Source organism: Devosia sp. Micro-HW1, from assembly GCF_056341075.1.
In genome coordinates this window covers 3,544,091-3,655,115 of sequence record NZ_CP094375.1, presented here as the reverse complement: position 1 = coordinate 3,655,115, position 111,025 = coordinate 3,544,091, and the positions used below count along the sequence as shown (strand labels likewise).

General features: G+C 63.2%; 114 protein-coding genes, 2 tRNA genes and 1 riboswitch (2 of these 117 cut by a window edge). Of the genes, 65 read left to right on the top strand and 51 right to left on the bottom strand.

The features are described from left to right. From MQW79_RS17620 to MQW79_RS17610, 3 genes are all read right to left on the bottom strand, one after another. Nucleotides 1-298, bottom strand: partial view of a M24 family metallopeptidase gene (locus tag MQW79_RS17620; protein WP_476585789.1) — the beginning only. It extends 875 nt beyond the left edge of the window; the window shows 298 of its 1,173 coding nt (coding positions 1-298); its start codon is at nt 296-298; its stop codon lies beyond the left edge, outside the window. Between the two features lie 72 nt (nt 299-370). Continuing rightward, complete coding sequence (locus tag MQW79_RS17615; RefSeq protein WP_476585788.1) at nt 371-1,909, bottom strand: ABC transporter substrate-binding protein; 1,539 nt, start codon at nt 1,907-1,909, stop codon at nt 371-373. Between the two features lie 24 nt (nt 1,910-1,933). Continuing rightward, on the bottom strand, nt 1,934-2,938 hold the full coding sequence (locus MQW79_RS17610; protein WP_476585786.1) for a GntR family transcriptional regulator: 1,005 nt from the start codon (nt 2,936-2,938) through the stop codon (nt 1,934-1,936). A 192-nt stretch (nt 2,939-3,130) separates the two neighbouring features. On the opposite strand from MQW79_RS17610, the gene MQW79_RS17605 reads away from it, so the two are divergent. The 11 genes from MQW79_RS17605 (at nt 3,131) to MQW79_RS17555 (ending at nt 14,387) form a co-directional block, all read left to right on the top strand. Further along, complete coding sequence (locus MQW79_RS17605; protein ID WP_476585785.1) at nt 3,131-4,102, top strand: aldo/keto reductase; 972 nt, start codon at nt 3,131-3,133, stop codon at nt 4,100-4,102. Nucleotides 4,103-4,110: 8 nt separating this feature from the next. Beyond that, the gene (locus tag MQW79_RS17600) at nt 4,111-5,283 is read left to right on the top strand and encodes a hypothetical protein (protein ID WP_476585784.1); all 1,173 of its coding nucleotides are present in this window, start codon (nt 4,111-4,113) and stop codon (nt 5,281-5,283) included. A 132-nt stretch (nt 5,284-5,415) separates the two neighbouring features. Beyond that, nucleotides 5,416-6,429, top strand: coding sequence for a LacI family DNA-binding transcriptional regulator (locus MQW79_RS17595; protein ID WP_476585783.1), 1,014 nt, complete (start codon nt 5,416-5,418; stop codon nt 6,427-6,429). Nucleotides 6,430-6,631: 202 nt separating this feature from the next. Further along, entirely contained in the window at nt 6,632-7,906 is a 1,275-nt protein-coding gene (locus tag MQW79_RS17590; protein ID WP_476585781.1) for an ABC transporter substrate-binding protein, read from the top strand. A 57-nt stretch (nt 7,907-7,963) separates the two neighbouring features. Continuing rightward, the gene (locus MQW79_RS17585; RefSeq protein ID WP_476585780.1) at nt 7,964-8,818 is read left to right on the top strand and encodes a carbohydrate ABC transporter permease; all 855 of its coding nucleotides are present in this window, start codon (nt 7,964-7,966) and stop codon (nt 8,816-8,818) included. After that, nucleotides 8,818-9,654, top strand: coding sequence for a carbohydrate ABC transporter permease (locus MQW79_RS17580; protein ID WP_476585779.1), 837 nt, complete (start codon nt 8,818-8,820; stop codon nt 9,652-9,654). Before MQW79_RS17585 ends, MQW79_RS17580 begins: the two co-directional genes overlap by 1 nt. A 2-nt stretch (nt 9,655-9,656) precedes the next feature. Continuing rightward, on the top strand, nt 9,657-10,625 hold the full coding sequence (locus tag MQW79_RS17575) for a nucleoside hydrolase (RefSeq protein ID WP_476585778.1): 969 nt from the start codon (nt 9,657-9,659) through the stop codon (nt 10,623-10,625). Next, a complete protein-coding gene (locus tag MQW79_RS17570) occupies nt 10,613-11,668 on the top strand; it encodes an ABC transporter ATP-binding protein (RefSeq protein ID WP_476585777.1) in 1,056 nt (351 codons plus the stop codon). Before MQW79_RS17575 ends, MQW79_RS17570 begins: the two co-directional genes overlap by 13 nt. Before the next feature lie 390 nt (nt 11,669-12,058). Then, nucleotides 12,059-13,336 carry a glycosyltransferase gene (locus tag MQW79_RS17565; RefSeq protein WP_476585776.1) on the top strand — a complete coding sequence of 426 codons (1,278 nt, stop codon included), beginning with the start codon at nt 12,059-12,061 and terminating at the stop codon, nt 13,334-13,336. 159 nt (nt 13,337-13,495) lie between these two features. Beyond that, complete coding sequence (locus MQW79_RS17560) at nt 13,496-14,038, top strand: RNA polymerase sigma factor (protein ID WP_476585774.1); 543 nt, start codon at nt 13,496-13,498, stop codon at nt 14,036-14,038. After that, complete coding sequence (locus MQW79_RS17555) at nt 14,025-14,387, top strand: DUF6768 family protein (protein WP_476585773.1); 363 nt, start codon at nt 14,025-14,027, stop codon at nt 14,385-14,387. The genes MQW79_RS17560 and MQW79_RS17555 overlap by 14 nt, the downstream gene beginning before the upstream one ends. A gap of 86 nt (nt 14,388-14,473) precedes the next feature. Here MQW79_RS17555 and MQW79_RS17550 read toward each other — a convergent pair. Beyond that, nucleotides 14,474-14,548, bottom strand: a tRNA-Gln gene (locus MQW79_RS17550). Between the two features lie 173 nt (nt 14,549-14,721). Here MQW79_RS17550 and MQW79_RS17545 point away from each other — a divergent pair. Continuing rightward, nucleotides 14,722-14,798: transfer RNA gene (locus MQW79_RS17545), tRNA-Pro, on the top strand. 156 nt (nt 14,799-14,954) lie between these two features. On the opposite strand, the gene MQW79_RS17540 is transcribed toward MQW79_RS17545, so the two are convergent. Continuing rightward, complete coding sequence (locus MQW79_RS17540) at nt 14,955-15,569, bottom strand: biotin transporter BioY (RefSeq protein ID WP_476585772.1); 615 nt, start codon at nt 15,567-15,569, stop codon at nt 14,955-14,957. 92 nt (nt 15,570-15,661) lie between these two features. Between MQW79_RS17540 and MQW79_RS17535 the strand changes: the two genes are divergently transcribed. After that, entirely contained in the window at nt 15,662-16,585 is a 924-nt protein-coding gene (locus MQW79_RS17535) for an MBL fold metallo-hydrolase (protein WP_476585771.1), read from the top strand. Nucleotides 16,586-16,752: 167 nt separating this feature from the next. Here MQW79_RS17535 and aroC read toward each other — a convergent pair whose 3' ends face one another. Further along, complete coding sequence (gene aroC / locus MQW79_RS17530; RefSeq protein WP_476585770.1) at nt 16,753-17,868, bottom strand: chorismate synthase; 1,116 nt, start codon at nt 17,866-17,868, stop codon at nt 16,753-16,755. A 69-nt stretch (nt 17,869-17,937) separates the two neighbouring features. Next, nucleotides 17,938-18,579 carry a histidine phosphatase family protein gene (locus MQW79_RS17525; RefSeq protein ID WP_476585768.1) on the bottom strand — a complete coding sequence of 214 codons (642 nt, stop codon included), beginning with the start codon at nt 18,577-18,579 and terminating at the stop codon, nt 17,938-17,940. Between the two features lie 148 nt (nt 18,580-18,727). Here MQW79_RS17525 and MQW79_RS17520 point away from each other — a divergent pair, with 148 nt between their 5' ends. The 3 genes from MQW79_RS17520 (at nt 18,728) to MQW79_RS17510 (ending at nt 21,430) form a co-directional block, all read left to right on the top strand. Then, entirely contained in the window at nt 18,728-20,143 is a 1,416-nt protein-coding gene (locus MQW79_RS17520) for an FAD-binding oxidoreductase (RefSeq protein ID WP_476585767.1), read from the top strand. Between the two features lie 219 nt (nt 20,144-20,362). Continuing rightward, nucleotides 20,363-20,923, top strand: coding sequence for a hemerythrin domain-containing protein (locus MQW79_RS17515; protein ID WP_476585765.1), 561 nt, complete (start codon nt 20,363-20,365; stop codon nt 20,921-20,923). 90 nt (nt 20,924-21,013) lie between these two features. Further along, entirely contained in the window at nt 21,014-21,430 is a 417-nt protein-coding gene (locus MQW79_RS17510) for a hypothetical protein (protein WP_476585764.1), read from the top strand. Nucleotides 21,431-21,470: 40 nt separating this feature from the next. Here MQW79_RS17510 and MQW79_RS17505 read toward each other — a convergent pair whose 3' ends face one another. Then, a complete protein-coding gene (locus MQW79_RS17505) occupies nt 21,471-22,220 on the bottom strand; it encodes an SOS response-associated peptidase (RefSeq protein ID WP_476585763.1) in 750 nt (249 codons plus the stop codon). Between the two features lie 68 nt (nt 22,221-22,288). Between MQW79_RS17505 and MQW79_RS17500 the strand changes: the two genes are divergently transcribed. From MQW79_RS17500 to MQW79_RS17470, 7 genes are all read left to right on the top strand, one after another. After that, a complete protein-coding gene (locus MQW79_RS17500; protein ID WP_476585762.1) occupies nt 22,289-22,690 on the top strand; it encodes an NUDIX hydrolase in 402 nt (133 codons plus the stop codon). A gap of 162 nt (nt 22,691-22,852) precedes the next feature. Next, on the top strand, nt 22,853-23,194 hold the full coding sequence (locus MQW79_RS17495; protein ID WP_476585761.1) for a TIGR02301 family protein: 342 nt from the start codon (nt 22,853-22,855) through the stop codon (nt 23,192-23,194). A gap of 95 nt (nt 23,195-23,289) precedes the next feature. Next, complete coding sequence (locus MQW79_RS17490; protein ID WP_476585760.1) at nt 23,290-23,568, top strand: hypothetical protein; 279 nt, start codon at nt 23,290-23,292, stop codon at nt 23,566-23,568. Between the two features lie 56 nt (nt 23,569-23,624). Continuing rightward, nucleotides 23,625-24,167: a hypothetical protein gene (locus tag MQW79_RS17485; RefSeq protein ID WP_476585759.1), complete on the top strand. Its 543-nt coding sequence runs from the start codon at nt 23,625-23,627 to the stop codon at nt 24,165-24,167. Between the two features lie 235 nt (nt 24,168-24,402). Then, the gene (locus MQW79_RS17480) at nt 24,403-25,680 is read left to right on the top strand and encodes an ABC transporter substrate-binding protein (RefSeq protein WP_476585758.1); all 1,278 of its coding nucleotides are present in this window, start codon (nt 24,403-24,405) and stop codon (nt 25,678-25,680) included. An 85-nt stretch (nt 25,681-25,765) separates the two neighbouring features. Next, nucleotides 25,766-27,382, top strand: a complete 1,617-nt coding sequence (locus MQW79_RS17475; RefSeq protein WP_476585757.1) for a DUF5060 domain-containing protein — start codon at nt 25,766-25,768, stop codon at nt 27,380-27,382. Between the two features lie 89 nt (nt 27,383-27,471). Further along, a complete protein-coding gene (locus tag MQW79_RS17470) occupies nt 27,472-28,389 on the top strand; it encodes an HAD family hydrolase (protein WP_476585756.1) in 918 nt (305 codons plus the stop codon). Between the two features lie 22 nt (nt 28,390-28,411). Here the strand turns inward: MQW79_RS17470 and MQW79_RS17465 are convergent, their stop codons facing one another. After that, nucleotides 28,412-29,737 (bottom strand): dihydroorotase, encoded by a 1,326-nt coding sequence (locus MQW79_RS17465; protein WP_476585755.1) that lies wholly within the window; start codon nt 29,735-29,737, stop codon nt 28,412-28,414. Between the two features lie 76 nt (nt 29,738-29,813). Between MQW79_RS17465 and ygfZ the strand changes: the two genes are divergently transcribed. The 3 genes from ygfZ (at nt 29,814) to MQW79_RS17450 (ending at nt 31,897) form a co-directional block, all read left to right on the top strand. Then, nucleotides 29,814-30,644 carry a CAF17-like 4Fe-4S cluster assembly/insertion protein YgfZ gene (ygfZ, locus tag MQW79_RS17460; RefSeq protein ID WP_476585754.1) on the top strand — a complete coding sequence of 277 codons (831 nt, stop codon included), beginning with the start codon at nt 29,814-29,816 and terminating at the stop codon, nt 30,642-30,644. Nucleotides 30,645-30,713: 69 nt separating this feature from the next. Continuing rightward, a complete protein-coding gene (locus MQW79_RS17455) occupies nt 30,714-31,331 on the top strand; it encodes an HD domain-containing protein (protein WP_476585752.1) in 618 nt (205 codons plus the stop codon). A 113-nt stretch (nt 31,332-31,444) separates the two neighbouring features. Continuing rightward, entirely contained in the window at nt 31,445-31,897 is a 453-nt protein-coding gene (locus tag MQW79_RS17450; RefSeq protein ID WP_476585751.1) for a hypothetical protein, read from the top strand. Here the strand turns inward: MQW79_RS17450 and MQW79_RS17445 are convergent. The 4 genes from MQW79_RS17445 to MQW79_RS17430 form a co-directional block, all read right to left on the bottom strand. Then, entirely contained in the window at nt 31,869-32,567 is a 699-nt protein-coding gene (locus MQW79_RS17445; RefSeq protein ID WP_476585750.1) for a DUF2306 domain-containing protein, read from the bottom strand. The genes MQW79_RS17450 and MQW79_RS17445 overlap by 29 nt on opposite strands. A gap of 94 nt (nt 32,568-32,661) precedes the next feature. Beyond that, on the bottom strand, nt 32,662-33,828 hold the full coding sequence (locus MQW79_RS17440; protein ID WP_476585748.1) for a cell wall hydrolase: 1,167 nt from the start codon (nt 33,826-33,828) through the stop codon (nt 32,662-32,664). 270 nt (nt 33,829-34,098) lie between these two features. Continuing rightward, complete coding sequence (locus MQW79_RS17435; RefSeq protein ID WP_476585747.1) at nt 34,099-34,653, bottom strand: hypothetical protein; 555 nt, start codon at nt 34,651-34,653, stop codon at nt 34,099-34,101. Nucleotides 34,654-34,736: 83 nt separating this feature from the next. Then, nucleotides 34,737-37,007 (bottom strand): putative PEP-binding protein, encoded by a 2,271-nt coding sequence (locus tag MQW79_RS17430; RefSeq protein WP_476585746.1) that lies wholly within the window; start codon nt 37,005-37,007, stop codon nt 34,737-34,739. Nucleotides 37,008-37,127: 120 nt separating this feature from the next. On the opposite strand from MQW79_RS17430, the gene ispH reads away from it, so the two are divergent. Genes ispH through rnhA form a run of 3 tightly spaced genes read left to right on the top strand, consistent with a single transcriptional unit; the run spans nt 37,128 to nt 39,083 of the window. Further along, the gene (ispH, locus tag MQW79_RS17425) at nt 37,128-38,099 is read left to right on the top strand and encodes a 4-hydroxy-3-methylbut-2-enyl diphosphate reductase (RefSeq protein WP_476585745.1); all 972 of its coding nucleotides are present in this window, start codon (nt 37,128-37,130) and stop codon (nt 38,097-38,099) included. Next, complete coding sequence (locus MQW79_RS17420) at nt 38,096-38,620, top strand: GNAT family N-acetyltransferase (protein ID WP_476585744.1); 525 nt, start codon at nt 38,096-38,098, stop codon at nt 38,618-38,620. Before ispH ends, MQW79_RS17420 begins: the two co-directional genes overlap by 4 nt. Further along, nucleotides 38,613-39,083, top strand: coding sequence for a ribonuclease HI (gene rnhA, locus MQW79_RS17415; RefSeq protein WP_476585743.1), 471 nt, complete (start codon nt 38,613-38,615; stop codon nt 39,081-39,083). Before MQW79_RS17420 ends, rnhA begins: the two co-directional genes overlap by 8 nt. Nucleotides 39,084-39,089: 6 nt before the next feature. Here rnhA and MQW79_RS17410 read toward each other — a convergent pair whose 3' ends face one another. From MQW79_RS17410 to MQW79_RS17395, 4 genes are all read right to left on the bottom strand, one after another. Beyond that, on the bottom strand, nt 39,090-40,070 hold the full coding sequence (locus MQW79_RS17410; protein WP_476585742.1) for a DUF808 domain-containing protein: 981 nt from the start codon (nt 40,068-40,070) through the stop codon (nt 39,090-39,092). 71 nt (nt 40,071-40,141) lie between these two features. Next, entirely contained in the window at nt 40,142-42,166 is a 2,025-nt protein-coding gene (glyS, locus tag MQW79_RS17405; protein WP_476585741.1) for a glycine--tRNA ligase subunit beta, read from the bottom strand. Nucleotides 42,167-42,223: 57 nt separating this feature from the next. Then, on the bottom strand, nt 42,224-44,128 hold the full coding sequence (locus MQW79_RS17400; RefSeq protein WP_476585740.1) for a DUF2207 domain-containing protein: 1,905 nt from the start codon (nt 44,126-44,128) through the stop codon (nt 42,224-42,226). Nucleotides 44,129-44,252: 124 nt separating this feature from the next. Continuing rightward, nucleotides 44,253-44,810: a LemA family protein gene (locus MQW79_RS17395; RefSeq protein ID WP_476585739.1), complete on the bottom strand. Its 558-nt coding sequence runs from the start codon at nt 44,808-44,810 to the stop codon at nt 44,253-44,255. A gap of 302 nt (nt 44,811-45,112) precedes the next feature. Between MQW79_RS17395 and rnk the strand changes: the two genes are divergently transcribed. Continuing rightward, entirely contained in the window at nt 45,113-45,520 is a 408-nt protein-coding gene (gene rnk / locus MQW79_RS17390) for a nucleoside diphosphate kinase regulator (RefSeq protein WP_476585738.1), read from the top strand. A 15-nt stretch (nt 45,521-45,535) separates the two neighbouring features. On the opposite strand, the gene MQW79_RS17385 is transcribed toward rnk, so the two are convergent. The 4 genes from MQW79_RS17385 to MQW79_RS17370 form a co-directional block, all read right to left on the bottom strand. Continuing rightward, nucleotides 45,536-46,438, bottom strand: a complete 903-nt coding sequence (locus MQW79_RS17385) for a glycine--tRNA ligase subunit alpha (protein ID WP_476588260.1) — start codon at nt 46,436-46,438, stop codon at nt 45,536-45,538. A gap of 75 nt (nt 46,439-46,513) precedes the next feature. After that, nucleotides 46,514-46,747 (bottom strand): hypothetical protein, encoded by a 234-nt coding sequence (locus MQW79_RS17380; protein ID WP_476585737.1) that lies wholly within the window; start codon nt 46,745-46,747, stop codon nt 46,514-46,516. A gap of 8 nt (nt 46,748-46,755) precedes the next feature. Next, a complete protein-coding gene (locus MQW79_RS17375) occupies nt 46,756-47,595 on the bottom strand; it encodes a S49 family peptidase (RefSeq protein WP_476585736.1) in 840 nt (279 codons plus the stop codon). Nucleotides 47,596-47,642: 47 nt separating this feature from the next. Further along, nucleotides 47,643-48,317 (bottom strand): tRNA1(Val) (adenine(37)-N6)-methyltransferase, encoded by a 675-nt coding sequence (locus MQW79_RS17370; RefSeq protein WP_476585734.1) that lies wholly within the window; start codon nt 48,315-48,317, stop codon nt 47,643-47,645. 198 nt (nt 48,318-48,515) lie between these two features. Here MQW79_RS17370 and MQW79_RS17365 point away from each other — a divergent pair, with 198 nt between their 5' ends. Then, a complete protein-coding gene (locus tag MQW79_RS17365; RefSeq protein ID WP_476585732.1) occupies nt 48,516-49,535 on the top strand; it encodes a polyprenyl synthetase family protein in 1,020 nt (339 codons plus the stop codon). 57 nt (nt 49,536-49,592) lie between these two features. Here MQW79_RS17365 and MQW79_RS17360 read toward each other — a convergent pair whose 3' ends face one another. From MQW79_RS17360 to MQW79_RS17350, 3 genes are all read right to left on the bottom strand, one after another. After that, nucleotides 49,593-50,471 (bottom strand): 4-(cytidine 5'-diphospho)-2-C-methyl-D-erythritol kinase, encoded by an 879-nt coding sequence (locus MQW79_RS17360; protein ID WP_476585731.1) that lies wholly within the window; start codon nt 50,469-50,471, stop codon nt 49,593-49,595. Between the two features lie 6 nt (nt 50,472-50,477). Then, nucleotides 50,478-52,211: a tetratricopeptide repeat protein gene (locus MQW79_RS17355; RefSeq protein ID WP_476585729.1), complete on the bottom strand. Its 1,734-nt coding sequence runs from the start codon at nt 52,209-52,211 to the stop codon at nt 50,478-50,480. A gap of 95 nt (nt 52,212-52,306) precedes the next feature. Next, nucleotides 52,307-53,959: an electron transfer flavoprotein-ubiquinone oxidoreductase gene (locus MQW79_RS17350; RefSeq protein WP_476585728.1), complete on the bottom strand. Its 1,653-nt coding sequence runs from the start codon at nt 53,957-53,959 to the stop codon at nt 52,307-52,309. 77 nt (nt 53,960-54,036) lie between these two features. On the opposite strand from MQW79_RS17350, the gene MQW79_RS17345 reads away from it, so the two are divergent. The 3 genes from MQW79_RS17345 (at nt 54,037) to moaB (ending at nt 56,789) form a co-directional block, all read left to right on the top strand. Continuing rightward, nucleotides 54,037-54,855 (top strand): uracil-DNA glycosylase, encoded by an 819-nt coding sequence (locus tag MQW79_RS17345; protein WP_476585727.1) that lies wholly within the window; start codon nt 54,037-54,039, stop codon nt 54,853-54,855. Nucleotides 54,856-54,949: 94 nt separating this feature from the next. Further along, nucleotides 54,950-56,275, top strand: a complete 1,326-nt coding sequence (locus tag MQW79_RS17340) for an MFS transporter (protein ID WP_476585726.1) — start codon at nt 54,950-54,952, stop codon at nt 56,273-56,275. After that, complete coding sequence (moaB, locus tag MQW79_RS17335; RefSeq protein ID WP_476585724.1) at nt 56,253-56,789, top strand: molybdenum cofactor biosynthesis protein B; 537 nt, start codon at nt 56,253-56,255, stop codon at nt 56,787-56,789. The genes MQW79_RS17340 and moaB overlap by 23 nt, the downstream gene beginning before the upstream one ends. A 58-nt stretch (nt 56,790-56,847) precedes the next feature. On the opposite strand, the gene MQW79_RS17330 is transcribed toward moaB, so the two are convergent. Next, nucleotides 56,848-58,329 (bottom strand): MDR family MFS transporter, encoded by a 1,482-nt coding sequence (locus MQW79_RS17330; RefSeq protein ID WP_476585723.1) that lies wholly within the window; start codon nt 58,327-58,329, stop codon nt 56,848-56,850. 384 nt (nt 58,330-58,713) lie between these two features. On the opposite strand from MQW79_RS17330, the gene MQW79_RS17325 reads away from it, so the two are divergent. After that, nucleotides 58,714-59,862 carry a PA0069 family radical SAM protein gene (locus tag MQW79_RS17325; RefSeq protein WP_476585722.1) on the top strand — a complete coding sequence of 383 codons (1,149 nt, stop codon included), beginning with the start codon at nt 58,714-58,716 and terminating at the stop codon, nt 59,860-59,862. An 87-nt stretch (nt 59,863-59,949) separates the two neighbouring features. Here MQW79_RS17325 and MQW79_RS17320 read toward each other — a convergent pair whose 3' ends face one another. Next, nucleotides 59,950-60,885: a hypothetical protein gene (locus tag MQW79_RS17320; RefSeq protein ID WP_476585720.1), complete on the bottom strand. Its 936-nt coding sequence runs from the start codon at nt 60,883-60,885 to the stop codon at nt 59,950-59,952. A gap of 65 nt (nt 60,886-60,950) precedes the next feature. Beyond that, nucleotides 60,951-61,532, bottom strand: a complete 582-nt coding sequence (locus MQW79_RS17315) for a hypothetical protein (protein WP_476585718.1) — start codon at nt 61,530-61,532, stop codon at nt 60,951-60,953. 128 nt (nt 61,533-61,660) lie between these two features. Between MQW79_RS17315 and MQW79_RS17310 the strand changes: the two genes are divergently transcribed. From MQW79_RS17310 to MQW79_RS17295, 4 genes are all read left to right on the top strand, one after another. Further along, entirely contained in the window at nt 61,661-62,026 is a 366-nt protein-coding gene (locus MQW79_RS17310) for a DUF4180 domain-containing protein (protein ID WP_476585717.1), read from the top strand. 2 nt (nt 62,027-62,028) lie between these two features. Next, the gene (locus tag MQW79_RS17305; protein ID WP_476585716.1) at nt 62,029-62,721 is read left to right on the top strand and encodes a ribonuclease HII; all 693 of its coding nucleotides are present in this window, start codon (nt 62,029-62,031) and stop codon (nt 62,719-62,721) included. Between the two features lie 82 nt (nt 62,722-62,803). Then, nucleotides 62,804-63,940, top strand: a complete 1,137-nt coding sequence (locus MQW79_RS17300; RefSeq protein WP_476585715.1) for a DNA methyltransferase — start codon at nt 62,804-62,806, stop codon at nt 63,938-63,940. A 104-nt stretch (nt 63,941-64,044) separates the two neighbouring features. Continuing rightward, nucleotides 64,045-64,533 carry an N-acetyltransferase family protein gene (locus MQW79_RS17295; protein ID WP_476585714.1) on the top strand — a complete coding sequence of 163 codons (489 nt, stop codon included), beginning with the start codon at nt 64,045-64,047 and terminating at the stop codon, nt 64,531-64,533. Here the strand turns inward: MQW79_RS17295 and MQW79_RS17290 are convergent. Next, the gene (locus tag MQW79_RS17290) at nt 64,530-65,582 is read right to left on the bottom strand and encodes an A/G-specific adenine glycosylase (RefSeq protein ID WP_476585713.1); all 1,053 of its coding nucleotides are present in this window, start codon (nt 65,580-65,582) and stop codon (nt 64,530-64,532) included. The genes MQW79_RS17295 and MQW79_RS17290 overlap by 4 nt on opposite strands. Nucleotides 65,583-65,881: 299 nt before the next feature. On the opposite strand from MQW79_RS17290, the gene MQW79_RS17285 reads away from it, so the two are divergent. From MQW79_RS17285 to gcvPB, 12 genes are all read left to right on the top strand, one after another. Next, entirely contained in the window at nt 65,882-66,397 is a 516-nt protein-coding gene (locus MQW79_RS17285; protein WP_476585712.1) for a DUF721 domain-containing protein, read from the top strand. A gap of 87 nt (nt 66,398-66,484) precedes the next feature. Continuing rightward, complete coding sequence (locus MQW79_RS17280; protein ID WP_476585711.1) at nt 66,485-67,357, top strand: DsbA family protein; 873 nt, start codon at nt 66,485-66,487, stop codon at nt 67,355-67,357. Nucleotides 67,358-67,495: 138 nt separating this feature from the next. Beyond that, on the top strand, nt 67,496-70,951 hold the full coding sequence (locus MQW79_RS17275) for an AAA family ATPase (RefSeq protein ID WP_476585710.1): 3,456 nt from the start codon (nt 67,496-67,498) through the stop codon (nt 70,949-70,951). A 248-nt stretch (nt 70,952-71,199) separates the two neighbouring features. Then, nucleotides 71,200-71,583: an AtpZ/AtpI family protein gene (locus tag MQW79_RS17270; RefSeq protein WP_476585709.1), complete on the top strand. Its 384-nt coding sequence runs from the start codon at nt 71,200-71,202 to the stop codon at nt 71,581-71,583. 18 nt (nt 71,584-71,601) lie between these two features. Next, complete coding sequence (locus MQW79_RS17265; protein WP_476585708.1) at nt 71,602-72,372, top strand: F0F1 ATP synthase subunit A; 771 nt, start codon at nt 71,602-71,604, stop codon at nt 72,370-72,372. A 65-nt stretch (nt 72,373-72,437) separates the two neighbouring features. Continuing rightward, nucleotides 72,438-72,665 (top strand): F0F1 ATP synthase subunit C, encoded by a 228-nt coding sequence (locus tag MQW79_RS17260; RefSeq protein ID WP_046103481.1) that lies wholly within the window; start codon nt 72,438-72,440, stop codon nt 72,663-72,665. A gap of 99 nt (nt 72,666-72,764) precedes the next feature. Beyond that, on the top strand, nt 72,765-73,415 hold the full coding sequence (locus tag MQW79_RS17255) for a F0F1 ATP synthase subunit B family protein (protein WP_476585707.1): 651 nt from the start codon (nt 72,765-72,767) through the stop codon (nt 73,413-73,415). 5 nt (nt 73,416-73,420) lie between these two features. Then, on the top strand, nt 73,421-73,909 hold the full coding sequence (locus MQW79_RS17250) for a F0F1 ATP synthase subunit B family protein (RefSeq protein ID WP_476585706.1): 489 nt from the start codon (nt 73,421-73,423) through the stop codon (nt 73,907-73,909). Nucleotides 73,910-74,165: 256 nt separating this feature from the next. Next, nucleotides 74,166-74,255: riboswitch (glycine riboswitch) on the top strand. Nucleotides 74,256-74,403: 148 nt separating this feature from the next. Then, complete coding sequence (gene gcvT / locus MQW79_RS17245) at nt 74,404-75,567, top strand: glycine cleavage system aminomethyltransferase GcvT (RefSeq protein WP_476585705.1); 1,164 nt, start codon at nt 74,404-74,406, stop codon at nt 75,565-75,567. Between the two features lie 8 nt (nt 75,568-75,575). Further along, entirely contained in the window at nt 75,576-75,941 is a 366-nt protein-coding gene (gene gcvH, locus MQW79_RS17240; RefSeq protein ID WP_476585704.1) for a glycine cleavage system protein GcvH, read from the top strand. A 3-nt stretch (nt 75,942-75,944) separates the two neighbouring features. After that, a complete protein-coding gene (gene gcvPA / locus MQW79_RS17235) occupies nt 75,945-77,288 on the top strand; it encodes an aminomethyl-transferring glycine dehydrogenase subunit GcvPA (RefSeq protein WP_476585703.1) in 1,344 nt (447 codons plus the stop codon). Then, nucleotides 77,285-78,829, top strand: coding sequence for an aminomethyl-transferring glycine dehydrogenase subunit GcvPB (gcvPB, locus tag MQW79_RS17230; protein WP_476585702.1), 1,545 nt, complete (start codon nt 77,285-77,287; stop codon nt 78,827-78,829). The genes gcvPA and gcvPB overlap by 4 nt, the downstream gene beginning before the upstream one ends. 688 nt (nt 78,830-79,517) lie before the next feature. Here gcvPB and MQW79_RS17225 read toward each other — a convergent pair. The 3 genes from MQW79_RS17225 to MQW79_RS17215 all read right to left on the bottom strand — a co-directional run bounded on the left by MQW79_RS17225 (nt 79,518) and on the right by MQW79_RS17215 (nt 81,554). Next, entirely contained in the window at nt 79,518-80,105 is a 588-nt protein-coding gene (locus MQW79_RS17225) for a hypothetical protein (RefSeq protein WP_476585700.1), read from the bottom strand. A 21-nt stretch (nt 80,106-80,126) separates the two neighbouring features. Further along, nucleotides 80,127-80,618 (bottom strand): redoxin family protein, encoded by a 492-nt coding sequence (locus MQW79_RS17220; protein WP_476585699.1) that lies wholly within the window; start codon nt 80,616-80,618, stop codon nt 80,127-80,129. 99 nt (nt 80,619-80,717) lie between these two features. Next, a complete protein-coding gene (locus tag MQW79_RS17215) occupies nt 80,718-81,554 on the bottom strand; it encodes a protein-disulfide reductase DsbD domain-containing protein (RefSeq protein WP_476585698.1) in 837 nt (278 codons plus the stop codon). A 117-nt stretch (nt 81,555-81,671) separates the two neighbouring features. On the opposite strand from MQW79_RS17215, the gene MQW79_RS17210 reads away from it, so the two are divergent. After that, a complete protein-coding gene (locus tag MQW79_RS17210; protein ID WP_476588259.1) occupies nt 81,672-82,247 on the top strand; it encodes a YqgE/AlgH family protein in 576 nt (191 codons plus the stop codon). Between the two features lie 145 nt (nt 82,248-82,392). Here MQW79_RS17210 and MQW79_RS17205 read toward each other — a convergent pair whose 3' ends face one another. From MQW79_RS17205 to coxB, 11 genes are all read right to left on the bottom strand, one after another. Then, a complete protein-coding gene (locus tag MQW79_RS17205) occupies nt 82,393-85,275 on the bottom strand; it encodes a putative bifunctional diguanylate cyclase/phosphodiesterase (RefSeq protein WP_476585697.1) in 2,883 nt (960 codons plus the stop codon). 180 nt (nt 85,276-85,455) lie between these two features. Next, nucleotides 85,456-86,073 (bottom strand): GNAT family N-acetyltransferase, encoded by a 618-nt coding sequence (locus MQW79_RS17200; RefSeq protein ID WP_476585696.1) that lies wholly within the window; start codon nt 86,071-86,073, stop codon nt 85,456-85,458. Nucleotides 86,074-86,077: 4 nt separating this feature from the next. Then, a complete protein-coding gene (locus MQW79_RS17195) occupies nt 86,078-87,340 on the bottom strand; it encodes a M16 family metallopeptidase (protein WP_476585694.1) in 1,263 nt (420 codons plus the stop codon). Between the two features lie 52 nt (nt 87,341-87,392). Next, nucleotides 87,393-88,784: a threonine synthase gene (thrC, locus tag MQW79_RS17190; protein WP_476585693.1), complete on the bottom strand. Its 1,392-nt coding sequence runs from the start codon at nt 88,782-88,784 to the stop codon at nt 87,393-87,395. Nucleotides 88,785-88,853: 69 nt separating this feature from the next. After that, nucleotides 88,854-89,639, bottom strand: a complete 786-nt coding sequence (locus MQW79_RS17185; RefSeq protein WP_476585692.1) for an SURF1 family protein — start codon at nt 89,637-89,639, stop codon at nt 88,854-88,856. Between the two features lie 63 nt (nt 89,640-89,702). Beyond that, the gene (locus MQW79_RS17180; protein ID WP_476585691.1) at nt 89,703-90,542 is read right to left on the bottom strand and encodes a cytochrome c oxidase subunit 3; all 840 of its coding nucleotides are present in this window, start codon (nt 90,540-90,542) and stop codon (nt 89,703-89,705) included. A 2-nt stretch (nt 90,543-90,544) separates the two neighbouring features. Further along, on the bottom strand, nt 90,545-91,111 hold the full coding sequence (locus MQW79_RS17175) for a cytochrome c oxidase assembly protein (protein WP_476585689.1): 567 nt from the start codon (nt 91,109-91,111) through the stop codon (nt 90,545-90,547). Further along, nucleotides 91,111-91,296 (bottom strand): hypothetical protein, encoded by a 186-nt coding sequence (locus MQW79_RS17170; RefSeq protein WP_476585687.1) that lies wholly within the window; start codon nt 91,294-91,296, stop codon nt 91,111-91,113. Before MQW79_RS17170 ends, MQW79_RS17175 begins: the two co-directional genes overlap by 1 nt. 1 nt (nt 91,297) lies before the next feature. Beyond that, the gene (locus MQW79_RS17165; protein WP_476585685.1) at nt 91,298-92,227 is read right to left on the bottom strand and encodes a heme o synthase; all 930 of its coding nucleotides are present in this window, start codon (nt 92,225-92,227) and stop codon (nt 91,298-91,300) included. Nucleotides 92,228-92,317: 90 nt separating this feature from the next. Further along, the gene (gene ctaD, locus MQW79_RS17160; protein ID WP_476585683.1) at nt 92,318-94,012 is read right to left on the bottom strand and encodes a cytochrome c oxidase subunit I; all 1,695 of its coding nucleotides are present in this window, start codon (nt 94,010-94,012) and stop codon (nt 92,318-92,320) included. Between the two features lie 23 nt (nt 94,013-94,035). Beyond that, nucleotides 94,036-94,962, bottom strand: a complete 927-nt coding sequence (gene coxB / locus MQW79_RS17155; RefSeq protein ID WP_476585681.1) for a cytochrome c oxidase subunit II — start codon at nt 94,960-94,962, stop codon at nt 94,036-94,038. A 327-nt stretch (nt 94,963-95,289) separates the two neighbouring features. Between coxB and MQW79_RS17150 the strand changes: the two genes are divergently transcribed. Both MQW79_RS17150 and MQW79_RS17145 read left to right on the top strand, forming a co-directional pair. Continuing rightward, on the top strand, nt 95,290-95,790 hold the full coding sequence (locus tag MQW79_RS17150) for an invasion associated locus B family protein (protein ID WP_476588258.1): 501 nt from the start codon (nt 95,290-95,292) through the stop codon (nt 95,788-95,790). Between the two features lie 21 nt (nt 95,791-95,811). Beyond that, nucleotides 95,812-96,069 carry a PilZ domain-containing protein gene (locus MQW79_RS17145; RefSeq protein WP_476585679.1) on the top strand — a complete coding sequence of 86 codons (258 nt, stop codon included), beginning with the start codon at nt 95,812-95,814 and terminating at the stop codon, nt 96,067-96,069. Between the two features lie 173 nt (nt 96,070-96,242). Here the strand turns inward: MQW79_RS17145 and MQW79_RS17140 are convergent, their stop codons facing one another. After that, a complete protein-coding gene (locus MQW79_RS17140) occupies nt 96,243-96,506 on the bottom strand; it encodes a hypothetical protein (protein ID WP_476585677.1) in 264 nt (87 codons plus the stop codon). A gap of 156 nt (nt 96,507-96,662) precedes the next feature. Between MQW79_RS17140 and MQW79_RS17135 the strand changes: the two genes are divergently transcribed. Genes MQW79_RS17135 through MQW79_RS17110 form a run of 6 tightly spaced genes read left to right on the top strand, consistent with a single transcriptional unit; the run spans nt 96,663 to nt 101,272 of the window. Beyond that, on the top strand, nt 96,663-97,550 hold the full coding sequence (locus tag MQW79_RS17135; RefSeq protein ID WP_476585676.1) for a LysR family transcriptional regulator: 888 nt from the start codon (nt 96,663-96,665) through the stop codon (nt 97,548-97,550). 48 nt (nt 97,551-97,598) lie between these two features. Continuing rightward, nucleotides 97,599-97,877, top strand: a complete 279-nt coding sequence (locus MQW79_RS17130; RefSeq protein WP_476585674.1) for a type II toxin-antitoxin system RelE/ParE family toxin — start codon at nt 97,599-97,601, stop codon at nt 97,875-97,877. Next, on the top strand, nt 97,852-98,196 hold the full coding sequence (locus MQW79_RS17125; RefSeq protein WP_476585672.1) for a HigA family addiction module antitoxin: 345 nt from the start codon (nt 97,852-97,854) through the stop codon (nt 98,194-98,196). The genes MQW79_RS17130 and MQW79_RS17125 overlap by 26 nt, the downstream gene beginning before the upstream one ends. A gap of 39 nt (nt 98,197-98,235) precedes the next feature. Further along, complete coding sequence (xseA, locus tag MQW79_RS17120) at nt 98,236-99,852, top strand: exodeoxyribonuclease VII large subunit (RefSeq protein ID WP_476585671.1); 1,617 nt, start codon at nt 98,236-98,238, stop codon at nt 99,850-99,852. Between the two features lie 48 nt (nt 99,853-99,900). After that, a complete protein-coding gene (locus tag MQW79_RS17115) occupies nt 99,901-100,122 on the top strand; it encodes a DUF2093 domain-containing protein (protein WP_476585670.1) in 222 nt (73 codons plus the stop codon). A 1-nt stretch (nt 100,123) separates the two neighbouring features. Next, nucleotides 100,124-101,272, top strand: a complete 1,149-nt coding sequence (locus MQW79_RS17110) for a hypothetical protein (RefSeq protein ID WP_476585669.1) — start codon at nt 100,124-100,126, stop codon at nt 101,270-101,272. A gap of 8 nt (nt 101,273-101,280) precedes the next feature. On the opposite strand, the gene MQW79_RS17105 is transcribed toward MQW79_RS17110, so the two are convergent. Continuing rightward, nucleotides 101,281-101,520 carry a DUF4170 domain-containing protein gene (locus tag MQW79_RS17105; RefSeq protein WP_476585668.1) on the bottom strand — a complete coding sequence of 80 codons (240 nt, stop codon included), beginning with the start codon at nt 101,518-101,520 and terminating at the stop codon, nt 101,281-101,283. Nucleotides 101,521-101,523: 3 nt separating this feature from the next. Next, a complete protein-coding gene (locus tag MQW79_RS17100; RefSeq protein ID WP_476585667.1) occupies nt 101,524-102,378 on the bottom strand; it encodes a 3'(2'),5'-bisphosphate nucleotidase CysQ in 855 nt (284 codons plus the stop codon). 253 nt (nt 102,379-102,631) lie between these two features. Here MQW79_RS17100 and MQW79_RS17095 point away from each other — a divergent pair, with 253 nt between their 5' ends. Further along, entirely contained in the window at nt 102,632-103,147 is a 516-nt protein-coding gene (locus MQW79_RS17095; RefSeq protein ID WP_476585666.1) for a DUF6101 family protein, read from the top strand. A gap of 129 nt (nt 103,148-103,276) precedes the next feature. Here MQW79_RS17095 and ubiA read toward each other — a convergent pair whose 3' ends face one another. Next, complete coding sequence (ubiA, locus tag MQW79_RS17090; RefSeq protein WP_476585665.1) at nt 103,277-104,209, bottom strand: 4-hydroxybenzoate octaprenyltransferase; 933 nt, start codon at nt 104,207-104,209, stop codon at nt 103,277-103,279. A gap of 185 nt (nt 104,210-104,394) precedes the next feature. Here ubiA and MQW79_RS17085 point away from each other — a divergent pair, with 185 nt between their 5' ends. Continuing rightward, nucleotides 104,395-105,144 (top strand): 16S rRNA (uracil(1498)-N(3))-methyltransferase, encoded by a 750-nt coding sequence (locus tag MQW79_RS17085; RefSeq protein ID WP_476585664.1) that lies wholly within the window; start codon nt 104,395-104,397, stop codon nt 105,142-105,144. A gap of 72 nt (nt 105,145-105,216) precedes the next feature. Next, nucleotides 105,217-106,584: a glutamate--cysteine ligase gene (locus MQW79_RS17080; protein ID WP_476585663.1), complete on the top strand. Its 1,368-nt coding sequence runs from the start codon at nt 105,217-105,219 to the stop codon at nt 106,582-106,584. Here the strand turns inward: MQW79_RS17080 and MQW79_RS17075 are convergent. Together MQW79_RS17075 and MQW79_RS17070 are read right to left on the bottom strand one after the other, a co-directional pair. Next, nucleotides 106,581-106,991 carry a type II toxin-antitoxin system HicB family antitoxin gene (locus MQW79_RS17075; RefSeq protein ID WP_476585662.1) on the bottom strand — a complete coding sequence of 137 codons (411 nt, stop codon included), beginning with the start codon at nt 106,989-106,991 and terminating at the stop codon, nt 106,581-106,583. The genes MQW79_RS17080 and MQW79_RS17075 overlap by 4 nt on opposite strands. Before the next feature lie 27 nt (nt 106,992-107,018). Further along, nucleotides 107,019-107,207: a type II toxin-antitoxin system HicA family toxin gene (locus tag MQW79_RS17070; RefSeq protein ID WP_476585661.1), complete on the bottom strand. Its 189-nt coding sequence runs from the start codon at nt 107,205-107,207 to the stop codon at nt 107,019-107,021. A gap of 146 nt (nt 107,208-107,353) precedes the next feature. Between MQW79_RS17070 and purD the strand changes: the two genes are divergently transcribed. Together purD and MQW79_RS17060 are read left to right on the top strand one after the other, a co-directional pair. Further along, nucleotides 107,354-108,625: a phosphoribosylamine--glycine ligase gene (purD, locus tag MQW79_RS17065; RefSeq protein WP_476585660.1), complete on the top strand. Its 1,272-nt coding sequence runs from the start codon at nt 107,354-107,356 to the stop codon at nt 108,623-108,625. Nucleotides 108,626-108,764: 139 nt separating this feature from the next. Beyond that, entirely contained in the window at nt 108,765-109,646 is an 882-nt protein-coding gene (locus MQW79_RS17060) for a patatin-like phospholipase family protein (protein WP_476585659.1), read from the top strand. Between the two features lie 39 nt (nt 109,647-109,685). On the opposite strand, the gene MQW79_RS17055 is transcribed toward MQW79_RS17060, so the two are convergent. The 3 genes in view from MQW79_RS17055 to MQW79_RS17045 are tightly spaced (at most 10 nt apart) and all read right to left on the bottom strand, a layout consistent with a single transcriptional unit that may run on beyond the window. After that, nucleotides 109,686-110,657, bottom strand: a complete 972-nt coding sequence (locus MQW79_RS17055; RefSeq protein ID WP_476585658.1) for an NAD(P)-dependent alcohol dehydrogenase — start codon at nt 110,655-110,657, stop codon at nt 109,686-109,688. Between the two features lie 10 nt (nt 110,658-110,667). Further along, the gene (locus MQW79_RS17050; protein ID WP_476585657.1) at nt 110,668-110,898 is read right to left on the bottom strand and encodes a helix-turn-helix transcriptional regulator; all 231 of its coding nucleotides are present in this window, start codon (nt 110,896-110,898) and stop codon (nt 110,668-110,670) included. Beyond that, nucleotides 110,898-111,025: the final stretch of a hypothetical protein gene (locus MQW79_RS17045; protein WP_476585656.1), read on the bottom strand. It continues 337 nt past the right edge of the window; only the last 128 of its 465 coding nucleotides appear in the window; the start codon falls outside the window, past its right edge; it ends in the stop codon at nt 110,898-110,900. Before MQW79_RS17045 ends, MQW79_RS17050 begins: the two co-directional genes overlap by 1 nt.

The window sequence follows — 111,025 nt, the reverse complement described above, 5'->3', positions numbered from 1 at the left end:
GCACCGAGAAGGGGCGATCGCGGCCGGGGAATTCGAAATAGACGACCAGCTCCGCCGCGATCTTCTGGGCGAGCGCATGGTTGCGCTCCAGCTCGGGGACCAGCAGGAAGGCGTCGGCCTGGGTGATGGCGAAGACGACCGGGCGCTCGGTTGTGTAGTGCGAAAAGCCCGTGGTGTAGATCACGTCATCATTGGAATCGAGCAACAGGACATCGACGCCTTCCTCAGCCATCCGGGCCCGGATGTCGCTATGGACCGATGCGTAGAACTGAGCGCCGGGGCGCTGCGAGAAAGACATGCCAGTATCCTGAATGGGGCCTTGGGTCCGGCCGGCGCCGAAGCGCCGGCCAGTCGTTTCGATACGGTGGGATCAGTCGGTCAAGCCGATCAGGCCACGCAGGTTACCGCGCGGGGTCGCCTGCACTTCGACCGGCAGGTCCTTGGCGTAGAACAGCTGGTAGCCCTGGGCCGAGACGATGTAGTAGGGCAGCTCTTCCGCCAGGATGGTCGCGGCCTTCTGGTAGGCAGCGGCGCGGCCGGCCTGATCGAGGGTCGAACGGCCTTCTTGGAGCAGCGCGTCAACTTCGGGGTTGGAATAGCCACCCCAGTTGGTGGGGCCATCGGTCGAGAGCTGGGCGAACATCAGACGGTCCGGATCAACGATGTTGAGCCAGCCGAGTAGCGCGATCTGGTGCTTGCCCTGCTGCACGTAGTTGGTCGAGAAGCTCGGCCAGTCGCTGATCTGGGCGGTGGCCTTGACGCCGGCGGACTCGAAGATGGCCTGCAGGAATTCGACGCTCTGGACGCGGTTAGTGTCTTCGCTGTGGGTCGAGAGAACCACTTCGAGATCCTTGCCGTCCTTGTCGAGAATGCCGTCGGCATTGCTGTCGGTCCAGCCCAGTTCGTTGAAGAGGGCAATGGCGCCTTCGATGTCGAAGGTCGGCTGCGAAATGGCATCCGAATAAGCCCAGGACGAGGGCAGGATGATCGAGTGAGCGACCTGATCGACGCCCTGGTAGATGTCGTTGACGATGGTGTCCTGCTCGACCAGCATCGAGAAGGCCTGACGCATCTTCGGATCGGCCAGGAGCGGATCGTTGACGTTGAAATTCAGGTAGTTGACGCCAAGACCGGAGGTGATGACGTTGCCGAAGCGGTCATCGGCGGCCAGACGTTCGATATCCTGGGGCGCCAGCGGGGACTGGATGACGTCGAGATCGCCGGCTTCGAAGGCCTGCGAACGGGCCGAATTGTCGCCGATGATCTTGAGCGTCACATTCTCGATGGTGGGCGTGCCGCGCCAGTAGTTCTCGTTGGCTTCGAGCACGATCTCGCTGCCGCGGTTCCATGAGGCCAGCTTCATCGGGCCGGCGCCAACCGGGTTGAGCGCGATGTCCGCGCCGCCTTCGACCAGAGCCTTGGGCACAATGCCGAGATCGAGGTAGCTCAGGAGCGGCGCATAGGGTGCGCTGAGAGTGAACTTGACGGTCTGCGGATCGACGGCCTCAACGGCGCTGATCGGCGCATAGAGGGCGCGAGAGGGGGCGTTGAAATCGGGATCGGTGATGGTGGTGTAGGTGAACACCACGTCATCGGCGGTCAGCGGGCTACCGTCGGAGAACTTGAGGTCCGGGCGGAGCTTGAAGATCACCGTCTGCGGATCGGGGGATTCCCAGCTCTCGGCCAGATCAGGCACCGGCTCGAGGCCGGGCGTCAGGTGCACGAGGCCGGAATAGATCAGGTCGGCGGTGCGCGAGGCGGTGGTGTCGCGCATCAGGCGTGGATCGAGCGTGCCGGCATCAACGTCCATGCCAACCACGAGAGTGTTGTCGGCCTGGGCCAGGGCGGCCGGGGCGGACATCAGGCCCAGCGCGATCAGGGCGCTGGTAGTCAATAGAAACTGCTTCATCCTCTGTTCCCTTGTTCTGACTAATTATGCGGATAGTCGGCCCGCTAGCTGAGCACCCTTGCCGCGCCGGAGATCGGCAAGACGGGGGCTCAGAATGGTTTCCAGGGCACCCGGATCGGGCGCGTGGCGATATTCGAAACACTGCACATCGGGCCGGACGAGCTGGGCAACGTGATCAGCGCCCGAGGCGTAGACGACTGCGTCGCAGCTCCCGATCACCTCGGCCAGATCCGGCGCGGAGGACCAGGTGACACGGATGTCGGAGACATGGGGCGCGAACTCACGCACGCTGGGGCGCATGATGGCGATGTATTCCTTGAAGTGGGTGACGGCAGCGACGCGGGTGCGCGAGTCGAGGCCCGCCAGGCTCTGCCTTGTCCTTTGGGACGGAATGAACCGCAGACCCAGGACATTTTCGCCATCGACCAGCGAGCGCACCTCGGCCTCGCGATGGCTGAAGGTCAGGACAAGGTCTGCTGCAAGGCACGCCTGACGCTGCGGACCATCGGTGCGGATGCTGTCGAGCGTCACCAGATCGATCTGATCGGCGGCGGCCAGAGCCGGCCGGATCTGATCGACATAGTCACGGCCCGGCCCTTCGAAAATGCAAACAAAGACAATGCCGAGACCGGCTTCGGGGCGACGCATCTGGGCGCTGGCATTGATCATCGAAACCAGCGTCATGGACGAAATGCCCAAGGCCTCGGCCTTGCTCAAAATAGCTTCTATGTCACCACGCAGCGCGTTGATCGGCTGGCCCGATGCGGCGGCGGAAAGCGGGTCACGGGTGGTGAAGGCGCCGAGGCCGGCGCGCATCTCGATCAGGCCCTCATCACGCAGCTGCTGATAGACCTGGCTGACGGTCATCGGCGCGATGCCCAGCTCGGCGGCAAGCTGGCGGACCGACTGCAGCTTTGTACCGTAGGGCATTTCGCTGAAGGCCAGCACATAGCTCAGCAGGCCATGCAGCTGCGTGCCCACCGGCACGGGCAGCGACTTGTCGATGCTGGATGCGTCAAACTTGAACATGTGTTCTACCACCTTGATACACTGACCGTAACCATGCGTACTGGATTGAGCAATAGGGTCTGCGATTTTTTTGCACACGGTTTGATTTTGCCCGACCAATGTGCACAAATGACCGGATAACAGGGTGTTAGCCGGTGGATTTGCTCCGAAATTCGCTGTCGGCGCCGCTAACCCACGCTGCAAGGTGTACTAATGGAATATATCAACCTAGGCCGAACGGGCCTCAAAATTTCGCGGCTGGCTCTTGGTTGCATGACGTTCGGATCGCCCAGTTGGGCACCATGGGTGCTGGACGAAGAGGCTTCCCGACCGATCCTGGAAAAGGCGGTGGATCTCGGAATCAACTTCTTCGATCTGGCGGACATGTATTCGCTGGGCGCTGGCGAAGAGGTCGTCGGGCGGGTTCTGGCCCCCCTGCCCCGCCACAAGCTGGTTCTGGCCACCAAGCTCTACAATCCGATGAGCGCCGACCCCAATGACAAGGGCCTGTCGCGCAAACACATTTTCGAGGCGGTCGATGCCAGCCTCAAGCGCCTGGGCACGGACTATATCGACCTCTACCAGCTGCATCGCTTCGACTACGACACCCCGCTCGAAGAGACGCTGGACGCGCTCAACGACGTCGTGCGCGCGGGCAAGGTGCGGTATCTGGGCGCCTCGTCCATGCACGCCTGGCAGTTCATGAAGGCACTGGGAATGCAGCGCGCCAATGGCTGGGCGCCCTTCGTTTCCATGCAGCCGCACTACAACCTGATCTATCGCGAGGAAGAGCGCGAAATGCTGCCGCTCTGCCGCTCGGAAGGCATTGGTGTCATTCCATGGAGCCCTCTCGCCCGCGGGCGCCTCGCCGCCCGCGCCGAAGCCGACTCGACCCGTGCCCAGACCGACAAGACCGCTTCGGCACTCTATGACCGCTCGCGCGAGCAGGACGATGCGGTGGTCGCCGCCCTGCGCGCCGTGGCCGAGCGCCATGGCCGTCCGCCCGCGCAGATCGCCTATGCCTGGGTCGCCAGCCGCCCCGGCATCAGTGCCCCCATTGTGGGCATTTCCAAGCTCCACCAGTTCGACGACGCCATGGCCTCACTCGAGGTGAAGCTGAGCGACGAGGACGTGGCCCAGCTCGAAGCCCCTTACCACCCCAAGCCCGTCGCCGGTCACCAATAGGATCTGCCATGACAATCGGTACTGAACTGGCCGCGCTGACCGCCGGCATCGACGCCCTCTATCGCCGCACGCCGCGCAGCGACGGCTTTCTCGACAAGGAAGGCCTGATCCCGGTCGCCATGGCCGAAATCGAGCCCGCGCCGCTGCGTGACTATGCCGAGGCCCGCACCAGGCTTGAGACGCTCAATGCCCGTCTGCCGGCCGAGTCGGAAAGCGCGTTGCGCGCCGACTATGTGGGCGAAATGATCGACTCGCTGCTGGCCCTGCTCGACACATTCGAGGAAAAGCCGATCAGCTTTGCCGACCGGGTGAAGCGACAGATTCGCGTGCAGCAGACCAAGATCTCGGACGACGAGATCGCCCTCTATCATGGCACGATCCGGGAAAAACTCGACGAACTGGGATATGCCGGCGGGAGCCTTGCAGAGGATTTCAACCGCTGGGAAGCACAGGCCCGCTTGCCGGTCGACCAGGTTCTGCCGGTGCTGAGCGAACTCATTGCGGAGGGGCGAGACCGCGTCAGCGCCTCCATGTATCCCTTTGCCCATGAATGGATGGAGCCCAAGGGCGTAACGGCCGTGCCGTTCTCGGCCTATTGCGACTACCCCACCCGCACGGTGCTGCTCAATCTCGACTTCCCCTATACGCGCTTCTCGCTCAAGCACCTGGCGACGCACGAGGTTTTCCCGGGCCACCTGGTGCACATGAACCTGCGCGAACGCTATGTGGCCGAAGGCAGGATGCCGCTCGATGGCGCCCAGGTGGTGACCAGCTCGGCCAGCAGTGCCCTGTTTGAAGGCATTGCCGACAATGGCATGTTCTTCCTCGACTGGGTCAACGGCCCGGAGGACGAACTGGGCGTGGCCCTGCAACGGCTGCGCAGCGGCATGCGCTGCAACGCCGCCTGGATGATGCATGCCGAAGGCATGAGCCTCGACGAGATCGTACCGGTCATGGCCGAAAAGGCGCTGCAGGACCCGGTGACGGCGCGTTCGCGCCTCGCCTTCCTCAGCCACAACCTGCGCGCGCCCTTTGTCTATGCCTATTACGGCGGGGACCTCGCCGTGCACGATGTGTGGAAGTCCGTTGCCCCTCAAGACCGCAAGGCGTTCTGGGACTATCTCTATGGCAACATGCATACGCCCGCGACGCTGGCAAAATACTGGACTGCGCGGGGCTGACGCCCGCGACCTCCCTCGCAAACGCCGCCGCGACCTCGTCCGGCGGCGTTTTCATGTGTCTGATTGGCCAAGTGCAAACCACATGGTAGGTCGTGAGCAAGGCCAGTGCGCCGACCTGGGGGGACGACTCGCATGACAAAAAAGCAGCCAACTGCCGCCCGGTCCGCAGACGTGGCGCGGCTGGCGGGCGTTTCGCGATCGGCCGTTTCGCGGACATTCACAGAGGGCACCTACGTTTCGGAAGAAACACGCAAGAAGGTGCTCGAAGCCGCAAGGATGCTCAACTACAGCCCCAACGCCATTGCGCGCAGCCTCTCCAAGCGCGCCACGGGACTGATCGGCATCATCGCCGCCGACCTCTACAACCCGGTCCATGCCGACATCCTGGAAAAGCTGAGCAAGGGCTTGCAGGCGCGCGGCTATGGCATCCTGCTTCTGGTACCCGACACGTCCAATTTCGACGAATTCATCCCGCGCCTGATGTCCTATCAGGTCGACGCCGTGATCACGACGGTGTCGACGCTCAACACACATTTGCCGCTGGCCGCGCTGCAGACCGGGCGGCCCGTGGTGATGATGCAGCAGCTCCTCGACACCAATGCCCTCAATTCGGTGTCGAGCGACGACTATGGCGGGGGCTATGCCGCAGGCAAGCTGCTGTGCGAAACCGGGCACAAGCGCATCGCCTACCTCTCCGGCCGCTCCGACACCGCCAACAACCGCGACCGCGAACGCGGGCTCAAGGACTCTCTGGCTGCGCATGGCCTGGCGCTCCATGCGGAGGAGCCAGGCTTTTTCCGGATGGAGGAGGCCGCGGCGGCGACACGAAAGCTGCTGTCGCTGCCAGTCCCTCCTGACGCCATTTTCTGCGCCAACGACACCATGGCGCTGGCCGCCCTGCAGGTGGCGCGCACGGAGTTCAGCTTCGACGTGCCCCGCGAGCTTGCCATTGTCGGCTACGACAATTCCGGCCCCGCCAGTTGGGCTGTCCCCGGCCTCACATCGGTCGGGCCCGATGTGAGTGAAATGGCGCAGCTCACCATCGACATGGTCACGCGCAAGATCGCTTCAGGCGACACCTCTGTCGAGCATCTGCTGGTGCCAGTCCACATGGTGGAGCGGCAAACCACCCGCCCGCGCCTGTAGATATATTCTGCACCCGGTCCCACACCAAAATCCTGCCAGCGCATCTCACGACAGCCGGCAGCCACGCGATCAGATTATCGCGTGGTATTGCATATAGATACGATCCAGCCAGAGTGAGATTTAAGCGGCCTTGACTTCGATGCATATTTGCGCGAGGTTCTGCACGCGTGTGCAGAGCATCCGCAATCGGGAGGAGACCCATATGCATATCAACACAACCGGGCCACTGGCCGGGCTCACCGCCTTGTTCCTCGTGTCCACCGTGAGCGCCGGGATGGCGCAGCAGGTGACCATCAATTTTCTGACCGCTGAAGCCGAAGGCAGTTTCGACGCGGCGATTGCCGCCTTCGAAGCCCAGAACCCGGACATCAAGGTCAATTTCGAGACCGTGCCCTTCGACAGCATGGTTCCCACCATCGAGTCCCGGGTCGGCAGCCAGGATTCGTCGCTCGACCTGTTCCTCGTGGACACACCCCGCGTCCCCGCCATGGCAAATAGCGGCTACCTGCTGGATATCAGCGACCGGCTGAGTGCCGTCCAGGCGGTTGCCAGCGACGCCGCGCAGATCGCCCTCAAATACAATGACACCCTTTACGCGCTGCCACTTTGGACCTCGACGCAGCTCATGTACTACAACAAGGACCTCTTCGATGCGGCGGGCATTCCCTATCCGTCATCGGACGAAGTTGAGCGCATGACCTATGGCGAGACCATCGCCCTGGCCAAGCAGGTGATCGAGGGGTCGGGTGCCAAATACGGCTTTGTGCCCGAGCAGATCGACCGCTACTACCAGCTTCAGCCCATATTCGAGGGCAATGGCGGCGGCACCGGCCTCACCGGCGAGGGCAATCTCACGCCCGATGTCGTCAACGACAAATGGCTGGCGGCCGGCACGTTCTACGCCTCGCTGTTCGAGGATGGACTGGCGCCGCGCGGCATTGCCGTGGACCAGATGCAGTCCGTCTTCACCAGCGGCGAAACGGTCTTCTACGTGACCGGCCCCTGGCGCCTGCAGGCCTTCGCGGAAGCACAGGACCTGAATTTCGGCCTCGCCCCTGTCCCCTATTGGGCCGACGGCAAGCCGCAGACGCCGACCGATTCCTGGGCCGTGGGCATCAGCCCCTATGCCGCCCATCCGGAAGCGGCACTGAAATTCGCGGAGTTCATCACCCTCAATCCCGAGGGTGTCGGGCTGGTGCTGCAGGGCATCCCCAATATTCCCATCAACAGCGAAGCCTACGGGCCCTATATCGACTGGCTGGCCGGCGAAAACCCTGCGGTCGGGGACGATCTCAAGAAGATCGTCACTTACGAACTGGCCAACACTTCGGTGCCCCGCCCGCGCTCGATTGGCTATGTCGCCTTTGAGACCGTGCTCAATCGCGCCTTCTCCGACCTCCGCAATGGCTCGGACGTCGCCTCGACCTTGCAGCAGGCACAGCAGCAGCTCGAATCCCAGCTGCGCCGCATCCAGTAGCCGTGGCTCACTCCTGCCGGGGCCAGCCCCCGGCAGGACCAAAGGTTCAGGTATACCATGACCAAATGGTCCAATTTGCGCGTTGCCGCGATCTTCCTCTTGCCGGCCATCCTGTCGGTCGTGCTGCTGCGGCTGTGGCCGGCCATGATCGCCATCCACCAGTCGCTGCTGGCGCCACGCGCAACCACCTATAGTTTCGAAAACTATCTCTACATCTTCACCGATCCGGTGTTTCTGAACTCGGTCTGGGTGACGCTGGTCTTTTCGCTGATCGTCAATCCGCTGCAGATCGCCGCCGCGCTGGGGCTCGCCATCCTGTTCAACAACAAGCTGCCGATGACCGGTTTCTGGCGCACGGCGGTGCTATTGCCGGTGGCCATTCCGCAGAGCGTTTCCGCGGTCATCTGGGCGGTGGCCTATCGTCCCGACGGCTTGCTCAACAGTCTGTTGCAGGCCGTGGGGATCGCTCCGCAGAGGTTCATCACCTCGCCCGACCAGGCGCTGTGGTCGATCATGCTGGTCGTGAGCTGGATCGGTGTCGGCTACTGGATGACCATGCTGATCGCCGGGCTGCAGGACATTCCCAAGTCGCTCTACGAGGCCGCAACCATCGACGGTGCCAATGGCTGGCAGAAGTTCTGGTACGTGACGCTGCCGCAACTGCGCCGACCGCTCACCTTCGTCCTGGTCGCAGACACCGTCGCCAATTTCCTCGTCTTCGCCCCGGTCAACATCCTCACCCGCGGCGGGCCGCAGGGATCGACAGACCTCATCATGAACCAGATCTACACCAATGCCTTCGTGAACGGCGATCCGGGTTCGGCCGCCGCCGCGACTGTTGTTCTTGTGTCCCTGGTGCTGGTCATCGTGCTCATCCAGTTCCGGCTGATGGGCGAGAGGGGGCAAGGCTGATGGGTCACTTCACTTTCCGCAGGGCGCTGCACATGGCGCTCATGGCAACTGTTGCGCTGTGCTTCCTCATGCCGCTCTATTGGCTGGCCATTTCGGCCTTCCGTCCGGAAGACGACATCTTCCGCTATCTCAACCCCTTCGGCCCCTGGACGCTGATCCCCAACCAGCTGACCTTCGACAATATTGTCGGGTTGTGGACGGGGTCGTTTACCCGGGCCATTGCCAACTCGATCATCGTCGCGGTGGTGACGGTGATTGTCGGGCTCATGGTCTGCGCCCCGGCCGCCTTCGCTCTCGCCGTCATCGACTTTCCCGGACGCGGCGTGGTGTTCACGGCGATGATCGTGAGCTTCCTCATACCATTCGACGCCATCGCGGTGCCGCTCTATTCGATCATGCGCGGCTTTGACCTGCAGAATACCTATGCCGGCCTTGTCCTGCCGGGGGTCGGCAATGGGCTTGCCGTCTTTCTGCTGCGCCAGTTTTTCCAGGGCATTCCCAGGGATCTGCGTGAAGCGGCCATGGTGGATGGCATGGGATGGTTCCGCATCTTCTGGAGCGTCTACCTGCCCTTGTCCCGCCCGGCCCTGGTCAGTGCGGCGCTCATCATGTTCATCTTCCAGTGGCAGGCCTATCTCTGGCCCCTGCTGATCGCGCCTTCCAACGACATGAAGGTTGCCGCCGTGGCCCTGGCGCAGTTTTCCAGCGCCTACAATGTCAGCTTCGGGCTGATCTTTGCGGGGGCCATGTTCCTCTCGCTGATCCCGATGCTGATGTTCGTTTTCTTCCAGCAGTATTTCACCAGTTCCGTTGCCTCGACTGGCAGCAAGGAGTGACTTTGTCCGACCTATCCCCTTCCCGGCCGTTCCCGCGGCTGTCCGAACATCAGCGCCTGGCGATGCTCGCGCCCCGTGGCGGACGCCTGCGCTGCGTGCTCGACACCGACACCTATAACGAGATCGACGATCAGTTCGCCATCGTGCAGATGCTGCTCTCGCCTGAGCGCTTCGATCTCGAGGCCATCTACGCCGCGCCGTTTCACAATGATCGCTGTGCCTCGCCAGGCGAGGGCATGGAACTGTCCTATCTTGAAATCCTGCGCCTGCTGGACCGCCTCGACATAGCCGCCGACGGGCTGGTTTACCGTGGTGTCAGCGACTATGTCGGGCCAGGCAAGGTAGCCCAGACCTCGGCGGCGGTGGACGACCTGATTGCGCGGGCGCGCGCCAGCGCGCCGGATGACCCGCTCTATGTCGTGGCCATCGCCGCGCTCAGCAATATCGCCTCTGCCCTGCTTCTCGCCCCCGACATTGCCGACCGGATAGTGGTCGTCTGGCTGGGCGGGCACGCGCTCGACTGGCCCGACCAGCAGGAATTCAATCTCCGGCAGGATGTCGGCAGCGTGCAGGTGGTCTACGATTCCGGTGTGCCTGTCATCCTCGTGCCGTGCATGGGTGTCGTGTCCCATCTCCACAGCACCATTCCCGAGATCGAGGACCAGGTCGAACCCCATGGCGAGATCGGCCGGTTCCTGGCTGACCGGTTCAAGGCCTACAATACGGATAATGCCGCGGGGTGGTCCAAGGAGGTCTGGGACATGGCGCCCGTCGGCTGGCTGCTCAATCCAGATTGGGCCCCCAGCATACTTGTTCCGACCCCGATCATGACCCGTGACACGACCTACAGCTTTGACGCATCGCGGCACCTGCTGCGCTACGTGACCTTTGTGCGGCGCGATTCAATTTTCCAGGATTTCTTCGCCAAGCTCGCCACCCGGGCCAGAGGAGGATCGTCATGGGCGCAATAGCCATCCGCAATGTGCACAAGGCCTATGGCAGCATGAGTGTGCTGCACGGCATTTCCATCGACATAGCGGATGGTGAATTCGTCGTGCTGGTCGGACCGTCCGGTTGCGGCAAATCCACCCTCTTGCGCATGATTGCCGGGCTGGAGGACATTACCGCCGGGGAGATTTCCATCGGCGGGCGCGTGGTCAATACGCTGGCGCCCAAGGACCGGGACATTGCCATGGTGTTCCAGTCCTATGCCCTCTACCCGCACATGACGGTCGAACAGAATATGGGCTTCTCGCTCAAGCTGCAGGGGGCGTCAGGGCCGGAGGTGAAGGAGCGGGTCGCCGAGGCCGCCCGCATTCTGGGGTTGGCGCCCTATCTGGAGCGCTATCCACGCAATCTCTCGGGTGGGCAACGCCAGCGCGTGGCGATGGGGAGAGCCATTGTCCGCAGCCCCTCCGCCTTTCTCTTCGACGAGCCGCTCTCCAATCTCGACGCCAAGCTGCGCGTGCAGATGCGGTCCGAGATCAAGCAGAACCACCAGCGCCTGGGGACCACCACGGTCTATGTGACGCATGACCAGGTCGAAGCCATGACCATGGCCGACCGGATCGTGGTCATGCGCGATGGCCTGATCGAGCAGATCGGCACGCCGCTGGAGCTTTACGACCGGCCTGCCAACCAGTTCGTCGCCGGCTTCATTGGCTCGCCCAGCATGAATTTTGTTTCCGGTACGCTCGACGGCGCCATCTTCCGGGCCGATGACGGGACGGCGATCGCGCTGGGCGGACGCGTCGCGAGCCAGGGCGCCCTTCCCGCCATACTGGGAATAAGGCCCGAACACCTGCGACTCGATCCCGCGGGCTTCGCCGTGGAGGTCGTCACGCTCGAACCAACCGGGGCGGAAACGCATATTCTGGCCCGCTTTGCCGGCACGGACCTGGTCGGCGCCTTCCGCGAGCGCATTGACTGCCAACCAGGCGAGCGCATCCGGATCAGCGCCGATCCCGCATGCATCCACCTGTTCGACAGAACCGGCGCCCGTCTGGCCGACTGAAACGGGGGCAATCTGGGGTGCGGAAGGGAGCGGACAACACCGGGCAATGCGTGATCCGCCACTCCAGAGAAAGGCGGGAATTATTCTTCTCGGCTCGATGAGGGCGTGATCTCTCATTCGCGATGTGGAAACAGACACCTCACTTTCCGGCTGAAACGCACACCCGATTGGTGAGCGGTTCGCGCATTTGCATTTCGGTCGTGAGAGTGACACACAGTAGATGGGTGTCTTGGCCTCGGGCCGCAGGCAGGGAATACGTTGGTCGGGCCGCCAACGGGCGCATGCTTTGCTAAGGTTTCCTGTGGTTCCCCTCCGGCCCCCGCGCGCTTGCTGCGCCTATATGACCCCATTTTTCCTGTTCCAACGTGGCTGCCATCGGGAGTGCTCACAGTGAGAGTCGCGATCCACACGCTGGGGACACGCGGCGACGTCCAGCCCTATGTCGCGCTGGCACTGGGCCTGAAGGCCGCCGGTCATGACGTGCTCATTGCCGCGCCGTCGCAGTTCGAGGCATTCGTGGGGAGCCGGGATATCAGCTTCGCCCACCTGCCCGGAGAATTCCTGCAGCTTATGGACACCCCTGAAGGCAAGGCCGCCATGTCCGGCAGCGGCGGCTTCGCCGCAGGGTTCAAGCTGATCAAGCACTTCAAACCCATCGGCCGTAAGCAATTGGCGCTCGAATGGGCGGCGGCGAAGGCCTTTCGTCCCGAGTTGATCATATATCACCCCAAGGCGATCGGAGCTCCTCATATCGCCGAGAAGCTGATGTGTCCGGCAGTGCTGGCGTCACCCCTGCCGGGCTTTACGCCGACCCGCGAATTTGCCAGTCCGCTGGTCCCGTTCAAGTCGCTGGGACCATTCAATGGGCTAACCCACACTATCATGGCCGGCAGCGGCGAAGCGATTTTCCGCGGCATGATCGCAGAATGGCGGGTGTCCGAACTGGGTCTCGCGTCGCGGCCTGCTCGAAGGTTGACGCCCGCGGCAACGCTCTATGCCTACAGTGCCCACGTCTTGCCAGTTCCCCAGCACTGGCGTGACAACGTAGCCGTGACCGGCTACTGGTATCTGGACGACCACGAAAACTGGGCGCCCGACAAAGCACTCGCGGATTTTCTGGCCGACGGTGAGGCGCCGGTCTATGTCGGTTTTGGCAGCATGCCGGGCCTTGATCCGGTGACAATGACAAACACCGTTTCCGAAGCCCTGGGTCGTGCCGGCAAACGCGGTATCCTGGCGATTGGCGGCGGGGCCCTGGGCTCCCATAACTCCGGAACCGCACACCTGCATTTCATCGCGGGCGCACCTCACGACAAGCTTTTCCCACTCATGGCCGCCTGCGTTCACCATGGCGGAGCAGGCAGCACGGCCGCGTCACTTCGGGCAGGCAAACCCACTGTCATTTGCCCGTTCTTCGGCGACCAACCCTTCTGGGGGCGGCGGATTGAAGAGCTCGGCGCGGGACCAGCGCCAATCGAAATGAAGAAGCTGACCGTCGAAAACTTGGCCGGGGCCATAGTCCGGGCGACTGAAGATGCTGGGATGGCCGCACGCGCCAGGGCGCTGGGGATCGAAATCGCTTCCGAGGACGGCGTGGGACATGCCATCTCCTTCCTCGCACGGCGCGGACTGCTTCACTCCGCGCATGCCGGCGAGGCAACGCCATGACAAACCAGGCTGCAGCGTCGGCCAGAATGCTCTAGCCGGAAACGAGCGCAGTGCCGTCGTCCGGCGCCTGTCCCTCGACTGATCATGAGCGCGAGATTTGTTGCGCCAGACGTGAACCTTTTCGCTCGCAGCACGCACCTGTCAATGAAAGGAGCGGCGATGGATCGATCTGAGCAGTTCCGTGCGCTGGTGGCGCTTCATGTCGCCGGAGCTCGGCTGGGGCGGCAGAAGGACTTCGAGGCCTTGGTTCGGCTTACGGACCAGCGCCTCTATGCCCACGCCCGCCGGCTTGCTGACGACCGTGAAACGGCACGCGACGTGGTGCAGGAAGCCTGGTCGGCCATAGCGCAAGGCCTGACTGGACTGCGCGACGATCGCGCGTTTGTCCCTTGGGCAATGGCCATCGTCACCCGAGCCGCCGCCCGTGACCTGCATGGGCGCATTCGGGCGCGCGAAACGGCCACGGATTTTGCACGGCAACAGGCGGAGCCCGGCGCATCGCCTCCCGATCTGCGCGAGGCGATTGCGGAACTCCCCCACACAGATCGAACGGTGCTGGCGCTGTTCTATCTGGACGGACTCTCGGTGGATGAGGTGGCCACGGCCCTGTTGATCCCACCCGGCACCGTCAAGAGCCGGCTCACGCATGCCCGCAACCGACTACGAGCACTGATGACAGGAGAATATCATGGACGAACTTGACCGCCGCATAGCCGAAGCCCTGAAGGACGACGACCTCGGCCTTCCCGCCGACACGTCTGAACCCGGCTTCTATCCGCTTGCTTTCTCTTTGTTTCGCGGACCGCAAGGCTGGGTGACTTGGGTATTGACGGTCGTTCAGACGGCGATGTTTCTGGCGGCCGTCTGGGCAGGCTGGCAGTTCTACGCTGCGACCGATGTGCTCGTCGCCTTGAAATGGGGCTTGTCCGCCGCCACACTGGCCGTGCTGGCGACCCAGATCAAGCTGTCGCTGATGCCACAGATGCAGGCCAACCGGGTGATACACGCGCTGCGTCGTCTGGAACTGCGGCTTTCCGCCCCAAGGAGTTGAGTGCGCAGGCGGCTGGCGCCGGAGGCCCTTTACCATGGGATCCGCAAAGTCCTTGAGTGAACAACTTCAATGACTTGCGAGATTTTTGGCTGGGGTGCCAGGATTCGAACCTGGGAATGGCGGTACCAAAAACCGCTGCCTTACCACTTGGCGACACCCCAACTGGAGCCGGTTCCTACACGGTTCGGCAGGGTTCCGCAACTTGAACTCAAAGGGCAATAAAAGGTTGTGAGTACCGCTTGAACAGCGCGGGGACCGCAGCTATAAAGCCGCCACATCGCGACGGGGCAGACATTGTTTTTGCCCCGGTTTTCCCGAAAAGTCGCGAGCCTGACGGAGTATAGCGCAGCCTGGTAGCGCACCTGCTTCGGGAGCAGGGGGTCGAGTGTTCGAATCACTCTACTCCGACCAATCAACCCCGGTCTCTCGCGAGGCCGGGGTTTTTGCTTGCGCTGCAGGTCTTTGCCCCCTTGAGGCCGGGCACGGGAAGGTGGCGCCTGCGCTACGGCTGAAAGCAAAGGGGCCGGTGTTTCCACCGGCCCCTCCACGAATGAGACGTTCTCGAGATCAGCGCCTGGCGCCGAACAGGCCCCAGAGACCGGTTACGGTCAGCGACGCGAAAGCCATCTTCAGGATGTCCCAGACCACGAAGGGCTGGACGGCCTTGGCAAAAGCCGAGGCCACGACATTGGTCTGGTCGACCCAGGCGGCCTGGCCGGCCATGGCGACGAGCCAGGCGAAACCGAATGCGTAGAGCACGGCAGTGGCCACCAGCATGGCGCCGAACAAGGTGAAGGGACGCTCCGAAGCGCCACGGTCGGCGGCGTAGCCGATGATCGCAGCCTGGGCCAGGAAGCCGATGAGGAAGCCGCCGGTCGGGCCGACGAGATAGGCCATGCCGCCGCCGGTGGCAAAGACCGGAAGGCCCATGGCGCCTTCAAGCAGGTAGGCAGCAACGGTGGCAACGCCGATGCGCATGCCGAAGGCAGCGGCCAGCGCGGCAATGGCAAAGCTCTGCAGGGTCACCGGAACCGGCCAGACCGGAACGTTGACCTTGGCGGCAGCGGTGATCAGCATGGTGCCGAGAAGCACGATTGCGGCGTTGGTTGCCAGCTTGGCGACACTGCCCTTGGGCTGGAACGCACCGAGCAGCGTGTTGGGCGTGGTCAAAGTCACAGCCATTTCATACCTTCCGTAATTGATAGGGACCAACCCCCTCCCGGGGCGGTCTGGTCCGGACCGAAGCTTATTACGTTCTCGTTACCATACGCGCAATGGCCAGCTCTTCTTCCACACTCCGCTACAGCACCGATTTCGAACCGCAAACCGGCACCGCCGTGTCTGTGGCCGACGGCGTTGTCCGCGTCACCGCCCCCAATGCCTCGCCCTATACCTATGCCGGAACAAACACTTTTCTTGTGGGGCATCAGCAGCTTGCCATCGTTGATCCGGGCCCGGTCGATGCCGCGCACGAAGCCGCGCTGCTCGCTGCCATCGCTGGTCGTCCGGTTTCTGCAATTCTTCTCACGCATACCCATCGCGATCACAGCGCATCGGCCGGCAGGCTGGCGAAAGAACTGGGCGTCCCGCTCTGGTTCGGCGGACCACATCGGCTGTCGCGCCCCTTGCGACGATTCGAGATCAACCCGATCCGAAAGTCATGCGACTGGGATCTGGTGCCCGACCGAACCCTGGTGGACGGCGAGGTGATCGCGGCGGGAGACATGCGTCTCTCGGTACACACGACACCCGGCCATTGCGCCAATCACATCGCTTTCGGTGTCGTGGGCACCGGTAACCTGCTTTCGGGCGACCATGTGATGGGCTGGAATTCCACCCTCGTTTCCGTGCCCGATGGCTCGATGGCCGACTATTTTGCTTCGCTCGACAAGGTGATCGCCCTGCCCTATGCCCGCTACCTTCCGGCGCATGGCGATCAGATTGCCGACGGCCGCGCCCATGCAAGCGCATTGCGGGACCATCGGCAACTGCGCAATGCGCAGCTGCTGGACGCGGTCAGAAATGGCGCGAAATCGGTGGGAGACGTCGTCAAAGTCATCTACCCGGCCCAGCCGCTCAAGGTGCGCATGGCCGCCCGCATGACCATGATGGCGCATGTGGAATATCTGGAGGAATTGGGACAGCTGAAAGTGAAGCGGGGAATTTTCGGAACGCGGCTGAGCTTGCCGAACACCTAGTCTCAACCACCGAGCCGTCCTCGGGCTCGACCCCAGGACCACTATCCATCACCACGGTTGCTTGGTTGCTTGAGGCGATTGGCCCTCGGGTCAGGCCCGAGGGCGGCGCGGTTTGCTGGAATAGCAAGCCCTCTCCTCATCTCCTCCAAAAGGAGCGGTGAGGAGGCCTAGTTCCTCTGAAACCCAACCGCCCCTTCGCGACCCGTCTGGCCGCGATGGCGCAGCATGTGGTCGGCCAGGACCAGCGCCATCATGGCCTCGCCCACCGGCACGGCGCGGATGCCCACGCAGGGGTCGTGGCGGCCCTTGGTGATGATGTCGGTGTCCTCATTGGCAGTGGTCACCGTCTGGCGTGGCGTCAGGATGGACGACGTCGGCTTGACGGCAAAGCGGCAGACGATCGGATCGCCATTGGAAATGCCGCCCAGGATGCCACCGGCGTGGTTGGAAAGGAAATACGGCCTCCCCTCGCCTGCCCGCATCTGGTCGGCATTTTCGACTCCGGTCAGGGCCGCGGCGTCAAAACCATCGCCGATTTCCACGGCCTTGACGGCGTTGATGCTCATCATCGCCGAAGCGAGGTCGGCGCTCAGCTTGCCATAGACCGGGGCGCCCCAGCCGGCCGGAACGCCTTCGGCAACCACTTCGATGACGGCGCCGGCCGAATTGCCATCCTTGCGCAGGCCGTCGAGATAGTCGGCCCAGAGCGCGGCTGCCTTGGCATCAGCGCAGAAGAACGGGTTCTGATCGACCTGATCCCAATCGAAATTGGCGTAATCGATCTTGTGTGGCCCCACCTGCACCAGGCTTGCCCGGATGGTCACGCCCGAAAGCACCTGCCGCGCCACGGCGCCGGCTGCCACGCGCGCCGCGGTTTCTCGCGCCGAGGTGCGGCCGCCACCGCGATAATCGCGGATGCCGTATTTCTGGTCATAGGTGAAATCGGCATGGCCCGGCCGATACTTGTCGCGGATATCGCCATAGTCCTTGGAGCGCTGGTCGGTATTCTCGATCAGCAGCGAAATCGGCGTCCCCGTCGTGCGTGGCCCGTCAGTGCGCTCGTCCTCGAAAACACCCGAGAGGATCTTCACCTCGTCGGCTTCACGCCGCTGCGTGGTGAACTTGGATTGCCCCGGCTTGCGGCGATCAAGATCGCGCTGGATCATTTCCGGCGTCAGCGTGAGGCCCGGAGGACACCCATCGACCACAACGCCCAGCGCCGGCCCGTGGCTTTCGCCCCAGGTGGTGAAACGGAAAAGATGCCCGAACGTATTGAATGACATGGCGCGGTCCCTGATATGCCGGCTTTCTAGAGCGTTTGGCGCGAGGCTGGCAACGGTTTTGCGCCGGGGTCAGTCGACGGGTTCGCCCCAGATGTTTTCTGCCGAATGCAGCACCATGCGTCCGCCGGTGAAATGCGCGATTACCCCCTGCGGCGGATGCCAGTTCATCACCTGCTTGCGCGGCGTGCCTTCGACCAGATGCCAGAGTACGCGCAGCACGCCGCCATGGGCGACGACCACGGCGTGGTGGGTCAGCTCTCGGGCGAAGTCGAGCAGGCGCCCCGCCACGTCGTCATAGTTCTCGCCATCCTGCGGGCGGAAATTCCAGTAGCTCTCTTCGCGCTCGCCCGGTGCCAGGGCAGCATGTTCGCGGGCGATTTCGGCGTGCAGCCGGCCCTCGAACTGGCCGAAGGAAATCTCGATGAGGCGCGGATCGTGGATAACGGGAGGCAAGGTTACGTCGAAGGCGGCGCGCATGCGATCCATGGTCTCGCTGGCGCGGCTCAGCGGCGAGGCGAACCATTTCAGCGATGCCGGATCGACGCCATCGCGCTTCAGCATCTGGCGCAGCAGCACGCCATTGGAATTGGCCTGCAATTGACCGGTCCGATTGAGGGGAATGTCCTTGCTACCCTGGTAACGCTGCTCCCGGTTCCAATCGGTTTCACCGTGTCGCGCGAAATAGAAGTCGGGCCAGTCGGGGGTAGTCATGAGACCTTCCGCGCTGCAAGGCGCGGCCTTTGCTAGAGCGTTTCCAGGCGAAGTGGTTGCGGCTGGAGTCAGTGCCCCGCTTGTGGCACATGGAAGGGCCGCCAAGCAAGCGCAACGCCTTCATTGCCCATCTGTTTTGGATTCAGCCATGTCCCTTGCCGCCAGCCAAATCGCCGCCGCCCTGACGGGCTTTGTTGGCAGTGACAATGTGGTGAGCGACCCGTCGAAAATGGGTGCCTGGCTCAACGAGCCGCGCAAGCGCTTCCATCGGACTGCTGCGGCCGTGGTCACCCCGCCTGACGTATCGGCGATACAGGCGGTGCTGCGCTGGGCCAATGCGAATGGCGTCGGCGTTATTCCGCAGGGTGGCAATACCGGCCTTGTGGGCGCCCAGGTACCGCTGTTTGGCAATGAGGTGATCCTGAGCCTTCAGAAACTCGACCGCATCCGGTCCATCGATGCTGCCGCCGGGGTGATGACGGCCGAGGCCGGTGTCATCCTCGAAAACGCTCACAGGGCGGCCGAGGCCGAGGGCGCCATGTTCCCGCTCTGGCTGGCGTCACAAGGTTCGGCGCGTATTGGCGGCGTGCTCTCGTCGAATGCCGGCGGCGTCAATGTGCTGGCCTATGGCAATGCCCGCGAGCTGACCATGGGCGTCGAGGCGGTGCTGGCGGATGGCAGGCTCTACAATGGTCTCAATGCGCTCAAGAAGGACAATACCGGTTATGACCTCAAGGATCTGCTGGTCGGCGCCGAAGGCACGCTCGGTATCATCACCGCCGCAACAGTAAAGCTCTATCCCCTGCCGGAGGACTATGAGACCGCGCTGGTCAATGTCGCCTCGCCCGATATGGCGCTCGATCTGTTCCAGTTGATGCGCCAGCGCGTCGGCAGCCGCCTCAATGCCTTCGAGCTGATCCCTTGGATTGGCCTCGACATACAGCTCCGTCACGGCATGCTCGACAAGGACCCCACAGCCAGCGCCTCGCCCTGGTATGCGCTGATCGAGCTGACCCGCATGGCGGGCACGCCACCGGGTTCGCTGCAATCGGCACTCGAGGCGGCCTTCGAAGAGGCGCTGATCTCGGATGCGGTGGTCGCCGAGAGCCTGGCGGACCGGCAGCGCATGTGGGCTTTCCGCGAGCAGATGAGCGAGTGCCAGAGCCGCGAGGGCGCTTCGATCAAGCACGATGTCTCGGTGCCCATCGCCGCCGTTCCGGCGCTGATCGCAGAAGGGGTCGCCGCCGCCGAGAAGCTGTCACCCGGCATCCGGCCCGTGCCCTTCGGACACATGGGCGACGGCAATATCCACTTCAATTTCTCCATGCCCGTTGGCGCCGACCCCAAGGCTTTCATGGCCGAGTTCGACGAAGCCATGCATGAGGCCATCTATGAGGTGGTCCTCAAGCTGCATGGCTCGGTTTCGGCAGAGCACGGCATCGGGCAATTGAAGACGGAGCTGCTCAGGCAGGTGAAGGACCCGGTGGCGCTGGACATGATGCGGGCCATCAAGACCGCGCTCGATCCGAATGGGATCCTCAATCCGGGGAAGATGCTCGGTTAGGCCGCTCGCCCTCCACAAACCCGGGCCCTTCCTCGGGCTTGACCCGAGGACCAGTCTCCTCCTCGCCCACTGCGACATCAGTTCCTGCCGTGAGCGGCCCTCGGGTCGAGCCCGAGGGCGGAACGGTGGCTGTAAAAGCGTGGCGCTCCCGCCCATGTGACCCAGTCACCTCAATGTGCGTTCTTGCGCCGAGCCCCTGCCCGGCCCATGTCTCACCCCATGCTGCTTAAAGACATTCAATTTCTCGATGACGCCACGCGTCCCCCAATTCCGGAATTGCCGGGCCTTACCGAGGCGCAGAAGCATCCGGGTGAACACCTCAGGCAAATCCACGACCATCTGCGCGACAACATGACTGTGCTCGGGCGGCTAATCGAACGCGCCTCGCGAGGCGAAGCCAGCGCAGAAGAGATCAAGGCCGAGACGTCTGACCTCGTCATGGTCTCCAACTATCGCCGCTTCGGCACGCTCTGCGGACAATATTGCCAGTTCGTCCACGACCACCATTCCATCGAAGACCGCGCACTCTTCCCATCGATCGCAACGCAGGGCCCGGCCTTCAAGGCCATCGCCGATCGCCTGCAGGCCGAGCATGTGGTGGTCCACACCCTGCTCGAGCGGCTGATCGATGCCTTGATCAAGCTGGCCGACGAGCCCGGCCAGGGCCATTTCGACGATGCGGTGACGGTCTATCGGGCCCTCGAAAAGGTGCTGATCAGCCACCTCAACTATGAGGAAGACGCCATCGGCGACGCGCTGGGTTACTTCGAGATCATGTAGGGACTGCCTCTCCGGCGATCATACGTTTCAGGGAACCTGCCTCCGCGTGGACCGTTCCGTGCTGGGAATGAACCACAACAGGAGTTCCAGATGATCAAGTTCCAGCTTGCTGCTTCGGTAGCGGCTCTTGCCCTCAGCGTTGCCGCCCCGGCCTTCGCCCAGGGTACCTATTCGCTCAGCGGCACCGCCGTGCCGGAGGATCAGGTGGCCAATATCCAGGCCCACTGCGACACGCTGTTCGCGGCGGAAGGCACTGCTGAGACAGCCACCGACTCGACTGACGACACGGCTGATGACGCTGCCCCGACCTTCTCGGATGACGACAGCTCGGAGAGCGAGACGCCGATTGACTTCGCAACGCTCGATATCACCACGATCACCATCGAAGACTGCCGCGCTGGCGGTTTCATAGCAGATGCTCCGACCGACGGCGCAGCTCCGGCTGCATCGCCTTCGCCCGGTGCCAATGATGCCGGCTCCACGACCAGCGTCACCACGACAAACTGACATGCATGCATCCGCCCCTCGGGGAGGATGCCGCCTCTTCTCAGAAGAGGTCCAACTGCCCGCCGCCGCCAGCGACCTTCTTTGGCTTGGCCTTCACGGGCTCGGGTCCGGGCTCACCCAAATTCACCGGTTCGATCAAACCAGGATCATCGTCGCGTGCTGAATTGACCCGCGTCGAGACCGGGTGGAATTTCAGCACCCCGTCCGCCAGCGGCAGCGCCATCTGCGCCGCCTCCGGTCCGCTGATTTCCCGCACATTGAGCCAGTCGTCCTGCTGCGCCTCCGTCAGCATGATCGCCGGCATGCGGTCGTGGATTTCCGAGAGCTGCGGATTGGCGGCAACGGTGATTGTCGCCACCGAATCCACTTCCTCGCCATTGGGGCCCATCCAGGTGGAATAGAGCCCGGCCAGCGCCAGGGGCCGCCCGTCGGCGCGGGTAATGTAGTAGGGCTGCTTCTTCTTGTCGGGCCCGGTATGCCATTCGTAGTAACCGCTGGCCGGCACGATGCAGCGCCCGTGCCTCACCCGATCACGGAAGGCCGGCTTTTCGGCCATGCTTTCGGCCCTGGCATTGACCAGCAGTGGAAACTCACGCGGGTCCTTGACCCAGCCAGGCACGAAGCCCCAGCGGGCAAAATGCGCTTCCCGTCGCCCCTCGGCCTCCCAGATGGCCACAATCGGCTGGGTTGGCGCGATATTGAAGCGCGGCACCATTTCGACGCTGTTCAAGAGCTTGAACAACTCTTCCATCATTTCGGGCGGCAACGTTGACGCGTAGCGACCACACATGGGCGTGTCTCCTTTACCCTTGCAGAGGTAGTCTCTCGGCAACCGAATCGCAAACCACGTTCCCCGAGATGACCGAGCTCCCCAATGCCGCCAGCGTCGGCATCGTCAAACATGGCAAGATCCTGCTGATCAAGCGCGCCTTTGCCCCCTACCAGAACCTCTGGACCTTTCCTGGCGGCCGCATGGAGCCCAACGAGACCATCGAGCAATGCGCCATGCGGGAGGTGCAGGAGGAGCTTGGCCTTGTCATCCGCAATCCGCGCCACGCACTGACCCAGTCCCTGGGCCGTGACGGCACCTATCGGCTCGCGGTCTTCACCACCACCGATTATGTGGGCCAGATCAGGCCCTCGAACGAAATCAGCGACCATAAATGGGTCGATCCGGGCATGCTCATTGCGTTGCGGACCACATCACGGCTCGATGATGTCATCAGAGAGTGCTTCAAGACCCTGGGACAAAGCTGGTAGGACTCGGATATGGTCGAATTGCACCCATCACAAGTCCAGCGCTTAGCCACCCCACCCTCGGTCCCTCCCCATCAAGGGGAGGGAGGCGAAAGTCTGCGGCGCCGGGGTTCATCGTCTCCCTCCCCCTTGTGGGGAGGGACCAAGGGTGGGGGTTTGGTGGTCTTGCTCCTCACCCTCCTCCTCTCCGCCCCCGCTTTTGCCGTTGATCCGCCCTACCAGCGGCAGATGGAGCGCCTGTCGGAAATCATGGGCAGCCTCTATTTCCTGCAGCCGCTCTGCAATGCCGGCGACGAGGACTGGCGGGCCCAGGCAGAAGAGCTGATTGCACTCGATGAACCCGACGAGGACCGCCGGCAGCGGCTGGCGGGGGCGTTCAACACCGGCTATAGGGCCTTTTCGCGGTTTCACCGCCAGTGCACCCCGGCCTCCGAGGAAGCGCTGAAGCGGCTTCTGACCGAGGCGCAGCGCCTTGCGCGGGACATACATACGCGTTTTGCCGAATAGCCAGGCAGAGAGATCTGTGCAATTGCCTACCCGCCGTTAACCTTCGGCTTACTTCCTCCGCGCGAGGCAGACTGGGCCATGTTATGCCCGCATTCATGAGCACCCCAAAGACCATCTTTTCGCCCGCCTCGGGCAATGGCCCGTTCGACCGCAGCCAGTCGGAGCGCCAGCTTGCTCTGGAATATCTGGCCGAGGCCTGGAACAGCGCCGAGGAGGATGGACTGGATTCGGCGTCGCTGGCCCATGCCTCGCTGTTCGCGGCGCTCGCCACCTTCGTGAAGATGCATGGCGACGAAGCCACTGCCGATCTCATCGAGCAGCTGCCCGAGCGGATCCGAAACGGCGAGTATAATCTCGACCGCATCCTGCAATAGAATCCGGCTTGCCAGACCAGGCGTGAGCTCCGATCCTTCAATCAGGAGGATCGACCATGCGCCTTGCCGCCCTTGTACTTCTCACCGGTCTCGTGACGCCTGCCACGGCGCAGGATGAGTTCGATCCTTTCGCCAATATCGTTGTCAGCGATGACCTCGCCGCCCTGCCTGAACCCGTGCGGGCCATGCGCGAGCAGCTGATCGCTGCCACGCGCAGCGGCAATATCGAAAACCTCCGTCCCATCATGGACGCCCAGGACTTCCCGCCCACGGTGAGCTATGGCGGACCCGACGATCCCGTGGCCTATCTGCGCGAGCAGAGCACGGATCCCGAGGGCCAGCCGACGCTGGCGCTGCTGCGGAACCTGCTCGAAATGCCCTATGCCATCCTCCCCTCCGAGGATGACAAGGCCAGCTATGTCTGGCCCTACCTCGCCGTGATCGACCTTGAAGACCTGACGCCCGAGCAGACCGTCGACGCCTATCGTCTCGTTACGCCGGAGGAATTCGACGACATGGGCGTCTTTGGAGGCTGGTTCTGGTGGCGGGTCTATATTGCCGAAGACGGCGAATGGACGGCTTTCGTCGCCGGGGACTGACCACGCCTGCGCAGGCCCGCATCGCGCGGCCGCTCCCTAACAGCCTGTCATCACGAATAATCCTCTTTCGTTTTGTTGCGGAAAATACGTTTAGCTGCGTTTTTTCGCGAAATGCCTCCATTTGCAGGTGACAGCCGACAAAAATAGGCGCTATCTTCCATACAAGACGCAGCGTCCGCACCCATTGAGAGAGGCGGATCACAGGCGTCGTGGACAGCGCCCTGAGGAGGAAATGATGGGTCGGTCAATCAATCGTAGAACATTGCTGCAACTGGGCGGCGCCGCTGCCGCCATGACGGCGATCCCCGTATGGGCGCAGGAACAGCGGCAGATCAGCATGATGTGGTGGGGCGGGCAGGATCGCCAGAACCGCACGCTGAACGCCATCGACGAATTCATGGCGACCGAGCCCGGCCTGCAGGTCGAGGCCGAGACGCTGGGTTCCACCGCGGACTACTTCGTCAGCCTCAACACCAAGATCGCCGGTGGCGGCGCCCCCGATATCATGCAGCTCGGCTATAGCCAGATCGCCGAATATGCCCAGCGCGGCGTGATCGAGCCGCTCGATGACTATATCGGCAAGGAGCTCGACATCAGCGACTGGCCGGCCTCGTCGGTCGATGCGCTCAAGGTCGATGGGAAGCTCTACGGCATCAACCTGGGCAACAACACCACGACCATGTACTACGACAAGGATTCCTACGGCGCCGCTGGCTATGCCGACATCGCCATCGACTCGACCTGGGATCAGTGGTTCGAAATGGCCGAAGCCGTGACCAAGGCCGGCGACAGCAACTTCTATGGCATGAGCGATGGCAGCGGCAATGCGCTGGTCTTCGAGAACTACGTGCGCCAGAAGGGTTTCCAGCTCTATGACGGCCAGGCCGTTGGCGTGACGGCCGATGTGGTCACCGAATGGTTCGACATGTGGGCGGCCGCCCGCGAACGCGGTGCCATCCCGCCCGCTGACGTCGCCGCGCTGGACGTTGAGTCCATCGCCGAAAACCTGCTCATCCAGGGCCGCACCGGCACCAATTTCGGCCATTCCAACCAGGTCGTGGCGCTCCAGGGCGCGACCACCAAGCCGCTCGGCATGGCCATGTATCCGCAGGGCGCAGGCGACGTCATGGGCCAGTTCATCCGGCCCTCCCAGCACCTGTCGATTTCGGCCACCTCCGAACACAAGGCCGATGCCGTCAAGCTCGCCAACTTCCTCGTCATGAACCCGACCGGGGTGAAAATCCTCGGTGTCGAGCGTGGCGTGCCCTCGTCGCCCTCGATGCAGGCCATCCTGGCGCCCGAGCTGGAGGACATCACCCGCCGCTCGCTCGACTTCGTGGCGGCCGTCACCCCGGTCGCGACCCCCATTCCGCCCCCGCCACCGCGCGGTGCGTCGGAAGTGGAGACCAAGTTCCGCGAACTGGCACAGCAGGTGTCCTTCGGCCAGATCGACACCACAGAGGCCGGCCGCCTCTATGTCGAGGATTCCAACGCCATCCTCGCCCGCGCCTGACAGCCCTTGCGTGACAGAAGCCGGCACCATCGGTGCCGGCTTCATCATTTCGACCCCAAAGTGCCCGCTACGGCAGCAGGATATCATGCCCGATATTGCCCTACCCATTATCGCCGCCACAGTCTGGGCACCCTACGAGCTGACCATGACCGGCCCCGCCGGTGGCAATCCCTATCTCGACATCACGCTCTCCGCGACCTTCACTCAGGGCGAGCGCTCCATTGAGGTGCCGGGCTTTTACGATGGAGACGGCACCTATCGCATCCGCTTCCTGCCCGATCGCGAGGGACCCTGGCAGTGTCGCACGTCAAGCAATGCGCCTTCCCTCGACAGTCTCGCCGCCGCGTTCCAGGTCGGCCCTGCCCAGCCCGGCGATCATGGTCCCGTCCGCGTCGCCGACCAGTTTCATTTCCGCCATGCCGATGGCACGCGCTACCTCAATATCGGCACCACCGCCTATGCCTGGAATGTGCAGGGTGATGCGCGCGAGGAAGAGACCCTCGCCACGCTCAAGGCCGCACCCTTCACCAAGATCCGCATGTGCGTCTTCCCCAAGCACTATCGCTACAACCAGAACGAACCGGATCGCTATCCCTTCGCCTTGATCAACCAGGGCTCCAGCACCTGGCCCAACAAGATCGAGGATGCCGGCTGGCAGTTCGACCTCGACACGCCCAACCCCGCCTATTTCCAACACCTGGAAATGCGCATCCGGCAATTGGCCGAAATCGGCGTCGAAGCCGACCTGATCCTGCTCCACCCCTACGATCGCTGGGGCTTTTCGCGCATGAGCGCCGAGCAGGATGATCGCTACCTGCGCTATATCGTGGCGCGCCTCGCGGCCTTTCCCAATGTCTGGTGGTCGATGGCGAACGAATATGACTTCATGGAAAACAAGTCGCTTGCCGACTGGGACCGCATGATCGGCCTCGTCGCCGACACCGATCCGTTCGGGCACCTGCTCTCCATTCACAACGCCTTTCCGCTCTATGACTGGACCGATCCGCGCATCACCCATGTCAGCATCCAGCGCCCGGAAACCGAGCATTCGCTGCTCTGGCGCGAGCGCTTCGGCAAGCCGGTCTCGGTCGACGAATGCTGCTACGAGGGCGACATTGCCGAGCAATGGGGCAATATCAGCGGCCGCGACATGGTCCATAAATTCTGGCTGGGCGTGGTCAATGGCGGCCACGTCACCCATGGCGAAACCTATTACAATGACGCCGAAGTGCTCTGGTGGGCAAAGGGCGGCAGGCTGACCGGCGAGAGTGTTTCGCGCATCGCCTTCCTGCGCGATGTGCTGGAAGCGGCGCCGGATGCTGCTCTCGACCCGATGCTGGACAATCGCAATCATCGCATCATGAAACTGGGCGCCGACAATGTGACAGGCCCGGAAATGTCAAAGCCCGCCAAGGGCGAGGAGGACTGGCCAAGGGTCCGCTTCCCCTATCCCATTGCCAGCGTCCCGGGTGAGTATTACCTCGCCTATCTCGGCCATCGACAGCCCCGCGAGGTGGTCGTGCCGACGCCGCCCGACCAGCATTACAGCGCGGCCGTGCTCGACACCTGGGAAATGACGGAAACGCCAGTGGCAGAGCGAGTCACCCGCGGCGACCTGCTGTTCATCGACCCCAAGCCCAATCTGGCGCTGGTTCTCCGCCGGTCGCAGGCAAGTAACAAATCACCCGCAGACCGAAACTGAAATCGCCGTCGCGAATTGTCAGACCATGGCGACTTTTGCGGCGCCGTGACAGCGGGAGATCGCCCCACCCTAAGTGGAGTAGGTGCGCAATGACCGGCAATTCGCTTTCCAGCTGGGCCGACGGCCCGACCAAGACAGCCATCCACGACTTCGTGGCCCGCGTGACCGGCAAGGGCAACCCCGACTTCGTGCCCCCTTCGGAACGCATAGCAACCTTCGACAATGACGGCACGCTCTGGTGTGAGCAGCCCTTTCAAGTGCAGATTTACTTCCTGCTCGACCGGCTGGACGAGCTCGCCGAAGACAACCCCGACTTCCGCAAGGATGAGGTCTATCGGGCCTTTCTGGATCACGGCATCGCCGCCGTCGAGGAATTCGGCAAAGAGGGACTGATGAAAATCTTCGCCGCCACCCATGCCGGGATGGACGAGGAAGAGTTTGAGGCCATTGCCCGGGAATGGTTTGCCGTCGCCGACCACCCGACTCTGGACCGGCCCTTCACCGCCCTGACCTATGAGCCGCAACGAGAATTGCTGGACTATCTGCGTGCCAACGGCTTCAGGATCTTCATCGTCTCGGGCGGCGGCGTCGATTTTATGCGCGCCTTTGCCGAGGACGTCTATGGCGTGCCCCGTGACCACGTGATCGGATCAAGCGAGAAAGCCCATTTCGAGATGCGGGACGGTCGGGCGCAGATCATCAAGATGCCTGGGCTCAACAGCTTTGATGACCGCGAGGAAAAGGTCATCAATATCAATCTCCATATCGGTCGCCGGCCGATCTTCGCCTTCGGCAATTCCGACGGAGACCTCGCCATGTTGCGCTACTGCCAGACCGGGTCGGGGCCGCGGCTTTCCCTGCTGCTGCATCACGACGATGCTGACCGCGAATACGCCTATGACAGCGACTTCGCCCTGAGCCCGCTCTCCGAGGCGCTTGAAAAGGCGGACGACTACGGCCTCACGCTGGTGAGCATGAAAAGGGATTGGAACAGGGTATTCCACTGAACGGCGCCCTTGATGGCCGCCACTACCCTGCCATGGATTCCAGGAACCGCATCGGCTGGCCCTTGCTGGGCGTCACCAGTTCGCCCTGCCACATGACTGTATTGCCGCGCACGATGGTGCCCACCGGCCAGCCGGTGACGGCAACACCGTCATACGGCGTCCAGCCGGCGCGGGACCTGATCCACTCATTGGTGATGGTCTCGCGCCGCTTCATGTCGACAATGGTGAGGTCGGCGTCATAGCCGACAGCAATCCGGCCCTTGTTGGCAATGCCGAACAGGCGGTTGGGGCCGTGGCTGGTCATGTCGACAAAGCGCTGCAGGCTGAGCTTTCCATTGTTCACATGGTCAAGCATGGTGGGCACCAGCGTCTGCACGCCGGTCATGCCCGAATGGCTTGCGGGATAAGCGTGGTCCTTTTCCTCGCGCGTATGTGGCGCGTGGTCGGAGCCCAGAATATCGGCGACGCCATTGGCGACACCCTTCCAGATGCCCTCACGATGCGCCTTGTCGCGCACTGGCGGGTTCATCTGCGCGTAGGTGCCAAGGCGCGTATAGGCCGTCTCGTCCAGCGTCAGGTGGTGCGGGGTCACTTCCACCGAGGCCACGTCCTTGTGGTCGGCGAGATAGACAATTTCTTCCTTGGTCGAGATGTGCAGGACATGGATGCGCTTGCCGGTCTTGCGGGCCAGGTTGACCAGACGCGTCGTGCAGCTCATCGCGACTTCCGGCGAACGCCAGACCGGGTGGCTGCTCGGGTCACCGGGCACGCGCAGGTGCTTGCGCTCCTCGAGCATGTATTCGTCTTCCGAATGGAAGGCGGCGCGGCGCGAAATGGCCCGCAGGATGGCTTCAACCCCGGCATCGTCCTGCACCAGCAGCGAGCCGGTGGACGAGCCCATGAACACTTTCACCCCCGCGCAACCGGGCAGCTTTTCCAGCATGGCCAGCTCGCCGACATTCTCGTGGGTGCCGCCGATATAGAAAGCAAAATCGCAGTGCATGCGGTTGGTGCCGGCGGCGATCTTGGCCTCGAACGTCTCTCGCGTCGTGGTCAGCGGATTGGTGTTCGGCATCTCGAAAACGCCCGTCACCCCGCCCATGACCGCGCCGAGTGAGCCCGATTCCAGATCTTCCTTATGGGTCAGCCCAGGCTCACGGAAATGCACCTGGGTATCGATGACGCCGGGCAGGATATGGAGGCCCTTGCAGTCGACGACTTCGGCGGCGCTGCCCTCGATCGCGCCGAGCGCAGCAATCCGGCCGTCCTTGACCGCGATGTCGGCAAACCCTTCGCCATCCTGATTGACCACGGTCGCGTTCTTGAAAATCGTGTCGTACTGCGCCATGTCTTCGGTCCCGCCGTATGATTTGTAAGCCTTGTCGCCAGACATAGATGACAGCGGCTTTGAGAGGCAAGCGACCATGACAATCCATTTGCGTGCCGACCGCGCTGTCTTCCGTTTTTCCGGTCCCGAGGCATATCGCCTGCTCAATGACGTCGTCACTGGCATCATGCCCTCGGGCGAGGATGGGCTCGCGCATTGGTGGGCCCTGCTCTCGCCGCAGGGCAAGATTCTCGCCGAGGGCTCGGCAAGCTGGTCCGGTGACGCCATCTGGCTCGACGTGCACCAGAGCGTTGCCGAAGATTTCGCCAAGCGCATGCGCATGTACAAGCTGCGCGCCAAGGTGGAGATCGATGACCTGCGGGCCAGCCGTCGCGTCGGCTTTTCGCCGGAGACCGTGGCCAACGGTCAGGCCGACCGCCGTGGCACCGTCTCGCTGGGTTGGCGCGTCGTGGCTCCCATGGAGGCGACGTCCGACTGGCTCGGCGACGACTCCGAATTCCACCGCGCCCGCATCGCGGCCGGCATCCTGGTCCAGGGCAACGACTTCCCCGCCAATGACACCTTCGCCCACGACATCGGCATGGACATCCTCGACGGCATCGACTTCGCCAAGGGCTGCTATGTCGGCCAGGAGGTCGTCTCCCGCATGAAGCATCGCGGCACCGCCCGCCGTCGCCCGGTCATTGTCTCGGGCATAGCGGGTGAAGGCGGCCAGGCGGTCGTCGCCGGCGGTCGGGAAGCCGGAACGGTCGGCCAGGTCGTCGATGGCAAGGCTGTCGCCATCCTTCGTCTCGACCGCATCACCGATCTTGAAGCGGTCACGGTCGGGGAGAAGAAAGTCACCCTCACCCTGCCCTCGTGGGCGACCTATCCGTTCGGCGAGACCACCACCGACGACACGGAATGACGTGTCATTCTCGAATCGGGGCGATCTGCTAGTGTTCGCGCTAACAGTCCGTTAGCAAATTCGAGCCTCATGTCCCGCACCAGTTCCCGTGCCTGGCAGCGCATGCTGTCCGGTCGCCGCCTCGATATTCTGGACCCTTCGCCCGTCGATGTGGAGCTTTCAGACATCGCCCATGGCTTGGCGCGCGTGGCACGCTGGAATGGCCAAACTATTGGCGATTATCCCTTTTCCGTCGCGCAGCACTCCGTTCTGGTGCTCGAGCTGTTTCGCTCGGCCAATCCCGAGATGCCGCTCTCGGCGCAGTTGCAATGCCTGCTCCATGATGCGCCCGAATATGTCGTGGGCGACATCATCTCTCCCTTCAAAGCGGTGATCGGCGGCAGCTACAAGACGGTCGAAAATGGTTTGCTGGCGGCTATTTACCTCCGATTTTCGCTGCCGGCGACCATGCCTTCCGCCATCAGCAAGCTGGTCAAGAAGGCCGATCAGGAAGCCGCATTCTTCGAGGCCACGCACCTGGCCGGCTTCGACCCGCCCGAGGCCCGCAAGCTGTTCGGAGTTCCAGGCCAGTCGGCCTTCGACGTCCTGGACTTCGAAAAGCTGATCCGCCCCTGGCCCACGCAGCAGGCCTACGAGCGATTTATCCAGTCATTTGAAGACATTAGCGGCGCCATCTCCGCCAGCTGACCGGGCGCTTACGTGTTAACCTTAAGCGCAAATTACCATATCGCCCCGGGCACCGGATGGTTACTGATCCGTTAAGGCACTTGTGCCGAATTGGAACAGAACGGGAGATCACCATGACTCCGCCGACCCGCCTTATGCTGCTTGGCATGACCCTTGGTGCCGTCTGTGCCACGGCCCTCGCTGCAATAGGACCCGGCTATGTCCTCGAGGTCATGGCCGATGAAATGCCTGCCGGCTTCGACACGGACAAGCTGGTGAAGTTTGACGGGCGGGACTACGAAGTCGAGTATGCCGACTGGGTCTCCACCGATCCGATCTCAACCGCCACGGTTAAGAAGATCGAGGCCGGAAAAGTCACCTACGTGAGCATCACCACTACGGCGACCGGCACCTATTCGACCGATGGCCTGACCTCACGCCATGTCCAGTATCCGGGCATCGACGTGAAGGAAGTGACAGAAGGCCGCAGGAACTGGATGCGCTTCTGGACCAACGGGAGCTGGTACAGCTACTCCAGCCGATCCGGCAACTCGATCGTCAGACTTTCGGGCCGCTCGCAATACTAGGCTCGTCCAAAACCGGCACTCTGGTGCGGCCGTCGAATTTCCGGGGCCGCAGCATCCACTGCACGACGGCGAGGTTGATGACCCAGCCGGCGCCGAGCAAGAGGTCCGCGACGATGGGCGTAGGCGTGCCGAACAGCAGCATCCATGGAATGCCTATGAGCATCTGCGTGCTGGCGCCGAGGCCCAGTGCATAGGCCCGCATCATGTGCGGCCGGTGCTGGTCGAAGCGGCGCTGCCGGGCACTGCGGTAACCCTGGAGCAGAAACCACACCATGGCCAGGCCCGCCGCGAGGCGGAACCAGTAGAGCAGCGGCCCCTCAGTCTCCAGATGAGGGTAGAATTGCGTCAGCCAGAGTGCCGACAGAGCTGCCGCGAGACCTGCCGCAACCATCACCCGCCCCGACACCCGATGCCATGGCCCTTGCCGCAGTTTTGAGGAGAACTGCAGCGCACCGATCAGCGTGAACAGGCCCCCGCCGACAACATGCGTGATGACAACCGCGGGCATGTCGAAGAAGCGGGATGTGTCGGCCACCATTTCTGTGGTGGCGCCGATATCTCCAAATCGTATGACCATGCGGCCAATGCCGGCGAGCACCGGCAAAAAGCCCAGCAGGATCAGAATAGCCAGTGTCGGCCAGCCAACAAATCTGGACTTCAAAATGGACATGGCGGCCTCCCGTGTTGTCTGTTGCCAGAACAACCACGGAAAGTCGCCATGCGAAATTGCACAAAATTGTCGAGTGCTTATGCGCTAGCGCATGTTAGCCAAAGAGCCAACCGCGCTTGAACTTGTAAAAGACGTGCAGGCCAACCTGGGTTACCTTAGTCATGCGGGGCGCCCAGTCTGGACTGACATAGGTCGCATGATAGTGGGTCGCGTCGCCAACCTCGGTCAGGTAGATCTCGCCCTTGGTGATCTTGGACGCGATTTCCTCGGCCTGGACCCAGGGCTTGCGCTCGGTCACGGTCTCAGGAATGCCGTCACAGGCAAAGGAGAACTGGCAGGCGTTGCGCTTGTGCTGGTTCTGGAACACTACACCACAGATCGTGTCGGGATAGCGGTGGTCCTTCACCCGGTTCAGCACGGTCTGGGCAACGGCCACCTGGCCGCGATAGGTCTCGCCGCGCGCCTCAAAATAGATGGCGGTGGCCAGGCACCAGAGTTCCTTGTCGGACACGTTCATGGCGTCGCCCGTAGCCATGCCATTGGTAGCAGCGCCACCCGTGGCCGGCGTATTGGCGCGGGCATAAGCGAGCTGTTCGGGGACGGAGACGGGCATCGTCACGTCAGTCAGGGTCTCGCCTTCGGTCTTGGGCGCGATGCGAGCAATGGCGTCGAGCGCAGAGGCAGCGTTGGGATGAACCGCGGCAACTTCGACGCGCTCTTCACCGGCCTCATTTGCAGTGGCGGTCGCGGCAGGAGCGTCGGCCGTTCCGGACGAAGCCGGCGCGTAGAGCGAGGCAGTCGACATGCGTGGACCTTCGACGCCGGTCGCAGCGCCAGGAGTGGAGACCGGCCCAAGTGCCGCGACAGACATGCGCGGACCGGCCTCGACGGGCTCTTCGGCGTCAACCTGGGCAATGCTCGACTGCGACAGGGCCGCGGGATCGACCGGTGCCCGCAGCGCGGCAATCTGCATGCGCGCTTCCTGGAAGCTCTCCGAAATTGCCACGGCGTCTGCAACGGGGCGAACGCGATCGGTCTTTTCGGCGCGATTGGGGCCGGTAAAGCTGCTGCTTTCGAACAGATGATTGACGGAGCCGGTAATGACCGGATCGACGCCAGAATAGGTCAGGCTTGCCTTGGCGACAGCAACTGCAACGGCTTGATCCTGATTGGGGAGACCCGCATCGCCAAGAGGCGCGGAACCGGGGCCTACGGCTGCGCCAGCCAGGCAGATATATGCAACAGGGGCGACGAACGCCATTGCCAACGTTTTGGTGAGGCGCGAGCCTCCGCTAACCGCTCTGACCGGACGCGTGCGCGCCACTGGCCGGTGGGAAAGTGCCATTACTCTTACTCAACGTTACGCAACACGAACTACGCTCGGCAAATGTGACGCCCAAATGCCGCTGATCGTGATGATCGGTTATTAAGGTTAGCGCTGAGTAAATGCGGGATGGGGCGCTCACAGGGCGCAGATATGGCGCACTTGGGGCGGTTCCATCATTTCGGTGCGGCATATTGGCTTTGTGACTTATTGGCCACAAGAGGCTGCAATGGCCGCGACTTCTTGCGCGAAGGCATCGACACGGAAGCGTACCGACAGCGAGCGGGTGCTGGCTGGCGTAACGCGTATAGTCAGGTTGGTGGCCCCCCGCATCGCATCGATGAAAGCGAGAGTGTCCCCGGTATTGTCGATGAGGATGGCGGTATTGTCGGCATTGACCGGCAGCGTCGATGACCGTGTCCGGGCCAGATCATACTGGAAGGTAATGCCGGTATCGCGGCCGAGCGCCGACATGGTGTTGCCGGCGAAGGCAAAGGCGACCGTCAGCTCGTCTGCCTCACAGGAGACCGTGATGGTCGCTGGAGCGCGGCCCGTGGGGCGTGCAGGGATCAACTGTTCGGATTCCAGTGTCACACTCACCGCCGAGGTCGCATCGCCGCTGGTGCGGAAGAGACCGTCGTAGCAAGCGAGCCGCTCGACATCGCCGCCGATGGCAGCGCAGTCAGCGCCCGACTGCGCCAGGACCGGCGCAGGTGTCGCCATGAGGAGTGGAAGCACCAGACCCAATACCAGACTCTTCACGAACGCTTTGCCCCTTCCCGAATGCCGCGCTTCAGCGCGACGGTCCAACCATACACACCATATAGGTGTGCGATGACCGTTATTTAAGCCGAAGCCTGCGCCAAGGTCAGCCGGGCAACCGGAACACGATATGGAGAGCAGCTCACATAGTCCACGCCTAGCCCGGCAAAGAACTGGAGCGAAATCGGGTCGCCGGCATGTTCGCCGCATATGCCGATCTTGAGCCGTGGATTGGCCGCCTTGCCCCTGGCAATGGCAATGGCGATCATTTCGCCCACGCCCTTTTCGTCGATATTGACGAAGGGATCGCGCTCATAGATGCCCTTGCGCTGATAGGCGGCGAGGAACACCGGCGCATCGTCGCGCGAAATGCCGAAGGTCGTCTGCGTCAGATCGTTGGTGCCGAAAGAAATGAAATCGACCATCGAGGCGATGTCGCCGGCGCGCAGGCAAGCGCGCGGCAGCTCGATCATCGTGCCGAAGGAGAACTTGACCCGATCCGAGCGTGTCAGGCCGGAATTTTCGAGCATGGCGAAAGCCCGCTCGCGGATCCAGGCGACTTCGGTTGCCGTGGACACGAAGGGCACCATCACCTCAACGATAACCGGCTCGGCCTGCCGCTCGCTGGCGGCGCGGGCGCCAGCCAGGACCGCCTGCATCTGCATCTGCAGGATTTCGGGATAAGTAATGGCAAGGCGCACGCCGCGGTGACCGAGCATCGGCGTGATCTCGGAAATGCGTTCAAGATGCATGCGCAGCGCACGCACCGCCACGCCGAGCGATGCGGCCGTTTCCTCGATTTCTTCATCTGTGCGCGGCAGGAATTCATGCAACGGCGGGTCGAACAGCCGCACCGTTACGGGCAGGCCGCGCATGGCAGTGAACAGCGCCGAATAGTCGCCGGTCTGGTAGTCTACGAGGCCGGCAAGGGCCTTGGCGCGGGCATCTTCATCCTCGCTGAGAATCATGCGCCGGAGCGCGACCATGCGTTCGGGTGAGAAGAACATGTGCTCGGAACGGGCCAGACCGATGCCTTCGGCGCCAAAAGCCAGGGCGGTCTGCGCCGACTCCACCGTTTCCACATTGGTGCGGACAGCCACCGTGCGGCTCGCGTCGGACCAGCCGAGCAGCTTGCCGATGGCGCCGCCGATCTGCGGCTGCGCCAGGGGGAGATTGCCGAGATAGACGGAGCCGTCGGTGCCATCAATGGTCAGGCGGTCACCGGCCCGGAACTCGCGGTCGCCGATGCGGCAGACCATTTCCGTCGCATCGACGCTCAGGCTGCGCACCCCTGCCACGCAGGGTTTGCCGGTGATGCGGGCGATGACGCCGGCATGGCTGGACATGCCGCCGCGAGCGGTAAGGATGCCGGTGGCTGCCTTCATGCCTTCAATGTCGGCAGGACCGGTTTCATTGACGACGAGGATACAATGCTTGCCGCGGGCCCTGAGGCGGGCGGCGTCATCGGGGTTGAAGGTGATCGTACCCGTGGCAGCGCCCGGCGAGACGCCCAGGCCGGTGGCAATTGGCGTGGCCTCCTCGGGCGATTTGAGACGTGGATGCAGCATGAGCGCAAGGCGGCTCGCATCGACACGCGATACGGCGCCTTGCGGCGTCCATACCTTGCGCTCGACACGATCAACGGCGGCTTCGAGTTCCGCGCCTGCACTGGCCTGCACCGGGCGCGCCGAAAGAAAGGTGACCTTGCCGCGATCAATAGCCACGAGACACGCCATGTGGCGGCCTGCCTTGGCATCGAGCAGTTCGATAAGGGCGTGTACCTCGGCCGGCAGTCGCGGCAAGGCGCCGCCGGCGAGCGGCGCTGGGCCCAGCTGACCGGTCGTGGCATTTCGGGTCAGAAACTGCTCGACCTCGCCGCCAGCCAGCGCCTGGATCAGGACGATCTGCCGGGCGCGATCGTCCTCGTGGCGCGGCCCTGTCCAGCCGCGGCCGAAAAAGCCGTAACTCTCGAAAGCCTGCTTGATGGCCCTGGCAAGGGGACGCGCGGGGTCGACTGAATCTTCCGGCGCTGCCGGCGCAGCAATACCGAGTTTGGCGGGCGCCAGGCCGCTATTGTGCGCTGCGGCGGAAGTACGCACCACCAGGACTGGCGGCGGCCCATCCTTGGAGACCAGTTTGTAAAGACAGGCCACCCAATGGGTACGCAGGCGCGTATCCTTGCGGCCCCGCTCGGCCTGCAACTCGTCCCAGGCAGCACGGGTGATGGCGATGGTGGGAACGGTGGGGAAGCCAGCTTCGCCGACCCGGAATATCCAGCGCGCCTTGCCCGACAGGAGCTTCAGCTGACCAGCGCTGAGGTTCGCCTTCCCCGTTGCCGGGGCAATCGCAAACATTTCCTGCGCCAAACTCACCTGAAACCGCCTTGGTCATACTACCAGTTGCATATTGCCCATGCCCTGCCCTGGCTGCAACAGCACTTGACTTGAGAAGGCACTGAAAGCATCTGATCTGGCATGGAAAAAAGGCCGCATCTCGACATTCTGCTCTGCGCACCGCGCGGATTCTGCGCCGGCGTTGACCGCGCGATCCAGATCGTGGAGCTGGCGCTCCAGAAATATGGCGCACCGGTCTATGTGCGCCACGCCATCGTGCACAACAAATATGTGGTGGAGGGTCTGAAGGCCAAGGGCGCCGTGTTTGTCGAGGAACTGGACGAGATCCCCGAGACCGAAGCGCCGGTGGTGTTTTCTGCCCATGGCGTGCCCAAGAGCGTTCCGGCAGATGCCAGGTCGCGCAACATGTTCTTCCTCGACGCGACCTGCCCACTGGTGAGCAAGGTGCATGTGGAAGCCTCACGCCATTTCGAGGAAGGCCACGAGATCGTACTGATAGGCCATGCCGGTCACCCCGAAGTGATCGGTACGATGGGTCAGCTGCCGGACGGTGCCGTGACGCTGATCGAAACGGTCGCCGACGCCGATGCCTTCACCCCCAGGGACCCCTCGACACTGGCCTTCGTGACCCAGACCACATTGTCGGTCGATGACACGCGCGAAATCGTTGCGGCCCTGCGCGCCCGTTTCCCCGCCATCAACGGCCCGCACAAGGAAGACATCTGCTACGCCACGACCAATCGGCAGGAATCGATCAAGGCCGTAGCGCCGCTGGTCGACGCAATGATCGTGGTCGGCTCGCCGCACTCGTCCAATTCGCAACGCCTGGTCGAAGTCGCGCTGCGCTCTGGGTGCAAGGTCGCCACGCTGGTTGACAGAGCCAGCGAGATCGACTGGTCGCTCTATGGCAATCTCACCTCGCTCGGCGTCAGCGCCGGCGCCTCGGCGCCGGAAAGCCTTGTCGAGGAAGTGATCGACGCCTTTGCGGCGCGCTATGAGGTCAAGGTCGAGACCAAGACCACGGCCGAGGAAAACATCGCCTTCAACATTCCCCGTGTACTGCGCAATCTTGAAGCGGCATCGGGTCGATGAGCCTGGTCCTCTTCGAAACGGAGCGACTGGTCCTGTCAGGTTGGCGGATCGACCAGTTGGACGATCTCGTCGCCCTGCATGGCAATCCCAACGTGTCGCGCTACCTGACAGTGAGCGGCGCTCCCTGGACGCGAGAGCAGGCAGAGGGCGCCCTGCGGGTCTGGATCGAATTGTTCGAGACACGGCAGTTGGGCAAGTTGCGCCTGACCCGGAAGGCCGATGGACAATTCATCGGCCGCGCCGGCTTTGGCATTTATCCCCCCACTGGTGAACCCGAAATAGGCTACGCCCTGTTCGAGGAGCATCACGGGGCGGGCTATGCGACGGAAGCGGCGGCAGGGCTGCGGGACTGGATCTTCCGGGAAACCGGCGCCTCGCATTTCATCGGCTTTGCCGACACCAGAAACACGCCTTCCCTCACCGTCCTCAGGAAGATCGGCATGGAAGAGACGCATGTCGACACCGAGCCGAACGGACTCACCTGCCAATTTCATATCTATAGGCGGCCTGCCCATGGCTGACAGCGTCATTATCCATACCGACGGCGCCTGTTCGGGCAATCCCGGGCCCGGCGGCTGGGGCGCGATCCTTCAGTTCGGCCCCCACCGCAAGGAGTTGAAGGGCGGCGAGGCGCTGACTACCAACAACAAGATGGAACTGACCGCCGCCATTGAGGCGCTGAATGCGCTGACCAGGCCCTGCACGGTCGATCTCCATACCGACAGCCAATATGTGAAGAATGGCGTGCAGAGCTGGATTCACGGCTGGAAGCGCAATGGCTGGCGGACGGCCGACAAAAAGCCGGTCAAGAATGTCGAGCTTTGGCAGGCGCTGGACGAGGCGACCAAGCGCCACGAAATCAAGTGGCACTGGGTCAAGGGTCATGCCGGGGACGAGTTGAACGAGCGCGCCGATGAGCTCGCCCGCGAAGGCATGGCACCGTTCAAGGGCAAGAAGGCGGCGGGATTGACGCCACCGGTTTGATAAAGATCAGGCCCGCTTGGGCAACAGGGTCTTGATAGTCCGCCAGACCGGGCTGATGACCAGGCCCACGACCGGGATCAGCAATGCACCCAGCGCCAGGCCGATTACAAAATCCACCAGCGCCGTGGCAATCCATCCGGCGACGCCGGCAATGGCGGGAAAAGTGAGCTCAGCCCAATGGGCGGCAGCTTCTATGACATGCTCAGGACCGGAAACGCCGAATTCATAGAGCCCATGGGCAATGATACTGCCGCCGACCCAGGTCATGGCGGCCGTTCCAACAAGGCTGAGGCCCTGCATGAAGAACGGCATGAAGCGAACGACGCCGCGACCAAACGCGCGACCGGGGCCAGTGCGGCCGGATTTGGCGAACCAGAGGCCCACGTCGTCAGCCTTCACGATTACTGCGACCACGCCATAGACGCCGGCGGTAATGCCAACACCGGCCAGAGCCAGAATGGCGGCACGGGTCCAGAAGTCGGGCACCTCGATGGCCGCGAGAATGATGGTCATGATTTCAGCGGAGAGAATGAAGTCGGTCTTGATGGCGCCGGCCACTTTCTGCTCTTCGAGCGAGACGGGATCGAGCGCCGTATGCTCGATTGTTTCCTCGTGATGTTCGGCCGCATGCGGCGCGAAGAGGTGGAAGACCTTTTCGGCGCCCTCATAGCAAAGATAGGCGCCGCCGATCATCAATAGCGGCGTGATCAGCCAGGGCAGGAACAGCGACAGGAACAAGGCAGCCGGCAACAGGAACAGGATCTTGTTCTTGACCGAGCCCCAGGCGATCCGCCCGATAATGGGCAATTCGCGATTGGCATCGAAGCCCGACACGTAGCTCGGGGTCACGGCAGCATCGTCGATGACCGCGCCAGCGGCCTTGACGCTGGCCTTGGCGGCCTGCCCGGCCACATCGTCCAGCGACGCAGCCGCCACCTTGGCGAGGCTGACGACGTCATCAAGGAGTGCGATCAGTCCGACAGACATGGCAAAGCCCCAGAACCCAAGTGCAGTGGGAAACCGCGCAGACCCCGCGCGGTTCCAATTTGCCGGAAAGGCTAGCCGGCGACTTTTCCAAAGTCGGCCACCAGATGCATGGTGTCGCGCAGGCGGGCCAAGAGGTTGAGGCGATTGGCGCGCACGGTCGGATCGGCGTCGTTGACCAGGACGGCCGTGAAGAAGGCATCCACCGGGGCGCGCAGCGTCGCCAGTTCAGCCATGGCGCCCTTGTAGTCATCCTTGCCGACATGCGCCGCCACGGCGGCGTGCACAGCATCGACGGCAAAGGCCAGTGCGGTCTCCTCCGGCAGCTTCAGAGCGGCCTGATCGACTGTGCCGGCATAGGCCCGACCGTCCTTCTTTTCCTCGGCCGAAAGGATATTGGCGGCGCGCTTGTAACCTGCCAGGAGGTTCGCCCCGTCGTAGGTAGCGAGCAGTGTCGAGAGCGCTTCGGCGCGCTGGGTGATCTGCAGGATGTCGTTGCTGTCGGCTGAAATGACGGCATCGACCAGATCATGACGGGCACCGGCATCACGCAGCGTCACCTTCAGGCGATCATGGAAGAAGGCCAGGAGGTCCGGCTCGACATCGAGCGGGAACTTCAGGTTGTTCCCTGTGATGATGCGGATAACACCCAAAGCGGCGCGACGCAGCGCGAACGGGTCGCGCGAGCCGGTGGGCTTTTCGTCGATCGACCAGAAGCCGGAGAGCACGTTGAGCTTGTCGGCCAGCGCCACGGCAATGGAGACCGGCTCGGTCGGAACGCGGTCGGACGGGCCGAGCGGCTTGTAGTGCATTTCCAGTGCCGTCGCGATGGCGGCAGGCTCCTTCTGGGCGGTTGCATAGTAGCGGCCCATGAGGCCCTGCAATTCGGGGAATTCGCCGACCATGCCGGTGACAAGGTCGGCCTTTGCGAGCATGGCAGCGCGCTTGGTCAGCGCGACATCAGCGCCGACCTTGGGGGCGATTTCGGCGGCCAGGTGGACGAGGCGCTCGACCATGGCGAACTGGCTGCCCAGCTTGGCATGGAACACCATGTCCTCGAGTTTGGGCAGGCCGTGCTCGAGCGGAATGGCGAGGTCGCCCTGATAGAAGAAGGCGGCGTCCGAAAGCCGCGCGCGAATGACGCGCTCATTGCCGGAAATCACCACGGCACCGCCGTCGGCGGGAATGGTATTGGCGGTGATAATGAAGTTGGGCGCCAGCTTGCCCTGTGCATCGCGCAGGCAGAAGCACTTCTGGTTGGCGCGGATCGTGGCGATGATGACTTCTTCCGGAAGGTTCAGGAACTCCGGGTCGAAGGACCCCATCATCACATTGGGCCATTCGACCAGCCCGGCGACTTCCTCGAGCAGGCCTTCGTCATGGATGACGGAGAGACCCTGGGCGAAGGCGAGATTGTCCGCGTCGGTACGAATGATGTCCTTGCGACGATCGATGTCGAGCACGACCTTGGCGCGTTCGAGCGCCACGGAATAATCCTCGAAGCGCTTCACCCTGATCGCGCCCGGCGAGAGGAAGCGGTGACCGAATGTGGTCTGGCCCGCGTTCAGCCCGGCAGCGGCGAAGGGCACGACCACGGGTTCGTCATTTTCGGTGCCGAACGTCGCCGTGATGGCCCGCAGCGGGCGCACCCAGTTGAAACTCCCCGAGCCCCAGCGCATGGATTTGGCCCAACCGAAATCCATCATCACCCTGGGCAGGATGGCGGACAGCAGGTCGACCGCATCGGCGCCCGGCTTCTCGATCAGCGCCACGTAAAAATCGCCCTTCTTGGGGTCGCTTTCGACCTTGGCCTGGTCGAGCGAACTTAGCCCTGCGGCGCGCAGGAAACCGTCAATGGCGGGCTGCGGCGCGCCGACCTTGGGGCCCTTCTTTTCTTCTCGCGTATCGGGCGAGCGAGCCGGCAGGCCCGAGACCGACAGCGCCAGACGGCGCGGCGTCACGAAGGCCTTGGCGCCCTCATAGACCAGGCCCGCATCGACCAGAGCGTTGGTGACGGCTTTCTTGAGATCCTCCGCCGCGCGGCGCTGGAAGCGGGCGGGGATTTCCTCGGAGAAAAGTTCGAGCAGGAGTTCGGGCATGGTCTTGAACCGGAAAGAGAAGGCGTGTGCGTGATTAGCGTGGGGGCGCTGGCTTGTCTACCAGCCGCCGCCGCCGCCACCACCGCCACCGCCCCCCGAAAAGCCGCCGCCGCTCGAGCCGGATGAGCTGGCCTGCACCGGTTGGGCCGCGACCATGGCGGCCGCCATACCCGCCGAAGCCGAGCTGATGGTGCGCGAAAGGTTGCCGGTATCGAAGCTGCGACCACCCGAATACCAGCCCGGCGAATAGCTGGTCTGGTTGTCGGGTGACGCGTTGCGCGCCAGTTCTGCCTCGAAATGCTCGCTCCAGGGCTTTTCCACGTCCAGCGCAATGGCATAGGGCAGGATGCGCTCGAAGCGTTCAACTGTCATTGGCGGCTCGTTGACGATGTTGAGGCGGTTGCGCTCGGCGGTTTCGAGATAGAGCTTGAAGCCCTCGATCTCGTCCATGACTTTGCGGCCCTGGATGGTGGGCGCGCGCATCAATACCGTGAACACGATGCAGGTCAGCACCATCGAGCCGGCGGCGATGACCGCTGTATTGATGGACAATCCGGTAAAGGTATCGAGCACGCCGCCTCCGAGATTGAAGGCAAAAATGCAGGCCCAGACAGCAAAGAAGGCCCTTTGCAGCCAGCCGCCATGGCGCACCATGTTGTAGATGACACCGCCCAGAATGCCGAGCAGCGCGCCGCCAAAGACCGCAGCGAACAGCCAGATCGGCTCGAGCACACCCGAAAGTACCATCAGCACGATCATGCTGGCGGCGAGGATGAAGCCGCCGATCGCATAGCCCCAATTGTGGTTAAACCAGATCTTGCGGTTTTCGCTCTCGATGGCCGAGGTGAATTCGCCGCGCTTGGTGCCCAGGTCCTTGCCATTGGCCTTGTTGAAGGTCACTGACCGTCGCCCCTCAAAGTAGGAGAAGAGCACCTGCTCGCCCACCGGCAGCTTTGCTTCCGGCTGCTTGCCTGTGACCGATACGGTCAGCGTCTGGTCGGGATTCCTGATGGTGACGAGACCCTTCACCCCCAGATTGAAGATCGCCGCGGTCATTGCCGTCCAGCCGGAATTGGCAAAGCCCCAATGGTGTACGAAATGGGTGAGCGCCGGAGAGAAGTCGCGCGGCGGATGGAACAGCGGAATGATCGTGCCCTTGGGTGGATCGCGTCCGACGCGGGTCCAGGCAATGAAATTGTATGCGAGAATCAGAAGGGCGCCCAGGATCGGCAGCCACACATCGCGCAGGTCGGAGACGTTCTGCAGCAGCGCGTCGACACCCGCGGCATAGGTAACGATGCCCTTCTGGAAGGAGACGGCAATGGTCATGCCCTCGCCCGCCCCCAGCGCCCGCTGGCTACGGAATATCGCACTCGTGTCGCTTTCGCGGGTGATGGTCACCGCCTGTTCGGTCGAGCCTGCCGGGCCGGTATAGCCCGCCAGATCATCAATGACCGCACCATCGGGCAGGCGCACCCGCGCCACAGCGGAAAGAATGGGGAAAGCCCAGTAATTGCCTGTGGCATTCCAATAAAGCTCGTCACCGCTGCCGTCGGCAGTCGGGCGCGCCATGCGCTCCATGGAATAGGAAATGGTATAGCGATGCTCGCCATAGGGCAAAAGGACATCCGGATCGCCGATCCAGATGCGCTGGAAATCGCCCATGCGCTCGACCCGGAACATCTCCGGCTTGCCCTTGCGTGTCACTGCGGTCACGTCGAGATCGATGCGGATCTTGTTGCCTGTCGGGCCCAGCATGGTCACCGGAATATCGCGATAGATGCCGCGCCTGATGTCCACACCCTCGGAATTGACATCAACGGTTTCGAGGACGTCTACCGAGCCATCGGTGCGCAGCTGCACGTCGCTGGCGAAGGCGCGGATTTCCTCACGCGCCAGACTGGGCGCAGCGAGGATCAGCACCAGGGTGAATGCGGCGAGGAACCGAGACAGCAGTGACATTGCGATGGTCCAGCTATTCCACCGGGTCATTCCCACAAAAGCGGGAATCCCTGTTGGCGGGTGGAGTTACAATCCGGGACTTCTCGCTTGCGCGAGAATGACGCCGTGCATGACCAGGGGGTTCCTAGAACTTCACCTGCGGCACAGCACGGTCTGCCTCGTTCTCCAGCTCGAAATACTCTTCCTGAGTGAATTTGAAGGCATTGGCGATGAGGTTGGAGGGGAAACTTTCAACCTGGATATTCAGATTGCGCACCGCACCATTGTAGTAGCGCCGGGACATCTGGATTTCGTCTTCGACGCCCTGCAGCGCCGTCTGGAATTCGAGGAAGGTGGTATTGGCCTTGAGGTCGGGATAGGCCTCGGCCACCGCCAGCAGGCGCCCCAACGCCGAGGAGAGTTCGCCTTCGGCCTGGGCGCGTGCGGCTGGGCCGGATGCGGCGGCGCTGGTGGCCCTGGCGCGAGCATTGACCACGGCGTCCAGCGTCTCGCGCTCATGGGCCATATAGCCCTTCACGGTCTCCATCAGGTTGGGGATGAGATCGGTGCGGCGCTTCAACTGCACATCGATGCCCGACCAGCCCTCGCGCACCATCTGCCGGTTGGACACCAGGCTGTTGTAGATGACGATGCCATAGCCGACGACACCGGCCACCAGAGCAAGAATGACCCAACCAAGCATGATGCGCTCCCTCAAGCGATGTGACCGGAGACTGGCAGTTTGCCCGGGCCTTTGCAACGGCGCACACAGGGTGGACTTGACCTTGCGGGCATCAATCCCTAGCTTTCAACCATGAACACGCGCCCGACCCACCGCTGCACCATCATCCTCGAAGGATAGATGCCCTAGGCACGCTCACGCCGGAGCCTGTTTAGGGCTCGAGGCAGGTCGCATCCCGATCTTCGGCGCCGTTCAATCCCAAACAATCTACTCTGCGTGCGCGAAACTCGCGCCGCTGCGCTTTTCTACAAGGACAACAAGAAATGACTGAAATCAGGCGCGACCTTACCCCTGCCCTCACCCTGGGCAAGTCCGACCACGCCAAGCTTTATGCGCTGGGCGAGGCTGGCCTCGACCGCAATCCTGACCTGGCCGAAGTTCTGCTTACCGAGCTCGACCGCGCCAGGGTGGTTGCCGACGACAAGCTCCCCGAGGGCGTCGTTCGCATGGGGTCCCGAGTCCGCTACCAGACCAATGACGGCGCCGAACAGACGGTGACGCTGGTCTATCCTGTCGACGCCGATATCGAACAGGGTCGCATCTCGGTGATGACCCCGGTTGGGGTGGCCCTGATCGGCCTCAAAGCCGGCCAGTCCATCACCTGGCGCGACCGCGCCGACAAGCGCCACAAGTTGACCATTCTCAGCGTCGAGGCGCCGGTGGTCGCCTGACGAAAAGCGGCGCGGTTACTCCGCGCCGCCGCCTGCCGTCTGCAGCCAGGCTTCGCCACAGGCCTTGGCCAGTTCGCGAATGCGCAGGATGTAGCTTTGGCGCTCGGTGACCGAGATCACGCCGCGGGCGTCGAGCATGTTGAAATTGTGCGAAGCCTTCACGACCTGCTCATAGGCCGGGATCGCCATGGTCTGCCGGTTGCCCTCCGCGCCCTTGGCGAGGATGGCGCGGCACTCCTTTTCCGCATCCTCGAAGTGCCGGAACAGCATGTCGGTGTCGGCGGCCTCGAAATTGTATTTCGACGATTCCTGCTCGTTCTGCAGGAAGACCTCGCCATAGGTGACCTTTTCAGCGCCTTCGCGGCCGTTGAAATTGAGGTCGTAGACGTTCTCGACACCCTGCACATACATGGCGAGGCGCTCGAGGCCGTAGGTGATTTCGCCCGGCACCGGCGAGCATTCAAAGCCGGCGACCTGCTGGAAATAGGTGAACTGGGAAACTTCCATGCCGTCGCACCAGCATTCCCAGCCGAGACCCCAGGCACCCAGTGTCGGGCTTTCCCAATCGTCCTCGACGAAGCGAATGTCATGCACCGACTGGTCGAGACCGATGGCGGCCAGCGAGTCGAGATAGAGCTGCTGGATATTGTCGGGCGAGGGCTTGAGGATCACCTGAAACTGATAATAGTGCTGCAGTCGATTGGGGTTCTCGCCATAGCGCCCGTCCTTGGGCCGGCGGCTGGGCTGCACATAGGCGGCCTTCCAGGGCTTGGGACCAAGAGCGCGCAGTGTCGTCGCCGTGTGGAAGGTACCCGCGCCCATCTGCATGTCATAGGGCTGCAATACGACACAACCCTGCTCGGCCCAGAACTGCTGAAGGGTCAGGATCAGACCCTGGAAGGAATTCTTCGGGTCCATATGGGCGGGGCGGTCGGTCATCTGATTTGTCCTGCAATATGCGGGACAAACCTCTAGTTTGGCAGGCCCAAGCGGTCAATGGCGCTTGTCGGCGTCATCCTTACCCTGCGGCCGATACGTGCCGTCGTCACCACGCTTGAGGTCAATCACGTCTGGCTGCTGACGTTCGAGCTTGTCGCGCTCGCGGGCGAGACGCTTAGCCTCTTCGGCATCCTGATTGAACTTGTTCGACCAGTCCTTCCAGATGCGACGAATGCCCAGATAGACGAAGATGGCGAGACCAGCAAAAAGCAGAATACGCAGCAGCATCGAAGACCCTAAAGACCGAGGCGCGCCCACCAGGCGCGCTCATCAAGCGAATTGGCAACCTCATCTACCACGCCCTGTGCGGAGAAGCCCAGCCGAGGCAGAGCCAGCAGCGGGCGTTTCGGCGTGATGACCTTGATCTGCACGTCCGGCCCGTAGCGTTCGTGCAGAACGGAATGCAGGTCTCCCACGGCATCGGCAAGACCCAGTTCGATTCCGCTGAGCCCGGTCCACCATTCGCCGGTGAACAGAGTATCGTCGTCGGCCTTGAGGCGCCCGCGCCGACCGGCTTTCACGTGATCGATGAAGACCTGATGGATCTCCAGTTCAAAGCGCTTGATGCGTTCAACATCTTCCGCCTTTTCGGGCAGGAAGGGATCGAGCGTCGACTTGTTGCGGCCGGCGGTATGCACGCGCCGCTCGATGCCCAGCTTGTCAATCGCTCCGACAAAGCCGAAGGTCGCCATGATGACGCCGATCGAGCCAATGATCGATGAAGGATCGACGAAAATCTCGTCACCCGCCACGGCGATGAAGTAGCCTCCCGAGGCGGCGGCATCCTCGACAAAGACCAGGACCGGCTTGTTGTGCTCATCAGCAAGATCGCGGATGCGCTTGGAGATCAGGCGGCTCTGCACCGGCGAGCCACCGGGCGAATTGATGACGATGGCGACGGCCGGCGCCGATTTCATGGCAAAGGCCTTGGCGAGCAGGGGCTCAACCGAGGCAATATTGAGCCGGCCAGGACGCTGTTCGGCAGCAATGACGCCGTGCAGGCGCACGACCGGGATCGTCGTCTTGCGCCGCATCATCCGGCTCATCCAGTTGCGCTTGGCGGGGGCTTCGGACATGTTCACTCCGGTCGACTAGCTGTGCATTTAGTTACCGCCCGACCCGATTACCAGTCGAGTGCCACCTGCCCCCGGAAAACGGCATCGAATTCCGGCGCGAAGCCATTGCCGTCAGCCCCGTGCATGCTGCGGGTCGCCAAGAGGCGCAAGGGTGTCCGCGAGCCCTTGGAGCCGCGCACCAGAACCCGCAAGGCTTCGCCACCGGGCCGCGAGGCCAGCGGCAGGATGGTGATCGCGCCGAAGCGCTGATCGAAGGCGGCAAGCAGAGCGGCAAGACCCTGAGCGGGGTAGATGACCACCACGGCCCCGTTGGCCCTCGCGCAGCCGGCGGCGCAGCGCAACCAGAGGTCGAGACCTTCAGCCGCCATGTGCCTGGCATCGGCGCGCGCGGTTTCCGGGGCCAGCGTGCCTTGCCCTGCCTCGAAGAATGGCGGATTGGCGATGACGACATCATAGCCATTGTCGAGCAGCCCAGCAGCCCGACGCTCGCTGGCCTTGGCGGCTATATCGAGCGCCAGAACACGACCGCGCGTGGAAAAGCCATTGTCCGCGAGATTGGCCCTGGCGAGCTCTGCTGTCGGCCCGTCCCGCTCCACGAGATCTACCCTTCGGGCGCGGCCGAGCGCCAGCGCGACCAGAGCGGCGGTGCCGACGCCGGCACCGAGATCGAGCAGGCTCTCGCTATCCTCCGGCGCGGCCGCACCCAGAAGCACACTGTCCATGCCGGCGCGAAAACCGTTGCGGGGTTGTGACAGAGTGAGCCGACCACCTAAAAAGGCGTCGCGTGTGACGGTTTGGTGTTTTACAAACTCAATTGGCTGGTCTAGGGACATCGCACCCGGATGGCTGATTTCGTGCGACCTTAAAGGGCGCGCATGACGGTCTCAACCCGATTTGCCAGGCAAGGCAACAAGGACTTTATGGCGGTGTCAGTTCTGCCCCAGATCAAGGAAGCGCCAGCGATGAACCCGGTCGAGCGGCTTATGGCCGCCACGGCGGATGATATGGCGCGCGTCAATGCGCTGATCCTCGATCGCGCCCATAGCCACGTCGACATGGTCCCCGAGCTTGCCCGCTATCTTATAGACAGCGGTGGCAAGCGCCTTCGGCCCATGCTCACCGTTGCCGCGGCGATCCTGTTCGGCAAGGGCAACGGCAGCGCCGTCAATTTCGCCGCCGCTGTCGAATTCATGCACAATGCCACGCTCCTCCATGATGATGTCGTGGACGAGAGCGATATGCGTCGCGGCAAGCCGGCCGCCCGCATGGTGTGGGGCAACAAGGCCTCGATCCTGGTGGGTGACTTCCTGCTCGGCCAAGCCTTCATGATGATGGTTGAGACGCGCAATGTGGACGCACTCGGCGTGCTGTCGGCCGCCTCTGCGGTCATGGCCGAAGGTGAGGTGTTCCAGCTCGCCAAGACCGGCGACCTCGACACGACCGCAGCCGACTATGCCGAAGTGATCCGCGCCAAGACCGCCGTGCTGTTCGAGGCTGCCTGCGAAGTGGGCGCCATGTCCGGCGGTGCCGACGAGGCCGGGAGGAAGGCCCTGGCGCTCTATGGGCTGGAGCTTGGCAATGCCTTCCAGCTGGTCGATGACGCACTCGATTATGGTGGACAGTCCGGCACGCTGGGCAAGAATGTCGGTGACGATCTACGCGAAGGCAAGATGACCCTGCCGGTGATCCTGGCGCTGCAATCGGCGACCGAAAGCGAGCGCTCCATCATCGCCTCGGCGCTGGGCAAGGCCGAGGCCACCGATCTCGAAGTGCACCAGGTGGTGGCGATCTTCAATCACTATGACACCTTGGGCAAGACGCTCGAAAAAGCGCAGGACCATGCCCGCGCCGCCATCGCCGCCCTCTCGGCCCTGCCCGAGAGCGAGATGAAGTCCATTCTGGCCGACGTTGTGCTCCATTCGGTCAGCCGCGCCAGCTGAATTCTTCAAAAGCTGAATCCCCACCCGGTTCCCCTTCTTTTGGGGAGATTGGATGGGTCAGGAAATTCCCAGCAACGGCGCTGATCCGACCCAGTAATCGGGGTGCAATCGTCGCATCTGGCCGGCAGCATCGTGGGCCTGCCCTTGCGATCCAAAAAGACCGAACACGGTGGCGCCAGAGCCGGACATCCGCGACAGCATCACGCCGGGCGCCTCGGCCAGTTCATCGACGATGACGCCGATCTCGGGCACAAGCTTGATGGCCGGCGGCTGCAAGTCATTGCGCGTTTCGTTGAGCCAGAGGCCAAGTTGCGCGGGGCGCGTCAGCGGCTCGGGGAGCGCCGGTAGCGGATAATTGTCATGCGCGCGCAGTCGCCTGAACACATCTGGTGTCGAAACCGGCACCTTGGGGTTGATCAAGGTGATGTAGAGCTGCGGGAAATGCGGAAGTGGCGAGAGGATTTCGCCCACGCCCCGCGCAACCAGCGGCCGGGACAGGAGGCAGGCCGGGACATCAGCGCCAAGGCCCGCCGACAGATCGAGCAACTGAGAGACCCGCACCGGCGCCGAGGACAAGGCGGCCATGATGCGCAGGGCCGCCGCCGCATCGGCCGAGCCGCCGCCAATACCAGACGCCACTGGGAGGTTCTTGACCAGATGCAGCCTGAGCCCGGCTGGCGCCAGTTCCGGCCAGCGCTGCCGAAAAGCGGAGACGGCGCGCAAGACCAGGTTGGTTGGCCCCGCCCCAAGCCCGGCGGCGAAGGGCCCCGAAATGGTCAGGCTGTCCGCGTCGGCGACTTCCGCCTCGAGGTCGTCGCCAATATCGGCAAAGACGATCAGGCTCTCTAGGTCGTGGTAGCCATCCTCACGCCGACGCGTCACATGCAGCGCCAGATTGATCTTGGCCGGCGCTGCCTCAAACGTGGCTTGCCCCATCAGCGACTATTCGGTTTCGGTAGCGGGGGTCAGCCCATCGGCCAGCTTGGGTGCGACACGCTCGGCCACATTGCCGATGCTGTCCACCGACCTGGCGATATTCCACTGGAAGCGCGCTTCCAGCTTGCGCCCGATCTTCCAGTAGGCATCGCCGAGATGGTCGTTGATTTCGGGGTCATTGGGCAGCAGCATGACCGCACGTTCCAGGGTTTCCACGGCTTCGTCCATGCGGTCGAGCTTGTAGAAGGCCCATCCCAGCGAATCGATGATGTAGCCATCCTGGGGCTGCGCCTCGACGGCCTTTTCGATCATTTCCAGCGCCCGTTCCAGATGCATGTCCTGGTCGATCCAGCTATAGCCGAGATAGTTAAGCACCTGCGGCTGATCGGGATTGAGGTCGAGTGCCTTGAGGAAGTCCTTTTCCGCCTTGGGCCATTCCTTGGCCCGTTCGAAGGCAATGCCGCGCACATAGTAGAAGCGCCAGTCGGTCGCGCCTTCTCCACCGGTGATCTCAAGGGCCTTGCCGTAGGCGTCGGCGGCCGCGAGATAATCCTCGTCGTAGCGCAGCAGGTCGCCCAGCACCGATACGGCATCGAGATCATTCGGACCGGTGGCGACGATGTTCTTGAGGCGGCGAATGGCTTCGTCACGATCGCCCACGGCGTCGAGGTTCTGCGCCACGCGCACCACGGCCATCGGCTTGAGCGGTGAGTTCGCGGGGACCGCGTCATAGATCGCATTGGCCGTATTGTGCTGACCGGCACCATCCAGCAACTGCCCCAGCGCCAGCGAAATCACGTCGGCGCTTGGATCGAGATAGACGCCCAGGCGCAGGAAGACGAGGGCGAGATCAGCGCTGCCATCGCGCGCCAGCGCTATGCCGATGCCGTGGAACATCTCGGCGGCGCCGACCTGCACATTGGCGGCAAACAAGCCCGGACGGCGGCCTTCGTCAACCGCATCGCTGACGAGGTCGATGATGGGATGGGTCAGGCCGTCGGCTTCGAAAGCGTCGATGACGTCCTTGGCCGCCTGGAAATCACCGGAATTGGCCAGCATGCGGGCATAGACTTCGGCCATGCGCGCGACGAACGGCTCGGCATTGAAGGCCCTTTCGGCCAGTTCGAGCGCCAGGTCGGTGTCGCCTGCCGCCTCGGCCATGAGAGCGCGATGGAAAACCAGGAAATCTTCGAGGCCGGTCGCTCCGAGCTCTTCCATCAGCGCCTGCGCTTCGTCGCCCCTGTTATCGCCGACCAAGGCCCAGGCCCGCAGGATGCCGGCGGTAATGCCGCTGAAACTGTCCTGGGAAATCTCCGCCAACTGGCGCGAAGCCGCAGCGTAGCGGCGCTCCTTGAGGGCCTCCGTGGCTACCACCAGTTCGGCCAGTTCGTTTTCAGCATCCAGCTCGAGCATGTGGCGGGCCGTGGAGGCGGCACGGCCGATCTGGCCATCAGTTGCCAGCGCGACGAAAGCCCGCTCGACCATGATGGGATTGTCCCAATCCCCCTGTGCCGCACTCCAGAGGTAGCGGGCGGCCTCATCGGTCCGCAGATCCTTGAGCGCCTGTTGTCCAGCCATATAGGAACCGGTGACGCTGGGCCGGAACAGGCTGAGCATATCCTGTGCGGCCTGCTGCACGGAACTGGTCGTGCTCGTCTGCGCCGCCAATGGCGTGGCGAGCAGCGCAAGCAGGGCCACCATTGCAAGGCGTGATGCAGGTCTTCTGGAAAGCAGGGTCACGTTGCTCAAATTCTCCCGTTGCCGATACCGGCTGCGTTGGGCGCAAAGATTGTCCGTTTTGCGACTGCGCCGCAAGGTCGGCAAGGTTGGCCCGGTCACATTCCGTTGTAGTTCGGGCCGCTGCCCCCTTCGGGCGGGACCCAGGTGATATTTCGGGCCGGATCCTTGATGTCGCAAGTCTTGCAATGCACGCAGTTGGCCGCGTGGATACGGAAGACTGGTTCACCACCCTCCTCGGCCAGTTCGTAAACTCCGGCCGGGCAATAGAGCGGCGCCGGTTCGCCATATCGCGGCAGGTTCTCACGAACCGGCACGCCGGGATCGGCTAGTCTGAGATGCACGGGCTGATCCTCGTCATGCGCGAGGTTTGCCAGGAACACCGAGGCGGCGCGATCAATAGTCGTTTTGCCGTTCGGGCGGTCATATTGCCGGGGCGTAACATCGGCGCGCGGCTTCAGTTTCTCAGAATCCGGGATCGACCAGGTCTGGGTGCCAAAGGGCGAAAAGCGCAGAACGGTCTGACACCACATGTCGAAACCGCCCAGGAAAGCCCCGAACAGGGTGCCGAAACGGGCCCATAGCGGCTTGAGGTTGCGAACGCCGCGCAATTCCTTCTCGATTCCCGTCGAGAGCACGTGGTGACCCAGGTCCTCGATACGGTCATGCTGTCGTCCGGCGGCGATGGCGTCACCGACCGCGTCTGCGGCGCCGATACCGGAGAGGATGGCGTTGTGGATGGCCTTCAACCGGGGCGCATTCATGAAACCTGCCGCGCAGCCGATCAACCCGCCGCCGGCAAAGGCGAGGTCTGGAATGGACTGCCAGCCACCGGCCGTTATGGCACGTGCGCCATAGCTGAGGCGGGTCGCCCCTTCGAGCAGGGGCGCAACCGAAGGATGGGTCTTGAAGCGCTGGAATTCATCAAACGGCGAGAGGGTCGGGTCGGCATAGTCGAGGTGCACGACCAGCCCAAGATAGAGCTTCCGATCCTGGGCATGATAGGCAAATCCACCACCGCCCGTGGCATTGTCGAGCGGGAAGCCGAGATAGTGATCCACCCGGCCTTCGCTGTGCCGCTCCGCCGGGATCTCCCACACTTCCTTTATGCCGAGGCCATACTTCTGCGGGGCGGCATCCCTGGCCAGGTCGAAATCGCCGATGATGGTTTTGGCCAGCGAACCCCGCGCACCCTCGGCGATCAGCGTATACTTGGCCTCGAGCGCAATGCCTTCGGCGAAACCGGCCTTGGGATTGCCCTGTGCATCGCGGCCGAGATCACCCGTGATGATCCCCCGCACCGGGCCGTCGCCGCTGCGCAAAACGTCCACGGCCGCCGTCATCGGGAAAATATCGACACCCAGTTCCGTGGCCTGTTCACCCAGCCAGCGCACGAGGTCGCCGAGACTGACGATGACGCCCTCGTCCGTGCGCATCTGTGGGGGCACCAACGCATGGGGAAAAGCGACGTCGTGACGGCGGGTCAGGAAATGGTAGGTGTCCGAGGTGACATTGGGGCCCACAGGAGCGCCCTTGAGGCGCCAGTCCGGAATGAGCGCATCGAGCCCTACGGGATCCATCACCGCGCCCGACAGGATATGACCGCCCAGTTCCGCGGCTTTTTCCACAACGGTCACGGCAATCTCGGGATGGCGCTGCTTGAGCCGGATGGCCGCGGCCAGCCCGGATGGTCCAGCGCCGACAATCAGCACATCGGTGGCGAGCGTTTCTCGATTGCCGGCTTCTGCCATGGTTAATCTACCTTTGGGGCGAAGGCGCAGGGATTGGCGACTGGTCGCCTCCGACGCGGTGTGACATAACGTGGCCGATGTCTCAAGATCGCCCGCTCAACAATGCCGAACTGCTCTCGGTGCTCGACTGGTATCGGGCGGCCGGGGTGGATCTGGCCGTGGTCGATGAACCGGTGGATCGCTTTGCCCAGAAGCCGCCAGTTGCCGCGACTGCACCCCAGCGCGCTGCGGGGCAGACAGCGTCAATTGCACCAGCGGCAGCGCCGCAATCACCCGGTCCCATCGGCGGCGACCCGGCTGAAGCACGGCAACTGGCCGCCACCGCCCAGTCCCTCGACCAGTTGCGGACAATCCTCGAGGCCTATGACGGCTGCGGCCTGAAATTCCGCGCCACGCAGCTGGTGTTCGCCGACGGCAATCCTGAGGCCAGGATCATGCTTATCGGCGAGGCGCCGGGAGCTGAAGAGGACCAGCAGGGCAAGCCGTTCGTGGGGCGTTCGGGGCAGTTGCTCGACCGCATGCTTGGCGCCATCGGGCTCGACCGGAACTCGGTGTATATTGTCAACACCGTACCCTGGCGTCCGCCCGGCAATCGCACGCCGACACCCGAAGAAATGGAACTTTGCCTGCCATTCCTGAACCGGCAGGTCGAACTGGTGGCGCCCAGATTGATCCTCACGCTTGGCGGCCCCGCCATGCAGACCGTGTTCAAGACCACCAACGGCATCATCAAGATGCGCGGTCGCTGGCAGGACGTGTCCATTGGGAGCCACAGCGTTGCGGCCCTGCCCACGCTGCACCCAGCCTATCTGCTCCGCAATCCGCCGGCCAAACAGCAAGCTTGGCGGGATCTTCTGAGTTTCAAGAGCCGGATGAACGAGCTGGGCCTGCCCTGACGCCAAAATCGGGGCTGGCCTGCGCGAAGCCAAGCGCTATGGTCGTGCGGAGTGATTTGCAACGTTTCGACCCCTAACGAAGGCCGATAGCACCATGGCTTCCGTCATCAAGATCTATGCCCTTTTCCTGGGCTCCGCCCTCCTGATGTTTGGAGGTGGCCTGCAGGGGCTGCTGCTCTCGGTGCGCGGCGCGGAGGAGAATTTTTCCCTCCTTGCGCTGGGTCTTATCGGCACTGGCTGGTCCGTGGGCTTTGTTGCCGGATCGCTATTCGTGCCGCTGATCGTGCGCAAAGCCGGTCATATCCGCGCCTTTTCGGTCATGGCGGCCATCGGCACCATCACCATCCTCCTGAACCTGCTCTGGATCAACGATGTCAGCTGGATCGTGCTGCGCGCGCTTTCAGGCTTCTGCTTTGCCGGCGCGGCGATGATCGTGGAAAGCTGGCTCAATGAAGTCGCCGACAACAAGAGCCGAGGCACGATCTTCTCGATCTACGTGACCATCAACATGGCCGCTTCGACGCTGGGCCAAATCGCCATGTCGATCACCGGCACGGCTGGCTACGTACCCTTCGTGATCGGCGCCATCAGCTTCATCTGCGCGGTGCTGCCCACCGCCCTCACATCGAGCCCGCAGCCGCGACCGCTACAATCGGCAAGGCTCGACCTCAAGCTGCTCTACAAGACGTCGCCCGTCGCAGTTATCGCGGCCTTTTCCTGTGGCATGGCCAATGGCGCCTTCGGCACCCTGGCGCCGGTCTACGGCTATGAGCAGGGACTGGATGCCGGCGGCATTGCCCTGTTGTTCGCCGTAGCCGCCATTCTTGGCGCCATTGCCCAGGTGCCCTTTGGCCGACTTTCGGACCGAATCGACCGTCGACTTGTGCTGATCGGCCTGTCCGGCTTTGCGGCCGTTGTGGGTGCCCTCACCGCCATCATCAATCCCTCGGCCGGCTGGGGCATGTACGTGCTCTTTGCCGCTTATGGCTTTGCCGCCAACCCCATCTATGCGGTGGCCGTGGCCCATGCCAACGACTTCGCCCGCGATGGGGATTTCGCCAAGATCGCCGGCGGCATGCTGCTTATTCTGGGCGTCGGTCTCGCTATCGGCCCGGCCCTGGCCTCTGTCATCATGGGTGCGTGGCACCCTGTGGGCCTTTTCCTGGTGACCGCCACGTTCCACGGCGCGCTGGCCGGCGCCGCCTATCTGCGCATGCGCGTCCGCAAGAGCGTCGATGTTGCCGGTCGTACTCCTTTCCAGCCCATGAGCGACAAGCAGGTCACGCCGGAGACCTTTGTTCTCGACCCGCGCGCTGATAGTGATGCCGACGAAGTTCCGGTGCAGCATGAACGTGCTGTCCCCGAAGAGCTGATCGAGACGCTGGAGCCAAACGAGAATGTTCAAGACAAGCCGGTTTGAGGATCGCGCATTCAAGCCGCTGTCCATCGCCGTCATTGCCATATCCGATACCAGGACGCTCGAGACCGATACCGGTGGCGCCTTGCTCAAATCGCTGCTGGAAGCGGATGGCCACAGTTGCTTTGAGCGGCAGGTGGTGCGCGACGACATCCAGCTTATTCGCGCCGCCGTGCAGGCCTATGTGGCCGAGCCCAATGTGGATGTCATCCTGACCACCGGCGGCACCGGCTTTTCGGGCCGCGACGTGACGCCGGAGGCGATCGAGCCGCTGTTCGACAAGCGGATGGAAGGCTTTTCTGTGCTGTTCCATCAATATTCCGCAACAACTGTAGGGACTTCGTCGCTGCAGTCGCGGGCCACGGCGGGGCTGATCGGCACCACGTTTGTCTTCTGCCTGCCCGGTTCGCGGGGGGCTTGCCGCGATGCCTGGGAGGGGATTTTGACCCACCAGCTCGACTACCGGCATAAGCCCTGCAACTTCGTCGAACTGATGCCCCGGCTCGCCGAACGCTGAAAACGGGAAGGGCGCCGGATTTCCCGGCGCCCCTCCTGGACCTTTCAGATGAACGGTTTCAGTGCCCGCCGCCATGAGCGGGGCCGCCGCCTTCGGGCTTGCGGATAAAGAAGGCCGCAAGCACCGCGAAGAGCGAGATGATGGCGCCGACGAGGAAAGCTGCGCGGATGCCGCCAGCAAGCGCTTCCACCGGATCGATGCCTTCGGCCGTCAGGGCCGCGGTGCGGATGGTCATCAGGGCGATGAACAGGGCAATGCCCGCCGCGCCGGCCAGCTGCTGGACCGAGCCCAGCACAGCCGAGGCGTGCGAGTAGAGCTCCATGCGCACCGAACCCATGGACGAGGTGAAGACCGGCGTGAAGATCAGCGCCAGGCCGACGCTCAGGACCACATGGCCCGCCAGCAGCGCCCAGGGCGAGGTGTCCTGCCCCACCATGGTCAGGGCCCAGAGCACGGCCGAGACCAGGATGGCACCCGGCACGGCCAGCACGGTCGGGCCGACCCGGTCATAGAGGCGGCCAACCACCGGCCCGAGAAGGCCCATGATGAGGCCACCGGGCAGCAGCAGCAGACCGGTCTGCAGGGTGTCCAGTCCCACGACATTCTGGGTGTAGATCGGCAGCAGGATGACCGTGCCGAACAGGGCCATCATGGCAATCAGCATCATCGAGACCGAGACGGTATAGTTGCGCGACTGGAAGACGCGCAGGTCCAGCAGGGCCTTGTCTTCGCGCTGCAGCACCAGCTGGCGCCAGACGAAGAGGGCCATGGCGACCACGCCGGCAGCGATCGGCGCCCAGAGCGGAATGGTCGACGGCTCGCCGGCATGGGCAAAACTCTCGCCAAAGCTGGACAAGCCATAAACCAGGCCGCCAAAGGCCAGCGCCGATAGCACCACCGAGAGATAGTCGAGCGGGGCATAGCGCGGATTGGAGACATTGCGGATGCGCAGGGCGCCCAGCACCAGCGCACCAATGGCGATGGGCAGGGTGAAGTAAAACATGAAGCGCCAGTCGAAATTGGCCAGGATGAACCCGCCAATGGTCGGGCCGATGGCCGGGGCCACCGACATGACGATGGAAATGTTGCCCATGGTCTTGCCGCGCGCCTCCGGGGGCACCAGCGTCATCACCGTGGTCATCAGCAGCGGCATCATCATGGCCGTGCCGACAGCCTGGATGACGCGCCCGACAATGAGCAGTTCCAGGCCAGGCGCCACCGCGCAGACCAGGGTACCTGCCGAGAAGATCGACATGGCCAGGAGGTAGATGGGACGCGTGTTGAGACGCTGCAGCAGGAAGCCAGTGATCGGGATCACCACGGCCATAGTCAAAAGGAAGGCCGTGGTCAGCCATTGTGCGGCGCTGGCGGCCACGCCCAAATCCGCCATCAGATGTGGGATGGCCACGCTCATGATGGTTTCGTTGAGAAACACCACAAAAGTGGAAACCAGCAGGATCGCGATGACCAGTCGGTTGCGGGCGGCGTTGTCAGGATGGTGCGGTGCGCTTTGGGGCACGGCATCCATTGTGGCTTCCATTGTCATCTTCAAATCCCTCATTCACGAACGGTGTGTCGCCCAAGCGACGGGGAGGACCGTCGACTTTCGACACGGGGTTTCCGAAAATTCTGCGACAGTCGGTGTCAGCAGAGAAAAATAGTCTGGTGCAGCGCCCCGCCAGTGACCCGGGACGGAAGCGTGCAGCGATTGGGGCAAGGCCAAAGAGCCATTTGGGGCCCGGTTCTCTACGCCCGCGAAAGGCCGGCGTAAAGTCTTGTAATGCATGGGCGCCATGCCGACATCCGTTGCAACAGGGACCCTTCCCATAATTCATGTTCTTGTTCTGTTCTCATCAACCTGATAACCTGTTCGAGCGTTTGGGGAATGTCGATTCCCTTCTGCGCAGAGTCAGGAGACAGGACCATGGCCCCCTATCAGGCCCCCTCTTTCGAAGCCCTTGAACGGCTGAGCCGCAGCCGCGATGCAGATCTGGCGCGCCGCGAGCTGATGCAGCCTGACCGGATTCGCGGGCGCGGTGCGCAGACCAACCGCTCGGGACGCTTCGAAACGCATCAGCGTGACAGCTTCGATGACGGCTGGGGCAATGTGGAGCCCATGCCGGTCTTTGAGACCGTTGAACATGTCGAACGCGCCAAAACCATCATCACCTCAAATGACAGTCCCGATGTGGGGTTCGAGCGCTCGATCAACGCCTATCGCGGCTGCGAGCATGGCTGTTCCTACTGCTTTGCGCGCCCGAGCCACGCTTTCCTCGGCCACTCGGCGGGGATCGATTTCGAGCGCGACATCTATGTGAAGACCAATGCGGTAGAGGCACTGCGCGCTGAGCTGGCGGCGAAGAACTATCGCCCCAAGCCCATTGCCATGGGCACCAATACCGACCCCTATCAGCCAGCCGAGCGCACGCATAAGCTGACGCGTGGCATTCTCGAGGTGATGCTGGAAACCAGACATCCTGTCATGATCACCACCAAGTCGGCCCTGATCACCCGCGATCTCGACATTCTCACCGAACTGGCAAAGCAGGGACTGGTGAAGGTGGCCATTTCCGTGACGTCGATGGATCACAAGCTGAGCCGCAAAATGGAGCCGCGCGCCTCCTCGCCGGCCCGCCGGCTCGAGGCCATCCGCTTGCTCTCGGAAGCGGGCATTCCTACTGCGATCTTCGCCTCGCCGATGATCCCGGCCATCAACGACATGGAGCTCGAACGCATTCTCGATGCCGGCAAGGCGCAGGGGGCGATCAGCGCTCAGATGATCCTCGTGCGCCTGCCCGGCGAAGTTCGCGACGTGTTCCGCGAATGGCTGCTGCGGCATTTCCCGGACCGGGTGCGGCATGTGCTCTCGCTGGTCCGCGATACGCGCGGCGGCCGCGACAATGACCCGCGCTTCGGCTCGCGCATGGTGGGCGAAGGTCCCTATGCGACGCTGCTGCGCCAGCGCTTTGAAAAGGCGCGCGAACGCCTCGGGCTTGAAGCCAAGCTGCCGCCATTGCGCGCCGACCTGTTCGAGGCGCCAAAGGTGGATAGTCCGCAGATGAGTTTGTTCTAGTCGTTGTAGCCAGACTTTCGGCCTTGACCGAAAAACCTGCGAGGTTGCTTCGGACCTTGCGACCTGCTCGTTGAAGTGGACCCAGGCTCAGGGCTCGAGGCGTTCGACGGTGATCCGCGTCGCATAGGTAACCGGCTCGGTATGAATGATCGCCGTGACGGTGGACTCGCGCAGCAGTCCCAGTTCGTAGTCGTAAATGGTATAGCCGTCTTCGGCCATCTGGATGCCATCGGCAATGGCGGCCTCGATCGTGGCTGAACTGTCGGTGCCGAGGGCGGCGTCGACCGTATAGGCCAGGCCGCGCAATTGGTCGGCCAGTGCCGCAGTTGCGACCGCCACATCGGCTGTTACCAGCCAGTCGATGATATATTCGCCGGTCTCGGCGTCATGGCCTCCGGCCACTTCGACGCTGGAAGGCTCCACCGCAAAATAGGTGAGACCTCCGATGGTTTCGATGGTGTTGAGCTCGCCATCGGCGCGGAAGGGAATGACGTAGGAGAGCCCCACTGTGTCCACGGCGCGCAGCACAGCCTTGGTCGGATCGGCAAAGACCGGCAGCGCCGCCTCGACGGCCGCGACGTTTTCCGGCCCGGTCAGATCAGGCAGTGTCCGGCCGATGCGGGCGGTGATGGCGGCCCAGTCCACCTCGGCGGCAAGGCCGAAATCATACATGACCAGGTCATAGGTCTCGCCCTCGATCGCCTTGGCGATCAGGTAGAACACATTGTCCTGGGCATTCTCGACATTGACCACATTGCGCAGCTGAAACGAGCCGCTGAACTGGCCGTCCCCCACTGTTTCGTTGAGCGTCATCACCACATCATGGGTCCAGCGCTCGACCCGTTCACCGCCCAGAGCGATGGTGGCGTTGCGGGTTTCCACCGACTGGACAATGGCGGTGCCGAGGGGCGGATCGAACTTGTAGCGCACGGTATCGGCCGGCGGCTCCTGCGCCACGCCGGATGGTGCAAGGGCCAATGTGAACGCGACCAGGCAGGGCAGGAACGACTTGGCAAAGCTCATGGCGGCCTCCGCAATGCGTCAGCATACTGGCCGGGGCAGATTTCAAGTCAAGCGGGTGCCGGCGCTCAGTACTGGGCGACCCTGCGGGCAAAGGTTTCCATGAAATCGAGCGAAGCCAGCACGCCCCGCAGCGACAGCCATGTCTGTACGGGCTGTTCCTGCCCGCTCAGCGGCACCGAAAGGGTCACGGCATTGCGCTGTTTCATCGTTTCGAGGAGCCCGTCGAGCTGATCGCGATCGACGATGAAGAACTGGTTGACCGTGTTGAAGCGTGTTTCGATGTCAGTACCCATGGCCAAACTCAGCGGGGGTTCGCCGCCGAACTGCAGCACTATGGGCCGGGTCGGATCATAGTCTCCCCGGTCGGAGGCCACGGTTATGGCCAGGTCCAGTTCGCCATCGAGCCGGTTGCGGATGAGGGTCAGCTTGTAGGCCGGCAGGTTGGCGCCATTGACTTCCTGGCTGCCCGTCGAGGCAAAGCAGGAATAGCCGTAGAAATCGGGCGAGCCCTCGACAATGTTGTCAGGGCAGGCAGCGAGCCAGTCGCGATGATATTCGCGCCACTCGCCAAAGGGATGGTGGAAGGGTTCCGCCGACACCGGTGCCGATAGCAGCACCAATGCAACAAGGCCGCACGCTTTGCGCATCAAAGTCTCTCTCGCCTTTGCCCCCCGGCCAGACTCTTGTATCAGCAAGACTGTCGGTGCGAAAAGTGGCCACCCGATGTCGCCGCCAGCACCGGCAGCAGCAAGAGCGCCGTGAAAATGAGATTGGCATGAGCACCGAACCGTTCAATGACACGATCGTGTTTTTTGTTGCCGCAGAAGGGCCTGAGCTGAAAACCGAACAGGACGCGCTCGACCTGCTCGGTGAAACCTATGGCACCGAGACAGCACTGATCGCCGTGCCGGCGACCCGGTTCGCGCCGAGTTTCTTCGACCTCTCGACCAAGGAAGCGGGGCACTTTTTCCAGAAGCTGCAGAATTACCAGATGCGGCTTGCCATTGTCGGCGATATTTCGCGCCACAGCGAGGGCAGCAAGGCGCTGCGCGATTTCGTGGGCGAGACCAACCGCATCGGCCACCACCTCTTCGTCGCCGACAGGGCAGCGCTCGCCGCCGCGCTGGCGCGGAAAGGCTGACGATGGCACGCAAGACCATCACCATCGAGACCAGCAGTGAGCTGTTTGCCGGGGAAGCGGGCTTTCCCGACTATAGCCACGAGGACATGCTGATCGCCCGTGGCGCGCGGCTGGTGGCCGGCGTCGACGAGGCCGGACGCGGCCCGCTGGCCGGGCCGGTTGTGGTGGCCGCCGTGCGCCTCGACCCGGATCGCATCCCCGAAGGGCTCAACGATTCCAAGAAGCTCAGCGCCGAAAAGCGCGACGCCCTGTTCGAGCAGATCATGGCGAGCGCGGAGGTTGCGGTGGTGTCGGCGCCGCCGAGCGACATTCTCACCCTCAATATTCGTGGCGCCACGCTTGCCGCCATGGCCCGCGCCGTGCGCGCCTTGCCCCGCGCCGTAGATCGGGTGCTGGTGGATGGCCGCGACGTGCCCCCCGGCCTGCCCTGCCCGGGCCTTGCCCTAATCGGTGGGGACGGGCGCAGCGTGTCCATCGCGGCCGCCTCGATCGTGGCGAAAGTAATGCGCGACCGCATGTGCGCTATCATGGACTGCGACGCCCCGCATTTCGGCTTTTCAGGCCACAAGGGCTATGGCACGGCGGCGCATCTGGCGGCGCTGGATTTGCATGGTCCCTGCCGCCACCACCGCGAGGACTTCGCCCCGGTAGCGGCTCTGCTGGTGCGTCGTACGACAGTGGAAATCGCCAGTTAACTCCTCGCTAACCCCTTAAGAACGCTCCATTAACCTCGCCCCTCTATAACGGGATTGTTAGTACTGCGTTAGGGTTAAGAGCATGTTGCGTACCGCGCGTACGGCCCGCAAGGCCGATGCGGAAAGGGAGGGCACACGCCTTCCGATCGATACTATCCTTGTGGGCGATTGCATCGAGCACATGAATAGTCTGCCGGCCGGCTCCGTCGATCTTATTTTCGCAGATCCTCCATACAATCTGCAGCTGGAACAGGGTCTCACCCGCCCCGACCAATCCAAGGTCGATGCGGTCGATGACGATTGGGACAAGTTCGACAGCTTTGCCCATTACGACGCCTTTACCAAGGCGTGGATGACGGCGGCGCGTCGTCTGCTCAAGCCCGATGGCGCCATGTGGGTCATCGGCTCCTATCACAACATTTTCCGCGTCGGCACCGCGCTCCAGGACCTGGGCTTCTGGATGCTCAACGACGTGATCTGGCGCAAGGCCAATCCGATGCCGAACTTTCGCGGTACGCGGTTCACCAATGCGCATGAAACGCTGATCTGGGCCGCCAAGAGCCAGAAGAGCCGCGTTACCTTCAACTATGAAGCCATGAAACTGGCCAATGACGACACGCAGATGCGCAGCGACTGGCTGTTTCCTATCTGCACGGGCGCGGAGCGCCTGAAGGGCGAGGATGAAAACAAGCTCCATCCCACGCAGAAGCCCGAGGCGCTGCTCTTCCGCATTCTCAATGCGACCACCAAGCCGGGCGACATCGTGCTCGACCCGTTTTTCGGCACCGGCACGACCGGCGCGGTCGCCCGCAAGCTAGGGCGGCACTTTATCGGCATCGAGCGCGAGGCCGACTACATTGCCGGCGCCCGCCAGCGCATCGCCACGATCCGCCCCGGCGTGTTCGAAGCGCTGCAATCGGTGACGCCCAAGCGCAAGGAAGTCCGCATCCCATTCGGCTCGCTGGTCGAGCAGGGTCTTATCGACGTCGGCGCGCAACTTTTCGATGCAGGACGACGTTATTCAGCCATGGTTCGTGCAGACGGCTCGCTCGTCTCGGGTCCACACCAGGGGTCGATCCACAAGGTCGGCGCCCTCGTTCAAGGAGCCGAGTCATGCAACGGGTGGACCTTCTGGCACCACGATTATCGCGGCATTGCTGAGCCCATTGATACTTTGAGGGCCAGCATTCGCGAAAAACTAGACGTGCTTTCCGCCTGATCCTGACCTCCAATCACTCAGGCCCTACCACTGGCCGCCGGTTCGCCCGGCGGCCTTTTTGTTTGCCATTGCATCGCGGTCCGCCGCCCGCTACCGAAAATGCCATGGCCATTACCATCCGCCCCATCACCGTTGCCGACGCCCCGGGATTTCACGCTGCGCTCGATGCCGTCGCGCGGGAGCGCCGTTTCCTCAGGCTCACCAGCGCACCGCCGCTGGAGAGTTCGGCAAGCTTCATCACCGCCAATATCGAGACCGGCAACCCGCAGTTCGTGGCACTCGACGGCGAGCGCCTCGTCGGCTGGTGCGATATCTGCCGGAGCAGCGAAGCCGGCTCGGAACATTGTGGCGGGCTGGGCATGGGCCTCCTCGCCAGCCATCGCGGCCAGGGCATCGGCAGCCAGCTACTGGCGGCAACTCTCAATGCGGCGCGCGGCCGGTTCGAGCGGGTAGACTTGGATGTCTACGCCTCCAACGCGGCCGCCATCGCGCTCTACGAGAAATCCGGCTTTGTCCATGAAGGCCGGCGCCAAAAGGCACTGTTGCGGAACGGTACCTATGACGACGTCCTGACGATGGCCATCCTGTTCTAGCCCAGACCCGCCTCGGCCAGGACCTTGCGGAACAAGGTCGGCAAGGCCTCTCCCGCGAGTGCTGCCGGGGGCGACCACCAGCCAGCATCGAGACCATCAGGCGCGACCACGGCTGACCAGACGTCCAGCTCCAGCCGGAAATGGGTGAAGATATGGACGACCTGTCCGTGGCGTCGCCAGTCTGCCTGGATGGGGAACGCCACGTCGGCCAGGTCAGCGGTCCAGTCCGAGGTCGGCACCTCGGTCATCCCTGCCAGCAGTCCCTTGGCAGGCCTCGTCTGCAGGTAGACGTCGCCTGACGCATCGCGCATCACGAAGGCATGGCCCCGCCGCACCGGGCGCTCGGCCTTGACGGGCTTTACGGGATAACGCGTCGGCGCGCCCTCTACCCTTGCCTCGCAGCCATCGCTTAGCGGACAGACAAGGCACATGGCGGCGCGCGGCGCGCAGATGGTCGCGCCCAGATCCATCATGGCCTGGGCGAAATCCCCGGCTCTTTCGGGGACGGCCAGTTGCAGGGCACCGCGCAATTCGTCCTTGGCCTCGCGCACCGGCACGCCGAGCGCATAGTAACGCGCGAGAACCCGGTCGAGATTGCCGTCGAGCACAGCCACGCGCTCGTCAAAGCAGATCGCCGCTATGGCGGCGCTGGTATAGGCGCCAATGCCCGGCAGGCTTTGCAGGCCGGCTGATGTATCGGGGAACACGCCGCCATGGTCGCGCACCACCGCCTGGGCGCAGGCATGGAGATTGCGTGCCCTGGCGTAGTAACCGAGGCCGGCCCATTCGCGCAGCACCGAATCCAGCGGCGCAGCGGCCAGGTCCTCGACCTTGGGCCAGAGGCTGGTGAAGCGAATGAAATACGATTTCACCGCGGCGACCGTCGTCTGCTGCAGCATCACTTCGCTGAGCCAGACACGGTAGGGATCGGGTCTTTCTCCCGCGCGCCGGCCCGCTGGCGGGACCCGCCAGGGCAGGTCGCGCGCGTGCCGGTCGTACCAGGCCAGCACGGCAGTTGAATCGATGGGGTGCGGAAAGTCGAGGGGCATGGGCGAGGGATAGCGTCTTCTTCCCGCCAGGAACAAGTCTCATCCTCTCCTTCGTCACCACCCGGCTTGACCCGGTGGTCCAGGGATGGACCGGTCAAGCCGCGCAATGACGATGCACATGCGCGCTCCGGCCCAACCCACCGCGTCGCCCTCGGGCTTGACCCGAGGGCCAATCGCAAGGTTCGCTGCCCTGGAGAGAGGTCCTCGGGTCAGGCCCGAGGACGGCATCGTGATGGAGCTGAGGGATGCCTAGAGCACCACCCCTTGCCCACCGTCGAAGCCAGGAGTACTCCACATCAATGTCGAAGGATGACCTGCCCGAACCGAAACGCCGCAACAGGACGCTCAGCGTGGCTGACGCGTTGAGCGGTGCGCTTGATCCGGTGCTGAAGAAGCGGGGCTTTGCGGGTCGGGACATTATTGCCCATTGGCGGCTGATTGCCCCGAAGCCTTTCGACGAAACCACCCTGCCCGACAAGCTGACCTGGCCGCGAGGCGAGCGCAGTGCGGAAGGGGCCACGCTTTACCTGCGCTGTGCGCCGGGACAGGCGCTGTTTGCCCAGCACGAGGCCCCGGCCATTGCCACGGCGGTCAACCGCTATTTCGGCTATATTCTGGTCAATGATGTCCGTCTGTCGGCAGAACCGTTCACACCAGGTTCAGGCCAACGGGCGCAAAAGCCCCGTCAACCGAGCCAGAGCGACATCGCAAAGGTCGGCAAGGCGACCGAAACGGTCGAACATGATGATCTGCGGGAAGCGTTGCAGGCCCTCGGGCTGGCGCTCTCGCGCAGATCGTCCGAAAAGACGAAATAGTTCGTTCACCCCCAAGTGAACTACAAGGGCACTTGCCCGCCACAACTTCCTGTGTAGTGTCCGCTCGCAAAGCGTCCAGGAGACAAAATGACCAACCGCCGCACCTTTATCATCGCCGGATCCGCAGTCGCAGTCGCTGCCGTGGCTGGTGGCGCCTACTACTTCCTGAATTCAGGATCCAATTCCGGCGTCGATGCCGTGGCGGCCCAACCGATCATGACTCCGGCCGGCGACATTGCCGACAAGGTGGAAGGCAGCGCCGACGCGCCGGTCACCGTCATCGAATATGCTTCGCCCACCTGCCCGCATTGTGCGTCCTTCCACAACACGACCTATCCGCAGCTCAAGAGCCAGTATATCGACACCGGCAAGGTCAAGTTCATCGTACGCCCCTTCCTGCGCAATGAGGTGGACGCTGCGGTGTTCATGCTGGCGGAAGCTGCCGGTGCCGACCGCTACGAAGAAGTACTCTCCACCTATTTTGCAACCCAGAATGCCTGGATGGCCGCGCCGGCCACGGAAATCTTCCGCATTGCCCAGCAGCTCGGCTTTACCCAGGAAACCTTCGACGCCGCCTTGACGAATCAGGAGCTGCTCGCGGGTATGGAAGCCATGCGCACCCAGGCCATGGACGAGTTTGATGTCACCGGGACGCCGAGCTTCTTTGTCAACGGCAACAAGGTCACCACCGGGTATGATATCGAGCAGCTGGCCGCTGTCATCGATCCGCTCGTGCCTGCCGATTTCGTGCCTACTGAAGCCCCTGCCGAAGCGCCGGCTGCAACAACACCTGCTGCCCCGGCCGCCGAAACGACCGCTCCGGCAAACAACGCCACGACCCCGGTCGACACGATGGCTCCAGCAAACACCATGGCTCCGGCAGACTCGATGGCGCCTGCCAACACCATGGCTCCCGCAAACACCATGGCTCCCGCAAACGAAGTCGCCCCTGCACAGTAGGGGCGCGAACTTCTTCCCCTCTCCCCTTGTGGGAGAGGGTGCCGGGGCGGGTGAGGGGTACTTCTTGATACCCCGCTCCCCTCATCCGGCGCTGCGCGCCACCTTCTCCCACAAGGGGAGAAGGGAGGACGGACGCCCATGAAGTTCTCACGCCTCAAGCTCCATGGCTTCAAATCGTTCAGCGATGAGACCGTGCTCCACATGGAGCCGGGGCTGACCGGCATTGTCGGGCCCAATGGCTGTGGCAAGTCCAATCTTGTCGAGGCCATGCGCTGGGTCATGGGCGAAAGCTCGTACAAGGCCATGCGCGCCTCGGGCATGGATGACGTTATCTTTTCGGGCTCCGGCAATCGCCCCGCGCGCAACACTGCCGAAGTCACCCTCGTCCTCGACAATTCCGACCGCACGGCCCCGGCGGCGCTCAACACTGCAGATGTGCTCGAAGTCACCCGCCGCATCGAGCGCGAGGCAGGGTCGGTCTATCGCGTCAACGGCAAGGAAGTGCGCGCCCGCGACGTGCTGCTGCTGTTTGCCGATGCCTCGACCGGCGCCCATTCGCCCGCCATGGTGCGGCAGGGGCAGATCGGCGAGCTGATTGCCGCCAAGCCCACCGCACGCCGGGCGCTGCTCGAAGAGGCGGCCGGCATTTCCGGCCTCCATTCCCGCCGCCACGAGGCCGAGCTCAGGCTGCGGGCGGCCGAGGCGAATCTCGAACGCGTTGACGATGTCATCGCCCAGGTCGAGACGCAGCTCGAAACCCTTAAGCGCCAGGCCCGTCTCGCCACCCGTTATCGCGGGCTCTCGGGCGACATCAGGCGCGCCGAGGCGACGCTCTATCACATCCGCTGGGTAGCCGCGCGCGTAGCCGAGAAGGAAACCGAGGCGGCGCAGGCGGTGCTGATCCGTCAGCTCGCCGATGCCACCCATGCCGAACTTGCGGCGCAGAAAACTCTCGCCACGGCCGAAGCGGCGCTAACCCCCTTGCGCGAGCGCGAGGCCGTGACCGGGGCGGTGTTGCAGCGCTACACGATCCTGTCCGAGCAGCTGGCCGACGAAGCCAGGAGGATGAGCCAGCGCCGCGCCGAACTCGAGGACCGGCTGCGCCAGATCGCCGCCGACGGCACACGAGAGCGTGACCTCGTGGCCGAAGCCGAAGCCACTCTTGCGGCCTATGGCGCGGAACAGGCGCAGCTCGGCGCCGAACAGCAGGCTGCACAGGCCGATTTCAACGCCGCCCGCATCGAGGCAGAGACTGCCCGCGCCGCCGCTGCAGAAGCCGACGATGCCGCCCGAAAGGCCGCACAATCTCTAGCCGAAATGCGCGCCCAGCGCAGCGAGGCCGAGCGGAACCTGGGCGATGCGCGAAGCCGCCGTACGCGCCTTGCAGGGCAACTGGCCGATGTGGAGGCCGAGCGCGCCAGCGTCATGGCAAGACTGGACGCCGACGAAACGCTGTCCGCGCGCAGAGCCGCGCTCGAGGCCGCGCAATCAGCCACGTCAGCCGCGGAAAGTACCGCCCTTGGCGCCGAGGAGGCTGCACGACAGGCGCAGGAAAAGCTCGACGCAGCGCGGCCGCGCCTCAGCGAGCTCGACGCCCTCGTGACCCGCCTTGAGGCGGAAGCCTCGACGCTGGGGAAGATGCTCAATACCGGCGCCAGCCTCTGGCCATCGGTGGTGGACGAACTGCAGGTCGAGCCCGGCTATGAAACCGCGCTCGGCGCGGCGCTTGGCGACGATCTCGAGGCCTCCTCGGATGCGGGTGCGCCGATGCACTGGTCCATCGCCATCGACGGCTACGACGATCCGGCCCTGCCACAGGCGGCCGAACCGCTCAGCCGCCACGTCACCGGCACGGAATTGCTCAAGCGCCGCCTCGACCAGATCGGCCTCGTGGATGCGGTGGATGGGCCAGCGCTGATGAAGGCCCTTAAGCCCGGCCAGCGACTGGTGACAATGGAGGGCGCGCTCTGGCGCTGGGATGGTTTCGTCGCTGCAGCCGACGCACCCAGTGCCGCTGCGCAACGCCTCGCGCAACGCAACCGCCTCGCTGAACTGGACGAGGAAATCCTCCGCGCCAAGGGTGAGCGCAATGCTTGGAAGCGCGATGTCGAGGCGCTTGCGGCGGCCTTGGACAGTGCCCGCCAGAGCGAGCGGGCGACGCGCGACGACTGGCGCAAGGCGCAGCACGCCATCGGCGCGGCGCAGGCTGAACTCGACAAGGCGCAGCGCGCCATGGGCGACCTGGCGACCCGCCGGTCGACCCTTGACGACGCCCGGACCCGACTCGCGGCCAGCCTGGTGGAAGCCGATGCCGCGCTGGGCGAGGCGAGCGGCCGGCTCGCCGGAATCGAGGACGAAACGGAACTGGCAGGCGCTGCCACCGCAGCGCAACAGCGCCTTCTGGCCCTGCGCGACCGGGCCGACCAGGCGCGGCTCAAGCTGGGCACGGTGGAATCGGCGGCCCGCATGCGCGCCGCCCGGCTCGACCAGCTTAATCGCGACAGCGCCAGCTGGCTGCGTCGCCGCGACGGCGCACAGGGACAGTTGTCGACGCTGGACCAACGCATGGACGAGGTGCAGGGCCAGCTCACCTCTCTAGTAGACGCGCCCGATGGCTTTGCCAGCCGCAAGGCGCAGCTCGACGATCAGATCGAGGTCGCCAAGGCCGACCACCAGGCCTCGGGCGACCGGCTCAACGCCGCCCAGACCGCCTGGCGCGAGGCCGACCGGGCGCTCAAGGCCGCGGGCGACGCGCTCAACGGCGTGCGCATCGAGCTGACGCGCATCGAGGAACGGCTCAAAGGCGCCCTCGCCCAGCGCCAGCAGATCGAACGCCAGACCGAGGAGTCGCTCGGCATCCCCGCGAGCAAGACGCTGGAAGCGTCGGGCATTCGCCCGGAAGAGGCCCTGCCCGCGGAGCATACTATCGAGCAGAAGGTGGAGCGCCTCAAATCCGAGCGCGAGCGCCTGGGCGGGGTCAACCTTTCGGCCGAAAAGGAAGCCACGGAGGTTCAGGAAAAGCTCGACACGATGGTGCGCGACCGCGACGACATCATCGAAGCAATCGCCAAGCTGCGCGGCGGCATTGCCGCACTCAACCGCGAGGGTCGCGCCCGCCTCAACGAGGCCTTCGGCAAGGTCAATGCGCATTTCCAGGAGCTCTTCACCACGCTGTTCGGCGGCGGCACGGCGGAGCTGACCTTTGTCGAAAGCGATGATCCGCTGGAAGCCGGGCTCGAAATCATCGCCCGTCCCCCCGGCAAGAAGCCGCAGACCATGACTCTGCTCTCGGGCGGCGAACAGGCACTGACGGCGATGAGCCTGATCTTTGCGGTGTTTCTCACCAACCCCGCCCCTATTTGCGTGCTCGACGAGGTGGATGCGCCACTCGACGACGCCAATGTCGAACGTTTCTGCAATCTGCTCGACTCGATGCGCCAGCGCACCAATACGCGCTTCATGGTCATCACCCACAATCCGATCACCATGAGCCGGGTGGATCGCCTGTTCGGCGTCACCATGGCCGAGCGCGGCGTCAGCCAGCTGGTGTCGGTGGACCTGACTACGGCCGAGAGCTACCGCGAGGCAGGTTAACCGGGGTCTGGAAGCGGGTGCAGCATGGGCCTTGCCCCCCAGAATCCCCTCGGCCTGCCCAGACTCTGCCACGATTGGCATGTGGACAGCATGCCGCACCCCAAATCCGGATCAAATATACCTTTTTTAACAAAGACTTAGAACAAGTCGGCGCGCCTTGACACCTCATAGGGGCACCACTATGTTGCGCGCGACTTAAAAGGCGTGCTCCGGTTTCCGGGGGAGACGGCCGGGCGAGGGAGCAGCGGATGACCATACCGCCAGACGACCATGGCCGGCCAGACAGCGCCAAGGGGGTGACTCGCGATCTGGCATCGCGTATTGCCTCGGCCAAGCGGGAGCAGACTCTCAAGGACGATAGAGCCTCGGGAAGAGCCTCCGGCGACATGACCGGAATGGCGCGCGGAATGCGTATTGCCACCGAGTTCATTGCCGCGATCCTGGTGGGGACCTTTATCGGTTATCTCATCGATCTGGGCCTCGGAACCAGTCCGTGGGGCTTGCTCATCCTGTTCATGGTGGGCTTTGCGGCAGGGATCCAAAACGTCATCCGAGTGGTGGCGGAACTGAATGCCGCTGCATCCAACCCGCCGCAAACCGGCGATGCGGATGACAAGCGACCCGATATTTGATGACGCTTAGAGGGCTCCATGGCCGGTACTGACCCGATCCACCAGTTTGTCATCTATGACCTGTTCCCGATTCATCTCGGTGATGAGGCGACGGGCACCGCCCTCAACCTCTCCTTCACCAATTCGGCCCTGTTCATGGTGGCCACGGTCGCCGTGTTGACCACCTTCATGGTGATGTCGGCCTCGCGCAGCGCGCTGGTGCCCAGCCGTTTCCAGCTTGCCGGCGAACTGGCCTATACGTTCGTCGCGAACATGTTGCGAAGTTCGGCGGGCAAGGAAGGGATGAAATTCTTCCCCTTCGTGTTCTCGCTTTTCGGCTTCGTCCTCGTTGCCAACCTGCTTGGCATGTTCCCCTACTTCTTCACCGTGACCAGCCACATCATCGTCACCGCGGCGCTTGCGCTCCTGGTGATCTCGGTGGTGATCCTCTATGGCTTCTTCCGTCACGGCTTCAAGTTCCTGAAGCTCTTCGTTCCCGCAGGCGTTCCGGCCTATGTGCTTCCCATCGTGGTGCCGATCGAGATCATCTCGTTCCTGTCGCGCCCGATCAGCCTCTCGGTCCGTCTGTTCGGCAATATCCTGGCCGGTCACATCACCCTCAAGGTGTTCTCCGGCTTTGTAGTCAGCCTCGGTGCCCTCGGTGCTCTGGGCTGGCTGGGTGCCCTGCTGCCGCTCATCATGACGGTTGCCATCACGGCGCTCGAACTGCTCGTGGCAGTGGTGCAGGCCTATGTGTTTGCAGTGCTGACTTCGATGTACCTCAACGACGCGGTCCACCCATCACACTAAGACGTTGAGTCCCTCAAACGGCGGCTTTTCGCCGGTAAACTTTTGACCCTCGAAAGGACAAACAAATGGACGTTGAAGCCGCAAAGATGATCGGCGCCGGTATCGCAACCCTGGGTATGGCTGGTGCCGCCCTCGGCGTGTCGAACATTTTCGCTAACTTCCTGTCGGGTGCCCTGCGCAACCCGTCCGCTGCTCCCAGCCAGACCGGTAACCTGATTTTCGGTATGGCCATGACCGAAGCTCTGGGCATCTTCTCGTTCCTGGTTGCCCTGATCCTGCTGTTCGTCGCCTAATCGCGCCGAAGACTGACCAATGCAGCCGGATGCTGATATCCGGCTGCTCTTCTATCTGGCCTAGAGCCGGATGACCGGACGTAACGGGACACCGATCAGATGGTAACGCAAGCCTACGCTCAAGAAGCGGCACCCCCGGCAGAGAACCCAGGCACTGAAGCCGACGTTCATGCCGAAGCAACGCATGCCGAGGATGGCGCCCACGCCGATCCTACAGAAGGCACGCATGCAACGACCGAAGCGCACGGCGACGCTGGTCATTCGGACGTGTTCCCGCCCTTCGATCCGGCAACTTTCCCGAGCCAGCTGCTGTGGCTCGCCATTTCCTTCGCTGCGCTCTACATGCTGATGAGCAAGCTGGCCCTGCCAAAGGTCGGCTCCACCATCGAAAAGCGCCAGGCAATCATCGATGCCGACCTGGCTTCGGCCGATGCCGACCGCCAGAAGACCGAAGCAGCCATCGCTGCCTACGAAAAGGCGCTGGCGGAAGCCAAGGCCAAGGCGCAGGCCATCGCTTCGGAAAGCCGCAACCGTATTCAGGCTGATGTTGCTGCCAAGCGCGCTGCCGCCGAAGCTGCGTTGAACGAGAAGGTCACCGCAGCGGAAGCCAGCATCGCACAGACCAAGTCGGCTGCCCTCGCCCATGTCGACGAGATCGCTGCTGAAACGGCCCAGGCCGTGGTCAGCCAGTTCGTCGGCGACGTTCCCACCGACAGCGTTCGCGCTGCCGTGGCCAAGGTTAAGGGGTAAGTCTCATGCCCGAGTGGATGGATAACAGCTTTTTCGCTCTTGTCGGCCTAGTCATCTTCATTGGCCTTTTGATCTATGTCGGCCTGCCGCGCATCATCGGCAACATGCTCGACAAGCAGATCAAGAAGATCGAAACCGAGCTCAGCGAAGCCAAGCGCCTGCGCGAAGAGGCCGCCGCCCTGCTCGTTGAATACGAACAGAAGCGCATCGCCGCCGAGCAGGAAGCCGAAGGCATCATCATCGCTGCCAAGGAAGAAGCCGAGCGCCTGACCCAGGAAGCCCAGGCGTCGCTGGCCGATCTGGTTGCCCGCCGCACCGCCGCAGTTGAAAGCAAGATCGCCCAGGCCGAAGCCCAGGCTATCGCCGAAGTGCGTTCGCGATCGGCCGACCTCGCCATCGAGGCCGCCCGCGCCGTGCTCTCCGACGAGATGAGCAAGAAGGGTGGCAAGGTCATCGACGCCGCCATCGCCGACGTCGCCGGCAAGCTGAACTGAGACCTCTACGGTCGCATCAAGATCAAGGCGGGCAGCGATGCCCGCCTTTTTTGTTCGACCAGACTACCCTTCTCCCCTTGTGGGAGAGGGACAGGAAATCCGCGTTCAGCGGATTTCCTAGGGTGAGGGGTTCTCTCCACGCATACGTCGGTCGCCAGGTGATGACAGCCCCCTCATCCGCCCTTCGGGCACCTTCTCCCACAAGGGGAGAAGGAAGAAAGGATCGTTGACCTCCCGAGAATTCTCCACCATGGTGCGCTCGACTGCGGGAGAGACTGGCCAAAGCGCCAGCGCCGAAGGAGCAACCGCCCCGGAAACTCTCAGGCAAACGGACCGCAGTCAGGTCAGAAACTCTGGAAAGCAGGCTCACAAGGCCTCTCCGAAGGAGCAACCGGCGCTCAGCCGGGAAATCTCTCAGGGCAAGGACAGAGGGGGCACGCATACCCGCCGCATGGCGGAGCCTTGTCGTGTCGCCGTCCAGCCAGAGAGACCCAATGGCCGAAGCCCTATCTGAAGACCTCAAGCAGACCCCGCTTTATGAACGACATGTCGTGGCCGGCGGTCGCATCGTGCCGTTCGGCGGTTATGCCCTGCCCGTCCAGTATCCCACCGGGATCATGGCGGAGCACAAATGGACCCGCGAACAGGCAGGCCTCTTCGATGTCAGCCATATGGGGCCGAGCTTCCTCATGCTCACCGATCCCAGCGGCGACGCCGAGGCAGACCATGCCGCCATTGCCAAAATCATCGAGCCGCTCATCTGCGGCGATATTGCTGCCCTCAAGCCCGGGCAAATCCGCTATTCGCTGCTGCTCAATGACGAGGGGGGCACCATTGACGACCTCATGGTCGCGCGCTCGCCGATCACGACGGGCGGCCTCTACGTGGTGGTCAATGCCGGCACCAAGGACAATGACTTCGCCCTGATCGAAGCTGCCGCCGGCGACAAGGCCACTCTGATCCGGGCCGACGGCGATTATGCCCTGCTGGCCCTGCAGGGGCCAGAGGCCGTCAATGTCATGGCCTCGCTGGTGCCTGAGGCGGTCGAGCTGGGCTTCATGAATTATGGCGCCTTCAGCTGGGGCAAGGACAAGGTATTCATCGCCCGCTCCGGCTATACCGGCGAAGACGGGTTTGAAATCCTCGTCAATCGCCATGAGGCCGTGGCGCTCTGGGATGCGCTGCTGGCCGATACCCGGGTCAAGCCGATCGGCCTTGGCGCCCGTGACAGCCTGCGGCTCGAAGCGGGCCTGCCACTTTATGGGCATGACCTCGACAGCTCGGTTTCGCCCATCGAGGCTGATCTGGGCTTTGCCGTTTCCAAGCGTCGTCGCGAGGCCGCCGATTTCCCCGGCGCCCAGCGCATCCTGGCCGAGCGCGAGGGCAAGCTGAGCCGGAAGCGTGTCGGTCTCCTGGTCGAGGGCGCGCCGGCCCGCGAGGGCGCCGAAATCCTCGACGCCTCCGGCACGGCCATCGGCGTCGTCACCAGCGGGGGGTTCGCCCCGTCGCTGGGCAAAGCCATTGCCCTGGGCTTTGTGCCGCCTGATCACACCGCCATTGGCACGAAGCTGCAGGTCTCGGTGCGCGGACGCGCCCAACCTGCCGAAGTCGTACCAACGCCTTTCGTCCCCCATCGCTATTTCCGCAAGTCAGCCTGAGGCCCGCCATGACCACCAAGTTTACCCAAGATCACGAATATATCCGCGTTGACGGCTCGACCGGCATTGTCGGCATCACCAGTTACGCGCAGGAGCAGCTGGGCGACATCGTCTTCGTCGAACTGCCCAGCGTCGGCAAGGTTCTGAAGAAGGGCGACGAGGCTGCCGTGGTCGAGTCGGTCAAGGCCGCCTCGGAGATCTACGCGCCGGTGTCGGGCACGGTCACCGAAGTCAATGATGCCCTGACCGGCGAACCCGGTCTCATCAATTCGGATCCCACCGCCGGTGGCTGGATCTACAAGATTTCTATCGCTGATACCGGTGAAATTGACAGCCTGCTCGATGACGCGGCCTATGCGGACCTGACGAAGTAAACAATGCGCTATCTTCCCCATTCTGATCACGAACGCCTTGAAATGCTCGGCACTATTGGCGCTGCCAATATTGACGCGCTGTTCTCGGCCGTTCCCGTTTCGGCACTGAAGTCGTTCAAGCTTGACTTGCCCGACCACAGCCCGGAATTCCTCGTCGAAGCCCATATGCGCGCCCTTGCCGGCAAGAATCACGCGGCCGGCGACGGTCCGTTCTTCGTCGGCGCAGGCGCTTACAGGCACCATGTGCCGGCGACGGTCGATCATCTGATCCAGCGTTCCGAATGGCTTACGGCCTATACGCCGTACCAGCCGGAAATCTCGCAGGGCACGCTGCAGATGCTGTTCGAATTCCAGACTCAGGTGGCCAAGATCACCGGCATGGACGTGGCCAATGCCTCGCTCTATGACGGCTCGACCGGCACGGCGGAAGCCGTCCTGATGGCGCGCCGCCTGACCCGCCGGAACAAGATCGTCCTCTCGGGTGGGCTCCACCCGCATTACCGCGATGTGGTGAAGGCCTATCTCAAGGACGATCCCAACCTCGTCTGCCTCTCGCCCTCGCCCGAGGGCCAGGGTGACATTCTCGAGCATATCGACGGCGACACCGCCGCCATCGTCATCCAGACCCCTGATTTCTATGGTCATTTGCGGGACCTCAAGAATGCTGCCGATGCCGCGCATGCACAGGGCGCCCTGCTGATCGTTGTCATCACTGAAGTGGTGTCGCTGGGCCTGCTCGAAGCGCCGGGCGCGCTGGGCGCCGACATTGTGGTGGCCGAAGGCCAGTCGATCGGCAACGCGCTCAATTTCGGCGGCCCGTATCTGGGGCTGATGGCCACGCGCAAGGAATTCATTCGCCAGATGCCGGGTCGCCTGTGTGGCGAGACCGTCGATGCCGATGGCAACCGCGGCTTTGTGCTGACGCTCTCCACCCGCGAGCAGCATATCCGGCGCGAAAAGGCGACCTCGAACATCTGCACCAATTCCGGGCTCTGCGCCCTCGCCTTCTCGATCCATATGGGTCTGCTTGGCGAAGCCGGATTTGTGCGGCTGGCGCGGCTCAACCACGCCAATGCGGTGCTGCTGGCCGATGCGCTGGAGAGTGTTCCCGGCGTCACCGTGCTCAACAAGACCTTCTTCAACGAGATGACCATTCGGGTCACCCAACCGGCGGCGAGCCTGGTCGAGCGCCTCGCCAAGCGTGGCATCCTGGCCGGCGTGCCCGCCAGCCGCCTTCTGCCCGGCGACCGGGAAGTGGACAATCTTATCATCCTGGCAGCAACCGAGCTGACAACCAAGGCCGACATTGCGGCCCTCTGCGCCGCGCTGACGGAGGAACTGGCATGAGCATGAATACGCAAGGCCGTCCCACCGGCGTGGGCACTGTCGGCACCTCCGCTTCGGGCTCGGCGCTCATTCCCGACGAACCCCTGCTGTTCGAGATCGGCGACACGGAACATTCGGGCGTCGACCTGCCTGAAGTCGAGCTGGGCAATAACCGTCTCGGTGGCTTCGCCCGGCAGAGCAAGCTGGACCTGGCTGGCCTGACCGAACCCGAGGCGATGCGCCACTATGTGCGCCTGTCGCGCCTCAATCACTCGATCGACAGCGGCATGTATCCGCTGGGATCGTGCACGATGAAGCACAATCCGCGCCTCAACGAGAAAATGGCCCGCCTGCCTGGCTTCTCGGATATCCACCCGCTGCAGCCGGTGTCGACAGTGCAGGGTGCGCTGGAAATGATGAACCAGCTGAGCCACTGGCTGCTTACCCTCACCAACACGGCCGCTGTAGCATTGTCGCCAAAAGCCGGCGCCCATGGCGAACTGCTGGGCATGATGGCCATCAAGGCGGCGCAGGAAGCCAAGGGCGAGGCGCATCGGACGATCGTGCTGGTACCCGAAAGCGCGCATGGCACCAATCCGGCCACGGCGGCCTTCCTGGGCTATACGGTCAAGCCCGTGCCAGCCAAGGATGATGGCACGGTCGATGTGCAGGCCGTCATGGACGCACTGTCGCCCGACGTCGCGGCGATCATGCTGACCAATCCCAATACCTGCGGCCTCTTCGAGCCGCAGGTGATCGAGATTGCCAAGGCCGTGCATGATGCGGGCGCCTTCTTCTACTGCGATGGCGCCAACTTCAACGCCATCATGGGCGTGGTGCGGCCGGGCGACCTCGGCATCGACGCCATGCATATCAACCTGCACAAGACCTTCTCGACGCCGCATGGCGGCGGCGGGCCGGGTGCGGGTCCCGTGGTGTTGTCGGCGGCCCTGGCGCCCTTCGCGCCCGTCCCCTTCGTCCGCAAGGGCGAAAATGGGCTGGAAATGGTCGAGCATATCGAGGGCGAGGCTCTCGGCCGCGTCACCGCATTCCACGGCCAGATGGGCATGTATGTGCGCGCCCTGACCTATATGCTCAGCCACGGTGGCGATGGCCTGGCCCAGGCGGCCGAAGACGCCGTGCTCAACGCCAATTACGTCAAGGCGCGGCTCGAGCACCTGTTCTCGGTGCCTTTCCCCGACTATCCGACAATGCACGAGGCGCTGTTCGACGACAGCTTCCTCAAGGATACCGGCGTCACCACGCTCGATTTCGCCAAGGCGCTGATCGACGAGGGCTTCCACCCTATGACCATGTATTTCCCTCTGGTCGTGCATGGGGCCATGCTGATCGAGCCCACCGAGAGCGAGAGCAAGCAGACGCTGGACCGGTTCTGCGACGTCATGGCGGAGCTGGCGACGGAGGCCAAGTCGGGCAATTCGGCGCGCTTTACGGCTGCCCCGATGAAGGCACCGCGCCGACGTCTCGACGAGACCCGCGCCGCACGCCAGCCCATCCTCAAGTGGGAACGGCCGGCGGAGACGCTCAAGGCCGCAGAGTAAAAAACGCAGGCCGAAGAGCCGGACGATCATGAAACCTCCGGGTCACTGTCATTGATGGTGCCCGGAGGCTGTCCCCGCCTCTGAGTTTTATAATAGTGAGACGGACACCGCCTCCGGGCGCCGGGATTTCTGGCAGGGGGGTTCGCTAGGGCCGGCTCTCACCGGAATTTCCCATCCCCGGACCCACACCCCGTAGCGATTCAGGGTGCTCCCGACTGTCGCCGGACGGTTGATCGTTGCAACCCCATCTCCACCCGGCTGATGGGGTGAGAGTACGACAAGGGAAGGAGGCGGGGATAACTCCGTTCGTTAGAGACCCCCACCTAGCCTCAACCTGAAGGAGGGGGAGGGATGGCCCGCGTCTGTAGCGGGCGCTTTCGACCGCATTGCGGTCTGTGCCCACATGCGATGGGCAACAAAAACCGGTGATAGCACTATCGACCGCGCGTCACCCTTGGCCTTGAGCCGCTGCCGGGCGGCGTACCCCAAGTGCAGAGCCCTCGGCATTCGCTACACTTTGTTCCTCTTTTCGAGAGCGTACTGGCAGCTCCGTTGACTGGTATTATCAGAGTCTGCTGCGAGAGACCGCCTCTCGAAGGCTGCCAGTCCCTGCCCCACACCCGCTAAAACAAAACGCCCCGGCTCATCACCGGGGCGCAATTGGACGGGTTGACCTGCGGGACGTCTCTCAGCCTCTTGTATCGAAGCCGACCCAGATGGTGATGTTTTCGCCGCCGAGATAGGGGATGGTCACGTTTTCGACCACCTTGACGAACTCAGCCGTCTGGCTGGGCGGCGTCAGCGCCACCGGCATGGTGTACTTTTCCGAGAAGATGGCCTGGCCGTCGCGCTCGACCGCAAAGCGGATGGGCGCATTGACGGTGGACTGGCTGCCGGCGGGTCCAAGCAGGACGCGACCAGTGACGCCCATATTGACGGTAATCTGGCCATTGGACACGACGCAGTTGCGCGAGGTCTCGTCGATGACGCCCTGATACTGCAGGGCCCTGGCGTCGCCGACGCGGCCATTGCCATAGTAGTACATGGCCTCGCCGCCCGCCCGCACCTTGATCGGGGGGCATTCGGTGGCGATGACTGGCAGGGCGCTGGTCTGGGCCTGGGCCACAGCCTGCGGAGTTGCCGTGGCGTTCTGGAGGCTGGCGTTGGCAGCCGTGTTGCCGCCACCGAACATGGAGCCCATGGAACAGCCGGCCAGCAGCACGGCGAGCGCGCCAGTGGCGCCGAGACGAAGGGTGGACGTCAGGGACATTGTCATAGTGTGATCAGCTCCTGGCGATCAGGCTGCGGCTTCGAGAGCCATGAGGATGGCGGGTGCGCCGCTGGCCGTCACGCCGGGTGCATCTTCGACAAACACGGCTTCGAACACACCATTGCGGACAATCGCAGCGGCGCGGGCGTAGCGCGTGCCCATCCCATGGGCAGAAAAATCCTTGTCGAGGCCGAGGGCCTTGGCCAGAGCAGCATTGCCGTCGGCCACAAAGGCGACGTCGGACAGGGCATCGGACGCTTCGGCCCAGGCCTTCATGACATGGTGGTCATTGACCGAGGCACACACGATCCGGTCGACACCGGCAGCGCGCAGCTTGGCGGCGTTGGCCACGAAGCCTGGCAGATGATTGACATGACAGGTGGGCGTAAACGCGCCCGGCACGGAGAACAGCACAACAGTACCCTGCCCCAGGACCGCGTCGCTTGTCGTGTCTTCGACACCATCAGCAGTCACCAGCTTGATCCCGACAGACGGGACCGAATTGCCGCGTTCGATCATTGGTGGAAATAGCCCCATGCTCGGCGGCAAAGCCGCCCTACTCCAAAACTCATGCTCCTGCGATATGCGGCTTTTTACAATGGCACAAGGCCAGCGGGCTTATTGTGCCAGAGCATCCACATTCGCTTCGGCGCCGGATTCGATCGTCCGGCTCACCTCATAGGCACCCGTCGCTGTCATGAAGGACAGTTCAACCTCCATGCCATCGAGGACACTATTGTCGGTTTTGCCCACAATGGGAAGCAGCACTAAGTTCTCTTGAGGGCTTTTTTGCGGCGCCCCAAAGAGCGGCGCATCGAGTTCTCCAGCGACGATAAGGCTATCCGGATCGACCACGGCCTCGTCGATCTCGACCAGAATTCCCGTGCCATCCCTGGACAGCTGGATGTCACCAGCCGGTTCGGGACCCGCATCCCATTCGATGGGCACGGAGGCCAGAGCCTGACGGATGCGCAACGCGTTGGCGTCATCGCCTTCCGGATCGGTCGCCGGCAGGCGCATCTGTGCCTGGGCGGGGACACAGATTTCCGAGCACACGCCCAGGGTCGCATTGATGGACACGACGGCGCCGGGACCCTCGAGATCGAGCACAAAGGGAAGAACCGTGTGGCCGAAATAGACATAGTCCACCAGGCCATCGGCCAGGTCGCGGAGCGGAAAGGGCCAGTGGATTTCGTGGCCGGATACACCGGTGGAACCGGCGAAATCCAATTGGGTCGGCAGCCCGGTCTCTCCCGGGACTTTCCAATAGGTCTTGGTGTCCTCGGGCATGTCGATTTCGAGCGCAAACCATGCCCGTCCGTCCGCATCAATGGTGCCGGCGCTGATCAGGCGCATGGACACACCGGGGGCAACCTCCTGCCATGGCGTTTCGCCTGCGGATGCAGGCAGGATCGAGGCAGCAAGAGCAAGGGCGGCAGCAATGGGAAAGCGCATGGCTAGGCATTAGCGCAGCAAAGGATGAACGACCAGATAGCGCCGGTTCAGGCCTTCGTGAAGAAACTGAGCGGCGCAGCGCTTGGCAGGCTGGTGGGTGCAGAATACAATCGGGCCATGAACAGTCTAGAAGGACAATTCCTGGTTGCCATGCCGGACATGGCCGACGAACGCTTCGCCGAAAGCGTCATCCTGATCGTTGGTCATGGCTCCGAAGGCGCCATGGGCCTTGTGGTCAATCACGAGCTGGCCAACCTGCGGTTCGCCGACATTCTGGATGAGCTCGACCTCGGCGATCCCGATGCAGTCATTCGCCTGCCCGACGCTATCAGGGACCGGGCCGTGATGCGCGGCGGCCCCGTCGAGAAGGGGCGCGGTTTCGTGCTGCATTCAGGCGATTATCACAGCGGCAATACCTACAAGGTCACCGAGGAAATCGGCCTCACGGCCACGCTCGACATTCTCAAGGCCATGGCCTTCGGGCCCGCCCCGCGCTCGGCCCTGTTCGCGCTGGGGTGCTGCGGCTGGTCGCCTGGACAGCTGGAGGACGAAATCGGCGCCAATGGCTGGCTGACCGTACCGTTCAGCCATGAACTTCTGTTCGAGACGCCGGTGGAGCACCGCTACGACAAGGCGCTGGAAAGCCTCCACATCACAAGGGCGACGCTGAGCAGCGAGGCGGGGCACGGCTAGGCTTCGGCGCCCAGCCAAAGTACCCCCACCCTTAATCCCTCCCCACAGGGGGGAGGGAGACGATGAACACCGGCGACTGAGGCTTGCGCCTCCCTCCCCTTGATGGGGAGGGAATGAGGGTGGGGTGACGCTCCCAAGCCCGATCTTACCTGCCCATCTGCGCGGCGAGTTTCCTGCCCAGTTCGGCACCGACCATCGCAGCGCCGAAAGCAAAGCCCTGGGCGTAACGGCAATTGAGTTGCCGGAGGCGTTCGATCTCGTCGATGCTTTCGACCCCCTCGGCCACCACCATCAGATCGAGATCGTTGGCCAGGGCCACGATGGCGCGGATGATCGGCGCCTGGGTATGGGCGATGCCACTCTCGGTCCCCAGGCGCACGAAGGGCGCGGGGATCTTGATCGTGTCGAAGGGGAAGCGGTGCAGGTAGCTCAGCGATGAATGGCCGGTGCCGAAATCATCGAGGGCGAGGCCGAGCCCCATATTGCGCAGCGCTTCGAGCATGTAGGCGGAATGCTCGGGATTGGTCATCACCTGGCTTTCGGTGATCTCGAGCTTCAGGTGCCCGGTCAACTCGCTGTCCTGAGCAATGAGGTTGCGCATATCCGCCAGGAGGGTCTCGGACCCCAGCTGGCTGGGCGAGAGATTGACCGAGATGAAGAAGCCTTCGGGCAGGCCGATGGTCGCCATCCAGTCCTTGGCCTGGGCGGCGGACTGTTCGAAGGCCAGGCGACCCAGCTTCTCGATCTGGCCGGACCGCTCCGCCAGGGGCACGAATTCGTCCGGTGTCACCATGCCGCGCGTGGGGTGATTCCAGCGCATCAGTGCTTCGGCGCCGGCCATCTGGCCGGTCTGAATATCCATGATGGGCTGGAACTGGACCTGCAACTCGCCCTGCTTGAGGCCGCGCTCCAGGTCTTCCTCACTGGCCTTGTTATAGGAGGCAATCGAGCGGGCCGAGGCGCGATAGGCCTCGATGCGGTCGCCGCCGAGACGCTTGGCATAGTACATGGCGAGTTCGGCATCGCGTAGCACGTCAGTGGCAGTGGAAGGGTTGCTGTCATAGATGGTGACGCCGATCGAGGCGGTCAGGACCAGATCCCGATCACCAAAATTGAACGGCGCCTTGAGGGCCTTGCGAATCTGCTCGGCCGTTTCGGCAATCTTGGCGGCCGCCTGTTCGGACGAGAGGATGACCGCGAACTGGTCCCCGGCAATGCGAGCCACGGTGTCGAGCGGCCGCATGATGCGCGAGATGCGGCGCGATATGGCCAGAAGCACGGAGTCCGCGGCCGAGTGGCCGATGCGCTCTTCGAGTTCCATGAAGCGGTCGATGTCGATAAGGAACACAGCCGGCTTGGTTCCGCCTGGCGTACGTGCCCGAACGAGCGCGCGTTCAAGCCGGTCGAGGAAGAGCTGGCGGTTGGGCAGGCCTGTGAGACTGTCATGCACGGCATCGTGCAACAGGCGCTCGCGCGAGGCGCGGTCATCGGTGACGTCCTGCAGAGTGCCGACGATGCGGTTGACCTGACCGTCGCCGCCCAGCACCGGCTTCACGCGCATGCGGAAGGTGCGGAAATTGCCATCGTGCCCGGCGACCCGCATGTCAGCCGAAACCTTGCCGCGACGCAGCTCGACCAGGGTGTCGAAGGCGGTGCGGAAGCGGTCGCGGTCATCGGGGTGGACGCGATCGAGCCAGCGCTTGATCGCGCCGCGCAGCGCACCGCGCTTTTCACCGAGGCGTGTGGCCAGCTCGTCGCTGACCGTCACGCGGTCGCGCTCGATGTTCCAGTCGAAGACAAAATCGCCCGAACCGGTCAGCGCCAGGGCCCGGCGCTCGACCTCGCTCAGCGTGCCGATGGAGACCTGCCCCTCGGAGAAGGCGTGCTGCACCGCGGTAAAGCCGAGTAGCATGACGATGAGCACGAGGCCGCCACCCACGGCCGGCTGGGCGACATCATTGGTCACCTGACCGGAAATCACCAGCCAGGAATAGAACAGCCAGGCAATGAAGATGATCCAGGTAGGCACCAGCAGCACCGCGCGATCATAGCCGCGCAGGGCCAGCAGCAGGATCAGGAAGAAGCCGGAAATGCCCAGCAGGGCCAGAACGAGCCGCGCAATGGTCGCGGCGATGGCGGGCTGGAAGAAGGCGAACAGGAACAGCGCCAGGAACAGCGCCGCAAGGCCAAGCGCCAGATGAATGAAGCGCAGATGCCAGCGGTGCAGATTGAGATAGATGAAAAGAAAGCCCGCCAGTGTCGTGGCAATGCCGGCTTCGGCAGCCGCACGCCAGGGCTGCACGCCGCTGGCCGGAAGCCCCAGCAAGCGCCCCAGGAGGCCGAAATCGATCAGCAGATAGGCAAGCACAGCCCAGGCGAAGGCCGCCGTCGCCGGAAAGACACCGCGTCCCTTGACCACGAACATGATGGTGAGGAACACCGCCGCCAGCGACGCCACACCTAGCACCACGCCGCGGAAGAGAGTGAAGGAATTGACGTAGTCGCGATAGGCGCTCGGCTCCCAGAGGTAGAGCTCGGGCAAGTCATCGGAAGCCAGTTCGGCGATAACAGTCATGGTGGCGCCGGGGTCGAGCGTCACCTCGAAGACATCGGCCTCGGGATCGCTCAGGCGTTCGGGGCGGATGCCAGCGCTGGGCGTGACGGCATTGATCCGATTTTCACCCAGGTCAGGCTGGAAAACGCCAGAGGCCGGCAGGCGGAAAAACGGCGCCACGAGCAGTCGCTGAATCTGCTGATCGCTGTCGTTGCGCAGCGCGATCAGAGCGAAGGCCGGATTGGTCTGCGGGTCCGTTGCGAGGACCTCGATACGCCGGATGATGCCATCAGCGTCAGGCGCGGTCGACAATTGCACGCGGCCATCGGTGCCGGGCACAACTTCAACAACGTCAGAGAGATTAACGGCATTGACGTCCTCAGGGACCGAGATGACTTCGAAGGCCGTGGCGACGGACACAAGGCCGGAGAGCGCGAGCGCAAGGCTGATCGCGAATGCTATGAGGTGACGCATCGGGTGCAGTTAAATCCTGCGCTAGGCTTCATTATGGCGGCAGTCTGGGAAAAATGCGCGAAGCCCGGACGAGCCTTGTCTTCTTGTTCCTCCAGCGGAGCGCTAACTTGGTACGGGAGATTGACGCTTGCGACAAGCGTTCATGGCTGTTGCTGGAAGGCAACACACAGAAAATGCCCCTCACGCTACGCGGGAGCTGTTTCTAAGCCGTTGAATTGCCCAGCTTTCCTCGGTCAGCCCCATCAGCACATGGTCCTCCCAGCGGCCGTTGATCTGGAGGTAGCGCTCGGCATAACCCTCCTCCACGAAACCATTTTTTTCCAGCACACGACGCGAGGCGGTGTTGTGCGGCAGGAAGGCGGCGTGCACCCGGTGCAGGTCCAGGACCTCAAAGATGAATGGCAGGACCACGCCCACGGCTTCGGTCATCAGGCCCTTGCCGGCATGGGTCTCGCCCATCCAGTAGCCCAGATTGACGAACTGGGCAGCACGCCGGCGAATATTGGACAGGGTAAGGCCACCGACCAGCTGCTGCTGCCGGCCATTTTCGAGGAAAATCAGGAAGGTATAGTCCGTCCCCTCTTCCGCCTCCTGGCGGGCGCGGCGCACGCGCGTGGAGAAGACGCGGCGGGCCAGGTCCAGTTCGGTCCAGCGTGGCTCGAAGGGCCGGAGGAAATCCTGGCTGGACCGCCGCAGGTCATACCAGGCGGCGTAGTCGCGCATCTGCGGCAGGCGCAGAAGGACGCGCGGCCCGCGCAGGGTGACCATTGGCGCCGGAGAGGACCACGGCCAGAACATGGGATCAGCGCTTGAGCGTTTCGCCGATGCTCTCGACATCGGCAAGGCGGCTGATGGGACCAATGCCGGCCAGGGTCGGGCTGCCGGCCGTGAAAATCTGCTCGGCCACATCGCGCACGCGCTGGGCGGTGATGCGATTGATGCGCTCGACCGTCTCCTGCATGGGGATCGGACGGCCCCAGAGGATCTGCTGGCGGGCCAGCTGACCGGCGCGGGCCGACGGGCTCTCGAGCGACATCAGGAGACCGGCGCGGATCTGGTTGCGGACGCGCACCACTTCCTCGTCGGAAATGCTCTCGGTGGCGCGGCGCAGCTCATCCAGAATCACTGGTACCAGCTCGGACACTTCATCCTCGCCGGTTGCGGCGGCAACGCCGAAGACGCCACTATCGGCAAAGGCCCAATGGAAGGAATAGACCGAGTAGCAGAGGCCGCGCTTCTCGCGCACTTCCTGGAAGAGGCGCGAACTCATGCCGCCACCCAGGATGGAGGCGAGGACCTGCGCGGCATAGAAGCCGTCGGAATTGTAGGCTCGGCCTTCAAAGCCCAGAACGATGTGGGCCTGTTCGTGATCGGAAATGAGGCGCTCCTGCCCACCCTGATATTCGGCGCGCTGCGGATCAGGGGCGCCATTGGGGGCCAGATCGGCGTAGCGGGCACGGGCCACTTCGACGAGGCCCTCGTGATCGACATTGCCGGCGGCCGCGATCACCATATGGTCGCCGACATAGTTGCGGCGCATATACTTGCGGACCGTCTCGGGCGAGAAGGCGCGGACCGAATCCACCGTACCCAGAATGGTGCGGCCGATGGGCTGGGTGGGATAGGCAGCCTGCTGGAAAAGGTCGAAGACGTGATCGTCAGGGTTGTCGCGGGCAGCGCCAATCTCCTGCACGATGACCTGCTTTTCGCGGGCCAGCTCATCTTCGTCGAAGGTGGAATTCTGCAGAATGTCGGCGAGGATGTCGGCGGCGAGAACCACGTCGTCCTTGAGGACGCGGGCAAAGTAGCCGGTATGTTCGATGGAGGTCGCGGCGTTGAGATCGCCGCCGACATTTTCGATTGCCTCGGCGATCTGCAGGGCCGAGCGGGACCTGGTGCCCTTGAAGGCCATGTGCTCGAGCAGATGCGAGATGCCGTGCTCGGCCTTGCGCTCGGAACGGGCACCAGCCTTCACCCAAACGCCCAGAGAAGCACTTTCCAGATGCGGCATGTCATCGGTGAGCACCACCATGCCGTTATCCAGGGTCGTCGATTGTACGCTCACACTGGTCCTCCTGAACCGGCGGCCTCAACGACCGCGGTTCCTCACGTGTCGTTCAGGCGCGGCTGCGGGCCGCGATGAAATCTTCGATACCACGCTGGTCATTGGCCAGCATGGTGACCCGTTCGGGTCGTTGGTATAGGTCCGCCAGCCAGGACGGCAAGGCAGGCTCGATGCCGGACGCGGCGGCCACCGCGGCCGGGAATTTGGCGGGATGTGCGGTCGCCAGCGTCACCATAGGCGTTGACCCATGTGCAACAGAGCGCGCAACGCCAACCCCGACAGCAGTATGCGGATCGAGCAGATAGCCCGATGCCTTAAGGGTGGCCGCGATGACGCGGCTGGTCGTGGCTTCGTCGGTGGTGCCGGCGGCGAAATCGCGGCGGATGGCAGCGATGGCGTTTTCGGGCAGCTCGAAACCGCGCGACTGCTTGAGAGCCGCCATCATGCGGTTGACGGCTGCGGCGTCGCGACCGGCGCTTTCAAACAGCAGGCGTTCGAAATTGGACGAGATCTGAATGTCCATGGACGGGCTGATCGTGGGGGCAACACCGGACATTTCATAGCGGCCGGTTTCGAGCGTGCGCCTGAGGATGTCGTTGGCATTGGTGGCAATGACCAGCCTGTCGATCGGCAAGCCCATCATCTTCGCGCAATAGCCGGCAAAAATGTCGCCAAAGTTGCCGGTCGGGACGGTGAAGCTCACCTTGCGATGCGGCGCACCCAGCGAAACGGCGGCAGTGAAATAATAGACGATCTGCGCGACGATGCGGCCCCAATTGATCGAGTTGACGCCTGACAGGCGCACCCGGTCGCGGAAGGCATGATTGTTGAACATGGCCTTCACCGCGTCCTGGCAATCGTCAAACGTGCCTTCAAGCGCGATATTGTGGACGTTGTCGTCGAGCACCGTGGTCATCTGCCGGCGCTGCACCTCGGAGGTCCGGCCATTGGGATGCAGGATGAAGATATCGGTGGTGTCGCGACCACGGAAGGCCTCGATGGCAGCCGAGCCGGTGTCCCCTGACGTCGCGCCCACAATGGTCGCCTTGAGGCCACGATCGGCCAGGATATGGTCCATGATCCTGCTGAGGAACTGCATGGCCACATCCTTGAAGGCAAGGGTAGGGCCATGGAAAAGTTCGAGCACGAAATGTCCCGGCTCAAGCTCGATCAGCGGTGTCACCGACGGATGCCGGAACGTGGCATAGGCTTCATCGATGATGGTCTTGAGCTTGCCGGCCGGAATTTCGCCCTCGGTGAAACGCGAAATGATCGCATAGGCGACATCGGCATAGGGCTTGCCGGCAAAAGCGGCGATTTCCTCGGCGCTGACCTGCGGCCAGGTGGCAGGAACATAGAGCCCGCCATCAGCGGCAAGACCTGCCAGGACGGCGTCGGAGAAACCGAGCACGGGCGCCTGGCCGCGCGTAGAGACAAACTGCATCGGGGGGAGAAGCCCTTCTAGAATTGTCGCAACCTAGTCAAACCGGACCAAGGCCGCAAGGTTTGCACATCATCCGTTCGTCTTGTCGGGGCGCCTCGACTGACGAAACAGCCACACGCCGAGCATGGCCACGGCCACGACGGCGAAGCCATACCAGGTGATGGCGTAGCCCAGATGGTTGTTGGTGAAGCTGACGACGGTTTCTCCGCCCTGGGGCAAGTCCCCCTCCCCGCCGGCCAGCAGATCGACATAGAAAGGCGCGATGGGCGCCAGGGCCGGATCGACCATGGCGGCCAGACGAGCCGGATCGCGAACCCATTCGATGCGGTCCGACATATTGGCCTCGGGCACCATCATTCCGGCTCGCTCGCCCTCGCGGAACAGGCCTACAATGGTGACGCTGCCGGCATCATCGCCATGCAGATCGCCCAGAGCCGCCTGCTCCTGCATTTCCTGGGGTACGAAACCGCGATTGACGAAGACAGTGCCACCGGCATCAAGCTCGAAAGGTGTCACGACCCAGTAGCCGGGACCGGAGAACCGACCACGCGCATTGGTCAGGCTGGTGAAGACCGTGACGGTCTGGGTGTAGCGGTAGGCTCCCGTCATCGTGACGGGCTGGTAGTTCCACTGGTTGAAATCCAGGTCTTGCCAGGTATCAGCCGCGGGTGCCGCAACAGGGTCGGCGCCCAGACGCTCGTCGACGGCAGCCACGAGAGCTTCCTTCTCGCCGAGGCGGGCCGTCTGCCAGTTGCCGAGGAAGACGCAGGTGGCGGCGAGCGCCAGCATCAGGACGGCGAAGAGATAGTCGCTCCAGCGCAGTCCGCGCCTTGCCGCTGCTTCAGCCTTGCTCATGTCTTGTCTCCAAAGAAAAAGGGCGCAGCCTCGCCGCGCCCTCCATTCCGATCGGGCCTGAGCCTAGTGGCTCAGCTGAACGCCCCAGCTGCCCCAGATATAGACCGAGGCGAAGAGGAACAGCCACACCACGTCAACGAAGTGCCAGTACCAGGCGGCGAACTCGAAGCCCAGGTGGCGTTCGGGGGTGAAATGGCCGGCATAAGTCCGTGCCAGGCAGACGGCCAGGAAGACCGTACCGATGAACACGTGGAAGCCGTGGAAGCCGGTCGCCATGAAGAAGGTGGCGCCATAGAGATTGCCCGAGAACGAGAACCCGGCATGGGTATATTCGATCACCTGGACAATCGAGAACAGAACGCCAAGGGCGATGGTCAGCCACAGGCCATACTTGAGACCCTGACGGTCGCCTTCGAGCAGCGCATGGTGCGCCCAGGTGACTGTCGTGCCCGAGGTCAGCAGGATCAGCGTGTTGAACAGCGGCAGGTGGAAGGGATCGAAGAGTTCCACGCCGGCCGGGGGCCAATGGCCACCGGTGAAGGCAACACGCGCAACCTGCTCGACGTCGTCATAGCGGAAGAAGCCATCGAAATAGGCCCAGAACCAGGCCACGAAGAACATCACTTCCGAGGCGATGAACAGCAGCATGCCGTAGCGGTGGTGCATCTGCACGACCGGCGTATGGCTGACGCCGTCCTGGGCTTCCTTCACCACATCCGCCCACCAGGCATAGAAGACGTAGATCACGCCGGCCAGGCCGATGAAGAACGGGAACGGGGTCCAGTTCCGCATCCAGGCCACGGCGCCGATCATCATGACCAGCACGGCAACCGACATCCAGAACGGCCAGGGGCTCGGTTCCACCATGTGGTAGTCATGATTTTTTTCAATGGCGGCGGACATGTTCAGCTTCCCTCACTGTCTGAAGCGTAGAAGGTATAAGAGAGCGTGATCTCTTTTATCGTGTTGAGCTCGCGATTTTCGTCGATATCAGGATCGACGAAAAAGACGATGGGCATTTCGACCGTTTCACCAGGTTGCAGGGTCTGCTCGGTGAAGCAGAAGCACTCGATCTTGTTGAAATAGACGCCGGCTTTTTCCGGCACCACGTTGAAGATCGCCTGGCCGATGATCGGCTTATCGGAATTGTTGGTCGCGATGTAGTTGACGGTGTCGACATTGCCGATCCTGTCGGTGATCGGCGCCGCGGCCTCGACCGACCAGGGCAGAGCCGGATCGATATTGACGTCGAAGCGCACCTTCATCTCGCGGGCGATGACACCCTTGGGATTTTCTGAGGCCACCTGCGTAGTGCCACCAAAACCCGTTACCTGGCAGAAGAGCTGGTAGAGCGGCACGGACGCAAAGGCGAGACCCACCATGCCAACCGCCACGCCAGCCAGTGTCACGGCCACGCGCTTGTTGCGGCGCCCCGGGTCAGTCGGACGGAAGGGAAGGGTTGCGTCGGCCATCAGAGTGCACGGTCGAACAGAGCGGGACCCATCTTGACGAGGGTCAGCACGTAAAACGTCAGCGCGAACAGGGCCAGGGCGCCGGCAAGGGCGAGCGAGCGGCGACGCCGCTGCTTGCGGAAGGCCGCATCCTGCTCTTCGGTCATGCCATTGGGGGCGAGTTTCGCAGCGGTGATTTCAGCCATGTCAGATTACTCCCATGCGCTGGGCGATAAAGTCGGTAAAGAGCGCCAGGAAGACCACGAACAGATAGCTCAGCGAATAGGTGAACACGGTCCGGGCGGTGCGGCGCATGGACACGGAGTCCGGCGCGCGCAGCAGGCGCAGGCACAGCCAGACGAAGCTGATGCCGGTGATGGTGGCGACGGCGCCATAGATCCAGCTCGAGAAGCCCAGCCAGGTCGGCAGGAGGCTGGCAACGGCCAGAACGATGGAATAACCGAAGATCTGCCACTTGGTGGACTTTTCGCCCGCCACATTGGGCATCATCGGCACACCAGCGGCGCCGTAGTCGCCCTGCTTGTAGAGCGCCAGCGCCCAGAAATGGGGCGGGGTCCAGAGGAAGATGATGAGGAAGAGCGCAAAGCTCTCCCAGCTCAATGTGCCTGTGACGGCAGCCCAGCCCACCATGGGCGGGAAAGCGCCGGCCGCGCCGCCGATGACGATGTTCTGCGGCGTCGAGCGCTTGAGCCACATCGTATAGACGACGGCATAAAAGAAGATGGTGAAGGCGAGGAAGGCGCCGGCCACCCAATTGGTCGCAAGGCCCAGCAGGGTCACCGAGAAGACCGAGAGGACGAGACCGAAGGCCAGAGCCTCGCCGCGGGTCATGCGGCCGGCGGGAATGGGTCGGTTCTGGGTGCGGCTCATGATGGCGTCGATATCGCTATCGTACCACATGTTGAGCGCGCCGGAGGCTCCGGCCCCGATGGCGATGCAGGCAATGGCAATGAGGCCGACAAAGGGATTGATGCCGCCGGGAGCCACAAGCATGCCCACGAGTGCCGTGAACACCACTAGCGACATGACGCGCGGCTTGAGCAGCGCGAGGTAGTCCTCGACGCGCGCACCACCGGTAAAGGTGGTCACTTCCCTGCTGTCGTCAACAAAAGCCAATGCTCTTTCCTTTCAGGGTGCGAACCGCGCTGACGCCTGCGCGATCCGCCATTCTTGCGAGGGGCGCCGAGTGAGCGTCCCTAGAGTGCGCTAGTGCGCATCCTTGGAGTCGATCTTGGGCAGGGTCGAGAACTGGTGGAACGGCGGCGGAGAGGACAGGGTCCATTCCAGGGTCGTTGCACCATCACCCCACGGATTGTCGCCGGCCGGACGCTTCTTACGGCTGGCTTCCCAGGTCGCGTAGAAGAAGATCAGCATGGCCACGAAGGTGACGTAGTAGCCGACGGAAGACACACGGTTCCACAGCGCGAAGGCATCGGGGTAGTCGATGTAGCGGCGCGGCATGCCGGCGAGGCCAAGGAAGTGCTGCGGGAAGAAGATCAGGTTCACACCGACGAACATGACCCAGAAGTGCAGCTTGCCCAGGAACTCGGAATACATGTAGCCGAACATCTTGGGGTACCAGTAGTACCAGCCCGCGAAGATCGAGAACACGGCGCCCAGCGAGAGCACGTAGTGGAAGTGTGCCACCACGTAATAGGTGTCGTGCAGGGCGCGGTCGGCACCGGCATTGGCCAGCACCACACCGGTCACACCACCAACGGTGAACAGGAAGATGAAGCCGATGGCCCAGAGCATGGGAACGCGGAAGGTGATGGAGCCGCCCCACATGGTGGCGATCCACGAGAAGATCTTCACACCCGTCGGCACCGCGATGACCATGGTCGCGGCCACGAAGTAGCGCTGCACGTCGAGGCTGAGGCCGGTGGTGTACATGTGGTGTGCCCACACGACGAAGCCTACGAAGCCGATGGCCACCATGGCATAGGCCATGGCCATGTATCCGAAGACTGGCTTGCGCGAGAAGGTGGCCACGATGTGCGAGATGATGCCGAAGCCCGGCAGGATCATGATGTACACTTCGGGGTGACCGAAGAACCAGAACAGGTGCTGGTAGAGGACGGGATCGCCGCCGCCTTCAGGAGAGAAGAAGGTGGTGCCGAAATTGCGGTCGGTCAGCATCATGGTGATGGCGCCGGCCAGAACCGGCAGAGCCAGCAGCAGCAGGAAGGCGGTAACGAGCACGGACCAGGCGAACAGCGGCATCTTGTGCAGCGTCATGCCCGGGGCGCGCATGTTGAGGATGGTGGTGATGAGGTTGATGGCCCCCAGGATCGAGCTGACACCGGCGACGTGCAGCGAGAAGATCACGAAGTCGGTTGCCGGGCCCGGATGACCGGTGGTGGAGAGCGGCGGATAGGCGGTCCAGCCGCCACCGAAGCCCATTGCACCGGCAGGGCCTTCGAAGAACATCGACAGCACGGTCAGGATCAGCGCCGGGGGCAGCAGCCAGAACGCGATGTTGTTGATGCGCGGGAAGGCCGTATCGGGCGCGCCGATCATCAGCGGCGCGAAGTAGTTGGCAAAACCACCCATGGTCGCGGGCATGACGGTGAAGAACACCATGATGAGCGCGTGTGCCGACACGAACACGTTGAACATGTGCTTGCCGGCGTCGATGGCGCTATCGCCCTCGAGACCATAGGCCATGGCAGCGAGGCCGTGGAAAATCTGGATACCCGGCTCCTGCAGCTCGAGGCGCATGGCACCCGAGAGCAGACCACCGATGATGCCGGCGACAATCGAGAACACCAGGTACATGATCCCGATGTCTTTGTGGTTGGTCGAATAGACCCAGCGACGCCAACCCGTGGGGGTGTGGTGGTCGTGGCTGGCATGATCGTGCCCGGTAGCGTGGGCTTCGAGGTTTGCAGTATTTGCCATTTTTGTTTCCTCTGACCCTTGAGTTACAGCGCCGGCAGGGTGGCGGCTGCAGTCGCGTAGTCACGGCTTTCTTCGAAGGCCGCGATAAAGGCGGCGAATTCGTCGGCAGTCACGACGCGGATGCCGATGGGCATATAGGCATGGTCCTTGCCGCACAGTTCCGAGCACTGACCGTAGTAGATGCCGGTCTCGCGGGCATTGAACCAGGTCTCATTGAGACGGCCGGGGACAGCGTCGATCTTGACGCCGAAAGAGGGCACGGCGAAAGCATGGATCACACCGGTCGGGCTGGCGGTGACCTGCATGCGCACGGTGGTATCGACGGGAACGACCAGCTCGTTGTTGACGGCCAGCAGGCGCGGCTGACCGGGCTTGAGCTGGGCAATCTCTTCTTCGTTGAGCATGTTCGAATCGAAGGCCACGCCCTGATCCACATATTCGTAGTTCCAGTACCACTGCTCGCCCGAGGCTTTGACGGTCAGGGTTGCAGCCGGAACTTCAACTTCGCCAAGCGAGAAGATGTTGGCGCCAAGATACTTGCGCTCACCATCGGGAACCGTGAGCTGATCAGACAGAACGCCGAAGGACGGGATGGCGATGACCACCAGGACAAGGATCGGCACCACGGTCCAGATCACTTCCACCAGAGTGTTGTGGGTGAAGCGTGCCGGGACCGGATTGGCCTTGGCATTGAAGCGCACGACGACGACGATCAGGAGGGCCAGCACCAGCAGAACGATGCCGGTAATGGTCCACATCAGGATGCCATCATGGAAGGCCACGATGGAGTCCATGATCGGAGTCACGGACTCCTGCAAGTGGAACTGACCCGGCTCAGGATGGCCACGACCGACCGCGCCGATCTCCTGGGCTGATGCCATTGCCGGCACCAGTGCCAGTGCGGCCGCCGAAACGGCGCCCATCTTCCTAAAGAACTGCCCGGTCACCATATACCCCCTATCGACATGTTCTGGCGGCTTGCACCGAAGCAGGCAGGGTGAATAGCGGCATAGCTAACGCCGCCCCGACTCAACTTCGGAGCGTAAAACTCGTTTTTGACCTAAATCACATTGCCATGCGTGAGTCTATTGGAGCCTTGGGGCAGGCTAGTGCGGCAAATTGGTGCCGCATTGCCTCCGAGCTGCCTCATGAGCGCCGCAGTTTGCCTAGAAAACCCGCCTGAAATCCGGGCTTTGGTTGACAGGCCAAGGTCCGTGTCGGAAACAAACCGAAGGCATGCGCAAAGCGCCGATTCGGCAGGAGCAGTGATAGAAGTGATGGTCTTGGCAAAGCGGCTTGGTGTGCTGGGTGCGATCGCAATGAGCCTGCTGGCGGTCCCTGCAATGGCACAAGGCACGATCCGGTCCGAGCACGGCGACTGGCAGATGAGCTGCGATACGCCCCCGGGCGCCAGTTTCGAGCAATGCGCCATCATCCAGAACGTGCTGGCCGAAGATCAGCCCAATGTGGGCCTATCGGTGATCGTGCTGCGCACTGCCGACCGCGAGGCGCGCCTGTTGCGCGTGCTGGCACCGCTTGGCGTGCTGCTGCCCAATGGCCTTGGCCTTAATGTCGACGGCACCGATCTGGGGCGCGTCGCCTTCGTGCGCTGCCTGCCCAATGGCTGCATTGCGGAGGTCGAGCTCGACGACGAGATCATCAAGGTGCTTTCGGAAGGCACCAATGCCATCTTCGTCGTGTTCAAGACCCCTGAGGAAGGCGTGGGCATTCCCGTCTCGCTCGATGGCTTCGCCGAAGGCTTTGCCGCCCTCCCCTGACCCCTCCCGGGGAGTCATTGCTTGACTGAAGAAGACCGTCGCAAGGTTCAGCGCCGCCGCACGCTCAAGGGTGGGCATATTGTGATCAATGAGGGTCGCTCTACCTTCGACTGCACGATCCGCAACTTCTCTGAAGCCGGCGCCAAGCTGGTGGTGACCAGCTCAGTGGGCGTGCCCGAACGATTTGGCCTCGCCATGGACGACGGCCGGCATTTCTCCTGCGCGGTTGTCTGGCGCTCGGAAACCGAGATCGGCGTCACCTTCATTCCCGCCGCATAAAAAAAGCCGGACACGTGCGGTGCACGGCCCGGCAGTTGGTCAGGAAACGGAACCGGCGGCAAAACCGGTCCGGACGGGACTGGCCAAGGGCCAGCCCTGGAGATGGGACGCTCACCGGCAAAAGTGTTCGTCCCAACCGGGAGGATGACCGGCATGGCCGGCCACCAATTCGATCAGCTGCGCGCGCTGCGTGCGCGGGCGGCGTTGAGGACCATGCCGGGGGTCCGGCCATCGCGCGCCGCGAGGGCTTCAGCAATGTCCTGGGCCGTAATGCCAAGATCGCGCAGATGTACAGCATCAAGCTCGAGCAGGCTCTGAAGCGCAGCGCGGCGGGTACGATTGGCTTTTGCACGGGCAACCCATGCAAAAAGGGCACTGATAGGATTGACGTGCGAGCCAGCCGCGACTGACCGCTCGCCGGGCAGCGAGAGAGCCATTTCAAGTCTCCGAGGTCATAATGAAACCGTCGGAGGGGGAGGTCCGACGGAAGGGATCGGCACAGCGTTGTGCCAATGGTTGAAGAAATAGCCCGCTGGACTTCCATTCGTCCAACAAATAGATTTCATCCCGACGATCAATTTGGGTGATGAACCATGACCGCCCCTCTCGACCTCGATCAGCTCCAGAGCTTTTGCGCCATTGCCGACTGCGGCAGCTTCACCGAGGCCGCGCGCCGGGTGAACAAAACCCAGTCGGCCGTGTCGATGCAGATCAAGCGGCTGGAGGAGCGACTCGGGCATGCCTTGTTCACCCGCGACGGGCGCAGCGTGAGCCTCACCCACCATGGCGATGTGCTCTATGAGCGGGCGCGCAAGATGCTGCGCACCAATGCCGAGATCCTCGATCACTTCAACGACGGAGACCTGGCCGGCTCGATCCGCTTCGGGGTGCCGGACGATTATGCGGTGCGCCTCCTGCCGGTTATCCTTTCCAGCTTCCAGCGCACCCATCCCAAGATCGCGGTGGACGTATCCTGCATGGCCTCCGAACAGTTGCTGGAAGGCATGAAGGGTGGACGTTACGACCTGATCGTCTTCACACAGGGCACAGATCACAATTTCGGCGAGCTGTTCCGAACCGAGAAGATGTTCTGGGTGTCGAGCCATGGCGGACGGGCGCTGGCCAGCGAGCCGCTGGCAATTGCCTGCGGTCCCAATTGCTGCATATGGCGCAAGGACGCGATGGAGCAACTGGATCGCACTGGCCTTGATTATCGGGTCGCCTATACCTCATCCAATGCGACGGCCATTTCGTCGGCCGTATTGTCGGACCTGGCCGTCGGCTTCCTGCCGGAAAGCGCCCTGCAGCCGGGCATGCGCGTGGTTGGCGACGAATACGGCCTGCCGCGCCTTGCGGATGCACAGATCGCCCTGATGCGCTCGAGCCATGCCTATGGCGGCATTTATGATGCCCTGGCCAATCACATCGTCCAGTCGATGGGCAATCTGGAACAGGCCCAGCACGCAGAGGCGGCGGAGTAGTGTAAGCGGATCATTGACACATGTAAGCGACTTGCTTACTTTTGCACCATGATCCGCAGTTTTCGCCACAAGGGCTTGGCTGAGCTTTGGACAAGCGGGCGCTCGGCCAAGCTTGACCAAAAGCTACTGCCTCGGATCAGGCGAAGGCTGCAAGCTCTGGAACTCGCAGGCGCTGCGGACGATCTCAACGTCCCCGGCTTCAACTTCCACGCCCTTCGCGGTGCGCCCCCAGTTCGCTACACAATTCACGTCAACGGACCGTGGTGCATCACGTTCTCTTTCGATGAAAAGGATGCGACCGATGTCGACTTCGAACAGTACCATTGAGTCCGTGCCTGCTGTCCGCGGCGATTGGTGCCCTCCGCACCCCGGCGAACTGCTTGCCGAGGACATTATCCCGGCAACCGGAAAGAGCAAGTCGGAGATTGCTCGCCTGCTGGGGATTTCACGCCAGCACCTCCACGATATCCTGTCAGAAAGAAAGCCGATCTCGCCGGAAATGGCGGTGCGTTTGGGGAAACTCTTCGGCAATGGACCACGCCTGTGGATAGGCATGCAGGTTGCGTTCGACACCTGGCATGCCGAGCGCAATGTCGATGTCAGCGCCATCCCTACCCTTTCGGCTCACAAGGAAGCCGCCGAGTAGGCGCTTGACCCTCGTCCAGCTTTGTCGCACCAGAGGTATATGTCTCAGGTTCTGACCAATGCCGCCGAGTTCACCGTTTCCGAGATCGCGCAGGCGGTCAAACGGACTGTCGAGGACGAGTTCGGCCATGTGCGGGTGCGCGGCGAGATCTCGGGGTTTCGTGGCCAGCACTCGTCGGGCCACGCCTATTTCACGCTCAAGGATGATGCCGCTTCGATTGACGCGGTGATCTGGAAGGGCAGCTATGGCCGTCTGGCCTTCAAGCCCGAGGAAGGGCTCGAAGTCATCGCTACGGGGCGGCTGACAACCTTCCCGCGGTCGAGCAAGTACCAGATCGTCATCGAAAACATCGAGCCGGCCGGCGCCGGAGCGCTGATGGCTTTGCTGGAAGAGCGCCGCAAGAAACTTCTGGCCGAGGGTCTGTTCGCCCGCGAGCGCAAGCGGCCCCTGCCCTATCTGCCGCGGGTCATTGGCGTGATCACCTCGCCCACTGGCGCTGTCATCCGCGACATTCTCCACCGGCTCGATGATCGATTCCCCAGCCATGTGCTGGTCTGGCCGGTACGGGTACAAGGCGAGACCTGCGCGCCCGAAGTGGTCAACGCCATAGAAGGGTTCAACGCCTTCCTGCCCCACGGGCCGATTCCCCGTCCTGACCTGCTGATCGTCGCCCGTGGCGGTGGCTCGATCGAGGATCTCTGGGGGTTCAACGAGGAAGCGGTGGTGCGGGCCGTCGCGGCCTCGGGCATTCCGGTGATTTCGGCCGTGGGGCACGAGACCGACACGACACTCATCGACTATGCCTCGGACATGCGCGCGCCGACCCCGACGGCGGCAGCCGAGGCGGCCGTGCCGGTGCGCGCCGAGCTGATTGCCTATGTCGAGGATCAGGGCGCCCGGCAAAGGCAGGCGGCGCGGCGGAGCCTCAGCAGCCTGAGGGACCGGCTGCGGGCGGCCGGCGCAGGCCTGCCGCGTGCCACCGACCTGGTGGCGACCCAGCGCCAGAGCCTGGATCTCGCGGCGAGCCAGTTGACGGGCGCGCTGCGCCATTTCGTGCAGGCGCGGCGCCTGAAATTTTCGGAGGCAGCCTCCGCCATGCACCCCAGGCTGGTGCGGCGGCGCCATGTCGAGCTGGCCGAGCGGCTGGCCAATCTGGGCAGGCATGGGGCAAGCGGCTTGACCAAGACTGTCGAACGGGCCCGGTTGCGCCTCGACCCGATTGCCGCGCGCCTGCCCTCCGCCACCGCGACGGCGCTGGAACGCAAACAGGCCGCCCTGGCGCGGATCGCACCGCGCTTGTCCGACAAGCCGCTGCGGGCCGAACTGCGCCACGCCGAAGCGCGGCTGGCGCCGCTGCGCCAGCGCCTGGGGCTGGCAGCCGGGGAAATGACGACCGAGCGCCGCCACAAACTTGAGCAGTTCAGCAAGCTTCTGGAAACCTTGAGTTATCGCAATGTCTTGGCACGCGGCTATGCTCTGGTGCAGGACGAGGCCGGACAGGTGATTTCCAGTCAGGCCCAAGCGCGGCCCGGCGACGCCCTCAAGTTGACATTCGTCGATGGTGAAGTGGGTGTCACGGTCGGCGGAGCGCCGGCGGCGCGGCGAAAGCCTGTGCGATCCGGACCGGATGACGGTTCACAGGAAAGTCTCTTTTGATGGGCGTGACCGATCGCTATATGGGCAGGGTCAGCAAGGAATAATGGCATGAACATCTTCGACAAGGGATTTGCCCCGGCAGAAGCCACCCTGCGCTATCTCGATGGCGACTATGTCGTGCTCAAGCCCGGCAGCTTTGTCCGCTGCGCCATATCAGGCAAGCCGATCCCGCTGGACGAACTCTTCTACTGGAGCGTCGACCGTCAGGAGCCCTATGCCGACGCCGTGACGGCCCACACCGCATTTGAACGTTTCGGCCGGGGCGTCTAGCGTGGTCGAGATTGGGTCGCTGCAGCGCTTCCTGGTCATTTCCAATGGACACGGTGAGGACGCCATAGCGGCGCAGCTGATTGCCCAGCTACCGCCCGGCGTTGCCGTCGAAGCTTATCCCATGATCGGCAGCGGCAAGGCCTATGACGGCATTTGCCCGATCGTCGGCCCCCGCGCGACGCTGGCTTCTGAAGGCTGGCGCAATGTCAAAGGCTCCCTGCGCCGCGATATTGTCAACGGCGGCCTCTTCACCATTCCCCCGGCGCTCAAATTCCTGCGTGCCATTCGCGGGCGCTATGACCGGATCATCGTGGTTGGGGACATGGTCGGCGTTCTCGCCTGCTCGTTCACCGGCCATCGCGATATCGTCTATCTCGATGTCTACAAGACCGGCTCGGCGCGGCTGTACTCCAATATGGAGAGGCGGGCGATCCGCCATAGCTGCGCGCTGGTCTTCTGTCGTGCCGACAATCTTGCCGCGCTGTTGCGCCAGTCGGGCGTGGATGCGCGTTCTGCCGGCAACCTGATGATGGATACCATTCCGCACGGGGACTATGACGCGCCCTCGCGGCGCAGTCGTCCGCTGGCGGTGACACTGCTGCCGGGAAGCCGGGCACTGACCGGCGAAAGCCTTGCCTTGCAGGTGGGTGCGCTCAAACGGGTGCCGGAAGAGTTGCGACCAGATGTCTTCCTCGCCGTAGCCGGCAGCGTTGGAGTCGAGAGCCTGGCGCGGGCCGCCGGGCTGACCCGTGTTCCCATGCTCAGCAGCGAGCCGGATGATCTGGGCACGCTTAGCGGCGACGGTGTCACCATTCACATCGCGCGTGGCCGGGCCATGGGTAACCTGCTCGATGCATCGGATGTGGTGCTGAGCCAGGCCGGAACCGCCAGTATCCAGGCGCTGGGCCTGGGCAAGCCGGTCATTACCTTCGTCAATCCGCGCGACCGGCGTTCGCGCTTCGAGGATGAGCAGAAACTGTTCGGGGCGGCCCGTGTGGTCGTCGATGCGGAAGTGGGCAATGTCGCGCTGGCGCTGACCGACCTGCTGGGCAATGACGCGGAACGCGCCCGGCTGGGAGCGACTGGCCGCGAGCGCATCGGCGGGCCGGGTGCCCTCAGCGCCATTCTGGCGGCGCTGGGACTGGGCTGAGACGCGGCTTAGCTACCGGCAGTTTCCGGATCGAGCAGGCGGTGCAAGTGGACGATGAAATAGCGTGTCTGGGCGCTGTCCACGGTCTGCTGCGCCTTGGCGCGCCAGACCTTTTCGGCTGCGGCGTAATTGGGGTAGACACCGACGATGTCGACCTGGTCCAGGTCGGCGAAGGTGACGCCATCAATGCTCGAGAGTTCGCCACCGATCACCAGGTGCAGCAGTTGTTTGTCGGTCTTGTCAGCCATCGGTCAGTCCCGCGTTTGGTTCAGTGTCGTGTCCGGCGCGGCGGCGGTTTCGGTCGGCGGGCAGCCATAGACCTTGAGCAAAGCCGCGTGGACGAGGGGTTTTAGGCTCATGTCGCCCAGCGCCGCAAGCGCTCCGTGGCGCACATCTCGTTTGTTCAATTGTGGGAACCCGGTGCAGACATCGGCGAGGTCGAGGCCGCTTTCCGAGAGGATCACGGCGGCGCCGGCAATATCCCAATCCTGCGCGCCGCGCCTTGCGACGGCGGCATCGAGCTTGCCGGTGGCCACCTGCACCAGCCGATAGGCGAGCGAGGGATAGGCCGGGCCGCGGGTATAATCGAGGCCTGCGGCCTGCAATTCCTGATGCACGGCACCGGGCGCGGGGATCAGCGGGGGGGCACCGGCACGGCGGGAGCGCTGCAGGGGCTGCCCGTTGAGGCGGGCCCCGCCGCCCTTGCTGGCCTCATAAAGCTCGTCGCGTGCGGGGGCATAGACGACGCCGGCCACGGGCACGCCATTTTCGACCACGGCCAGGGAGACGGTCCAGTAGTCCTCGCCACGGAGAAAGGCGCGGGTGCCGTCGATGGGATCGACGACGAAGACGCGCTCGCAATCGAGGCGGCTTGGGTTGTCGACGGTTTCTTCGCTGAGCCAGCCATAGTCAGGGCGCGCCTGCAGGAGATTGGCGGCCAGGAAGCGGTCGACGACAATGTCGGCCTCGCTGACCGGCGAGGCATTTTCCTTGGTCCAGCTCTTGATGTCGCGCCGGAAATAGCTCGACGCGATGATACCCGCCGCCACCGCCGTGGAGCGGAGCAGTTCGAGATCATCACTATAGGGTGGGGCAAAAGCCGGCATCGTGCGGGCCTTTTAGGCTTCAGCCGGTGTTTCGACAAGGGCGCCGCCTATCGCGCTAGGAATGGCAGGGTAAACGGGAGTGCAAGCGACGCGGTTAATCGCTTCTGACTAGGTGCAATACCCTGCTAACCCTGCGGGAAAACAACATAAACTTAACCGAACCGATTAAGGTGGCGGGTAAGGGGCTGCGCTAGATTGGCCTCACAAACGGAGCGCAAAAAACAGCTCTCGAAGTTACAGGAAGGCATCAAAAATGGTTCATGGCGTTGCGATGGAAGGCACATCGGTCGTTCTGGCCTTCGGCCGCCCAGCACTGGCCGAGCGCCGCTTCATGGCGGCCAACGACAATGGCCCCAAGGACCCGGTCAAAACCGTGACGGTCCGCAAGCAGCTCGAACAGAGCGGCGTGGCGGTCAAGATCAAGGTGCCGGTTACCGAATTCATCGGCGTCGCCGTGGCGACCGCGATCTCCGAGGACGGCATGCTGACGAGCTCGATCGAGCTGGTCCACTCGGATTCTGAATTGAATTACAAGGTCTTCGAAGAAGAGGGCAACCACAACGTGGTGGCCGAATGGCAGAACTGGGGCAAGAAGCTCCGCCTGCCGCTGTTCATCAAGGCCGGCGACGGCGCCTACATGCCCTATAGCCAGCAGGTTGATGGCGTGATGCTGGGCAGCCCTGCCCCGCGCCGGAAACTGGCCGCCGATGCCTCGCGCCGTCCCCGTTTCCTCAACCGCCGCAAGCCCGGCCAGGATATGGCCAACTAATTCCTGCTGCCTCCAAAGCAAGCGAAAAGGGTCAACCGGTGGTGCGGTTGGCCCTTTCGCTTTTGGGCAATTTGCTATCAGACTGTTAGCACCAGGCGTCACCAAACCGGTCAGAACGCCAGGAACGCGCTACCAGACCCACTCCGCGAGCAGCGCCAGGGTCAGCGCCACCCCAACATAGTGGTTGTTGTAAAAGCGGATAAACGGGTTTCGCGGCACCTCGGCATCGAGAGACCAGAGCTGCCAGGCCATCAAGCCGGCGGCCACCAGCGAGAGGGCGGCGAAGATGGCGCCGCCGCCTGCCATGAGGTTGGCGACGTTCCAGAGCACGAAGGCGCCGGCATAGAGCGCGGCGACGGCCGGGCGAACATTGTCGCCAAACAGCCGCGCCGTGGATTTGACCCCGACCAGCGCGTCATCCTCGATGTCCTGCAGGGCATAGATTGTGTCGTAGCCGATGACCCAGAGGATAGTTCCGGCATAGAGCACGACCGGCGCCCAGCCGAGGCCACCGGTCTGGCTCGACCAGCCGACCAGCGCGCCATAGGAGAAGGCGAGGCCGAGGAAAAGCTGCGGCCACCAGGTGATGCGCTTCATGAAGGGGTAAATGGCCACCAGCACCAGCGAGGCGACGCAGGCCCAGACGGTGAAGCGGTTGAACTGGAACAGGATGGCCGATGCGAGCAGCGCCTGGGCGACCATGAAGACCGTTGCGTCCCTGGCCGTGACCTGGCCCGAGGGAATGGGCCGCGAGCGGGTGCGGGCGACCTGCATGTCGATGTCGCGATCGACGATGTCGTTGAAGGTGCAGCCGGCGCCGCGCATGAGGATGGCGCCAAGGAACATCAGGATCGCCGCCCACCAGCCGAAGCCGAAATCGGGCTGGGCCACGGCGGCCAGGCCAATGCCCCAGGCACAGGGCCAGAACAGAAGGTAAAAGCCGATGGGCCGGTCCCAGCGGGCAAGGCGGCCATAGGGTTTTACGGCATCGGGCGCATAGCGATCGAGCCAGTTGTCCTTATGGGCGTCGGCGACGGTGCCGGTGGGATTTGGGGTGTTCATGGTGGGCCTCAAGTACCGCGTCCTCCCCTCTCCCCTTGCGGGAGAGGGACAGATTTTCTGCGTTCAGCAGAAAATCAGGGTGAGGGGTTCTCTCCACGCATACAGTGTTTAAGGTGGAATTCGAAACCCCTCATCCGGCGCTTCGCGCCACCTTCTCCCGCAAGGGGAGAAGGGGAGAAAGAAATATGCCCCGCAGCCATTCTCACCTTCCGCGCCTGTTTGTCGAACCGGACCTTGCTGGCGGAACCAGCCTGACACTCGACAAGGACCAGTCGCTGTACCTTGCTGCCGTGTTGCGCAAGGGCGTGGGTGATGAGGTGGTGCTGTTCAATGGGCGGGATGGGGCCTGGCTCTGTCGGCTGACCAGCGATTCGAAGAAGTCGGTGGCGCTTGATGTCGTCGAACTGGTGGCGGTGCAAACCCCGGCCAATGATCTCTGGTATGGTTTTGCCCCGCTCAAGAGCGAACGGCTGGATTATGTGATCCAGAAGGCGGTGGAGATGGGCGTGGGCACCATCCAGCCCGTCATGACCCAGTTCACCCAGGTGCACCGGCTCAAGACCGAGAGGCTGGCGGCCAATGCCATCGAAGCGGCGGAGCAGTGCGAGGTGCTCAATGTGCCCTCAATCGCCCCCGAAATCGGGCTCGGGGCGTTGCTGGACAGCTGGGCTGACGTGCATGGCGAGCGAAAGCTGATCTTCGCCGATGAAGGGGTCGCGTCTTCTTCGCCGGTTGTTGCGCTCGAGCAACTGAAGGGCCAGCGCGTCGGATTGCTGGTGGGGCCCGAAGGCGGGTTTTCCGATGCGGAGCGGGCGAAACTTCATGACCTGCCTTTCGTTGTCCCCATCAGCCTGGGACCCCGAATCCTGCGCGCCGACACGGCGGCAGTAGCCGGATTGGCGGTCATCCAGGCCATCATCGGTGATTGGCGATAAAAGCCGATTGCTTTCCGTCTTGCGCTCGCTATTTTGCGCCACCAATCTATCTCCCTCAGCCAAGAGGACTCCATGGCCGGTGCCGACACTCCTTCGCCCCAGATCTCTTCGCGGGCAGACCTGATCGAGGCCATGGCGCGTGGCTGCAAGCCCGCTGACCAATGGCGGATCGGCACCGAGCACGAAAAGCACGTCTTCCACACCGATCCGCTGCGCCCGGTTGCCTATGAAGGCGCACAGGGTATCCGCGCCTTGCTCGAAGGGATTGAAAAGGAAACCGGCTGGCACCCCTTCCATGACGGGGACAATCCGATCGGGCTGCGCAATGACACGATCGGTGGCATTTCGCTCGAGCCGGGCGGGCAGTTCGAGCTGAGCGGCGCGCCGATGGCGGACCTGCATGGAACGGCCGAAGAACTGGCCGAACATATGCGCGTGGCTAAGAAGGTCGCCGCGCCGCTCGACATCCATTTCCTCGGTCTGGGCGTCACCCCGCTCTGGGCGGTGGACGAGATCAAGGCCATGCCCAAGTCACGCTATGGGATCATGACCAAGTATATGGGCGAGACCGGCACGCTGGGCACCTCGATGATGTATCGCTCGGCCACGGTGCAGACCAATCTCGATTTTTCCAGCGAAGCCGACATGGTCAAGAAGCTGCGCGTATCGCTGGCGCTGCAGCCGGTGGCGACGGCGCTGTTCGCCAACTCGCCCTTCGCCAATGGCCGCGACACCGGCTATCTGAGCTTTCGCAGCGAAATCTGGCGCAATACCGACGACGCGCGCACCGGCATGCTGCCCTTCGTGTTCGACGAGGGCTTTGGCTTCGAGCAATATGCCGACTACGCGCTCGACGTGCCGATGTATTTCGTCATCCGCGACAAGAAATACATCAACGTGGCGGGCGAGAATTTCCGCGACTTCCTCGATGGGAACCTGCCGCAGCTGCCGGGCGAAAAACCCACGATCAAGGATTGGGAGGACCACCTGTCCACCCTGTTCCCGGAAGTGAGGCTCAAGCAATTCCTCGAAATGCGCGGCGCCGATATGGGCGATGAGGCCCATGTCGTGGCACTCTCGGCCTTCTGGACGGGCCTGCTCTATGACGAAATCTCGCTCGAATCCGCCTGGGAGCTGGTGAAGAACTGGACCCATGACGAACGCGAGCACCTGCGCCGCGAAGTGCCGCGCCTCGGGCTCGACACGCCGTTCGATCGCTCCTCGATCTTCGATGTGGCGGCGCAGGCCGTGGGCATTGCCGAAGCGGGCCTGGTGCGTCGCAACCGGCTCAATGCCAAGGGCGAGGACGAGACCATCTATCTGGCACCGCTGGAAGAGACCGTGCGAACAGGCAAGCCGCCGGCGCGGCGCTGGCTGGACAAGTTCTACGGCGAATGGAACGAGAGCGTGCTGCCGATTTTCAAAGAGGCGGAGCTTTAGGCGCCGGCCTTGATCTTTTCTCGCGCCGCTGAAACGAGGAAGGCGGAACGCGTCACGCCACGTCGTGCCGCAGCTTCGTCAATGGAGGCCAGCAAGCCGGCATCCATCGAGATATTGGCTCGCACCAGTTTACCTGTGTCCAGTAAGAGCGGCACCCACGCAACCATAGTGCCGCCATTCGATCCAATCTCGCCGGATTGCAGGAGTTCCGCATAGCTGCGCGCCTTTGGCGCATCGCGGCCATCGGCCACTTCGTCAGCCACCCACTCGGACAGCGCGTCGGCTGCATTGTCCAGGACTTCGTCCTGTGATGCTCCATCCGCAATGCATCCTGGGGCATCGGGGAAAAGCGCAAAAAAGACGCCCTCTTGGGCATCCTGTTCAATAATGGCGAGAAACCGGCTCATCGCTGACGTCCACTTGCGGCCATTTTCCTACTTCGTCCAGCCAGCCGCCTTGGCAATGGACTGCGCCACCCCCGGAGTTACAACCCGGTGCCGTGGTACCATGATCGAGGGGCTGCCCGCCTTTCGATACTTGTCATGCTTGGTGCCGCCAACGAGCTCCCAATCCTCACGCTCAAGCCGTGCCTTGATTTTGGCCGTGTTGGTTTCGTGCTGCATGGCACCCCTCATTGCGCATATATTTGCGCACACACCCTCTGAGTCAACCCATATGCCTGCCCGTTTGCTATCAGCAGCGCGCCAATGCCCTTGCCTCCCCACGCACTTTCCTGCATCACGCGCGCAGCACAGCATGGAGGCAGCAGATGCGCGTTATGGTCATCGGTTCGGGTGGACGCGAGCATGCGCTGGCCTGGAAGATTGCGCAGTCGCCTCTGGTGAGTGCGCTGTTCGTGGCGCCGGGCAACGGCGGCAGCGAACTGGTGGCGACCAATGTGCCCGTTGACATTACCGACCATGCAGCGGTGATTGCGGCCGCAAAAGAACACCAGATCGATTTCGTCGTCGTTGGCCCGGATGCGCAGGTGGTTGCCGGCCTCGGTGATGATGTGCGCGCGGCGGGCTTTACCTGCTTCTGCCCATCCAAGGCAGCCGGGCAGCTTGAGGGATCGAAGAGCTTTACCAAGGCGCTCTGCGACGAATTCGATATTCCCACGGCGGCCTATCACCGCTTCGAGGATGAAGCCTCGGCCCTGGCCTATCTCTACGTGCAGGGGGCGCCCATCGTGATCAAGGCCGATGGCCTCGCCGCCGGCAAGGGTGTCACTGTCGCCATGAGCGTCGAGGAAGCCGAAGAAGCAATCATCGACTGTTTCTCGGGCGCCTTCGGGGCGTCGGGCGCGGCCGTGGTGATCGAGGAATTCATGGAAGGCGAGGAGGTCAGCCTTTTCGTGCTGACCGACGGCAAGACGATCCTGCCGCTGACCACGGCGCAGGACCACAAGCGCGCCTTTGACGGCGACCAGGGCCCGAATACCGGGGGTATGGGCGCCTATTCGCCCGCGCCTGTGATGACCAGGGACATCTATGACGAGACCATGGCCCGGATCATCGAGCCCACCGTGCGCGGCATGGCCAAGCGGGGCACGCCCTATGCCGGCGTGCTCTATGCCGGGCTGATGCTGACCGAGGACGGACCCAAGCTGGTGGAGTACAATGCCCGCTTCGGCGACCCGGAGACGCAGGTGCTGGTCATGCGCATGGAGAGCGACATCGTCCCCCTGCTCCACGCCGTGGCCACCGGCACGTTGGCGGGACATGACGTGGCCTGGAAGGACGAGGTTGCGCTGACCGTCATCATGGCGACCAAGGGCTATCCCGGCCACTATGGCAAGGGCAGCGAAATCAAAGGGGTCGACGGGCTGGATGGTGATCACCTGACTGTGTTCCACGCCGGAACGAAGCGCGATGGCAGCCGTTTACTCGCCAATGGTGGGCGCGTGCTGAATGTTACTGCGCTCGGGGCATCTGTAAGAGAGGCACAACAGCGTGCTTACGCGGGCGTGGACGCAATTATTTGGCCAGAAGGCTTTGCCCGACGGGATATCGGGTGGCGGGAGATCGCCCGCGAAAGCTGAACCTTTCCTCAATCTCGCTACACTAAGCTCCCTCCGAACCGTCTTTGACGCGGCCCCGCCGCAACGCAAGCTGACGCCCCTGCAAAGGCGCGGCATGGCGCTGGCGGACAAGCTGCGCATGAAAGGTGCGGAGCGTGGCATGATGAACACGACCAGCGGACCGCGGATCGGCGTGGCACTGGGCGGCGGCTCGGCGAGGGGGCTGACGCATATTCCCTATATCGAGGCCATGGACGAGCTTGGCCTCAAGCCCTCGGTGATATCAGGCACCTCGATTGGCGCCCTGATCGGCTCGGGCTGGGCCGCCGGCATGAGCGGCAAGGAATTGCGCGAGCATTCCATCGAAGTGCTGGGCACGCTGAGGACCATTGCCGCAAAGCTGTGGGCCACGCAAATCCGCGGGATCGGCGGACTGCTGCGCAACGGCATCTCCGTGCAGCTGGACGCATCGAGCATTGTCGACGCCTTCGCGCCGCCGGACTTTCCCAGCGAATTCAAGGATCTCAAGGTGCCGCTCTATGTGGTAGCGACCGATTTCCAATCCTGGCACCAGGTGGTGTTCAATTCGGGCCTGCTGCGCCCGGCCATTGCCGGATCGCTGGCCATTCCGAGCTTCTTCAAGCCGGTGGTCTATAACAATCACCTGCTGGTGGATGGCGGCGTGGTCAATCCGCTGCCGCTCGACCAGGCCGATATCGACACCGACTTCCTGATCGGCATCGACGTGGCAGGCGACCCCTCGGCCAACCTCACCAAGACCGACCACAAGGCCATCGACATCTGGTTCGGCTCGGCCCAGATCATGATGCATTCGCTGACAGCGCATATGATGGCGGCCTATCCGCCCGATATCTATATCCGGCCGCGCGTCGCCCATTTCGGGGCGATGGAGTTCTGGCGGGTGCGCGAAATCATCACCCATGCCGAAGCGGAGAAGGACCGCTTCAAGTGGATGCTGGAGAGCAAGATCGAGGCCTATATCCAGGATCGCATACCGGTTGTGGACAGCAATCCCGGGTGAGCTTCAATCATGGTGGGTGCCTGACGGTAAGATCGGGGACTATTCCGCCACCGCGATGACGACGCTGCCACGCTTGCGCTTGCTGTCGACATAGGCGTGGGCGGCGGGCATTTCGGCGAAGGGATAGACCCGGTCGATGTGAGGGCGGTAGTGACCAGCGGCGGCGAGGCGCCCGAGCTCAGCCACATCATCGGCGTTTTCGGCGGCCGGACCGGCAATCATCCGCTTGCCGTCCGGTCCGGGGCGCAGGCTTGCGAGCATTTCCTTCATGGCCCCTGCAATGGCAAGGTAGCGGCCATCGGGGTTGAGAAGACGCTGCGCGGTGGCAAAATCCATGGCGCCGACCGTATCGGCGACAATGTCGAACCGCTCATGCAGGGTCGAAGGGTCCTTTTGCGTGTAGTCGATCACATCCACCGAACCGAGACTCGCCACGAGCGGGATGTTGCCGGTGCTGGTGGTGGCGGACACGAAGGCGCCCTGATGGTGGGCGAGCTGGACCAGCGCCATGCCGACGGCACCGGAGGCGCCAAGCACCAGGACGCTCTCGCCGCGCTTGAGACCGGCCTTTCGCAAATAATGCAGCGCCGTGGTGCCGCCGAAAGACAGGCTTGCCGCCTCGTGGAAATCGAGGCCCTGCGGCAAATGGACGATGGCGGCAGTCTGCGGGAGGCAGACAAACCGGGCATGGGCGCCCTGCCGCATACCGACAAAGGCATAGATGGCGTCGCCCCGGCCAAAGCGGGTCACGCCCTCGCCCACGGCTTCGACGACACCTGACAATTCGGTGCCAAGCACCGGCTGGCGCGGTGCATTCCAGCCCAGAGCGAGGCGGCCGAGCAGCTTCATGCCGGGCGGGAAATCGCAGCCGCGAATGCGCACATCGCCGGAATTGACCGTGGTGGCATGGACGCGGACCAGAACTTCCCCCGGCTTCGGCGTGGGGATCGGCGCGTCTTCGAGGCGCAGCACTTCGGGGCCGCCATAGCGGCGGACAAACCAGGCGTTCATGGCGTTTCTCCTAGCCTTGCTTCTGCTCGGCCTTCCACTGGAAGACGTCGCCAATCTCGACGCCGAAGACTTCGGCAATGCGGAAGGCGGCTTCGAGGGAGGGCGAATATTTGTTCTGCTCGATGGCAGCGACCGTCTGCCTCGTCATGCCGATGGCGTCGGCCAGCTGCTGCTGGGTCATCTCGCCATGGTCGAAACGAAGGCGGCGGATGGTGTTGGTGATGGGCGGCGGCGGGGGCATCAGGCGTACCGCCGGTACTGAATGATGACGATGATTTCGCGCAGCACTGCGGCGCTGGCCGTGACCAGAAGCAGCAGGTTGACCAGCATGATCGCAGTCGCACCGGCCGGATCGGCGGGGAAGTCGG

What these genes read in the sequence shown, in the direction of transcription:
- MQW79_RS17615 (WP_476585788.1), bottom strand. Translation starts at nt 1,909, where the DNA reads ATGAAGCAGTTTCTATTGACTACCAGCGCCCTGATCGCGCTGGGCCTG.
- MQW79_RS17610 (WP_476585786.1), bottom strand. Translation starts at nt 2,938, where the DNA reads ATGTTCAAGTTTGACGCATCCAGCATCGACAAGTCGCTGCCCGTGCCG.
- MQW79_RS17605 (WP_476585785.1), top strand. Translation starts at nt 3,131, where the DNA reads ATGGAATATATCAACCTAGGCCGAACGGGCCTCAAAATTTCGCGGCTG.
- MQW79_RS17600 (WP_476585784.1), top strand. Translation starts at nt 4,111, where the DNA reads ATGACAATCGGTACTGAACTGGCCGCGCTGACCGCCGGCATCGACGCC.
- MQW79_RS17595 (WP_476585783.1), top strand. Translation starts at nt 5,416, where the DNA reads ATGACAAAAAAGCAGCCAACTGCCGCCCGGTCCGCAGACGTGGCGCGG.
- MQW79_RS17590 (WP_476585781.1), top strand. Translation starts at nt 6,632, where the DNA reads ATGCATATCAACACAACCGGGCCACTGGCCGGGCTCACCGCCTTGTTC.
- MQW79_RS17585 (WP_476585780.1), top strand. Translation starts at nt 7,964, where the DNA reads ATGACCAAATGGTCCAATTTGCGCGTTGCCGCGATCTTCCTCTTGCCG.
- MQW79_RS17580 (WP_476585779.1), top strand. Translation starts at nt 8,818, where the DNA reads ATGGGTCACTTCACTTTCCGCAGGGCGCTGCACATGGCGCTCATGGCA.
- MQW79_RS17570 (WP_476585777.1), top strand. Translation starts at nt 10,613, where the DNA reads ATGGGCGCAATAGCCATCCGCAATGTGCACAAGGCCTATGGCAGCATG.
- MQW79_RS17560 (WP_476585774.1), top strand. Translation starts at nt 13,496, where the DNA reads ATGGATCGATCTGAGCAGTTCCGTGCGCTGGTGGCGCTTCATGTCGCC.
- MQW79_RS17555 (WP_476585773.1), top strand. Translation starts at nt 14,025, where the DNA reads ATGGACGAACTTGACCGCCGCATAGCCGAAGCCCTGAAGGACGACGAC.
- MQW79_RS17540 (WP_476585772.1), bottom strand. Translation starts at nt 15,569, where the DNA reads ATGGCTGTGACTTTGACCACGCCCAACACGCTGCTCGGTGCGTTCCAG.
- MQW79_RS17535 (WP_476585771.1), top strand. Translation starts at nt 15,662, where the DNA reads ATGGCCAGCTCTTCTTCCACACTCCGCTACAGCACCGATTTCGAACCG.
- aroC (WP_476585770.1), bottom strand. Translation starts at nt 17,868, where the DNA reads ATGTCATTCAATACGTTCGGGCATCTTTTCCGTTTCACCACCTGGGGC.
- MQW79_RS17525 (WP_476585768.1), bottom strand. Translation starts at nt 18,579, where the DNA reads ATGACTACCCCCGACTGGCCCGACTTCTATTTCGCGCGACACGGTGAA.
- MQW79_RS17520 (WP_476585767.1), top strand. Translation starts at nt 18,728, where the DNA reads ATGTCCCTTGCCGCCAGCCAAATCGCCGCCGCCCTGACGGGCTTTGTT.
- MQW79_RS17515 (WP_476585765.1), top strand. Translation starts at nt 20,363, where the DNA reads ATGCTGCTTAAAGACATTCAATTTCTCGATGACGCCACGCGTCCCCCA.
- MQW79_RS17510 (WP_476585764.1), top strand. Translation starts at nt 21,014, where the DNA reads ATGATCAAGTTCCAGCTTGCTGCTTCGGTAGCGGCTCTTGCCCTCAGC.
- MQW79_RS17505 (WP_476585763.1), bottom strand. Translation starts at nt 22,220, where the DNA reads ATGTGTGGTCGCTACGCGTCAACGTTGCCGCCCGAAATGATGGAAGAG.
- MQW79_RS17500 (WP_476585762.1), top strand. Translation starts at nt 22,289, where the DNA reads ATGACCGAGCTCCCCAATGCCGCCAGCGTCGGCATCGTCAAACATGGC.
- MQW79_RS17490 (WP_476585760.1), top strand. Translation starts at nt 23,290, where the DNA reads ATGAGCACCCCAAAGACCATCTTTTCGCCCGCCTCGGGCAATGGCCCG.
- MQW79_RS17485 (WP_476585759.1), top strand. Translation starts at nt 23,625, where the DNA reads ATGCGCCTTGCCGCCCTTGTACTTCTCACCGGTCTCGTGACGCCTGCC.
- MQW79_RS17480 (WP_476585758.1), top strand. Translation starts at nt 24,403, where the DNA reads ATGGGTCGGTCAATCAATCGTAGAACATTGCTGCAACTGGGCGGCGCC.
- MQW79_RS17475 (WP_476585757.1), top strand. Translation starts at nt 25,766, where the DNA reads ATGCCCGATATTGCCCTACCCATTATCGCCGCCACAGTCTGGGCACCC.
- MQW79_RS17470 (WP_476585756.1), top strand. Translation starts at nt 27,472, where the DNA reads ATGACCGGCAATTCGCTTTCCAGCTGGGCCGACGGCCCGACCAAGACA.
- MQW79_RS17465 (WP_476585755.1), bottom strand. Translation starts at nt 29,737, where the DNA reads ATGGCGCAGTACGACACGATTTTCAAGAACGCGACCGTGGTCAATCAG.
- ygfZ (WP_476585754.1), top strand. Translation starts at nt 29,814, where the DNA reads ATGACAATCCATTTGCGTGCCGACCGCGCTGTCTTCCGTTTTTCCGGT.
- MQW79_RS17455 (WP_476585752.1), top strand. Translation starts at nt 30,714, where the DNA reads ATGTCCCGCACCAGTTCCCGTGCCTGGCAGCGCATGCTGTCCGGTCGC.
- MQW79_RS17450 (WP_476585751.1), top strand. Translation starts at nt 31,445, where the DNA reads ATGACTCCGCCGACCCGCCTTATGCTGCTTGGCATGACCCTTGGTGCC.
- MQW79_RS17445 (WP_476585750.1), bottom strand. Translation starts at nt 32,567, where the DNA reads ATGTCCATTTTGAAGTCCAGATTTGTTGGCTGGCCGACACTGGCTATT.
- MQW79_RS17440 (WP_476585748.1), bottom strand. Translation starts at nt 33,828, where the DNA reads ATGGCGTTCGTCGCCCCTGTTGCATATATCTGCCTGGCTGGCGCAGCC.
- MQW79_RS17430 (WP_476585746.1), bottom strand. Translation starts at nt 37,007, where the DNA reads ATGTTTGCGATTGCCCCGGCAACGGGGAAGGCGAACCTCAGCGCTGGT.
- ispH (WP_476585745.1), top strand. Translation starts at nt 37,128, where the DNA reads ATGGAAAAAAGGCCGCATCTCGACATTCTGCTCTGCGCACCGCGCGGA.
- MQW79_RS17420 (WP_476585744.1), top strand. Translation starts at nt 38,096, where the DNA reads ATGAGCCTGGTCCTCTTCGAAACGGAGCGACTGGTCCTGTCAGGTTGG.
- rnhA (WP_476585743.1), top strand. Translation starts at nt 38,613, where the DNA reads ATGGCTGACAGCGTCATTATCCATACCGACGGCGCCTGTTCGGGCAAT.
- MQW79_RS17410 (WP_476585742.1), bottom strand. Translation starts at nt 40,070, where the DNA reads ATGTCTGTCGGACTGATCGCACTCCTTGATGACGTCGTCAGCCTCGCC.
- glyS (WP_476585741.1), bottom strand. Translation starts at nt 42,166, where the DNA reads ATGCCCGAACTCCTGCTCGAACTTTTCTCCGAGGAAATCCCCGCCCGC.
- MQW79_RS17400 (WP_476585740.1), bottom strand. Translation starts at nt 44,128, where the DNA reads ATGTCACTGCTGTCTCGGTTCCTCGCCGCATTCACCCTGGTGCTGATC.
- MQW79_RS17395 (WP_476585739.1), bottom strand. Translation starts at nt 44,810, where the DNA reads ATGCTTGGTTGGGTCATTCTTGCTCTGGTGGCCGGTGTCGTCGGCTAT.
- rnk (WP_476585738.1), top strand. Translation starts at nt 45,113, where the DNA reads ATGACTGAAATCAGGCGCGACCTTACCCCTGCCCTCACCCTGGGCAAG.
- MQW79_RS17385 (WP_476588260.1), bottom strand. Translation starts at nt 46,438, where the DNA reads ATGGACCCGAAGAATTCCTTCCAGGGTCTGATCCTGACCCTTCAGCAG.
- MQW79_RS17380 (WP_476585737.1), bottom strand. Translation starts at nt 46,747, where the DNA reads ATGCTGCTGCGTATTCTGCTTTTTGCTGGTCTCGCCATCTTCGTCTAT.
- MQW79_RS17375 (WP_476585736.1), bottom strand. Translation starts at nt 47,595, where the DNA reads ATGTCCGAAGCCCCCGCCAAGCGCAACTGGATGAGCCGGATGATGCGG.
- MQW79_RS17370 (WP_476585734.1), bottom strand. Translation starts at nt 48,317, where the DNA reads ATGGACAGTGTGCTTCTGGGTGCGGCCGCGCCGGAGGATAGCGAGAGC.
- MQW79_RS17365 (WP_476585732.1), top strand. Translation starts at nt 48,516, where the DNA reads ATGGCGGTGTCAGTTCTGCCCCAGATCAAGGAAGCGCCAGCGATGAAC.
- MQW79_RS17360 (WP_476585731.1), bottom strand. Translation starts at nt 50,471, where the DNA reads ATGGGGCAAGCCACGTTTGAGGCAGCGCCGGCCAAGATCAATCTGGCG.
- MQW79_RS17350 (WP_476585728.1), bottom strand. Translation starts at nt 53,959, where the DNA reads ATGGCAGAAGCCGGCAATCGAGAAACGCTCGCCACCGATGTGCTGATT.
- MQW79_RS17345 (WP_476585727.1), top strand. Translation starts at nt 54,037, where the DNA reads ATGTCTCAAGATCGCCCGCTCAACAATGCCGAACTGCTCTCGGTGCTC.
- MQW79_RS17340 (WP_476585726.1), top strand. Translation starts at nt 54,950, where the DNA reads ATGGCTTCCGTCATCAAGATCTATGCCCTTTTCCTGGGCTCCGCCCTC.
- moaB (WP_476585724.1), top strand. Translation starts at nt 56,253, where the DNA reads ATGTTCAAGACAAGCCGGTTTGAGGATCGCGCATTCAAGCCGCTGTCC.
- MQW79_RS17330 (WP_476585723.1), bottom strand. Translation starts at nt 58,329, where the DNA reads ATGGAAGCCACAATGGATGCCGTGCCCCAAAGCGCACCGCACCATCCT.
- MQW79_RS17325 (WP_476585722.1), top strand. Translation starts at nt 58,714, where the DNA reads ATGGCCCCCTATCAGGCCCCCTCTTTCGAAGCCCTTGAACGGCTGAGC.
- MQW79_RS17320 (WP_476585720.1), bottom strand. Translation starts at nt 60,885, where the DNA reads ATGAGCTTTGCCAAGTCGTTCCTGCCCTGCCTGGTCGCGTTCACATTG.
- MQW79_RS17315 (WP_476585718.1), bottom strand. Translation starts at nt 61,532, where the DNA reads ATGCGCAAAGCGTGCGGCCTTGTTGCATTGGTGCTGCTATCGGCACCG.
- MQW79_RS17310 (WP_476585717.1), top strand. Translation starts at nt 61,661, where the DNA reads ATGAGCACCGAACCGTTCAATGACACGATCGTGTTTTTTGTTGCCGCA.
- MQW79_RS17305 (WP_476585716.1), top strand. Translation starts at nt 62,029, where the DNA reads ATGGCACGCAAGACCATCACCATCGAGACCAGCAGTGAGCTGTTTGCC.
- MQW79_RS17300 (WP_476585715.1), top strand. Translation starts at nt 62,804, where the DNA reads ATGTTGCGTACCGCGCGTACGGCCCGCAAGGCCGATGCGGAAAGGGAG.
- MQW79_RS17295 (WP_476585714.1), top strand. Translation starts at nt 64,045, where the DNA reads ATGGCCATTACCATCCGCCCCATCACCGTTGCCGACGCCCCGGGATTT.
- MQW79_RS17290 (WP_476585713.1), bottom strand. Translation starts at nt 65,582, where the DNA reads ATGCCCCTCGACTTTCCGCACCCCATCGATTCAACTGCCGTGCTGGCC.
- MQW79_RS17285 (WP_476585712.1), top strand. Translation starts at nt 65,882, where the DNA reads ATGTCGAAGGATGACCTGCCCGAACCGAAACGCCGCAACAGGACGCTC.
- MQW79_RS17280 (WP_476585711.1), top strand. Translation starts at nt 66,485, where the DNA reads ATGACCAACCGCCGCACCTTTATCATCGCCGGATCCGCAGTCGCAGTC.
- MQW79_RS17275 (WP_476585710.1), top strand. Translation starts at nt 67,496, where the DNA reads ATGAAGTTCTCACGCCTCAAGCTCCATGGCTTCAAATCGTTCAGCGAT.
- MQW79_RS17270 (WP_476585709.1), top strand. Translation starts at nt 71,200, where the DNA reads ATGACCATACCGCCAGACGACCATGGCCGGCCAGACAGCGCCAAGGGG.
- MQW79_RS17265 (WP_476585708.1), top strand. Translation starts at nt 71,602, where the DNA reads ATGGCCGGTACTGACCCGATCCACCAGTTTGTCATCTATGACCTGTTC.
- MQW79_RS17260 (WP_046103481.1), top strand. Translation starts at nt 72,438, where the DNA reads ATGGACGTTGAAGCCGCAAAGATGATCGGCGCCGGTATCGCAACCCTG.
- MQW79_RS17255 (WP_476585707.1), top strand. Translation starts at nt 72,765, where the DNA reads ATGGTAACGCAAGCCTACGCTCAAGAAGCGGCACCCCCGGCAGAGAAC.
- MQW79_RS17250 (WP_476585706.1), top strand. Translation starts at nt 73,421, where the DNA reads ATGCCCGAGTGGATGGATAACAGCTTTTTCGCTCTTGTCGGCCTAGTC.
- gcvT (WP_476585705.1), top strand. Translation starts at nt 74,404, where the DNA reads ATGGCCGAAGCCCTATCTGAAGACCTCAAGCAGACCCCGCTTTATGAA.
- gcvH (WP_476585704.1), top strand. Translation starts at nt 75,576, where the DNA reads ATGACCACCAAGTTTACCCAAGATCACGAATATATCCGCGTTGACGGC.
- gcvPA (WP_476585703.1), top strand. Translation starts at nt 75,945, where the DNA reads ATGCGCTATCTTCCCCATTCTGATCACGAACGCCTTGAAATGCTCGGC.
- gcvPB (WP_476585702.1), top strand. Translation starts at nt 77,285, where the DNA reads ATGAGCATGAATACGCAAGGCCGTCCCACCGGCGTGGGCACTGTCGGC.
- MQW79_RS17225 (WP_476585700.1), bottom strand. Translation starts at nt 80,105, where the DNA reads ATGACAATGTCCCTGACGTCCACCCTTCGTCTCGGCGCCACTGGCGCG.
- MQW79_RS17220 (WP_476585699.1), bottom strand. Translation starts at nt 80,618, where the DNA reads ATGATCGAACGCGGCAATTCGGTCCCGTCTGTCGGGATCAAGCTGGTG.
- MQW79_RS17215 (WP_476585698.1), bottom strand. Translation starts at nt 81,554, where the DNA reads ATGCGCTTTCCCATTGCTGCCGCCCTTGCTCTTGCTGCCTCGATCCTG.
- MQW79_RS17210 (WP_476588259.1), top strand. Translation starts at nt 81,672, where the DNA reads ATGAACAGTCTAGAAGGACAATTCCTGGTTGCCATGCCGGACATGGCC.
- MQW79_RS17205 (WP_476585697.1), bottom strand. Translation starts at nt 85,275, where the DNA reads ATGCGTCACCTCATAGCATTCGCGATCAGCCTTGCGCTCGCGCTCTCC.
- MQW79_RS17200 (WP_476585696.1), bottom strand. Translation starts at nt 86,073, where the DNA reads ATGTTCTGGCCGTGGTCCTCTCCGGCGCCAATGGTCACCCTGCGCGGG.
- thrC (WP_476585693.1), bottom strand. Translation starts at nt 88,784, where the DNA reads ATGCAGTTTGTCTCTACGCGCGGCCAGGCGCCCGTGCTCGGTTTCTCC.
- MQW79_RS17185 (WP_476585692.1), bottom strand. Translation starts at nt 89,639, where the DNA reads ATGAGCAAGGCTGAAGCAGCGGCAAGGCGCGGACTGCGCTGGAGCGAC.
- MQW79_RS17180 (WP_476585691.1), bottom strand. Translation starts at nt 90,542, where the DNA reads ATGTCCGCCGCCATTGAAAAAAATCATGACTACCACATGGTGGAACCG.
- MQW79_RS17175 (WP_476585689.1), bottom strand. Translation starts at nt 91,111, where the DNA reads ATGGCCGACGCAACCCTTCCCTTCCGTCCGACTGACCCGGGGCGCCGC.
- MQW79_RS17170 (WP_476585687.1), bottom strand. Translation starts at nt 91,296, where the DNA reads ATGGCTGAAATCACCGCTGCGAAACTCGCCCCCAATGGCATGACCGAA.
- ctaD (WP_476585683.1), bottom strand. Translation starts at nt 94,012, where the DNA reads ATGGCAAATACTGCAAACCTCGAAGCCCACGCTACCGGGCACGATCAT.
- coxB (WP_476585681.1), bottom strand. Translation starts at nt 94,962, where the DNA reads ATGGTGACCGGGCAGTTCTTTAGGAAGATGGGCGCCGTTTCGGCGGCC.
- MQW79_RS17150 (WP_476588258.1), top strand. Translation starts at nt 95,290, where the DNA reads ATGGTCTTGGCAAAGCGGCTTGGTGTGCTGGGTGCGATCGCAATGAGC.
- MQW79_RS17140 (WP_476585677.1), bottom strand. Translation starts at nt 96,506, where the DNA reads ATGGCTCTCTCGCTGCCCGGCGAGCGGTCAGTCGCGGCTGGCTCGCAC.
- MQW79_RS17135 (WP_476585676.1), top strand. Translation starts at nt 96,663, where the DNA reads ATGACCGCCCCTCTCGACCTCGATCAGCTCCAGAGCTTTTGCGCCATT.
- MQW79_RS17130 (WP_476585674.1), top strand. Translation starts at nt 97,599, where the DNA reads ATGATCCGCAGTTTTCGCCACAAGGGCTTGGCTGAGCTTTGGACAAGC.
- MQW79_RS17125 (WP_476585672.1), top strand. Translation starts at nt 97,852, where the DNA reads ATGTCGACTTCGAACAGTACCATTGAGTCCGTGCCTGCTGTCCGCGGC.
- xseA (WP_476585671.1), top strand. Translation starts at nt 98,236, where the DNA reads ATGTCTCAGGTTCTGACCAATGCCGCCGAGTTCACCGTTTCCGAGATC.
- MQW79_RS17115 (WP_476585670.1), top strand. Translation starts at nt 99,901, where the DNA reads ATGAACATCTTCGACAAGGGATTTGCCCCGGCAGAAGCCACCCTGCGC.
- MQW79_RS17105 (WP_476585668.1), bottom strand. Translation starts at nt 101,520, where the DNA reads ATGGCTGACAAGACCGACAAACAACTGCTGCACCTGGTGATCGGTGGC.
- MQW79_RS17100 (WP_476585667.1), bottom strand. Translation starts at nt 102,378, where the DNA reads ATGCCGGCTTTTGCCCCACCCTATAGTGATGATCTCGAACTGCTCCGC.
- MQW79_RS17095 (WP_476585666.1), top strand. Translation starts at nt 102,632, where the DNA reads ATGGTTCATGGCGTTGCGATGGAAGGCACATCGGTCGTTCTGGCCTTC.
- ubiA (WP_476585665.1), bottom strand. Translation starts at nt 104,209, where the DNA reads ATGAACACCCCAAATCCCACCGGCACCGTCGCCGACGCCCATAAGGAC.
- MQW79_RS17085 (WP_476585664.1), top strand. Translation starts at nt 104,395, where the DNA reads ATGCCCCGCAGCCATTCTCACCTTCCGCGCCTGTTTGTCGAACCGGAC.
- MQW79_RS17080 (WP_476585663.1), top strand. Translation starts at nt 105,217, where the DNA reads ATGGCCGGTGCCGACACTCCTTCGCCCCAGATCTCTTCGCGGGCAGAC.
- MQW79_RS17075 (WP_476585662.1), bottom strand. Translation starts at nt 106,991, where the DNA reads ATGAGCCGGTTTCTCGCCATTATTGAACAGGATGCCCAAGAGGGCGTC.
- MQW79_RS17070 (WP_476585661.1), bottom strand. Translation starts at nt 107,207, where the DNA reads ATGCAGCACGAAACCAACACGGCCAAAATCAAGGCACGGCTTGAGCGT.
- purD (WP_476585660.1), top strand. Translation starts at nt 107,354, where the DNA reads ATGCGCGTTATGGTCATCGGTTCGGGTGGACGCGAGCATGCGCTGGCC.
- MQW79_RS17060 (WP_476585659.1), top strand. Translation starts at nt 108,765, where the DNA reads ATGATGAACACGACCAGCGGACCGCGGATCGGCGTGGCACTGGGCGGC.
- MQW79_RS17055 (WP_476585658.1), bottom strand. Translation starts at nt 110,657, where the DNA reads ATGAACGCCTGGTTTGTCCGCCGCTATGGCGGCCCCGAAGTGCTGCGC.
- MQW79_RS17050 (WP_476585657.1), bottom strand. Translation starts at nt 110,898, where the DNA reads ATGCCCCCGCCGCCGCCCATCACCAACACCATCCGCCGCCTTCGTTTC.